Origin of the sequence: Salmonella sp. 32010601201800023SM (genome assembly GCF_017572235.1) — a bacterium.
Taxonomy (GTDB): Bacteria; Pseudomonadota; Gammaproteobacteria; order Enterobacterales; family Enterobacteriaceae; genus Salmonella; species Salmonella enterica.
In genome coordinates, this window is sequence record NZ_JAGEQS010000007.1 from 57,672 (window position 1) to 173,014 (window position 115,343).

A 115,343-nucleotide genomic window follows, 5' to 3' on the forward strand; every position below is an offset into this window, starting at 1 on the left:
TATGAGGGTAAATAACGTAAAGCAGAGCAGCAATAGTATCAGCGCGGTCACCGCGCCGTCCTGGCTGCGGTAGGAGCCGATCTGCTGATACAGATAAAACGGCAGCGTGCGGAAATTGTCATTGCCGAAAAGCGCGACGACGCCAAAATCACCGATAGAAAGTACGCAGGCAAACGCCAGCGCCTGCGCCAGCGGACGTTTCAGCGCCCGCAGTTCCACGACCTTTAACCGCGACCAGCCTTCAATTCCTAATGACTGGCACAGCATTCCATAACGGGCGGTAATATCGCGCATTGGGTTTTCCAGGACTTTTAGCGCGTAGGGGATTGCCATCAGCGCATTGGTGAAAATCACGATGCCGTCGGCGGATTCCGGTAAGCCAACGCTGTTATTGAGCAGTAAAAAGAAGCCTGTCGCCAGCACGATCCCCGGCATCGCGAGGATCAACATCCCGCTGAGTTCCAGCGTTTGTCCGGCGAAGACTTGCTGGCGTTGGCGTAGCTCGCGGCTACTCCACAGTAGCATCATGGTCAGCACCACACACAGAACGCCCGCCGCCAGCGCAATGCGTAGCGATGTCCAGACAGCCTGCCACAGAATGGGTTGCGCCAGCACCTCCGGCAGGCTGCGGTTGACGCCATTGACCACCACGGCGACCAGCGGCGGAAGCAGCAGCAGCAGCGCCAGCACGATTAATAAGGCGTCCGTCAGACGGCTGTGGAGACGATCGTCAGGATCGCACCAGCCCTGCGTCAGCGTCATCCCCGGCGCAATCGCTTTACTCAACCGTTGACTTAGCAGTACCAGCGCCAGGCAGCAGACCATCTGGATTAATGCCAGCATCGCCGCGCGGGCGGGATCGTAGTCATAACTGAGCGCCTGAAAGATAGCCAGCTCGATAGTGGTGGCCTGCGGGCCGCCGCCGAGCGACAGAACCGTTGCGAAACTGGCGAAGCAGAGCATAAAAATCAGCGCCGCGACGGGCGGAATTTGGCGGCGCAGCCACGGCCATTCGACAAAACGGAAAAAATGCCAGCCGCGCATACCGAGCTGGGCGGCGAGCTGGCGCTGCTCGCCGGGAATGCTTTCCAACGATTGCAGCAACAAACGGCTCGCCATTGGCAGGTTAAAAAAGACGTGCGCCAGTAAAATGCCCTGCAAGCCGTAGGGGGAGAATGTCCACTGAAGCCCCAGCATCTGCCACAGCGAGGCCAGCCAGCCCTGACGGCCATACACGCTAAGAATGCCGAACACGGCAACCAGTACCGGCAGAATCAGCGTCATGGCGCACAGACGCAGCAGCGCCAGACGTCCAGGAAAACGGCGTCGATAAAGCGCGCGGGCGAGAAAAACCGCCGGGACCACAGACAGCACTGCGGACAGAAACGCCTGCCAGAATGAGAAGCGCACCACATGCCACAGATAGCTATCCCGCCAGATTGTCGACCACGCGCCCGGCGGCGCGTTCAGCCAAAGCGCCAGAAAGGCCGCCAGCGAGACGGTTATCATCAGCGCGGCGGCGCACAGCCCCGGAATCAGCCAGCCGGGAATTAACGGCTGACGGCGCGTTGCCATTCGCTAATCCATGCCTGGCGTTGTGCTGCCACTTGTTGCGGCGTGAATTCCAGCGTTGTGGCGGGTTTGGCCAATGATTCAAACCCTGCGGGTAAGGCGACGTCCGCTACCGGGTACATCCAGTTGCCGGTGGGTATGGCGTTCTGAAACGCCGGAGAAACCATAAATTTGAGGAATTTCTCCGCCAGTTCCGGCTGCTTACTGGCGACGGTACGCGCCGCGACTTCTACCTGTAAGTAATGGCCTTCGCTGAAGTTCGCGGCGGCGTAATTGTCCTTCTTCTCTTCAATAATGTGATACGCCGGAGAGGTGGTGTAACTGAGCACCAAATCGCTTTCACCTTTCAGAAATAAACCGTAGGCCTCGCTCCAGCCTTTCGTCACCGTCACCGTTTTGGCCGCCAGTTTTTGCCAGGCCTGCGGCGCGTTATCGCCATAGACTTTGCGCATCCACAGTAACAGCCCCAGCCCTGGCGTACTGGTACGCGGGTCCTGATAAATCACCCGCCATTTTTGATCGCTCTCGACCAGTTCTTTCAGGCTTTTCGGCGGATTTTTCAGCTTGCTTTTATCGTAGACAAAGGCGAAATAGCCGTAATCGAACGGCACAAATGTGTCGTTTTTCCAGCCGCCGGGCACCTTGACCGCCTCATTCGCCACGCCGCTTTTGGCAAAAAGTTTAGTTTGCGTGGCCGCCTCCAGCAGATTATTGTCCAGCCCCAACACCACATCGGCTTTGCTGTTCTTCCCCTCCATCCGCAGGCGGTTGAGCAGCGAAACGCCATCCTCCAGCGCCACCAGTTTCAGCTCACAGTTGCAATCGGCTTCAAACGCTTTTTTCACCGCCGGGCCTGGCCCCCAGTCGGCGGCGAACGAGTCGTAGGTATAGACGGTGAGAACGGGTTTGGCGAAAGCAGGCGCCGCGCACAGGAGTAAAAGCGGAAGATATTTTTTTAACACTTTGCACCTCAGTGAAAGAGTGGCAAAGGACTTGAGAGGTAACCTCAAATCCCTTCGCCGGCATTATCCGGATCAGGTTCGACGGGTATTTTCTCAGCGCGCGCATGAGCGCGGCACCCCGTTGAGTTCGGCGTTAGTGTAGTGATTTTGTTGCCGGGCAGCAATCAAGAGCTGGCGTTAAGGATCTGGCGGCGCAAACCACGCCGATTTAAAATCAAACCAGCCGAGGGTATTCATGCGCAGCCCGCGCATACTGCGCTGTCCCTGGATAATCAGCCAGTGGTGGATCAGCGGCACAATCGCTTTGTTGGCCAGCAGTTGCTGGCACCAGTTCGCCAGGTTCATCTCGCCAGCGCGCCACTGCGCGGCGTCGTCCTGCCAGTCGCGCGGAATGCAGTTCTGCAAGAGCGGTACTTCGCACAGGTGCGCGAACAGCGAGAAATCCAGCGGCAGCGTAAAGTTAGCGCTATTGAGCCAGATATCGCTTTCGATCTCGCCGGCGTGCCATTGATCGTAGTCGATCTCCTGAATATGCAGATGTACCTGATGCTCAGCCAGAAGCGCGCTCATGATACGGGCGATAACCCGGTGCTCAATGTGTTCGCGATAGAAGGTCAGCGTGAGGGTTTCCAGCCCGGCGGGTTTTTCGCCCGGGCCTGGACGGGCGTGATGCCAGCGCGGTAAAAGCCCATAGGCCGGGAACCAGAGCTGCTGTAGCGGTTCATCGGCATGATAGAGTAAATTGGTGGGGGAGAGGACGTGGCTTACCCATTCTCTGACCTGCGGATGCGCGCCGCGCGGCGTTCTGGCGTCGAATAGCAGGTAATAGCACCCCTCTTCCAGTCGGCTTTCTATCGCTTTTTCACCGCCTTGTATTGGCCCTTCCAGCATCAAGCCGCAGGCCGGTTCTTCACTGATATCCGGCAGTACCCAGACGTTCACTTCGTCTATCAACGCCCGATAGCCGAAGTAGTCATCAAAGGCGAGTATCTTGAGCTGGTTCGGCGTATTACGCCGCACGGCATAAGGCCCGGTGCCGATAGGGTGGCTGGCGAAATTAGCCAGCGTTTCCCACTCCCGCGGCAAAATCATCGCCGGGACCTGGCCCAGCAGCCACGGCAACCAGCGATCCGGCTGGGAAAGATGAATATCCAGCGTCCACGCGGTAGGGGAGTCTATCTTTGTGATGTGCGAGTAAAGCGGAAGCGTATTGATACGCGTCAGCGAGGCGATGACATCTTCCATCTCCAGCTCGCGGCCATGATGAAAATGAATGCCGGGGCGCAGGTAGAAGCGCCACAGTAAAGGGGAAATTTGCTGCCAGTGGTGCGCAATGTCCGCTTCCAGTTCCCCGTTTTCCTCATTTACCCGCGTGAGCGAACTGAAAATTTGCCGGGCAATATGAGTTTCCGAGCGACGTAATGCGGTTCCCGGCAGGAGATTGTGCATCGGACGATAGTAAAGAACCCGCAGAATATGCCGCCCCTGGCGGAAGCTGCGTCCCAGATGGGAAATCAGCATTTGCCTGACAGCGCTTTTATCGCCGACCAGTTGTACCAGTTGATCGATTCGATCTTGTTCCAGCAGGTCTTCCGCCCGCTGCTGTTGCAGCGCCAGTCCGGTATACAGGAACGTCAGACGCGAACGCTTTCCGCGTCCGACCTCGGCTTCCCATGTTAGCCAACCGCGCGCCTGCATCGTATTTAGCAGCGTACGCATATGGCGACGCGAACAGTTCAGCAGATCCGCCAGCTCATTAAGCGTGGTGTCTTGCGTTTTACCGTCACAACATTGCCAGAGACGGATAAATTGTTGTTGCAGGCGACCTGAGGGCATAAAAGGGGAACTCCGATGAAAAACTCAGCAATTTTATTATCCCTATATTAGGCCAATAATATCTTTCGATGAAGCAAGAGGAAGAGGTCACTATGCGCCAGTTCTGGTTGAGATATTTTGCCGCGACGGAAAAAACGTCCTGGCTGGCTTGCCTGAGCGCGCCGCAGCGCTTAAAAATGCTCGCGGAACTGATGCAGTGGGAGGCGACCGATTGAAGCCAATTGCAGACATCATGTGTGACTGAGTATTGGTGTAGGCGATAGCCTAAAATCACCCGCCAGCAGATAATATCTGCTGGCTTTTTTTATTTCGGCTGTTTCTGGATGACGACGATGGGACGGCGTCTCAACGGGATTTATGCGGCGGTTTCTGTGGTCACGCAGGTGGTGAGCGGGCGAGTAAAAGACGTGTAATGTTGCGTGACAAGCGCCATTTTGCATGGTACTGAAACAGACTTTTTTTTATTTTTATCATCGCTAATCTTATACGCGTTATCGCATGGTGCTTTAACGTGTTTAGTACAAAGGAATGATAATGAAAAAGGTTTTTTTGCTTGCAGCGCTTTTTGCTATGTCCAACTCCTCTTTCGCGGCAATGGCTGAAAGTTGTCAGCAATATTTTAATGATATTGATGCCCTGGTTGAGCAGGCTGCAGCAACGAGTGAACAGGCAAAACAGCAATTTGACGCGATGAAGCCTCAACTCGAAGCGTCAAAAAAACAGTTGGAAACTGTAGCTGCATCTGACCAGGATGCTGCGTGTAAGCAGGCTCTGGCGTCAATGGTTCAGATTAAACAGGCTCTGGGATTAAAATAAGATAGATACCAGCAATAAGCGATGAGTATCGCTTATTGCTGGTCGTTTTGGTATCAACGCATAAACTCAGGCTGCTTGTCTTCGTACTCGGCAATCGCGTCTTCGTGCTGCAGCGTCAGCCCAATGCTGTCCAGACCGTTCAACATGCAGTGGCGGCGGAAGTCGTCGATTTTAAAGCTATAGGTTTTATCGCCTGCTTTCACCACCTGTGCTTCCAGATCCACTTCAAAATGAATCCCCGGATTGGCTTTCACCAGAGCAAACAGCTCATCGACCTGTGCGTCGCTCAGGGTTACCGGCAGCAGTTGGTTATTGAAACTGTTGCCGTAGAAGATGTCGGCGAAGCTTGGCGCGATCACCACTTTAAAGCCGTAGTCGGTCAGCGCCCACGGCGCGTGCTCGCGTGACGAGCCGCAGCCAAAGTTTTCCCGCGCCAGCAATATCGACGCGCCTTGATATTCCGGAAAGTTCAACACGAATTCCGGATTTGGCTGTTGGCCCTTTTCGTCCAGGAAGCGCCAGTCGTTAAACAGATGGGCGCCAAAACCGGTGCGCGTAACCTTCTGCAAAAACTGTTTAGGGATAATTGCATCGGTATCGACGTTGGCGGCATCCAGTGGGACAACCAGGCCGGTATGCTGGGTAAATTTATCTGCCATGGTAGTTTCCTTATTTGATGCTGCGAATATCGGCGAAGTGGCCGGTAACGGCGGCAGCGGCGGCCATCGCCGGGCTGACTAAATGCGTGCGACCCCCGCGGCCCTGACGACCTTCAAAGTTACGGTTGCTGGTGGATGCGCAGCGCTCGCCCGGGTTCAGGCGGTCATTATTCATGGCCAGGCACATGGAACAGCCCGGTAAGCGCCATTCAAATCCTGCTTCGATAAAGATCTTGTCCAGACCTTCCGCTTCCGCCTGCGCTTTCACCGGACCTGAACCCGGCACCACCAGAGCCTGCACGCCCGGCGCCACTTTGCGCCCTTTGGCGACTTCTGCCGCCGCGCGCAAATCTTCAATGCGCGAATTGGTACAAGAGCCGATAAAGACTTTATCGATAGCAACGTCCGTTAACGGTACGCCCGGCTGTAAGCCCATATAAGCCAGCGCTTTTTCGGCGCTGGCGCGTTCAACCGGATCGCTAAAGGAGGCGGGATCGGGGATGATGTCGGTGACGGAAATCACCTGGCCCGGATTCGTGCCCCAGGTCACCTGCGGCGCGATCTCTTCTGCTCGCAGGGTGACGACAGTATCAAAAGTCGCGCCGTCATCGGTTTTCAGCGTTTTCCAGTACTCGACGGCTTCGTCAAAATCGCGGCCCTTCGGCGCGTGCAAACGCCCTTTTACGTAGTTGAAAGTGGTTTCATCCGGGGCGACCAGACCGGCTTTGGCGCCCATCTCAATCGCCATATTGCACAGCGTCATGCGGCCTTCCATACTCAGCGCGCGGATCGCGTCGCCGCAAAATTCAACCACGTGTCCGGTGCCGCCGGCGCTACCGGTTTTACCGATGATCGCCAGCACGATGTCTTTGGCGGTAATGCCCGGCGCGGCGTTGCCCGTGACTTCAATCTTCATGGTTTTAGCGCGCCCCTGTTTCAGGGTTTGCGTCGCCAGTACATGTTCTACCTCAGAAGTGCCGATGCCGAAGGCCAGCGCACCAAACGCGCCGTGGGTGGCGGTGTGGGAGTCGCCGCAGACGATGGTCATGCCCGGCAGGGTGACGCCCTGTTCCGGCCCCATCACATGGACGATGCCCTGATATGGGTGATTCAGGTCATACAGCTCGACGCCGAACTCGTTACAGTTCTTAATCAGCTCCTGCATCTGGATACGCGCCATTTCACCGGAGGCATTAATGTCTTTAGTCTGCGTCGAGACGTTGTGATCCATCGTGGCGAAGGTTTTCCCTGGCTGACGTACCGGACGATGGTGCGCGCGCAGACCGTCAAACGCCTGAGGCGAGGTGACTTCATGCACCAGGTGGCGGTCGATGTACAGCAGCGGCGTTTCGTTTGGCGCCTCAAAGACCACGTGGGCATCAAATAATTTTTCGTATAACGTTTTGGCCATGATTACACCCCTTCTGCGACATAGCGGGCGATAATATCGCCCATCTCATCGGTACTGACTGCGGCAGCGCCCCTGGCTAAATCGCCGGTGCGAACGCCCTCTTCTAATGCGCGATTGATCGCCTGTTCAATGGCCGTTGCCGCATCGTTGGCATCCAGGCTGTAGCGCAGCAGCAGCGCCAGCGACAGGATCTGCGCAATTGGGTTGGCGATATGTTTCCCGGCGATATCCGGCGCGGAGCCGCCAGCCGGTTCATACAGGCCAAATCCTTGCTCGTTCAGGCTGGCGGAGGGCAACATCCCCATTGAGCCGGTGATCATGGCGCATTCGTCGGACAGAATGTCGCCGAACAGGTTAGAGCACAGCAGTACGTCAAACTGCGACGGGTCTTTAATCAACTGCATGGTGGCGTTATCGATATACATGTGCGCGAGTTCCACATCGGGATACGTTTTCGCGACATCATTGACGATCTCACGCCACAGGATAGAGCTTTGCAGTACGTTGGCTTTATCAATAGAGGTGACTTTACGGCGGCGTTTACGCGCCGATTCAAAGGCGATACGGGCAATGCGCTCGATCTCAAAGCGGTGATAAACTTCGGTATCAAAGGCTTTTTCGTACTGACCGCTGCCTTCACGGCCTTTTGGCTGTCCGAAATAGATCCCGCCGGTCAGCTCGCGCACGCACAGGATATCGAAACCGTTAGCGGCGATATCGGCGCGCAACGGGCAAAATGCTTCCAGTCCCTGATACAGTTTCGCCGGACGCAGGTTACTGAATAATTTGAAATGTTTGCGCAGCGGCAGCAGGGCGCCGCGCTCCGGCTGGCTTTCCGGGGGCAAATTTTCCCATTTCGGGCCGCCGACGGAGCCAAACAGAATGGCATCCGCCTGCTCACACCCTTCAACGGTGGCTTTCGGCAGTGGATGACCATGATTGTCGATAGCAATACCGCCGACGTCATAGCGGCTGGTGGTGATACGCATATCAAAACGGCTGCGTACCGCATCCATAACTTTCAGGGCTTGCGCCATGACTTCCGGGCCGATACCGTCGCCCGGCAGTACGGCAATATGATAGTTCTTCGACATTACACGGTTTCCTTGTTGTTCTCTTTATTTTGAGCTTTGCGTTGCAATTCTTTTTCAACTTCGGCGGCGCGCCAGATATTGTTCAGTACGTGCACCATCGCTTTGGCGGAGGATTCGACGATATCCGTCGCCAGCCCGACGCCGTGGAAGCGGCGACCATGATGGTTTACGACGATATCGACCTGACCCAGCGCGTCTTTGCCCTGGCCTTTGGCGTTCAGGTCGTATTTAACCAACTCAACGTCGTAACCGGTGAGGCGGTTAATCGCCTGATAGATGGCGTCGACCGGGCCGTTGCCGTTCGCCGCCTCGGCCTTGATCTCTTCACCACAGGCCAGCTTCACGGAAGCGGTGGCGATATCGCTGGAGCCGGACTGCACGCTGAAGTAATCCAGACGGAAATGCTCTGGTTCTTCTTGCTGTTTATTAATAAACGCCAGCGCTTCCAGGTCATAGTCGAACACCTGGCCTTTTTTGTCCGCCAGCTTCAGGAACGCGTCGTACAGGTGGTCCATGTTGTAGTCTGTGTCCTTGTAACCCATCTCTTCCATGCGATGTTTCACGGCGGCACGGCCAGAGCGGGAGGTCAGGTTCAGCTGTATCTGGTTCAGACCGATGGACTCTGGCGTCATGATTTCATAGTTTTCGCGGTTCTTGAGGACGCCATCCTGGTGGATGCCGGAAGAGTGGGCGAAAGCGCCGCTGCCGACAATCGCTTTGTTGGCCGGGATCGGCATGTTACAGATCTGGCTGACGGTCTGGCTGGTGCGCCAGATTTCGTGGTGATTGATGTTGGTGTGTACGTTCATGATGTCTTTGCGCACTTTAATCGCCATGATCACTTCTTCCAGTGCGCAGTTACCGGCACGTTCTCCGATACCGTTCATCGCGCCTTCAACCTGACGAGCGCCCGCATGTACTGCCGCCAGCGAGTTGCCTACCGCTATCCCTAAATCGTCGTGGGTATGAACGGAGATGATGGCTTTGTCGATATTGGGGACACGTTCATACAGGCCGGAAATGATTCCCGCGAACTCAAACGGCATGGTATAGCCCACGGTATCGGGAATATTAATGGTTCTCGCGCCGGCGTTTATAGCGGCTTCCACCACGCGCGCCAGATCGTCAACAGGCGTCCGGCCAGCATCTTCGCAGGAGAACTCCACGTCATCAGTGTAATTACGCGCCCGCTTAACCATGTATACCGCGCGTTCGATGACCTCATCCAGCGTGCTGCGCAGCTTGGTGGCGATGTGCATTGGCGAGGTGGCGATAAAAGTATGGATGCGAAACGCGTCGGCGACCTTCAGCGCCTGTGCCGCGACGTCGATGTCTTTTTCTACACAACGCGCCAGGGCGCAAACGCGGCTGTTTTTGATGGTGCGGGCGATGGTTTGGACAGATTCAAAATCACCCGGAGAAGAGACCGGGAAGCCTACTTCCATGACATCAACACCCATGCGCTCAAGGGCCAGGGCAATCTGCAGCTTCTCTTTCGCGCTCAGGCTGGCCTGTAACGCTTGTTCGCCGTCGCGTAAGGTCGTATCAAAAATAATGACTTGCTGGCTCATGATGTGGTCCTTGTCTCCAGGGGCGCCTTGCGTCAGGCATAAAAAAACCCGCGCAACGGCGCGGGTTTTATTTGACTTCGAGCTGACTTAATGTTGAATGCCGCCCACCGGTCTACCGCGCACAATAAATGCGTTGAGTAGTAGTAGCCCAGTGAAACGAACGATATGTGACATTAATTCAGCTCCAGCGAATGCGTTATGCTTTTAGTGGTACTGGATATGCCGTTTAATGTCAACTCTATTTTCTGTCGCCATTGCATTTTGTTGACGATATCCGGATACGTACTTTAGCTAATTGTGCTGGGCTGCGCGTCCAATAAAGGATAAAAGAACGAGTGGACATTCATACTTTTCATTGTTTGAAATATTTAGGCATTTTTGTTTGCAAATTGGTTAGGGGAATGGCCTGTTAAAGGTATGCTAAAGGTTTGGTTTATCTTTTTGATTTGTTTTATATTTTAACAAATAACCTTGTTTGCTTAATGGATAAGGATAAAGTTATTGATAAATTAATGTTAACTTTTTAGCTATTAATAATATAAACATTTAATTGAAACTTAAATGATCATTCACTTGGTGTATGATTGTGTATTCGCCATAGTTATGGTTATATTGCTTGCGTAATTTAAACATTATGAATCGCAATGGTGTGACTCAGGACACATTACGCTTGCGCTGGCATTCTATTTGTCTCTGTCAGCGTCTTTATGTTTTCCGAATTTTAACGCTTTCCCTTTTTCTTATTTTATATGCATGGTAAATCATATTTTCAGGAATTATTTCTGCCTTCAGCCAGAAAAAGGGAGTTAAGCGTGACAGTGGAGTTAAATATGCCAGAGGTCAAAACCGAAAAGCCGCATCTTTTAGATATGGGCAAACCACAGCTTCGCATGGTTGATTTGAACCTATTGACCGTGTTCGATGCGGTAATGCAAGAGCAGAATATTACGCGCGCCGCCCACACGCTGGGAATGTCGCAGCCTGCGGTCAGTAACGCCGTAGCGCGTCTGAAGGTTATGTTTAATGACGAACTTTTTGTTCGATATGGACGAGGAATTCAGCCGACTGCCCGTGCATTTCAGTTATTTGGTTCAGTCCGTCAGGCGTTACAATTGGTGCAAAATGAATTGCCGGGATCGGGGTTTGAGCCGACCAGCAGCGAACGTGTATTCAATCTTTGCGTGTGCAGTCCGCTGGATAATATCCTGACGTCACAGATTTATAATCGTGTAGAAAAAATTGCGCCAAATATTCATGTCGTTTTTAAAGCGTCGTTGAATCAGAATACTGAGCATCAGCTACGCTATCAGGAAACCGAGTTCGTTATTAGTTATGAAGAATTCCGTCGTCCTGAGTTTACCAGCGTACCGCTATTTAAAGATGAAATGGTTTTAGTCGCCAGCCGAAAACACCCGCGTATTAGCGGCCCGCTACTGGAAGGCGATGTTTATAATGAACAACATGCGGTTGTTTCTCTCGATCGTTATGCGTCATTTAGTCAGCCGTGGTATGACACGCCGGATAAACAGTCGAGCGTGGCTTATCAGGGCATGGCGCTTATCAGCGTTCTGAACGTGGTTTCGCAGACGCATTTGGTCGCTATTGCCCCGCGCTGGCTGGCGGAAGAGTTTGCGGAGTCGCTGGATCTGCAAATATTGCCGTTGCCTTTAAAACTGAATAGCCGGACATGCTACCTTTCCTGGCATGAAGCGGCTGGGCGTGATAAAGGGCACCAATGGATGGAAGATTTATTAGTTTCTGTTTGTAAGCGATAAAACCGGGCAGAATAAATCAGAAACAAATTCTGGTTTATTCTGCTTTTTAGCGTATATCAAAAATTTTATGCTGATTTAACGGTGAGCGATTCTTTTCGTCGCTGTGAAAAATAGATGAATTGCTGTAAGTCTGCATTTATAAGCGATTATTTATTACCTGGTGTGATTCAGACGGAGTATTTCTCCATTTCTTCTCTTCTTGCCTCCTGATTATTCTAACCTTCCCCATCTTTACGTCATTCCACCCAATTGCCAGGCGTGATAGCGAGCGGTTAAGGTGTCCGTCAAACCGTGATGACAGGTATAAAGTGGAGGCAAGCCGTGGAGATGTTGTCTGGAGCCGAGATGGTCGTCCGATCGCTTATCGATCAAGGCGTAAAGCAGGTGTTCGGCTATCCTGGAGGCGCAGTGCTTGATATTTATGATGCGCTACATACCGTTGGAGGGATCGATCATGTGCTGGTGCGTCATGAGCAGGCCGCGGTGCATATGGCGGATGGCCTGGCGCGAGCCACTGGCGACGTTGGCGTGGTGCTGGTGACTTCCGGACCGGGAGCGACCAATGCGATTACCGGGATTGCTACGGCCTATATGGATTCCATTCCGCTGGTGATTCTTTCCGGCCAGGTCGCCACCTCATTGATTGGCTATGATGCCTTTCAGGAGTGCGACATGGTGGGGATTTCCCGACCGGTGGTCAAACATAGCTTCCTGGTCAAACAGACGGAAGATATTCCCCAGGTGCTTAAAAAGGCCTTCTGGCTGGCGGCAAGCGGACGTCCTGGGCCGGTGGTCGTGGATCTGCCGAAAGATATTTTGAATCCGGCGAAAAAAATGCCGTATGCCTGGCCGGAGACGGTCAGTATGCGCTCTTACAATCCCACAACATCAGGACATAAAGGACAAATTAAGCGTGCCTTGCAAACGCTGGCGTCGGCAAAAAAGCCGGTGGTCTATGTTGGGGGAGGGGCGATAAGCGCGGCCTGCTATGTGCCGCTGCGCCACATCATTGAAACCTTTAACCTGCCGGTGGTCTCTTCATTAATGGGACTGGGCGCGTTTCCTGCTACTCATCGCCAGTCGTTAGGAATGCTGGGAATGCATGGCACTTATGAAGCCAATATGACCATGCATAACGCCGACGTGATTTTCGCTGTTGGCGTACGATTTGACGACCGCACGACGAATAATCTCGCTAAATATTGTCCGAACGCGACGGTATTACACATCGACATTGACCCGACGTCCATATCCAAAACGGTTAACGCTGATATCCCGGTGGTGGGCGATGCCCGCCTGGTACTGGAACAAATGCTGGAGCTACTGGCGCAGGATGCGCCGTCTCAGCCGCAGGATTATATTCGCGACTGGTGGCAGCAGATAGAGATCTGGCGCGCCCGTCAGTGCCTGAAATATGACGCGGAAAGCGAAAGTATTAAACCCCAGGCGGTGATTGAAACCCTCTGGCGTCTGACGAAGGGCGACGCTTACGTGACGTCCGATGTAGGACAACACCAGATGTTTGCCGCCCTCTATTACCCGTTCGATAAACCACGTCGCTGGATTAATTCCGGCGGGCTCGGCACGATGGGTTTTGGCCTACCGGCTGCGCTGGGCGTTAAAATGGCCCTGCCGAAAGAAATGGTGGTCTGCGTGACCGGCGATGGCAGTATACAGATGAACATTCAGGAGCTGTCGACAGCCTTACAGTATGAACTGCCGGTACTGGTTTTGAACCTGAACAACCGTTATCTGGGGATGGTGAAACAGTGGCAGGATATGATCTATTCCGGTCGCCATTCTCAGTCTTATATGCAGTCGTTACCGGATTTTGTGCGCCTGGCGGAAGCATATGGCCATGTCGGGCTGCAGATTAACCGTCCGGATGAGCTGGAAAGTAAACTCAGCGAAGCCCTTGAGCATGTGCGTAATAACCGACTGGTGTTCGTCGATGTCACCGTTGATGGCAGCGAGCATGTCTATCCGATGCAGATTCGCGGGGGCGGGATGGACGAAATGTGGTTAAGCAAAACGGAGAGGACCTGATGATGCGCCGGATTTTATCGGTATTACTGGAAAACGAATCTGGGGCGTTATCGCGGGTTATCGGCCTCTTTTCGCAACGCGGATATAATATTGAAAGCCTGACCGTTGCGCCGACAGACGATCCGACGTTGTCGCGCATGACTATCCAGACGGTAGGCGATGAAAAAGTGCTTGAGCAAATTGAAAAGCAACTGCACAAGCTGGTTGATGTGCTGCGCGTCAGCGAGCTGGGACAGGGAGCGCACGTTGAGCGGGAAATCATGCTGGTGAAAATCCAGGCCAGCGGCTACGGACGGGAAGAGGTGAAGCGTAATACGGAAATTTTCCGTGGTCAGATTATTGACGTTACGCCAACGTTGTATACCGTTCAACTGGCGGGCACCAGCGATAAACTGGATGCTTTTCTGGCCTCGCTGCGCGACGTGGCGAAAATTGTTGAAGTGGCGCGTTCAGGCGTCGTCGGGCTTTCGCGCGGCGATAAGATTATGCGCTGAGCTGATTCGCCGGATGACGACGCGCTTGCGTTTTATCCGGTCTACAGGCTGATATCTGGCCCAGGTCCGATAAGCGTAGCGCCATCAGGCAGGTTTGCCGGATATCAGCCAACAGGAATTATCGCCCAACCCAATATCACCGGTTGGGCTTTTTTTTGCGAAATCCGTGGTAACCCGGAATAAAAGCGGTTGCCGGAGTGATCAAACTGCGCTTAGATGTTAACGATTTTAACCCATGCCGACATAAAGGTTATGGTTTGTACAATTTACACAAGGGGCAATTGTGAAACTGGATGAAATCGCTCGGCTGGCCGGTGTCTCGCGCACAACTGCAAGCTACGTTATAAACGGTAAAGCAAAGCAATACCGCGTGAGCGACAAAACCGTAGAAAAAGTCATGGCGGTAGTGCGTGAGCACAATTACCATCCTAACGCTGTGGCTGCCGGGCTGCGTGCTGGACGCACACGTTCCATTGGTCTGGTGATCCCGGACCTTGAAAACACGAGCTACACCCGTATCGCAAACTATCTTGAGCGCCAGGCACGCCAGCGTGGCTACCAACTGCTGATCGCCTGTTCTGAAGATCAGCCGGATAACGAAATGCGCTGCATTGAGCACCTTTTGCAACGCCAGGTGGATGCAATCATTGTTTCAACTTCGTTACCGCCGGAGCATCCCTTCTATCAGCGCTGGGCCAACGATCCGTTCCCCATCGTCGCGCTCGACCGCGCGCTGGATCGCGAACATTTCACCAGCGTGGTCGGCGCCGATCAGGATGATGCCGAGATGTTGGCGGAAGAGCTGCGTAAATTCCCGGCGGAAACGGTGCTTTATTTGGGCGCGCTGCCGGAGTTGTCCGTCAGTTTCCTGCGCGAGCAGGGGTTCCGCACTGCATGGAAAGACGATCCGCGGGAGGTGAATTTCTTATATGCCAACAGCTATGAGCGCGAAGCCGCCGCGCAGTTGTTTGAGAAATGGCTGGAAACGCATCCTATGCCGCAGGCGCTCTTTACGACATCGTTCGCGCTATTACAGGGCGTGATGGACGTAACGCTGCGGCGCGATGGAAAACTGCCTTCGGATTTAGCGATTGCGACCTTCGGCGATCATGAGCTGCTGGATTTTCTGCAATGCCCGGTACTGGCGGTGGCGCAGCGTCATCGTGATGTCGCGGAACGCGTGCTGGAGATTGTGCTGGCAAGTCTTGATGAACCGCGTAAACCGAAACCCGGCTTAACGCGTATTCGGCGAAACCTGTATCGTCGCGGCATTCTGAGCCGTAGCTAAAGGACCGGCGGTAAAAGACTCTCTCTTCTGCCGCCGTCAAACAAATGCGTATCAGTAAAAATATCCCTTAAATAATTAAGATTATTCCTTAAAATTATCCGAAAATTCTTTTTTATTACCTTTCTTTTGTCCGAAATCGTCCATATTCCACTAATTAAGACGTAACGAGTCTTTTCCTTTGTCTTGTTTTGTTACAAGCAGGCAAGAAATCGTCGAATTAACAGCCACTTTTTGTCTTTGGCGCGACAGTCGCTCGTAGGCGCTGGTATAGCAGGCACCGCACACGTTAAACAGGCACTGTTAACACGGTGCAATATGTCCTAAAATGCCGCTCGCGTCGCAAACTGACACTTTATATTTTTCTCGGATTATATTGAGTCCGTTTTAAACGGCGGTGGGCCTTTGGTTTTTTTCTTACAAATATTCATAACGTTAATTTGGCTTGCACGCTGGGCGGAAATTAATCAACGCAGATATTCGCCGTAAACATTGGCTTTTTTACTTAGGTAAGCGTTGTGACTTGCTTGACAAGCTTTTCCTCCGCTCCGTAAACTCCTTCGAGTGGGAATTTGTGGGATAAAGTGGTAAGAAGGGGTGAGACTGGCATGTTCCGGGGGGCAACGTTAGTCAATCTCGACAGTAAAGGGCGCCTGACCGTGCCGACCCGTTATCGGGAGCAACTGATCGAGAGCGCTACCGGTCAAATGGTATGTACCATTGACATCCATCACCCATGCCTGCTGCTTTACCCCCTGCCTGAATGGGAAATTATTGAGCAAAAGTTATCTCGTCTGTCGAGCATGAACCCGGTAGAACGTCGCGTACAGCGTTTACTGTTGGGCCATGCCAGCGAATGTCAGATGGATGGTGCAGGTCGATTACTGATCGCGCCAGTTCTGCGGCAACATGCCGGACTGACGAAAGAAGTGATGCTGGTTGGACAGTTCAACAAATTTGAGCTGTGGGATGAAACGACCTGGTATCAACAGGTCAAGGAAGATATCGACGCTGAACAGTCAGCTACCGAAACGTTATCGGAGCGGCTGCAGGACTTGTCTCTATAAGATGATGGAAAATTTTAAACACACTACGGTACTGTTGGATGAAGCCGTTAATGGGCTGAATATTCGTCCGGATGGTATCTATATTGATGGCACATTTGGTCGCGGCGGCCACTCGCGCCTGATCCTCTCGCAACTGGGCGAAGAGGGGCGCTTGCTGGCGATCGATCGCGATCCGCAGGCGATCGCCGTTGCGCAGATCATTAATGATCCTCGCTTCTCCATCATTCATGGACCTTTTTCCGCGCTGGCTGATTATGTAGCCGAGCGCGAGCTTACCGGCAAGATTGACGGGATCCTTCTCGATCTTGGCGTCTCTTCTCCGCAGCTTGACGATGCGGAGCGCGGTTTTTCATTTATGCGCGACGGTCCGCTGGATATGCGAATGGACCCGACGCGCGGCCAGTCTGCCGCCGAGTGGTTACAAACGGCGGAGGAAGCGGATATCGCCTGGGTGCTGAAAACATTCGGCGAGGAGCGTTTTGCCAAACGTATTGCTCGCGCCATTGTTGAGCGCAATCGCGAACAGCCGATGACCCGCACCAAAGAGCTGGCGGAAGTGGTTGCGGCGGCGACCCCGGTAAAAGACAAATTCAAACATCCCGCGACCCGTACCTTCCAGGCGGTGCGCATCTGGGTAAACAGTGAACTGGAGGAGATAGAGCAGGCGCTAAAAAGCTCGCTCAGCGTACTGGCCCCAGGCGGGCGGCTTTCAATCATCAGTTTCCACTCGCTGGAAGACCGTATTGTGAAACGCTTTATGCGTGAGCAAAGCCGCGGTCCGCAGGTACCGGCGGGATTACCGATGACGGAAGCGCAGCTCAAAAAACTGGGCGGTCGTGAGTTACGAGCGTTAGGCAAGTTGATGCCGGGTGAAAAAGAGGTAGCTGAAAATCCTCGGGCCCGTAGTTCAGTTCTGCGTATCGCAGAGAGGACGAACGCATGATCAGCAGAGTGACAGAAGCCCTAAGCAAAGTGAAGGGATCGATAGGAAGCAACGAGCGCCATGCCTTGCCTGGCGTGATCGGTGACGATCTTTTGCGGTTCGGGAAGCTGCCACTCTGCTTGTTCATTTGCATCATTTTAACGGCGGTGACGGTGGTCACGACGGCGCACCATACTCGTTTACTCACCGCGCAGCGTGAACAATTGGTTCTGGAGCGCGATGCATTGGACATTGAATGGCGCAACCTGATCCTTGAAGAAAATGCGCTCGGCGATCACAGCCGGGTGGAGCGGATCGCAACGGAAAAGCTGCAAATGCAGCATGTTGATCCGTCCCAAGAAAATATCGTAGTGCAAAAATAAGGATAAACGCGACGCATGAAAGCAGCGGCAAAAACGCAAAAATCGAAGCGCCAGGAAGAACAGACCAACTTCATCAGTTGGCGTTTTGCGTTGCTGTGCGGCTGTATTTTACTGGCGCTGGTTTTTTTACTTGGACGCGCGGCGTGGCTACAGATTATCGCCCCGGATATGCTGGTGCGTCAGGGCGATATGCGTTCGCTGCGTGTTCAGGAAGTCTCCACCTCACGCGGTATGATTACCGACCGTTCCGGGCGTCCACTGGCGGTCAGCGTACCGGTTAAGGCGATCTGGGCCGACCCGAAAGAAGTTCATGACGCCGGCGGCATCAGCGTTGGCGATCGCTGGAAAGCGCTTTCTACTGCGCTCAATATTCCGCTCGATCAGCTCTCCGCCCGTATCAACGCCAACCCGAAAGGGCGTTTTATTTATCTGGCGCGCCAGGTAAATCCTGACATGGCGGACTACATCAAAAAACTCAAACTGCCGGGCATTCATTTGCGTGAAGAATCCCGCCGCTACTACCCGTCAGGAGAAGTAACCGCTCACCTCATCGGTTTTACCAACGTCGACAGTCAGGGGATTGAAGGCGTTGAAAAGAGCTTTGATAAGTGGCTTACCGGTCAGCCTGGCGAGCGAATCGTGCGTAAAGACCGCTATGGTCGCGTGATTGAGGATATCTCCTCCACTGACAGTCAGGCAGCGCACAACCTGGCGTTAAGCATTGATGAACGCTTACAGGCGCTGGTTTACCGCGAACTGAACAACGCGGTGGCGTTTAACAAGGCGGAATCCGGTAGCGCGGTGCTGGTCGATGTCAATACCGGTGAAGTACTGGCGATGGCGAATAGCCCTTCCTATAACCCCAACAACCTTGCCGGTACGCCGAAAGACGCGATGCGTAACCGTACCATCACCGACGTGTTTGAACCGGGTTCTACGGTTAAGCCGATGGTGGTGATGACTGCGCTTCAGCGCGGTATCGTCAACGAAAATACGGTGTTGAATACCGTTCCATACCGAATTAACGGCCACGAAATTAAAGACGTGGCGCGCTACAGCGAATTAACCCTGACCGGGGTTCTACAGAAGTCGAGTAACGTCGGTGTATCCAAACTGGCGTTAGCGATGCCGTCCTCAGCGTTAGTAGATACTTACTCACGTTTTGGGCTAGGAAAGGCGACCAATTTGGGGTTGGTCGGAGAACGCAGTGGCTTATATCCTCAAAAACAACGGTGGTCCGACATAGAGAGGGCCACCTTCTCTTTCGGCTATGGGCTAATGGTAACGCCGTTACAGTTAGCGCGAGTCTATGCAACGATCGGCAGCTATGGCATTTATCGCCCGCTGTCGATTACCAAAGTTGATCCGCCTGTACCCGGCGAACGCATCTTCCCTGAATCCACCGTACGCACCGTGGTGCATATGATGGAAAGCGTGGCGCTGCCGGGCGGCGGCGGCGTGAAGGCGGCGATTAAAGGCTACCGTATCGCGATTAAAACCGGTACGGCGAAAAAAGTGGGGCCGGACGGTCGCTACATCAACAAATACATTGCTTACACCGCAGGCGTCGCGCCTGCGAGTCAGCCGCGCTTCGCGCTGGTGGTTGTCATCAACGATCCGCAGGCGGGTAAATACTACGGCGGCGCCGTTTCCGCGCCGGTATTTGGTGCCATCATGGGCGGCGTTCTGCGCACCATGAACATCGAACCGGACGCGCTGGCAACGGGCGAAAAAAATGAATTCGTAATTAATCAAGGCGAGGGAACAGGTGGCAGATCGTAATTTGCGCGACCTTCTTGCTCCGTGGGTGGCTGGACTACCCGCGCGAGAACTGCGAGAGATGACGCTCGACAGCCGTGTGGCTGCGGCGGGCGATCTCTTTGTGGCAGTGGTGGGTCATCAGGCGGACGGGCGTCGATATATCCCGCAGGCGATAGCGCAAGGCGTAGCTGCCATTATTGCAGAGGCGAAAGACGAGGCGAGCGACGGTGAGATTCGCGAAATGCACGGCGTACCAGTCGTCTATCTCAGCCAGCTCAATGAGCGTTTATCTGCGCTGGCGGGCCGCTTTTACCATGAGCCATCTGAAAACATGCGTCTGGTGGCGGTGACCGGCACCAATGGCAAGACCACCACCACCCAACTACTGGCGCAGTGGAGCCAGTTGCTCGGCGAAACCAGCGCAGTGATGGGAACGGTAGGCAACGGACTGTTGGGTAAAGTGATCCCGACGGAGAACACAACCGGTTCCGCTGTGGATGTTCAGCATGTGCTGGCCAGTCTGGTTGCGCAGGGCGCGACCTTCGGCGCGATGGAAGTCTCTTCTCACGGCCTGGTGCAGCATCGCGTGGCGGCGTTGAAATTTGCCGCCTCCGTGTTTACTAATTTGAGCCGCGACCATCTCGACTATCATGGCGATATGGCGCATTACGAGGCGGCAAAATGGATGCTTTATTCCACCCACCATCACGGACAGGCAATCGTCAACGCCGATGATGAAGTTGGACGCCGCTGGCTGGCGTCGCTACCCGATGCGGTCGCGGTATCAATGGAAGGGCATATCAACCCTAACTGTCACGGTCGTTGGCTGAAAGCGGAGGCGGTGGAGTACCACGACCGCGGAGCGACGATTCGTTTTGCTTCAAGCTGGGGTGAAGGCGAAATCGAAAGCCGCCTGATGGGCGCGTTTAACGTCAGCAACTTACTGCTGGCATTGGCGACGCTGCTGGCGCTGGGCTATCCGTTAACGGATTTGCTGAAAACCGCCGCGCGTTTGCAGCCGGTTTGCGGGCGTATGGAAGTGTTCACTGCGCCAGGCAAACCGACGGTGGTGGTGGATTACGCGCACACGCCGGATGCGCTGGAAAAAGCGTTGCAGGCGGCGCGCCTGCACTGCGCCGGAAAATTGTGGTGCGTCTTTGGCTGTGGCGGGGATCGTGACAAAGGTAAGCGCCCACTCATGGGGGCCATTGCCGAAGAATTCGCGGATATCGTCGTGGTGACTGACGATAACCCGCGTACCGAGGAGCCGCGCGCCATTATCAACGATATTCTGGCTGGAATGCTGGACGCCGGGCAGGTCAGGGTAATGGAAGGCCGCGCTGAGGCGGTAACCAATGCCATTATGCAGGCAAAAGACAATGACGTTGTGCTGATTGCAGGTAAAGGGCACGAGGATTACCAGATTGTCGGCACGCAGCGTCTTGATTATTCAGACCGCGTGACCGCAGCGCGTTTGCTGGGGGTGATCGCATGATTAGCGTAACGCTCAGCAAAATTGCCGATGTCCTTGGCGCCGAACACCGCGGGGCGGATCTCACGCTCGATACGGTCATTACCGACACACGGAAAGTGACGCCGGGATGCCTGTTCGTGGCGCTGAAAGGGGAACGCTTTGATGCGCATGATTTTGCCGATAAAGCAAAAGCGAACGGCGCTGGCGCCCTGCTGGTCAGTCGTCCTCTGGATATCGATCTTCCGCAGGTGATTGTAAAAGACACGCGTCAGGCATTTGGCCAACTGGCCGCCTGGGTACGTATGCAGGTACCGGCGCGGGTGGTGGCGTTAACCGGTTCGTCCGGCAAAACCTCGGTCAAAGAGATGACCGCCGCGATTCTTAGCCAGTGCGGAAATACTCTGTATACCGCAGGCAATTTTAACAACGACATCGGCGTGCCGATAACGCTGCTGCGCTTAAACCATGATTATGACTATGCGGTAATCGAGTTAGGCGCTAATCACCAGGGAGAAATCGCCTGGACCGTTAGCCTGACGCGCCCGGAAGCGGCGCTGGTCAATAACCTGGCGGCGGCGCATCTGGAAGGTTTCGGCTCGTTGGCCGGCGTGGCGAAAGCGAAAGGCGAAATCTATACCGGTTTGCCTGAGAACGGTATCGCGATTATGAATGCCGATAATAATGACTGGCTGAACTGGCAAAGCATTATTGGCGATCGTCAGGTGTGGCGCTTTTCGCCGAATGCGGCAAACAGCGACTTTACCGCTGCGAATATCCACGTGACGTCACACGGTACTGAATTTACCCTGCAAACGCCGATGGGCAGCATTGATGTGCTGCTGCCGTTGCCGGGGCGGCACAATATTGCCAACGCGCTGGCGGCCGCTGCTTTATCAATGGCGGTGGGGGCTACGCTGACGGCGATTAAAGCAGGGCTGGCGGCGTTAAAAGCCGTACCCGGGCGTCTGTTCCCGATTCAGCTAAGTGAAAACCAACTGGTACTGGATGACGCTTATAACGCCAACGTCGGTTCGATGACCGCCGCAGTGCAGGTCCTTTCTGAAATGCCCGGCTACCGTGTGCTGGTGGTAGGCGATATGGCCGAGCTGGGCGCAGAAAGCGAAGCGTGCCACATCCAGGTTGGCGAGGCCGCAAAAGCGGCGGGTATTGATCGCGTGTTAAGCACCGGAAAACTCAGTCAGGCTATCAGCCACGCCAGCGGCGTCGGCGAACATTTTGCCGATAAAGCCGCGCTCATTGCGCGTTTACACGCTCTGCTTCAGGAGCAACCAATGATGACTATTTTAGTGAAAGGATCACGCAGCGCCGCGATGGAAGATGTGGTTCATGCGTTACAGGAGAAAGGTTCATGTTAGTTTGGCTGGCCGAGCATTTGGTCAAATATTATTCCGGCTTTAACGTCTTTTCTTATCTGACGTTTCGCGCCATCGTCAGCCTGTTGACCGCGCTGTTCATCTCTTTATGGATGGGCCCGCGTATGATCGCTCGTCTGCAAAAACTCTCTTTTGGCCAGGTGGTACGTAACGATGGCCCGGAATCGCACTTCAGTAAACGCGGTACGCCGACGATGGGCGGCATCATGATCCTGACGTCGATTGTGATTTCCGTTCTGTTATGGGCTTACCCGTCTAACCCGTACGTCTGGTGCGTGCTGGTGGTATTGATCGGCTACGGCATTATCGGTTTTGTCGATGACTACCGCAAAGTGGTGCGGAAAGATACCAAAGGGCTGATTGCGCGCTGGAAATATTTCTGGATGTCGGTTATCGCGCTCGGCGTGGCCTTTGCGCTTTATCTCGTCGGGAAAGACACGCCCGCGACCCAACTGGTGGTGCCGTTCTTTAAAGATGTTATGCCGCAATTGGGGCTGTTTTACATTCTGCTGTCCTACTTTGTCATCGTCGGTACGGGTAACGCCGTAAACCTGACCGACGGGCTTGATGGTCTGGCGATTATGCCGACTGTTTTCGTTGCCGCCGGCTTTGCGCTGGTGGCCTGGGCGACCGGGAACATGAACTTCGCCAATTACCTGCATATTCCGTATTTACGCCATGCGGGCGAGCTGGTGATTGTCTGTACGGCGATTGTCGGCGCGGGATTAGGATTCTTGTGGTTTAACACCTATCCGGCGCAGGTTTTTATGGGCGACGTCGGATCGCTGGCGTTGGGCGGCGCGTTGGGCATTATCGCCGTGCTGCTGCGTCAGGAGTTCCTGCTGGTGATCATGGGCGGCGTCTTTGTGGTGGAAACTCTGTCGGTCATCCTGCAGGTGGGTTCCTTTAAACTACGCGGACAGCGTATTTTCCGTATGGCGCCTATCCATCACCACTATGAACTGAAAGGCTGGCCGGAACCGCGCGTGATTGTGCGCTTCTGGATTATTTCGCTGATGCTGGTGCTGATTGGCCTGGCAACGCTGAAGGTACGTTAATCATGGCTGATTACCAGGACAAAAACGTCGTCATTATTGGTCTGGGCTTAACCGGACTCTCTTGCGTGGACTTTTTTCTCGCCCGCGGCGTGACGCCGCGGGTGATGGATACTCGCGTGACGCCGCCGGGTCTGGATAAGCTGCCGCAAGAGGTTGAGCGTCACGTTGGCGGCCTGAACGACGAGTGGCTCTTAGCGGCGGATTTAATCGTCGCCAGCCCTGGTATTGCTCTGGCGCATCCCTCTCTTAGCGCTGCCGCCAGCGCTGGAGTGGAAATTGTCGGCGATATCGAACTGTTTTGCCGCGAAGCGCAGGCGCCGATTGTGGCCATCACCGGCTCGAACGGCAAAAGCACCGTGACCACCTTAGTGGGCGAGATGGCGAAAGCGGCGGGCGTCAATGTCGGCGTTGGCGGCAATATCGGTCTTCCGGCGCTGATGCTGCTGGATGCCGATCGCGAATTGTACGTGCTGGAATTATCCAGTTTCCAACTGGAAACTACCTCAAGTTTGCAAGCGGCGGCGGCAACGGTGCTCAACGTCACTGAAGATCATATGGACCGGTATCCGTTTGGTTTGCAACAGTACCGGGCGGCGAAACTGCGCGTCTACGAGAAGGCGAAAGTGTGCGTGGTGAATGCCGATGACGCGTTGACGATGCCGGTACGCGGGGCCGATGAGCGCTGCGTCAGCTTTGGCGTCAATATGGGTGATTATCACCTTAATCGTCAGCAGGGCGAAACCTGGCTGCGAGTCAAAGGCGAGAAGGTGCTGAACGTGAAAGAGATGAAGCTTTCCGGTCAGCATAACTATACCAATGCGTTAGCGGCGCTGGCGCTGGCGGATGCCGTAGGTCTGCCGCGCGCCAGCAGTTTGAAGGCGTTGACGACATTTACCGGTCTGGCGCATCGCTTCCAGCTGGCGTTGGAGCATAACGGCGTACGTTGGATCAACGACTCGAAAGCGACCAACGTCGGCAGTACCGAAGCGGCGCTAAACGGTTTGCATGTGGACGGTACGCTGCATCTGCTGCTGGGCGGCGACGGTAAGTCGGCAGACTTTTCTCCGCTGGCGCGCTATCTGACCGGCGATCGTATCCGCCTGTATTGCTTTGGGCGCGATGGCGCGCAGCTTGCCGCACTGCGTCCGGAAATCGCCCAACAGACTGAGACGATGGAAGAGGCGATGCGTTTGCTGGCGCCGCGCGTTCAGCCGGGTGATATGGTGCTGCTGTCGCCCGCTTGCGCTAGCCTCGATCAGTTTAAAAATTTTGAGCAACGGGGCGATGTCTTTACCCGTCTGGCGAAGGAGTTAGGTTGATGCGTTTATCTCTCCCCCGTCTGAGAATGCCGCGCGTACCAGGCTTTGGCCTCCTGGCCTGGCTGTTTGCGGCGCTTAAAGGCTGGGTGATGGCTTCGCGCGATAAAGACGCCGACAGTCTGATCATGTATGACCGCACGCTGCTATGGCTGACCTTCGGGCTGGCGGCGATTGGTTTTGTCATGGTGACGTCGGCCTCCATGCCAGTCGGGCAGCGCCTGGCGAACGATCCGTTTTTGTTTGCCAAACGTGATGCGCTCTATATCTTCCTGGCATTTTGTCTGGCGATGGTCACGCTACGTTTGCCCATGACCTTCTGGCAAAAATACAGCACGACGATGCTGATTGCGTCGATCATTATGCTGCTTATCGTGCTGGTCGTCGGGAGCTCGGTCAACGGGGCGTCGCGCTGGATTGCGCTGGGGCCGCTGCGTATTCAGCCTGCGGAGTTTACCAAGCTGTCGCTGTTCTGCTACCTCGCGAACTATCTGGTGCGTAAGGTTGATGAGGTGCGAAATAACCTGCGCGGCTTTTTAAAACCAATGGGCGTGATTCTGGTGCTGGCGGTGTTACTGCTGGCGCAACCTGACCTCGGGACGGTGGTCGTACTGTTTGTCACCACGCTGGCGATGCTGTTTCTCGCCGGGGCGAAATTATGGCAGTTCATCGCCATTATCGGGATGGGCATCTCGGCGGTGATTCTGTTAATCCTCGCCGAACCGTATCGTATTCGCCGCGTTACCTCGTTCTGGAACCCCTGGGAAGATCCGTTCGGCAGCGGTTATCAGCTGACGCAGTCGCTGATGGCTTTTGGTCGCGGTGAGATATGGGGGCAAGGGCTGGGGAATTCGGTGCAGAAACTGGAGTATTTGCCGGAGGCGCACACCGATTTCATCTTCGCCATTATTGGGGAAGAACTGGGTTATATCGGTGTGGTATTGGCGCTTTTAATGGTATTCTTCGTCGCTTTTCGCGCGATGTCGATTGGCCGTAAGGCATTGGAGATTGACCACCGTTTTTCCGGATTTTTAGCGTGTTCTATCGGTATCTGGTTTAGTTTCCAGGCGCTGGTAAACGTTGGCGCGGCCGCGGGGATGCTGCCGACCAAAGGCCTTACGCTGCCGCTGATCAGTTATGGCGGGTCGAGTCTGTTGATTATGTCGACGGCCATTATGTTTTTATTACGTATTGATTATGAAACGCGTCTGGAAAAAGCGCAGGCGTTTACACGAGGTTCTCGATGAGTGGTCAACCGAAGCGGTTAATGGTGATGGCGGGTGGTACCGGCGGGCACGTGTTCCCCGGACTGGCCGTTGCGCATCATTTAATGGCCCAGGGCTGGCAGGTTCGCTGGCTGGGTACCGCCGATCGTATGGAAGCGGATTTAGTGCCGAAGCATGGCATCGACATTGACTTTATTCGGATCTCCGGTCTGCGCGGTAAAGGCGTAAAAGCGCTTCTGGCGGCGCCGCTGCGGATTTTTAACGCCTGGCGGCAGGCGCGGGCGATCATGAAGCGATTTAAGCCGGATGTCGTGCTGGGAATGGGCGGTTATGTTTCCGGCCCCGGCGGTCTTGCCGCCTGGTCATTGGGTATTCCGGTCGTTTTGCATGAGCAAAACGGTATCGCCGGGCTAACCAATCAGTGGCTGGCCAAAATCGCGACCACGGTGATGCAGGCGTTTCCCGGTGCGTTTCCGAACGCGGAAGTGGTGGGTAACCCGGTGCGTACCGACGTACTGGCGTTGCCGTTGCCGCAGGAGCGTCTGGCCGGTCGTGACGGCCCGATTCGCGTGTTGGTGGTCGGCGGTTCTCAGGGGGCGCGAGTCCTGAACCAGACGATGCCGCAGGTTGCCGCCAGACTGGGCGATACGGTTACAATCTGGCATCAAAGCGGAAAAGGCGCGCAGCACACGGTAGAGCAGGCGTATGCCGGGGTGGGACAACCGCAGCATAAGGTAACGGAATTTATCGATGACATGGCCGCCGCCTATGCGTGGGCGGATGTGGTGGTGTGCCGTTCCGGCGCTTTAACGGTGAGCGAGATCGCCGCCGCCGGGTTACCGGCGATATTCGTGCCGTTTCAGCATAAAGACAGGCAGCAGTACTGGAATGCGCTGCCGTTAGAAAACGCCGGCGCAGCTAAGATTTTTGAGCAGCCGCAGTTTACTGTAGAGGCTGTCGCCGACACCCTGGCGGGGTGGTCGCGCGAGGCGTTGTTAACCATGGCGGAGCGTGCCCGCGCGGTATCCATTCCGGATGCTACCGAGCGCGTCGCCAGTGAAGTCAGCCGGGTTGCCCGGACATAATTTGTGGCGGTGCCTTTTGCATCGCAGGGTTTTTCTACCCTCAATAATTTGGGTTGCAGGCAAGCCAACGCATCTGCAATTTGAAGTATGGCGGGTATTGGAGTTAATGGCGTAAAGAATGAATACACAACAACTGGCAAAACTGCGTTCCATCGTGCCCGAAATGCGTCGCGTTCGGCACATTCACTTTGTCGGCATCGGTGGTGCTGGTATGGGCGGTATTGCCGAAGTTCTGGCCAATGAAGGGTATCAGATCAGTGGTTCCGATTTAGCGCCGAATCCGGTGACCCAGCAGTTGACGAGCCTGGGGGCAACGATTTTCTTTAACCATCGTCCGGAAAATGTGCGTGATGCCAGCGTGGTCGTCGTTTCCAGCGCAATTTCCGCGGATAACCCGGAAATTGTCGCGGCGCATGAAGCGCGTATTCCGGTTATTCGCCGTGCGGAAATGCTGGCGGAACTGATGCGTTTTCGCCACGGCATCGCCATTGCCGGGACGCACGGAAAAACCACAACGACCGCGATGGTGTCCAGTATTTATGCCGAAGCGGGGCTGGACCCGACTTTCGTGAATGGCGGACTGGTGAAAGCCGCAGGCGTTCATGCGCGTCTGGGCCATAGTCGTTACCTGATTGCCGAGGCAGATGAGAGCGACGCATCCTTCCTGCATTTGCAGCCGATGGTCGCGATCGTCACCAACATCGAAGCCGACCATATGGATACCTATCATGGCGACTTTGAAAATTTAAAGCAGACGTTTATTAACTTCCTGCATAACCTGCCGTTCTACGGTCGCGCGGTAATGTGCGTCGACGATCCGGTCATCCGCGAGTTGCTGCCGCGGGTGGGGCGTCAGACCACGACGTATGGCTTTAGCGAGGATGCTGACGTCCGCGTAGAAGATTATCAGCAGATAGGGCCGCAGGGGCACTTTACGCTGTTGCGCCAGGGAATGCCGAATCTGCATGTCACGTTGAATGCGCCGGGTCGCCACAATGCCCTGAATGCCGCCGCGGCAGTGGCGGTAGCGACCGAAGAAGGCATTGACGATGACGCTATCCTGCGCGCGCTGGAAAGCTTCCAGGGGACCGGGCGTCGTTTTGACTTCCTCGGCGAGTTCCCGCTTGAGCCGGTGAATGGTAAAGCCGGGACGGCGATGCTGGTGGATGATTATGGCCATCATCCGACTGAAGTAGACGCCACCATTAAAGCTGCGCGAGCAGGGTGGCCGGATAAAAACCTGGTGATGCTGTTTCAGCCGCACCGTTACACGCGCACGCGCGATCTGTATGACGATTTCGCCAATGTGCTGACCCAAGTTGATGCGTTGCTGATGCTGGACGTTTACCCGGCGGGCGAAGCGCCGATTCCGGGCGCGGATAGCCGTTCTTTATGTCGTACGATTCGTAATCGGGGAAAAATTGACCCGATTCTGGTTTCCGATCCGGCTCAGGTTGCGACAATGTTAGCGCCGGTGCTGACGGGTAACGACTTGATATTAGTGCAAGGCGCAGGAAATGTTGGCAAAATTGCGCGTTACTTATCTGAAATCAAGCTGAAGCCGCAAATCCAGGAGGAAGAGCAACATGGCTGATAAAATCGCGGTCCTGTTGGGCGGAACCTCTGCGGAGCGGGACGTTTCGTTAAATTCCGGCGCGGCAGTGTTGGCCGGGTTACGTGAAGGCGGTATTGATGCGCATCCCGTCGATCCGCAAGAGGTCGATGTCGCGCAGCTTAAAGCAATGGGCTTTCAGAAGGTCTTTATTGCGTTGCATGGCCGCGGCGGTGAAGATGGCACCTTACAGGGAATGCTTGAGCTGCTCGGCCTGCCTTATACCGGCAGCGGCGTGATGGCCTCGGCGCTTTCCATGGATAAACTGCGCAGTAAATTGCTGTGGCAGGGCGCGGGCTTACCGGTTGCGCCGTGGGTCGCATTGACGCGCGCTGAGTTTGAAAAAGGCCTTAGCGAAGAACAAAAAGCGCGAATTTCGGCGCTGGGTTTACCGCTGATCGTCAAACCCAGCCGTGAAGGCTCCAGCGTCGGTATGACGAAAGTAGTAGAAGAAAATGCTTTACAGGGTGCGTTATCATTGGCTTTTCAGCATGATGACGAAATACTGATTGAGAAATGGCTGTGCGGTCCGGAATTTACGGTGGCGATAGTTGGCGAAGAAATTTTACCGTCAATTCGTATCCAACCGGCAGGAACCTTCTATGATTATGAGGCGAAGTATCTCTCTGATGAGACTCAGTATTTCTGCCCTGCCGGTTTAGAAGCGTCCCAGGAAGCCGCGCTACAGTCTCTCGTCCTGCAGGCATGGAAAGCTTTAGGCTGCACGGGATGGGGGCGTATTGACGTCATGCTGGACAGCGATGGTCAGTTTTATCTGCTGGAAGCCAATACTTCTCCGGGGATGACCAGCCATAGTCTGGTGCCGATGGCGGCGCGTCAGGCGGGAATGAGCTTCTCGCAGTTAGTGGTACGAATTCTGGAGTTGGCGGACTGATATGTCGCAGGCTGCGCTGAACACGCGAAACAGTGATGAAGAGACGCCTTCTTCACGCCGCAATAATGGAACGCGTCTTGCAGGAATTTTATTCCTGCTGACGGTACTGTGCACCGTGTTTGTTAGCGGGTGGGTCGTGTTAGGGTGGATGGAAGATGCGCAGCGTTTACCGTTATCAAAGCTGGTATTAACCGGCGAGCGTCACTACACGCGTAACGATGATATCCGTCAGGCGATACTGGCTCTGGGCGCGCCGGGAACCTTCATGACGCAGGATGTGAACATTATCCAGAGCCAGATTGAGCGTTTGCCGTGGATTAAACAGGCCAGCGTCAGAAAACAGTGGCCTGATGAATTGAAGATTCATCTGGTTGAATATGTGCCGATTGCGCGTTGGAATGATCAACATATGGTCGATGCTGAAGGGAACACCTTCAGCGTGCCGTCAGACCGCATCGGCAAACAGGTTTTACCCATGTTGTATGGCCCGGAAGGCAGCGCGAGTGAAGTGTTGCAGGGATACCGCGAGATGGGGCAGGTGCTGGCTAAGGATAAATTCACTCTAAAGGAAGCGGCGATGACCGCACGTCGCTCCTGGCAATTGACGCTTAATAACGGCATTAAGCTCAATCTCGGCAGGGGCGATACGATGAAAAGGTTGGCTCGCTTTGTAGAACTCTATCCGGTTTTACAGCAGCAGGCGCAAACCGATGGCAAACGGATTAGCTACGTTGATTTGCGTTATGACTCAGGTGCGGCAGTTGGCTGGGCGCCGCTCCCCCCTGAGGAATCTAATCAGCAACAGAATCAGGCACAGGCAGAACAACAATGATCAAGGCGACGGACAGAAAACTGGTAGTAGGACTGGAGATTGGCACCGCGAAGGTTGCCGCTTTAGTAGGGGAAGTTCTGCCCGACGGTATGGTCAATATCATTGGCGTGGGCAGTTGCCCATCGCGGGGTATGGATAAAGGCGGGGTGAATGACCTTGAGTCAGTGGTGAAATGCGTTCAGCGCGCCATTGACCAGGCGGAATTGATGGCTGATTGCCAGATCTCCTCGGTATATCTGGCGCTTTCCGGCAAACATATTAGCTGTCAGAATGAAATTGGTATGGTGCCCATTTCCGAAGAGGAAGTGACGCAGGAAGATGTGGAAAACGTCGTGCATACTGCGAAGTCAGTGCGCGTGCGCGATGAACATCGCGTGCTGCATGTGATTCCTCAGGAGTACGCCATTGACTACCAGGAAGGCATTAAAAATCCGGTCGGTCTTTCCGGCGTGCGTATGCAGGCGAAAGTACATTTGATTACCTGCCACAACGATATGGCAAAAAACATTGTCAAAGCTGTTGAACGTTGTGGTCTGAAAGTTGACCAACTGATATTTGCCGGACTGGCGGCCAGTTATTCCGTGTTAACGGAAGATGAACGTGAACTGGGCGTCTGTGTCGTGGATATCGGCGGTGGTACAATGGATATCGCCGTTTATACTGGCGGCGCGCTGCGTCATACCAAAGTGATCCCTTACGCGGGGAACGTGGTGACCAGCGATATCGCTTATGCCTTTGGTACGCCGCCGAGCGATGCTGAAGCCATTAAAGTCCGCCACGGTTGCGCGCTGGGTTCCATCGTCGGTAAAGACGAAAGCGTTGAAGTACCGAGCGTAGGCGGGCGTCCGCCGCGCAGCCTGCAACGTCAGACGCTGGCGGAAGTGATTGAGCCGCGTTACACCGAGCTGCTCAATCTGGTCAACGAAGAGATATTGCAATTACAGGAACAGCTTCGCCAACAAGGGGTAAAACATCACCTGGCGGCGGGGATTGTGTTAACCGGCGGCGCGGCGCAAATCGAAGGGCTTGCTGCTTGCGCTCAGCGCGTGTTTCATACGCAGGTGCGTATCGGCGCGCCGCTGAATATCACCGGTCTGACGGATTATGCCCAGGAGCCGTATTACTCAACGGCGGTGGGATTGCTTCACTACGGGAAAGAGTCCCACTTAAACGGTGAAGCAGAAGTGGAAAAACGTGTTACGGCATCAGTTGGCTCGTGGATCAAGCGACTTAATAGCTGGCTGCGAAAAGAGTTTTAATTTTTATGAGGCCGCCAGATATTACGGCCTCAGGCGACAGGCACATGACGGAGAGAGATTATGTTTGAACCTATGGAACTAACCAACGACGCGGTGATTAAAGTCATCGGCGTCGGTGGTGGCGGCGGTAACGCTGTTGAACACATGGTGCGCGAGCGCATCGAAGGTGTTGAATTCTTCGCGGTGAATACCGACGCTCAGGCGTTGCGTAAAACGGCGGTTGGCCAGACCATTCAAATTGGTAGCGGCATTACCAAAGGTCTGGGCGCTGGCGCTAACCCGGAAGTCGGTCGTAACGCGGCGGACGAAGACCGTGAAGCGCTGCGTGCGGCGCTTGAAGGCGCAGACATGGTATTTATCGCGGCAGGCATGGGCGGCGGTACCGGAACCGGCGCGGCGCCAGTGGTTGCTGAAGTGGCAAAAGATTTAGGTATTCTGACCGTTGCCGTGGTGACTAAGCCTTTCAATTTTGAAGGCAAAAAGCGCATGGCATTTGCGGAGCAGGGTATCACCGAGCTGTCCAAGCATGTGGACTCGTTGATCACCATCCCGAACGACAAGCTGCTGAAAGTGCTGGGCCGTGGTATCTCCCTGCTCGACGCGTTCGGCGCGGCTAACGACGTGCTGAAAGGCGCGGTTCAGGGCATCGCAGAGCTGATCACCCGCCCGGGTCTGATGAACGTCGACTTTGCTGACGTGCGTACCGTGATGTCTGAAATGGGCTACGCAATGATGGGCTCCGGCGTGGCGAGCGGTGAAGATCGTGCGGAAGAAGCGGCTGAAATGGCTATTTCTTCTCCGCTGCTGGAAGATATCGACCTGTCCGGCGCGCGCGGCGTGTTGGTCAACATTACGGCGGGCTTCGACCTGCGTCTGGATGAGTTCGAAACCGTCGGTAACACCATTCGCGCGTTTGCGTCGGATAACGCCACCGTGGTTATCGGTACTTCTCTGGACCCGGATATGAACGACGAACTGCGCGTGACCGTTGTTGCCACTGGAATTGGTATGGACAAGCGTCCTGAAATCACTCTGGTCACCAATAAACAGGTGCAGCAGCCGGTGTTGGATCGTTATCAGCAGCACGGTATGGCGCCGCTGACGCAGGAGCAAAAAACGGTCGCGAAAGTGGTTAACGACAATACACCACAGGCGGCGAAAGAGCCGGATTATCTGGATATCCCCGCATTCCTGCGTAAGCAAGCTGATTAAGAATTAGCTGGAATTTGGGATTCTGGGCTCTTTGTGCTAAACTGGCCCGCCGAATGTATAGTACACTTCGGTTGGATAGGTAATTTGGCGAGATTATACGATGATCAAACAAAGGACACTTAAACGTATCGTTCAGGCGACTGGCGTCGGTTTACACACCGGCAAAAAAGTCACCCTGACATTACGCCCTGCGCCGGCCAATACCGGGGTCATCTATCGTCGCACCGACTTGAATCCACCGGTAGATTTCCCGGCCGATGCCAAATCTGTGCGTGATACCATGCTCTGTACGTGTCTGGTGAATGAGCATGATGTACGGATTTCAACCGTTGAGCACCTGAACGCTGCTCTGGCGGGCTTAGGTATCGATAACATCGTTATTGAGGTTAATGCCCCGGAAATCCCGATCATGGATGGCAGTGCCGCTCCGTTTGTCTACCTGCTGCTTGATGCCGGTATTGATGAACTGAACTGCGCCAAAAAATTCGTACGCATCAAAGAGACTGTTCGGGTTGAAGATGGCGATAAATGGGCTGAATTCAGACCGTACAATGGTTTTACGTTGGATTTCACCATCGACTTTAACCATCCGGCGATCGATTCCAGCAGCCAGCGCTACGCGATGAACTTCTCTGCGGATGCGTTCATGCGCCAGATCAGCCGTGCGCGTACCTTCGGTTTTATGCGTGATATCGAATATCTGCAGTCCCGCGGCCTGTGCCTGGGCGGCAGCTTCGATTGTGCCATCGTTGTTGACGATTATCGCGTATTGAACGAAGACGGCCTGCGTTTTGAAGATGAATTCGTTCGTCACAAAATGCTCGACGCGATCGGTGACTTGTTCATGTGTGGTCACAATATTATTGGTGCGTTTACCGCGTATAAATCCGGTCACGCATTGAATAACAAATTGTTACAGGCAGTCCTGGCAAAACAGGAAGCCTGGGAATTTGTGACCTTCCAGGACGACGCAGAACTGCCGTTGGCTTTCAAAGCGCCTTCGACGGTACTGGCATAACGACATACGCTGTCGTATAAAATTCGACTGGTTAACCTGGCACTCTCTCCGGCCAGGCGAGCCAGTCGTTTTTTTTACTATCCTTTATCTGCGCTTTCCTTAATCAGCCATTTTGACAGGGTTAAATGGAAACACGGCGCGTTCGCTGTTTTCTTAGCCGATTTTCACCTTAGCTTCTCGTCATTACTGCTGTAGCGCGTACGCTTTAATGATAAGATTTGTGCGCAAATTGTTTTGATTCCGTAAGCCCATGAGGGGCATATCAGGTGGCAATGACGTGAGTGGAATACTGACGCGCTGGCGACAGTTAGGCAGACGATACTTCTGGCCGCATCTCTTATTAGGGATGGTCGCGGCGAGTTTTGGTTTGCCCGCGCTCAGTAACGCCGCTGAAACCAATACGCCTGCAAGGACGACCGCCAGCACCGCGTCTAAAGTTAACTTTAGCCATCTTGCGCTGTTAGAAGCCTCTAACCGTCGTCCCAATTTCACCGTAGATTACTGGCATCAGCACGCTATTCGCACGGTGATTCGCCACCTTTCTTTTGCAATGGCGCCGCAAACGCTGCCCGTTGCCGACGCGCCGTCGCCATTACAGGCGCATCATATCGCCTTACTGAATACGCTCAGCGCGATGCTCACGCAGGAGGGCACGCCGCCGGCGATTGTTCGTCGCCTCTCCCTGGCGTATTTTGCGCCACAAACCGCATTTAGCATCCCGGCCTGGATAAGTCAGGCGCAGGGTATCCGCGCCGGTCCGCAACGTCTCAGCTAACGAAAAAAGACCCTTTTACTTTATTTGTAGCTCCGCGGCGCGGGGCATTTGAGACTTTATTATGCTAATCAAATTATTAACCAAAGTATTCGGTAGCCGTAACGATCGTACGCTGCGTCGTATGCGTAAGGCCGTCAGCCTTATTAATGCGATGGAACCGGAGATGGAAAAACTCTCCGATGACGAACTGAAAGCGAAAACCAACGAATTTCGCGCCCGTATTGAAAAAGGCGAAAGCGTAGAGAGCCTGATTCCGGAAGCGTTCGCGGTGGTGCGTGAAGCCAGTAAACGCGTCTTTGGGATGCGTCACTTCGACGTTCAGCTATTGGGTGGTATGGTGCTCAACGATCGCTGTATCGCCGAAATGCGTACTGGTGAAGGTAAAACGCTGACCGCAACGCTGCCAGCCTACCTGAACGCGCTGTCCGGCAAAGGCGTTCATGTGGTAACCGTGAACGACTATCTGGCGCAGCGTGACGCCGAAAACAACCGTCCGCTATTCGAATTCCTCGGTATGTCCGTTGGTATCAACCTGCCAGGTATGCCTGCGCCAGCCAAACGTGAAGCTTACGCTGCCGACATCACTTACGGCACTAACAACGAATACGGTTTTGACTACCTGCGCGACAACATGGCGTTCAGCCCGGAAGAGCGCGTGCAGCGTAAACTGCATTATGCGCTGGTGGATGAGGTCGACTCCATCCTGATCGATGAGGCGCGTACGCCGCTGATTATTTCCGGCCCGGCGGAAGATAGCTCGGAAATGTACAAAAAAGTGAACAAAATCATTCCGCACCTGATTCGTCAGGAGAAAGAAGATTCTGACACTTTCCAGGGCGAAGGCCACTTCTCCGTTGATGAGAAAGCGCGCCAGGTTAACCTGACCGAACGCGGTCTGGTGCTGATTGAAGAGCTATTGGTGCAAGAAGGCATTATGGATGAAGGCGAGTCGCTCTACTCGCCTGGCAATATTATGCTGATGCATCACGTTACCGCCGCGCTGCGCGCGCACGCGCTGTTTACCCGTGACGTGGATTACATTGTGAAAGACGGCGAAGTCATCATTGTTGATGAACATACCGGTCGTACCATGCAGGGGCGTCGCTGGTCTGACGGTCTGCACCAGGCGGTAGAAGCGAAAGAAGGCGTTGAAATTCAGAATGAAAACCAGACGCTGGCGTCTATTACCTTCCAGAACTACTTCCGTCTGTATGAAAAGCTGGCCGGTATGACCGGTACGGCGGATACTGAAGCCTTCGAATTTAGCTCTATCTATAAGCTGGACACCGTCGTTGTTCCGACCAACCGTCCGATGATCCGTAAAGATTTGCCGGATCTGGTCTACATGACCGAAGCGGAAAAAATCCAGGCCATTATCGAAGATATTAAAGAACGTACCGCGAACGGTCAGCCAGTGCTGGTCGGGACGATTTCTATCGAGAAATCTGAAGTGGTCTCCAGAGAGCTGACCAAAGCGGGTATCAAACATAACGTACTGAACGCAAAATTCCACGCCAACGAAGCAGGCATCGTTGCGCAGGCTGGTTATCCAGCGGCGGTCACTATCGCTACCAACATGGCGGGTCGTGGTACCGATATTATGCTGGGCGGTAGCTGGCAGGCGGAAGTCGCCGCGCTGGAAGCGCCGACGGAAGAACAGATTGCGCAGATTAAAGCGGACTGGCAGGTACGCCATGACGCGGTTCTGGCTGCCGGCGGTCTGCATATCATTGGCACCGAGCGCCATGAATCCCGCCGTATCGACAACCAGCTTCGTGGCCGTTCCGGTCGCCAGGGCGATCCGGGTTCTTCCCGTTTCTACCTGTCGATGGAAGATGCGCTGATGCGTATTTTCGCCTCCGATCGTGTCTCCGGTATGATGCGTAAACTGGGGATGAAGCCGGGCGAAGCGATTGAGCACCCATGGGTGACGAAAGCTATCGCTAACGCGCAGCGTAAAGTAGAAAGCCGTAACTTCGATATTCGTAAGCAACTGCTGGAATATGATGATGTGGCGAACGATCAGCGCCGTGCAATTTATACCCAGCGTAACGAACTGCTGGATGTGTCTGACGTGAGCGACACCATTAACAGCATTCGCGAAGATGTCTTTAAGGCGACTATCGACGCCTACATTCCGCCGCAGTCGCTGGAAGAGATGTGGGATATCCCGGGTTTGCAGGAACGCCTGAAAAACGACTTCGACCTGGAGATGCCGATTGCCGAATGGCTGGATAAAGAGCCGGAGCTGCATGAGGAGACGCTGCGTGAGCGCATCCTGGCGCAGTCCATCGAGGTGTATCAGCGTAAAGAAGAGGTGGTTGGCGCTGAAATGATGCGTCATTTCGAAAAAGGCGTGATGCTGCAAACGCTCGATTCCCTGTGGAAAGAGCATCTGGCGGCGATGGATTACCTGCGTCAGGGTATTCATCTGCGCGGCTATGCGCAAAAAGATCCGAAGCAGGAATACAAGCGCGAATCCTTCGCTATGTTCGCCGCGATGCTGGAATCGCTGAAATATGAAGTGATCAGTACCCTGAGCAAAGTCCAGGTACGTATGCCTGAAGAGGTCGAAGCGATGGAAATGCAGCGTCGCGAAGAGGCGGAGCGCCTGGCGCAGATGCAGCAGCTAAGCCATCAGGATGACGATGCCGCCGTGGCTGCCGATCTGGCCGCCCAAACCGGCGAACGTAAGATTGGACGTAACGATCCTTGCCCTTGCGGTTCCGGTAAGAAATACAAACAGTGTCACGGTCGCCTGAGCTGATGCGATAAACTTACCGGCCTGATAAGACATAATGTGTTGCCATCAGGTCGGTCGGTGCTGGCATTATTGCCGAAGGGCGCTACGCTTATTCGGCCTGGCATTGAACACAGATAAAAAGGCGCAGGCGACTGCGCCTTTTTTATGGATGCAACAAGATGAAAAAACTGCAAATCGCGGTTGGGATTATCCGCAACCCGAACGACGAAATTTTTATTACCCGACGCGCCGCTGATGCGCATATGGCGAACAAGCTGGAATTTCCCGGCGGAAAAATTGAAGCCGGCGAAACACCAGAGCAGGCGTTGATCCGGGAGCTACAGGAAGAGGTGGGGATTACGCCAACACAGGTGACATTATTCGACACTCTGGAATATCAATTCCCGGATAGACACATTACGCTGTGGTTTTGGCTGGTTGAACGCTGGGAGGGCGAACCGTGGGGGAAAGAAGGGCAGCCGGGACGGTGGATCGCGCAGAACGCGTTGAATACGGACGATTTTCCGCCGGCCAATGAACCGATTATTCGTAAATTACGCCAATTTGCGCCTTAGTGGGGGATCGCAACACGATCCCCATCGATCTTATTAGCGATTTAATGTCGACATAATTTCCGGCCAGTAGCGGGGGCCGGCCGCGGCGTCGTGAGGAAAAACCGCCTCAATTGCCGCCAGCTCCTGCGGGCTTAGGGTCAGTGATAACGCGCCGAGGTTTTCATCCACCCTGGCGCAGTGGCGGGTGCCGGGAATGGGAACGATGTGCCTGTTGCGGGCCAGCAGCCAGGCCAGCGCTAATTGTGCGGGGGTACACTCTTTTTCGCGTGCCATTTGTTTTATTGCTTCAGCCAGACGTAAATTGCGCGAGAAGTTCTCACCCATGAACCTGGGATTTGTGCGACGGAAGTCATTCGCAGCAAAATCTTCTGGCGTTTTAATCGTACCGGTCAGAAATCCGCGTCCCAGCGGGCTGTAAGCGACGAATCCTATACCCAACCGTTCACAGGTGGAAAGTGCTGAAATTTCCGCTTCGCGGGACCAAAGCGAATACTCACTTTGCAGCGCGGTAATAGGGTGAACGTTATGGGCGCGTTCCAGCGTTTGCGTTGATGCTTCGGATAGCCCGAGATAACGCACTTTTCCCTCGCGCACCAGGTCCGCCATTGCACCGACAGTCTCTTCTATGGGAACTGATGGATCAACGCGATGTTGATAGTACAGATCGATATGATCGACCCCCAGGCGTTGCAGGCTTTGCTCACAACTACGGCGAACGTACTCCGGTCTGCCATTGACGCCACGCGCCATAGGGTTAGCAGGGTCGAGAACGATACCAAATTTCGTCGCTAAAAATACCCGATCGCGACGATCGGCGATGGCTCTTCCAACTAACCTTTCATTGGTATAAGGGCCATACATATCTGCGGTATCGAGCAGTGTTACCCCCTGATCTAACGCATAATGTAGCGTCTTAATTGAGGTGCTGTCGTCATGAGCGCCGTAAAATGCGCTCATGCCCATACATCCCAGTCCGATGGCTGACACTCGCGGTCCGTTTGCGCCTAATGTACGATATTGCATACTACCTCCATGAGGATATTTTGTGCATGGCAGGCAGTCTATACCTGGCGTATAAGATGAAAAATAGGGGGAATAAGCATGGTTTATGAAGGCTGGCTTAATAATGCGTCATGATGTGATGTCCATATTGCATGCTTTTTGCATGATTGCTGAAAACCATAGCTTCACGCGGGCAGCGGCGCAGTTACATATTTCTACATCGGCGTTAAGTCAGAATATGCGCCAACTGGAGGATGAACTTGGCGTGAAATTGTTGAACCGAACCACCCGGCGTGTCGGTTTGACAGAAGCAGGACATGCCTTTCTTGCCAGTATCAGGCCCGCATTAAACCATATTGATGAGGCGATGGAACATGCCCGCCAGAGCCGCGATATACCCGGAGGGACATTACGCCTGACCGTACCGCGCACGGCGGCTACGCTTCTGTTACAACCTAATCTCGCCGGTTTCATGCGCGATTATCCCGATATTCGGCTGGATATCGATGTGAATGACGGTTTTGTGGATTTAATTAACGAACGCTTTGATGCCGGTATTCGCTTTGGCGATGCGGTACAACTTGATATGAATGTCGTTCCGCTCGGTGATGTTTTACGCCCGGCGATCGTAGCATCCCCTGCATACCTTGCGCGTTTTGGCACGCCGCTGCATCCGCAGGAACTCATCAATCACCGCTGCCTTTGTCATCGTTTTACGCGTGAGAGCGGGCTATATCGGTGGGAGTTTGTTCATGGAGCGCAACGGCTGGAAATTACGCCGGAAGCCGCGTTAATGGTGAATGATAAAGCGTTGCGTCTCTCCGCCGCGCGTGATGGGGCAGGGCTAACCTATGTTTTTGAACAGGATGTCCACGAAGACTTACAGGATGGGCGGTTGTGTTCCGTACTTGAGGAGTGGCTGCCTGCGGCGGACCGGTTTTATTTGTATTATCCCGGCCGCGCGCATATGGCGCCAAAACTACGCGTATTTATTGATTATTTTTGTCATAAGGCGATATTGCCGTCTCAACAGAGCCATCACCGTTAGCGCTCTTCGCTCCAGTCGTCGCTATCAGACTGGTCGCCGCTGCTGGCGATTCGTTTCTCTTCGGCGGCCCATTCGCCCAAATCAATTAACTGACAGCGTTTAGAACAAAATGGGCGGAAGGGGCTAATTTCCCCCCAGACGACCGGTTTACCGCAGGTCGGACAGTTTACGACGGTCACGTCAGACATTTTTACTCCTTAGCAACAGGCCAGTTCAAAATCAAGACGCTCCGGCACCAGACCATTTTCACTATCCAGCGGCATAAAGCGAATGGCAAAACGGCTCTTATGGCCGGAAATTTGCGGATAAAGTTGTGAATCGAGCGTCAGCATAAGACGCAGCAAATCGGCGTCGTCCCCGTTATCCTGATAAAAACCGTTCAGGCTGGTTTGCTTACGGAAAGGCGCTGAATTACGGATCAGATCAAGCACCAAAGTCAGCGCCTGGGTGAGGGGATTCAGGCTGGCAAGCCAGGTTTCAATCTGGGCGTCGCGCTGCGCCTGTTGTAGGTGCAACCAGATATGCAGAGTAGGTAAATCGAAACTGCAACAGCCGCCAGGAATACTTAAGCGTTGACGCACAAGGGCAATCAAGCGATCTTCGCGTAGCTGCTGGCCAATCCTCGGGGCGGAGATCAGCACGCTGCCCGCCGATTTTAACTGCTGGCGCAGGGCTTCAATACGGTCTTGATCGACGCCGGGAACCTCAACCCAGGCCTGTAATTTACGCTGCTGGCGCTCCAGTTCTTTCAGCAGTTCGGTACGGACTTCGCCCCGTTCGAACACATCCAGTAGATCGCTGATATTACGGAAAAAATGCAGTGCGCCAGCATGGTCTGCAATTGGCAGGTTGATGGAGAGCTGTTGGATCAAAAACTCTATGCGCAGCCACGTACGCATCTTCTCATTGAGAGGGTGTTCAAATAGGACCTGGGTGTGCATTACGGTTTTTCCTGTGAGACAAACTGCGACGCGAGCTTAAGATAACTGGCGTGCAGGCGGGCCACATCTGATGCGATAGCATCCGGTGCGCCGTTATTATCAATAACATCGTCCGCCACGGCAAGGCGCGCTTCACGCGTCGCCTGCGCAGCGAGAATGTGTTCAACATGCTCGCGCGTAACATCATCACGCTGCATTGTGCGTATGAGCTGCGTTTCGGGCGTCACGTCAACCACCAGTACGCGGTTGGCTTTTTGATACAGCCTGTTTTCAACCAGCAGAGGCACAACCCATAACACATAGGGCGACGTAGCCTGTTGAAACTGTCGTTGGGTTTCCTGCTGAATTAAGGGATGAAGCAGAGCGTTAAGCCAGGCTTTTTCTTCCGGATGCGAAAAAATACGCTCACGCAGCGCCCGGCGACGTAACGTGCCGTCGGCGGCGATAAGTTCACAACCAAAATGTTCCGCTATTGCGTTCAGGGCGGGCTGCCCTGGCTCAACCATCTGGCGCGCGATAATATCCGCGTCGATGACGGTTATTCCGAGGTCAGCGAAGGCATCAGCGACGGTACTTTTACCGCTGCCAATACCGCCGGTTAAGGCTACGGTATACCTCATATCTCCAGCTTCCGGAATTTTAGTTTGACAATCAAAAGGTTAAATTTTAAGCATACAAAGACGATACGCTCTGAGCATTAACCTACTATTCGCCAGGTAAATTTATGGGATTGTAACGTAAAAAAAGAGAATTTCGCAGTCTTGTACGGCCATGATTAGTGCGTATGATAGCGTCACTGGAGTTGTGAGTTTCGATTTTTCGCCATTAACCCCAGGAATCCGCACATGCGTATTGAAGAAGATCTGAAGTTAGGTTTCAAAGACGTTCTTATCCGTCCTAAGCGTTCTACCCTCAAAAGCCGTTCCGATGTCGAACTGGAACGTCAATTCACCTTTAAACACTCAGGTCAGACCTGGTCTGGCGTACCGATTATTGCGGCCAATATGGATACCGTCGGGACGTTTGAAATGGCGCAAGCATTGGCCGGGTTTGATATTCTGACTGCTGTACATAAACATTATACCGTTGAAGAGTGGGCAGCTTTTATCAACACGGCTTCGGCTGATGTTCTGAAGCATGTGATGGTTTCCACCGGGACCTCTGATGCTGATTTCGAAAAAACCGTGCAGATTCTGGCGCTGAATCCTGCGCTGAACTTTGTCTGTATTGATGTGGCCAATGGCTATTCAGAACATTTTGTGCAGTTCGTCGCGAAAGCACGTGAAGCATGGCCGACAAAAACAATCTGCGCAGGCAATGTGGTAACGGGCGAGATGTGCGAAGAGCTTATCCTCTCCGGCGCCGATATCGTGAAAGTGGGAATTGGTCCCGGCTCCGTATGCACGACGCGTGTAAAAACTGGCGTTGGTTATCCGCAACTGTCGGCGGTTATCGAATGCGCTGACGCGGCGCATGGCCTGGGCGGCATGATCGTCAGCGATGGCGGCTGCACTATGCCAGGCGACGTAGCAAAAGCCTTCGGCGGCGGCGCGGATTTCGTTATGTTGGGCGGCATGCTGGCGGGGCACGAAGAGAGCGGCGGCAGCGTGGTAGAAGAGAACGGCGAGAAATTTATGCTGTTCTACGGCATGAGTTCGGAATCTGCGATGAACCGTCATGTCGGCGGCGTTGCGAAATACCGCGCGGCAGAAGGTAAAACGGTTAAATTGCCGCTGCGTGGGCCGGTGGGCAATACCGCCCGCGATATCCTGGGCGGCCTACGCTCAGCCTGCACTTATGTCGGCGCGTCTCGCCTGAAAGAGTTGACCAAACGCACCACCTTTATTCGGGTGCAGGAACAAGAAAACCGCATTTTCAATAGCCTCTAATATTCTGGCTGGCGTAAATGTGCGCCAGCCTTATCCCATCCCGCTCATCGCGTCTCCCAGATGAAAAATCGGCAAATACATCGCCACCACCAGCGTACCGATAATTAAGCCGGTGATGATCAATAACGCCGGTTCCAACAGCGACGCCAGATTATCGGCCAGCGCCAGCGTAGTTTCACTGTGGTGACGGGCAAGGTTATGCAGCATGATATCGAGTGAGCCGGACGCTTCGCCCGTTCTGACCAGTTGCAGGCATAGCGGACTAAATTCCTGGGTATTTTTTAGCGCCAACCAGACCGGATTGCCCGCGGCGATCTCCTGATGTACCTGCGTTAAACGCTGTGACCAGTAAGGGCAGCCGAGACTCTCGATAGCGCTTTCCAGTCCCTGAAGAAAAGGAATGCCTGCGCTTTGGGTTAATGCCAGTACGGTGAATATTTGCGCTAGTTTCTGGCCTCTTATCAGGCGACCCATAACGGGAAGCCGTAGCAGAAGACGCTGCCGCTGCGCTTGCCAGGACGGCTTTTGTTTTACCCTGCGGTGAGCGATAGCAACGAGCATCGTCAGGAACAAGATGAGCCAACCCCATGCCGACCCCCATTGCGCTATCGCGATAATACCGCGCGTCAGAAGAGGGAGCGGGGTATTGAAGCTACGGTAAATGGCGGCAAATTCCGGCAGGACAAAGTGCAGCATGGCGAAAACGACCAGGGCGGCCATTGTCAGAATAATGGCGGGATAGCGCAGCGCCTTTTTCACGCTAACCGTAATCTGCCGTTGCGCTTTTTGCTGACGGGCCAGTTCAAAGCAGCAGTCGGCCAGTTTGCCGGTCAGTTCTCCGGTGCGGATCATCGTCTGGTAGAGCGGCGGAAATACCTGCGGCCAGGAGACTAATGCGCTGGAAAAAGGGACGCCCTGTTCAAGCTCGTGAGCCAGCGTGCGCAACAGCGCTTGCCATTGTCGGTGTGGATGCTGTTGCGCAAGGAGTTCCAGCCCTTCAGAAAGCGTCAGTCCGGCATGAATGAGCGTGGCCAACTGATGAATAATTTCAGCGCTTTGCTCTTCTTTCCACAGTGCGGCGTTAACGCCTATGCGCTTGATGCGAAGCGGCATAATGCGCTGATGTTGCAGGGTGATGATCAGCGCCAGACGATTGTCCGCCCATACAACGTCTTGTTCCAGTTGACCTTTATCGTTAACGCCTTGCCAGCGCCAGAGCTGTTTAACGCTCATGGGGCATTCCCAGAACGCGCAGTATCTCTTCAAAGGACGTCATGCCTTGTTCAACGGCGCGACAGCCATTTTCAAAAAGCGTCCCTGTACCGGTCTGTTGGAGGTGGGCTTCCAGTGCTTGCGCCGATGCGCCGCTCGCAATTAACTGACGTAATGCCGGGGTAACGGTTAACACTTCGAATAACGCGGTTCGGCCATAAAAGCCGTGGTAGCAATGCTGACAGCCGCTTGCCTGCCAGCGCGGTAGCGCGCTGGGCCAAAGATTGGGCGATAGCACTACGGGATCGTTCAGGCGCTGTTTGCAGTGCGGGCAAAGCTTCCTTACCAGGCGTTGCGCTACCACCAGCGTAAGCGCCGATGAGATCATCCAGCGTGCTACGCCCATTTGCTGCAAACGTATCAGGGTTTCGCTGGTGGAGTTCGTATGGAGCGTTGAAAGTACCAGATGGCCCGTTTGTGCCGCCTTAATGGCGATTTCTGCGGTGTCGCCGTCACGAATTTCACCTACCATGATGATGTCAGGGTCCTGGCGTAAAAGCGCGCGCAGCACATTTTGAAAGGTGAGCCCGGCGCGGGGATGGATCTGCGTCTGGTTAATCCCATCCAGTGGAATTTCTATCGGATCCTCAACGCTACAGAGGTTGATACCCGGCGTATTCCGGGTTTGTAGCGCGCTGTATAGCGTGACCGTTTTTCCGCTACCGGTGGGGCCAGTCACCAGTACCAGCCCCTGAGGTTGCTGTAGGGCTTGTCTAAAAGCGGTAAGTTGTGCCCCGTACATGCCCAGCGTGTCCAGATCCAGCGTTTGTTCAACCTGATGCAACAACCGTAAGACGACTTTTTCGCCTTCTTTACAGGGAAGCGTGGCGATACGAAAAGAGATGCTGTCGCCCGTCAGGTCAACGGTAAATTGCCCGTCCTGCGGCAGCCGATGTTCAGCGATGTCCAAATTTCCCAGGACTTTCAATCTGGCCGTCAGCGCAAGCCCCGTCTCTTTGGCGATGTCCTGCAGAATGTGAAGAACGCCGTCGATGCGGAGTCTTATTCGGTAGCGGCTGGCGCCGGGTTCGAGATGGATATCAGAGGCGCGTTTCGCCATCGCCGAGCGTAATGTCTGATTGAGAAGCTGGGCCGCGGTTTCTCCACCTTTCGCAGCGTTTGTCGAGGGAGCCTGATCCGGCTTATACCGATGATTTTCCATTTGCTGGCGAGTCCAGCACACAATATCAATCTGTTTTTGCGTGGCGAAATGCAGAGCGTCCAGTAACGCATGAGAGGGCGCGTCGACCACCGCAACAGTGATACTGTTGCTGGCGCTATTGATCAGTACAGCCTGATGACGTTGACACAAGGTGTTGAGCTGAGCGTCTTTCATCTTGTCTCCTTAGTTGGCGTCAAAACGGAAGACATCTTCACAAGCCTGTTGTAACGCGCTGTCGCTTTGAATATTGCAGTTACGCGTCCAGCCGGTAATGCCGTTAGCATTGTCCCAGGCGGGCGTCATGATGACGCTAAGCCCGCTCAGACTCTCCTGGCCGGTAAGCGTGATGACGCCTTTTTCCACGCTCATGCCCGAAACATAACGGGTGATGACGGGCGAGGGGATACCGTTGACGCCCGCATCGCATGTGCTCGTCCCACCATGTTCCAGAGCGCAGAGTTCGACGGCGGTACGGTAGGGGACAAACGTTTGCAACATATCCGTCAGCGCCGCTTTACGCAGATAGTTCTGGTAAGCCGGAATGCCGATGGCGCTTAAAATGGCGATGATGCCAATAACGACCATCAGTTCGATAAGCGTGAAACCGCGTTGTTTTTCCATTGTTCGCTCCTTGAGTTAGCTGGCGCTACTGTGGCAAACGCGGGAAGAGCGGGCGAGCGGCAAAAGGTAAAACGGGAAGGCGGATTCTGAAGATTTTCGCTGCGTTACATGACACGGCAACGTTATTGCGAGGCGCTACGAATATTTTACCGAATAATGACGCGGATCTACGGACAGGTGATTTATAGACCCGACGGCGCAGCGCCATCGGGTGGAGAGGATCAGCAAAAACGCATGGAGAGATCGAGCGCGCGCACGTGCTTGGTCAGCGCGCCAACGGAGATGAAATCCACCCCGGTTTCAGCAAATTCGCGTAAGGTTTCCGCGGTGACGTTGCCGGATACTTCCAGCCGCGCCTGGCCGTTGACGCGTTTCACCGCCTCGCGCATCTGGTCGGTGTTGAAATTATCCAGCATGATAATATCCGCGCCTGCTTTCAGCGCATCGTCCAGTTCATCCAGATTTTCGACCTCGACTTCTACCGGCACGTCCGGATGTAGCCAGAACGCTTTTTCCACCGCCTGACGAACCGAACCGGAGGCGATAATATGGTTTTCTTTAATCAGGAACGCGTCAGTGAGGCCCAGACGATGATTGGCGCCGCCGCCGCATAAAACCGCATATTTGAGCGCGGTGCGCAGACCCGGCAGCGTTTTACGCGTGTCGAGCAACTGGGTTTGGGTGCCAGCCAACAGTCCAACGTAGCGGCGTACTTCACTGGCGACGCCGGAAAGGGTCTGGACAAAGTTTAGCGCCGTGCGCTCGCCGGTCAGCAATACGCGAGCCGGGCCGTTCAGTTCAAACACTGTTTGGTTGGCGTGAATGGCGTCGCCGTCATCGACATGCCAGGTGAGGCGCACATCATCGCCCGCCAGTTGGATGAAGACCTCTTCAACCCAGCGCTTGCCGCAGAAAACGCCGTCTTCACGAGTGATCACCGTGGCATGGGCTTGCGTATCTGCCGGCAAAAGTTGCGCGGTGATATCGTTGCCAGCATCGACTTCTCCACCTAAATCTTCACGCAGCGCCTGAGCAACGGCGGCAGGGATATCGAGATTAATGCGTTCCAGTAGCGCGTCACGTCGGTCGTCTGGGTTATAACGGCGAGGCGGCATGATAAAACTCCAAATTGCTAACGAATCATAAGGTAGAAACATGCTACTCTGAAGCAGCTATAAGCACCACTCAAAAGGAGACTCCGCATGTTGCCAGATAAGGGTTGGTTGGTAGAGGCGCGACGCGTCCCTTCTCCGCATTATGATTGCCGTCCGGATGACGAAAAACCGTCCTTGCTGGTGGTGCATAATATTAGCCTGCCCCCCGGCGAGTTTGGCGGTCCGTGGATCGATGCATTATTCACCGGAACGATAGATCCAGACGCCCATCCTTTTTTTGCAGAAATCGCTCATCTTCGTGTTTCGGCCCATTGTCTGATTCGTCGCGACGGTGAAATCGTCCAGTATGTGCCTTTTGATAAGCGTGCGTGGCATGCGGGCGTATCAAACTATCAGGGGCGGGAACGTTGTAATGATTTCTCCATTGGTATTGAGCTGGAGGGGACGGATACGCTGGCTTATACCGATGCGCAGTATCAGCAGCTAGCCGCCGTGACGCGCACGCTTATCGCTTGCTATCCGGCGATCGCCGACAATATGACCGGACACTGCAACATTGCGCCTGACCGCAAAACGGACCCTGGCCCTGCCTTTGACTGGCCGCGCTTTCGCGCTTTGGTAGCCCTCTCGTCGCACAAGGAGATGACATGACGCTGTTTACGACATTACTGGTGCTGATTGTCGAGCGCCTGTTTAAGCTGGGCGAGCACTGGCAGCTCGATCATCGGCTGGAGGCGCTATTCCGTCGGATTACGCATTTTTCGATGTTGCGCACGATGGGAATGACGGCGATCGCGATGGTGGTGACTTTTCTACTGCTCCAGGCGTTAAAAGGGCTGCTATTTAACGTGCCGACGCTGGTGGTGTGGATTCTCCTGGGCGTGCTGTGTATCGGCGCGGGCAAAGTGCGAGTACATTATCACGCCTGGCTGAAAGCGGCGTCCCGTAACGATCCGCATCCTTGCGAGGCGATGGCCAGCGAGCTTACGCTGATTCACGGCGTGCCGCCGGATTGTAATGAGCGTGAATTTTTGCGTGAGCTGCAAAATGCGTTGTTATGGATAAATTTCCGTTTTTACCTCGCACCGCTATTTTGGTTTATCGTTGGCGGTCCGTGGGGGCCGGTAACGCTGGTGGGCTATGCGTTTTTACGGGCCTGGCAGACCTGGCTGGCGCGCTATCAGACGCCGCACCAACGTTTGCAATCCGGCATTGACGCTATTCTTCATGTGCTGGACTGGATTCCGGTACGTCTGGCGGGCGTAGTGTATGCATTACTGGGGCATGGCGAGAAAGCGTTGCCGGCCTGGTTTGCCTCGCTGGCGGATCTGCATACTTCGCAGTATCAGGTGCTCACACGTCTGGCGCAGTTCTCACTGGCGCGCGAACCGCATACTGACAAAGTAGAAACCCCCAAAGCGGCGGTGTCGATGGCGAAGAAGGCCTCGTTTGTGGTGGTGGTGATTATTGCGTTGCTCACCATTTATGGGGCATTAGTGTAATGTTGTGCCGATGGCGCTAACGCTTATGCGGCCTACAATGGAAAAATCTGTAGGCCCGGTAAGCGTTAGCGCCACCGGGCAGTGCAACGGCTTAGATCGTATCGGCTGGCGGCACGCCAAAATCAGGCATCCCGTTTTCGTCCCAGCGCACCCGTTTCAGACGCGTATGGCGGTTGGGATCGTACAACGGATCGCCTTCAATTTCGGTGTAATTTCTCGCGTGGTACACCAGTACATCTTCACCTTCCGGCGTTTGCGTAAAGCTGTTGTGTCCCGGCCCATACTGGCGATTCTCATAGCTGGTGGTAAAGACCGGGCGCGGTGATTTATGCCAGTTCTGCGGGGTGAGCGGATCGTCGTTTACGTTAATCCACAGTAACCCCATACAGTAGTTTTCATCGGTGGCGCTGGCTGAATAGCTGATAAACAGCTTGTCGCCATGCACCACGACGGCCGGACCTTCGTTAACCCAAAAACCCCGACACTCCCAGTCGCACTCTGGCTTACTGAGTCTTACCGGCTCGCCTTTAATCGTCCACGGATTTTCCAGTTCAGCCAGATAAATATTTGAGTTACCGGCAATATCCGGCGCTTTTTGCGCCCACAGATACCACTGCTTTCCCTGATGATAAAAAGTGGTGGCATCGAGGGCGAAGGTATCAAACGGTGTTTTAATTTGACCTTTCTCCGTCCACTTGCCGGTGAGTGGGTCGGCATCGGCGCACTCCAGGGCAAACATGCGGTGCTGGAACATTCCCAGCTTATCAAGCGCTTGAGTATGGGTAGCGGCAAAATAGATGTACCACTTACCGTTGATGCGGTGCATTTCCGGTGCCCAGATGAGCTGGCTCATAGGGCCGCTTTCCGGTTTACGCCAGACGACAACGGGGTCGGCGGCGCGCAACCCTTCCAGCGAATTAGCCCGGCGGATTTCCAGCCTGTCATATTCCGGTACGGAGGCAATAAAGTAGTAATCGCTGCCGTCGCGTAAAATAAACGGATCGGCACGTTGTTCAATAAACGGGTTTGGCCAGTTTGCCATCAGGCTTTCCTTACGCTTTCAGCGGCGTTGAGGTCCTGCAACTCACTCAATTCGCGGTAATTAGTGCGACGTTTTTCCAAATCGTCCTGGATTTTTTTCATCAGTTCACGGTCAACTTTCAGCAGACGTACCACGCCTGCGGTAATCAGATAGCCAACGCCGGGGATAACGGTAAACAACAGCATAATACCGTTCATCGCCGAGGCGCTTTGCGCTTTGGCGCTGGCGTCATAACCGTACCAGGAGAGCAAAAAGCCGACCATCGCCCCGGCAATCGCCAGGCCCAGTTTCAGGAAGAACAGATTACCGGAGAAGCTAATACCGGTAATGCGTTTGCCGGTTTTCCATTCGCCGTAATCATCGACGTCCGCCATCAGCGACCAGTGCAACGGGGAAGGGATCTGATGCAGAATATTGAGCAGGAAGTAGAGCGCCACTATCATCACGGTAGCTTTCGGATCAAAGAAATAGAACGCGCAGGAGAAAATCGCCAGCGCGATATTGGTCCAGAAAAATACCTTCAATTTACACCAGCGATCGGTTAAGACTTTTGCCAGCATACTGCCGATCATCATACCGACCACGCCAAGGCTAATAAAAAGCGTAGCGAAATGGGTGCTTTGTCCCATCACCCAGGTGACGTAATACATGGTCGCCGCCATACGGATAAACCCCGGGCAGACGTTACATAAGGTCAATAGCAGAATGCGTACCCATTGATCGTTTTTCCACACATCTTTGAAATCATTCTTCATATCATCGTGCGTCGGAACGGCAGGGCGAACGCGTTCGCGGACGCTGGCAAAGCAGAACAGAAACATACCCATGCCGATAATCGCCAGCACGGTCATCGCCAACTGATAGCCTTTGGCTTTGTCGCCGCCGCCAAACCAGTCCACCATCGGCAATAGCGTTAACGATAGCAACAGCGTCGCGATGCCGACTAACACGAAGCGATAAGCCTGACAGGCCACGCGCTCTTTTGGATCGTTGGTGATCACGCCGCCCAGTGAGCAATAGGGAATATTGATGGCGGTGTAGGTCACGGAAAGCAGAAAATAGGTGACGAAAGCATAGACAACTTTGCTGTTATAGCCCCAGTCCGGCGTCGTGAACATCAGCACGCTGAACAGCGCGTAGGGAAATGCAATCCACAGTAGCCAGGGGCGGAAACGACCATATTTACTTTGGGTACGATCGGCAAGCGCGCCCATCACCGGATCGGTAACGGCATCGATAACGCGTACTGAAAGGAGTAAAACACCGACTAACGCCGGGGCAAGACCAAAAATATCCGTATAAAAATAATTAACAAACAGCATGATAGCGCCAAAAATAATGTTACATCCGGCGTCACCCATGCCATACCCGATTTTCTCTCTTACCGAAAGTCTGCCCTTATCCATTGAGACTTCTCCCCATCAGATGATGGCGGTAATTATTCGCCTGCGAGCTTTTTTTTGCGTAGCAGGATCACGCCGCTGATATGGATAAAATGGTTATACGTGGGAAACTGTGAGGCAGATAACACCCTCCCCGGACGGGGAGGGCGGAAAAGTAACGTCACGATCAGTGGGCTTTCACCGTTTTTGCCGTTTTTTCTTTACACAGATAGCCGACGCCCAGGATAAGCAGCCATACCGGAATCAGCCACACGGAGATCGCCATACCTGGCGTCATCAGCATAATGATCAATACCGCCGCCATAAACAGCAGGCAGAGAACGTTGCCGAACGGATAAAACAGGGCCGGGAAGCGGGTTTTCACGCCCTGCTGCTGTTTCGCGCGACGGAACATCATATGGGCAAGGCTAATCATCGCCCAGTTAATGACCAGCGCGGAGACCACCAGCGCCATCAGCAGTCCGAATGCGGACTCTGGGGCCAGGTAGTTGAGCAGCACGCACAACGCCGTCACGACGGCGGAAACCAAAATGGAGCTCACCGGCACGCCGCGTTTATCGACGTTCAGCAGCGCTTTCGGCGCATTTCCCTGCTGGGCCAGACCGAACAGCATACGGCTGTTGCAGTAAACGCAGCTGTTATAAACCGATAGCGCGGCGGTGAGAACCACGATATTCAGTGCATTGGCGACAAACGTATCGCCCAGCTCATGGAAGATAAGGACAAATGGGCTGGTATCGGCGGTGACGCGAGTCCATGGCAGCAGCGAAAGCAGAACCGCCAGCGAGCCGATATAAAAAATCAGGATGCGATAGATAACCTGATTAGTGGCTTTGGGGATGCTCTGTTCCGGGTTATCGGCTTCAGCGGCGGTGATCCCTACCAGCTCCAGTCCGCCGAACGAAAACATAATAATGGCCATCATCATCACCAGCCCGGTCCAGCCATGCGGCAGAAAGCCGCCCTGTTCCCACAGGTTGCGCACGGTGGCCTGCGGACCAGCGGTATCGCTGAAGAGTAACCACGCGCCGAACAGAATCATAGCGATGACGGCGATCACTTTAATAATGGCGAACCAAAACTCCATCTCACCGAACACTTTAACGTTGGTCAGGTTGATGGCGTTGATAATCACAAAGAAGGCTGCCGCAGAAGCCCAGGTGGGGATCTCCGGATACCAGAACTGGATATATTTACCCACTGCGGTCAGTTCCGCCATGGCAACTAATACGTACAGCACCCAGTAGTTCCAGCCGGAAGCGAATCCGGCAAAGCCGCCCCAGTATTTATAGGCGAAGTGGCTAAAAGAGCCGGCGACCGGTTCTTCAACCACCATCTCCCCCAGCTGGCGCATAATCAGAAAGGCAATAAAGCCTGCAATCGCATAGCCCAGGATAATTCCTGGCCCCGCCGACTGAATAACGGAGGCGCTTCCCAGGAACAAGCCTGTCCCTATCGCGCCGCCCAATGCGATAAGCTGAATATGGCGGTTTTTCAGGCCGCGCTTGAGCTGCTCGCCGTGCTGCTGACTGTCCATCATAAAACCTCGTGTATCGGGCGCGGTTTATTCATAACGCGCTTATTTTGAACGATGCAGTAGTGCGTGTGTAAGTTTGCAATTCCGCTTTTTGTATTGATTTATTTACAAGCTCGTTTTTTAAAATGTCACTTCAACTCTTTCGTCTTGATCAGAATAATGGTATGTGGCCGCGAATGCACCTGCTTTGTGCAGGGGTGATGACGAGTTGCGTAAAAAGAAAGCACTTGTAAATACCTCCTTTTATTTTCCCTTCTAAAGGTTGATTTGTTTTTATTCATTATTTATGCATAAAAATGCATTTAATCTGCTGTTGAATCGGTTCAGATGAGATTTTTTATCGTTTCAAATACGTTAAATCTACCTCCAGGTGGGTAAATTTAACATTTGTGCACAGTTACAGTTTTGAAACATGATTTCTGTAAAATTGTTAAAATGTGCCTCCTTTACTGATTTCAATCAAAACCTGTATGGACAGAAGGTGAATACTTTGTTACTTTAGCGTCACAGACATGAAATTGGTAAGACCAATTGACTCCGGGCAAATGGCTTAAGACAGGAAATCATGGCCTACAGCAAAATCCGCCAACCAAAACTCTCCGATGTGATCGAGCAGCAGCTGGAGTTTTTAATCCTTGAGGGAACATTGCGTCCCGGAGAAAAACTCCCACCGGAACGTGAACTGGCAAAACAGTTCGACGTCTCCCGTCCCTCCTTGCGCGAGGCGATTCAACGTCTCGAAGCGAAGGGATTGTTGCTTCGTCGTCAGGGCGGCGGAACCTTCGTGCAGAGCAGCCTGTGGCAGAGCTTTAGCGACCCGCTGGTGGAACTGCTCTCCGATCACCCTGAATCCCAGTTTGACCTGCTCGAAACGCGCCATGCTCTGGAAGGCATTGCGGCTTATTACGCGGCGCTGCGCAGCACCGATGAAGATAAAGACCGTATTCGCGAGCTGCACCATGCTATTGAGCTGGCGCAAGAGTCCGGCGATCTGGATGCCGAGTCCGAAGCCGTGCTCCAGTATCAAATCGCCGTCACCGAAGCGGCGCACAACGTGGTATTGCTTCATCTGCTAAGGTGTATGGAGCCGATGCTGGCGCAAAACGTGCGGCAGAACTTCGAATTGCTGTATGCGCGTCGGGAGATGCTGCCGCTGGTGAGTACGCATCGCACCCGTATATTTGAAGCCATTATGGCCGGAAAACCAGAAGAAGCGCGTGAAGCGTCACACCGCCATCTGGCGTTTATCGAAGAGATTATGTTGGACAGAAGCCGTGAGGAGAGCCGTCGTGAACGCGCTTTACGCCGTCTGGAACAGCGCAAGAATTAGTTTTTTCTGGCAGAACGTTAACCAGAAGATGTTGTGAATAACGCGCAAAAATGTGCGCGGCAACTAAACGCAGAACCTGTCTTATTAAGCTTTCTGACGAAAGTTTAATGGGACAGGTTCCAGATAACTCAACGTATTAGATAGATAAGGAATACCCCCATGTCAGAACGTTTCCAAAATGACGTGGATCCGATCGAAACTCGCGACTGGCTACAGGCGATCGAATCGGTCATCCGTGAAGAAGGTGTTGAGCGCGCTCAGTATCTGATTGACCAACTGCTTTCTGAAGCTCGTAAAGGCGGCGTAAAAGTCGCGGCAGGCGCAGGGGCCAGTAATTACATCAACACTATTGCCGTTGAAGACGAACCGGAATACCCGGGTAATCTGGAGCTGGAACGTCGCATTCGTTCTGCTATCCGCTGGAACGCCATCATGACCGTGCTGCGCGCGTCTAAAAAAGACCTTGAGTTGGGCGGCCACATGGCGTCCTTCCAGTCTTCCGCCACGATCTATGATGTCTGTTTCAACCATTTCTTCCGTGCGCGCAACGAACAGGATGGCGGCGACCTGGTATACTTCCAGGGCCACATCTCTCCGGGCATCTACGCTCGCGCGTTCCTGGAAGGTCGTCTGACCCAGGAACAGATGGATAACTTCCGTCAGGAAGTTCACGGCAATGGCCTCTCTTCCTATCCGCACCCGAAACTGATGCCGGAATTCTGGCAGTTCCCGACCGTCTCTATGGGTCTGGGCCCAATCGGTGCTATCTACCAGGCGAAATTCCTGAAATATCTGGAACACCGCGGCCTGAAAGATACCTCTAAACAAACCGTTTACGCCTTCCTCGGCGACGGCGAGATGGATGAGCCGGAATCCAAAGGCGCGATCACCATCGCCACCCGTGAAAAACTGGACAACCTGGTCTTTGTTATCAACTGTAACCTGCAGCGTCTTGACGGCCCGGTCACCGGTAACGGCAAGATTGTTAACGAACTGGAAGGCATCTTTGCAGGTGCTGGCTGGAACGTTATCAAAGTCATGTGGGGCGGTCGTTGGGATGAACTGCTGCGTAAAGACACCAGCGGTAAGCTTATCCAGCTGATGAACGAAACCGTTGACGGCGACTACCAGACCTTCAAATCCAAAGACGGCGCTTACGTGCGTGAGCACTTCTTCGGTAAATACCCGGAAACCGCAGCCCTGGTGGCCGACTGGACCGATGAGCAGATTTGGGCGCTGAACCGCGGTGGTCACGATCCGAAGAAAGTCTATGCTGCACTGAAAAAAGCGCAGGAAACCAAAGGCAAAGCGACCGTAATCCTGGCCCATACCATTAAAGGTTACGGCATGGGCGACACCGCGGAAGGCAAAAACATCGCTCACCAGGTGAAGAAAATGAACATGGACGGCGTGCGTTACGTCCGCGATCGTTTCAACGTGCCGGTTGCCGATGCTGATCTCGAAAAACTGCCGTACATTACCTTCCCGGAAGGTTCTGAAGAACACAAATACCTGCATGAACGCCGTCAGGCGCTGCATGGCTACCTGCCAAGCCGTCAGCCGAACTTCACCGAGAAGTTAGAGCTGCCTCAACTTTCAGATTTCGGCGCGCTGCTGGAAGAGCAAAGCAAAGAGATTTCCACCACTATCGCTTTCGTGCGTGCTCTGAACGTGATGCTGAAGAACAAGTCGATCAAAGATCGCCTGGTGCCGATCATCGCCGACGAAGCGCGTACTTTCGGTATGGAAGGTCTGTTCCGTCAGATTGGTATCTACAGCCCGAACGGCCAGCAGTACACCCCGCAGGACCGTGAGCAGGTTGCTTACTACAAAGAAGACGAGAAAGGCCAGATTCTGCAGGAAGGTATCAACGAGCTGGGCGCAGGCGCATCCTGGCTGGCTGCGGCGACCTCTTACAGCACCAACGATCTGCCGATGATCCCGTTCTACATCTACTACTCTATGTTCGGGTTCCAGCGTATCGGCGACCTGTGCTGGCAGGCTGGCGACCAGCAGGCTCGCGGCTTCCTGATCGGCGGGACTTCCGGTCGTACTACGCTGAACGGCGAAGGTCTGCAGCACGAAGATGGTCACAGCCACATTCAGTCGCTGACTATCCCGAACTGTATCTCTTACGACCCGGCTTACGCTTACGAAGTGGCTGTCATCATGCATGATGGTCTGGAGCGTATGTACGGTGAGAAACAAGAGAACGTTTACTACTACATCACCACGCTGAACGAAAACTACCACATGCCGGCCATGCCAGCAGGTGCCGAGGAAGGTATCCGTAAAGGTATCTACAAACTCGAAACCCTCGAAGGTAGCAAAGGTAAAGTTCAGCTGCTGGGCTCCGGTTCTATCCTGCGTCACGTGCGTGAAGCAGCACAGATCCTGGCGAAAGATTACGGCGTAGGTTCTGACGTATATAGCGTGACCTCCTTCACCGAACTGGCGCGTGATGGTCAGGATTGTGAACGCTGGAACATGCTGCACCCGCTGGAAACCCCGCGCGTTCCGTACATCGCTCAGGTGATGAACGACGCTCCGGCTGTAGCATCTACTGACTATATGAAACTGTTCGCCGAGCAGGTTCGTACTTACGTACCGGCTGACGACTATCGCGTACTGGGTACGGATGGCTTCGGCCGTTCCGACAGCCGTGAGAACCTGCGTCACCACTTCGAAGTTGATGCTTCTTATGTGGTTGTTGCAGCGCTGGGCGAACTGGCTAAACGTGGCGAAATCGACAAGAAAGTGGTAGCGGATGCGATTACCAAATTCAACATCGATGCAGATAAAGTTAACCCGCGTCTGGCGTAAGAGGTAAAAGAATAATGGCTATCGAAATCAAAGTACCGGACATCGGGACAGATGAAGTTGAAATCACCGAGATTCTGGTCAAAGTGGGCGACAAAGTGGAAGCTGAACAGTCGCTGATCACCGTAGAAGGCGACAAAGCCTCTATGGAAGTCCCGTCTCCGCAGGCTGGCGTCGTGAAAGAGATCAAAGTCTCTGTCGGCGACAAAACCGAGACCGGTGCACTTATCATGATTTTCGATTCCGCCGAAGGTGCAGCCGACGCTGCACCTGCTAAGGCAGAAGAGAAGAAAGAAGCGGCGCCGGCAGCAGCACCTGCTGCGGCAGCGGCAAAAGACGTTCACGTACCGGATATCGGCAGTGACGAAGTTGAAGTGACTGAAGTGATGGTGAAAGTGGGCGACACCGTTGAAGCTGAACAGTCGCTGATCACCGTCGAAGGCGACAAGGCCTCTATGGAAGTGCCGGCGCCGTTCGCGGGCACTGTGAAAGAGATCAAAGTGAACACCGGTGATAAAGTGTCTACCGGCTCACTGATTATGGTCTTCGAAGTGGCGGGCGCAGCGCCTGCCGCAGCACCAGCGAAAGCGGAAGCCGCTCCGGCTGCGGCTGCTCCAGCAGCAGCGACGGGCGTAAAAGACGTTAACGTACCGGATATCGGCGGCGACGAAGTTGAAGTCACCGAAGTGATGGTCAAAGTCGGCGATAAAGTTGCCGCTGAACAGTCGCTGATCACCGTCGAAGGCGACAAAGCCTCCATGGAAGTGCCTGCGCCGTTCGCGGGCACCGTGAAAGAAATCAAAATCAGCACCGGCGATAAAGTGAAAACCGGTTCTCTGATTATGGTCTTCGAAGTAGAAGGCGCAGCGCCTGCGGCCGCTCCGGCTAAACAGGAAGCGGCGGCGCCGGCTCCGGCGGCGAAAGCTGAGAAGCCTGCTGCCCCGGCTGCCAAAGCGGAAGGCAAGTCTGAGTTCGCTGAAAACGACGCGTACGTTCACGCTACTCCGCTGATTCGCCGCCTGGCGCGCGAGTTTGGTGTAAACCTGGCGAAAGTGAAAGGCACCGGTCGTAAAGGCCGTATTCTGCGCGAAGACGTTCAGGCTTACGTGAAAGACGCAATCAAACGCGCGGAAGCTGCGCCGGCTGCTGCGGGCGGTGGTATCCCGGGTATGCTGCCGTGGCCGAAAGTGGACTTCAGCAAGTTTGGTGAAGTTGAAGAAGTGGAACTGGGCCGTATCCAGAAAATCTCTGGCGCGAACCTGAGCCGTAACTGGGTGATGATCCCGCACGTTACGCACTTCGACAAAACCGATATCACCGATCTGGAAGCGTTCCGTAAACAGCAGAACGCCGAAGCTGAGAAGCGCAAACTGGATGTGAAATACACGCCAGTGGTCTTCATCATGAAAGCGGTTGCCGCTGCTCTGGAACAGATGCCGCGCTTCAACAGCTCTCTGTCCGAAGACGGTCAGCGTCTGACCCTGAAAAAATACATCAACATCGGCGTGGCGGTTGATACCCCGAATGGCCTGGTGGTTCCGGTCTTTAAAGACGTGAATAAGAAGAGCGTGACCGAGCTGTCTCGTGAACTGACCACCATCTCCAAAAAAGCGCGTGATGGTAAGCTGACCGCTGGCGAAATGCAGGGTGGTTGCTTCACTATCTCCAGCATCGGCGGTCTGGGAACTACCCACTTCGCGCCGATTGTTAACGCGCCGGAAGTGGCTATCCTCGGCGTTTCTAAGTCGGCGATGGAACCGGTGTGGAATGGGAAAGAGTTTGTGCCGCGTCTGATGATGCCTATCTCTCTTTCCTTCGACCACCGTGTGATCGATGGTGCTGATGGTGCGCGTTTCATTACCATTATCAACAATATGTTGTCTGACATTCGCCGTCTGGTGATGTAATGAAAAAGCCGGCCCGACGGCCGGCTTTTTTTTGATAATCTCATGGAGTTTGTGAGGTTATTAGCGAAAGCGATAATTCGTGATCCGTTTGTTGTTTCAAAATTGTTAACAATTTTGTAAGATACGGGCGGATAGAACGACCCGGTGGATGATGGGCGATCAAGTACCCCGGACCGCCGGATACAAATAAAGAGGTCATGATGAGTACTGAAATCAAAACTCAGGTCGTGGTACTTGGGGCGGGCCCGGCAGGCTATTCTGCCGCTTTCCGTTGCGCTGATTTAGGTCTGGAAACCGTAATTGTAGAACGTTACAGCACCCTTGGCGGTGTTTGTTTGAACGTCGGCTGTATCCCTTCTAAAGCGCTGCTGCACGTAGCAAAAGTTATCGAAGAAGCCAAAGCGCTGGCTGAACACGGTATCGTCTTCGGTGAGCCGAAAACCGATATCGACAAGATTCGTACCTGGAAAGAGAAAGTGATCACGCAGCTGACCGGCGGTCTGGCGGGTATGGCCAAAGGCCGTAAGGTGAAAGTGGTCAACGGTCTGGGTAAATTCACCGGGGCGAACACCCTGGAAGTGGAAGGCGAAAACGGCAAAACCGTAATCAACTTCGATAACGCGATCATCGCGGCGGGTTCTCGTCCGATCCAATTACCGTTTATTCCGCATGAAGACCCGCGCGTATGGGATTCTACCGACGCTCTGGAACTGAAAGAAGTACCGAAGCGTATGCTGGTCATGGGCGGCGGTATCATCGGTCTGGAAATGGGTACCGTATACCACGCGCTGGGTTCAGAGATCGACGTGGTTGAAATGTTCGACCAGGTTATCCCGGCGGCTGATAAAGATATCGTTAAAGTCTTCACCAAGCGCATCAGCAAGAAATTCAACCTGATGCTGGAAACCAAAGTGACTGCCGTTGAAGCGAAAGAAGACGGTATCTACGTTTCGATGGAAGGCAAAAAAGCCCCGGCTGAAGCGCAGCGTTATGATGCGGTTCTGGTGGCGATTGGTCGTGTGCCGAACGGTAAAAACCTCGACGCGGGCAAAGCTGGCGTGGAAGTTGACGACCGTGGCTTTATCCGCGTGGACAAACAGCTGCGCACCAACGTGCCGCACATCTTCGCTATCGGCGATATCGTCGGTCAGCCGATGCTGGCGCATAAAGGCGTTCACGAAGGCCACGTTGCCGCTGAAGTTATCGCCGGGAAGAAACACTACTTCGATCCGAAAGTTATCCCGTCTATCGCGTACACCGAGCCAGAAGTGGCATGGGTTGGCCTGACCGAGAAAGAAGCGAAAGAAAAAGGCATCAGCTATGAAACCGCCACCTTCCCGTGGGCAGCTTCTGGCCGTGCTATCGCTTCTGACTGCGCAGACGGTATGACCAAACTGATTTTCGACAAAGAATCTCACCGCGTGATCGGCGGGGCGATTGTCGGTACCAACGGCGGCGAGCTGCTGGGTGAAATCGGTCTGGCGATCGAAATGGGCTGTGATGCGGAAGACATCGCGCTGACCATTCATGCGCACCCGACGCTGCACGAGTCCGTCGGTCTGGCTGCTGAAGTGTTCGAAGGTAGTATTACCGACCTGCCGAACCCGAAAGCGAAGAAGAAATAATCTTCTGTAGGTGGCAATGCGCCACCCGATACAGAAAAGCGGCTTTACAGCCGCTTTTTTTATGCATGGCAAATCAGATGTGTCAAATGATAGCGAAGGATAACGAAACCGCAAAATTTATCTTTTCCGCAGCAGTACGTTTTTCAAAGCTTATGCCGTCGGTAGTGCCTTTGTCTGTCATTTTCGATCAACTAATTGTTTCATAAGAAATACCTCTCCTTACTTTGTCATCACCCTGAAATTAGTAACCCTATAAAATAATAGCGAGCTAATTATGAGGTTTGATATATGAAACTTTTTCTGACAACAGCAGCGCTAACCGCGACGTTGGTTTCCGGCATGGCATTTGCCAGCGATCCCGTCATCCCCTGGGCGACTAACAGCGGTGGTACGGAAAGTACGCATATTGCGGCAATGGGCGAGGATTTGAATGCGCAGCATCAGCAGATCACCCACACGCATGAAGGCGTATGGGCGGCTAATTCCGGCAGCATTCAGGCTGATGAAGCCGCGCTGACCAGCAACAAGCCGCCGGTACAAGGCCACCCGGAATTAATGCTGCATCAGGGCTAATGATCACGGCCTGGCGATAACGCCAGGCGCTTACGGGTTATTCGGCGACCTGCCACTGCGCGTCTGGCGCAAAACGCGTGATAGCCTGAACTTTACTCTCCGTCTCCTTGCCTAAATCCGCCTGATAAATACGATCGTCCTGGTTGACCATAAAACTCATCACCCCGGTTTCGCCGTAATGCATCGGCCAGGCCAGAAGCGCCGCGCCGTGACCGTCGTTATCGCTGATAATACGGAAATGGTAGCCGTGGTAACCCTCGTCTGGCGCTGCGGGACTAAAGTTTGGGCCTAACGGACTGGGGACGTCGCCTGCTTTGGTTGGCCAGTACAGGCCATCTTTTTGGCCTTCGCTACTGATTATCCTGTGCGCCCAGCGATGGTTTTGCAAGTAATAGTCCTGCTGCGCATCAACGTAAGCATGCATGGCCTGTAAGGTAGAAAGTTCATTTCGCCCAATAGTACGGGTGAGGATCTCATTCCCGGCTGCCGCCATATCAAAGCGCCAGCCGCCAGTCTCTTTCACCATGGGCACCGGGAGCTGCCAGTCTTCTCGTCCGACATTCAGGTGCGCCGTATTGTCTTTCTGTACAATGCGATGGCCTTCGCGCCAGTCACGATTGAAGCGGGCCACGGCCTCGGGATCGGCACCTTCCGGCGGCAGAAATTGCCGCCAGTCATCGCCCAGTAGCGCGGTAAGCTGCGTTTCGTTTTTTCCGGCTACCGCCGCGGCGAAGGCGCTGGCGGCCGCTTCCGGGGAGGGGAACCGTTCCTGCGCGTAGCCCAGCAAGGGTAACGACAGTAACAGAGCGCTTAACATAACCTTTTTCATTATCTGCTCCGGTTAACGGCGATGAAATTCATGATGTTCAGAAAAATGTTCCCGCGCGGCGGCGCGTTGCTCGGTGTTTAAGTGACTGCCGCGACGGCTTTCCAGGCCGCGTAGCTGTTGCGATTGCCATGACGGCGATCGACTGTCGTTCCCGCTAAACACATTGGCGTGCATATTCTGGCGAAATGCCTGACGCTGTTGCGGCGTAGAGGATTCAATACGCTGGCGGGCGGTGTCTCTCTGCTGTTGTGAAACAGGGTGCTGCTGGGCTTTAGCCTTCAGCTCGGAACGATGCTGCTGCGTGGTGGATTTATTCAGTGTCTGCTGCGCCGCCTCGCGACGACTGCTGTTTTGTGTTCCGTCATAGCCACGGTAATTATTACGCTGGGCAATTTGATTTAACTGCTGCGATGCCGCTTTGCGCTGTCTATCGCGGGATGTCTCGCCTGACAGGTTAGCGGGTGATGTATGGCTGCGCTGTTGGAATTGCGCCATGGCCGCCTGGCGCTGACTGTCGCGAGACACTGGCGCTTGCTGCGTTGCGCTTAACCCGCCGCTAACATTGGTGGGATGGAACCGTTGCGCAACGGTATTATTCGGATAGGGGACGCCATTGCGCCAGGCGGGATTATGCTGCCAGCCCATCGTTTGGCCCGGCAGGTTTTGCCCGGATATCCGGTTGAAATTATTGACATTGATGTTGATATTATCGCCATTATGTTGATAACCGTTACCACCATGATGGTAATCATCATCATGATGGTCGTCGTCATGGTGGTGATGATCGTCGTCATCCCAGTCTATGCTGCTGAACAACGCATAGGTGGTGGCGACGCCCAGACTATAACCAAAACCTTTAACAAAACTATCGGCAAACTGCTGCCCCGGAGGGGGCGGTAAATACACCGGCGGATAAGCGGTATTGGGCTAGGCACCATACACCGTCGCGGGGTTATAGTTCGGCACGTACACCACCTGCGGATTCGCGGGTTCAATTTTGATGACGGTCGACGGTGTCGCTGGCGTACTGGCGGATGTGGTGGTTGTCGTCGTGACGGCGGTAGAAGCGCTGGACTTCGGCACGCTGGTGACGGTTTGCTGTGGCGTGGATTTTAGCGAACCGGTTTGTTGAGCGAGCAGACGCAGCCTTTGCACCGCATCCATCACATCCTGTGGCTGGGCTAAGAACGCATCGCCCAGGTTTTGCACCCATTGCGGATTCTCGCCCATAAGCGCCATCAACTGGGGAAAGGCGACCAGCGATTTGACGCTGGGGTCCCACGGTTGGCTGGCCACCGCCTGAATAGCGGCATCGCCCTGCAGCGTAGGGTTATCGCGCGACCACTGGACGGCCTGAACTACGTTCGCCGGGTAGGTGGAGGCCATGAGCACCTGCGAAAGCAGGGCATCGGGATAAAGCGCGACAGGCGCGACCCATTGATCAATTTGCGCAGTGGTAAAGGTCGTTTTCGCGACAGGCGCGGGCACAGCGGTCTGCGTTGGCTCAGAGGCGGGAGCTGCCGCCTGCGCGGGCGCTTCGGGAGCGCGGCTTTTAACATACAGTACGCCCGAAGCGGCAAATAACCCGGCACTGCACACAAGGGCAATGAGATGGGGTTTAAAGGGCAACGTCATTTTATCTCTCCCGATTCCCGAGAATCGCTATGGTCATTATGCCTGCCGCCGACGGGGTGCAGTTTGGCGTGAGTATAAAGGGACGATAGTTTAATTTTTAGCTAATGTTGGGATCGGTAACGTTACGTGACGATCAAAGCACGAAATGAGGTAAGCATTTATGGCTGCAGCTCCCGTCTCAGTAGAGCATTAGACCATCCTTAACGATTCAGCCACTTTTTTATGTTGCTTTTTTGTAAACAGATTAACACTTAAAGAAAATCCTGTTATTGTGCCTTATGCGGTACCGGGCATTTACCCTACTAACTACTGTCTCACAGGAGCGTGAAGAGAATCGCCCATCAACAAAAGCGCCGCATTATGACAATGAGAGCGAGGAGATATCGTCGTGCTAGAAGAATACCGTAAGCACGTAGCTGAGCGTGCTGCCCAGGGGATTGTGCCGAAACCTTTAGACGCAACCCAAATGGCTGCGCTTGTCGAGCTGCTGAAGACCCCGCCTGTGGGCGAAGAAGAATTCCTGTTAGACCTGTTGATCAACCGCGTTCCTCCTGGCGTAGATGAAGCCGCTTATGTTAAAGCCGGTTTTCTCGCTGCTGTCGCGAAAGGCGACACCACCTCCCCGCTGGTCTCCCCAGAAAAAGCCATTGAACTGCTGGGCACCATGCAGGGTGGTTACAACATTCATCCGCTGATTGATGCGCTGGACGATGCGAAACTGGCGCCGATTGCTGCCAAAGCGCTGTCCCACACTCTGCTGATGTTCGATAACTTCTACGACGTAGAAGAGAAAGCCAAAGCGGGCAATGAATATGCCAAACAGGTGATGCAATCCTGGGCCGACGCCGAATGGTTCCTGAGCCGTCCGCCGCTGGCGGAAAAAATCACCGTCACCGTTTTCAAAGTGACCGGCGAAACGAATACCGACGATCTCTCTCCGGCGCCGGATGCGTGGTCGAGACCGGATATCCCGTTACATGCGCAGGCGATGCTGAAAAACGCCCGTGAAGGCATTGAGCCGGATCAGCCAGGCGTTGTCGGCCCCATCAAACAAATCGAAGCATTGCAGAAAAAAGGCTACCCGCTGGCTTACGTGGGTGACGTGGTGGGCACCGGTTCTTCCCGTAAATCCGCGACCAACTCCGTGCTGTGGTTCATGGGCGATGACATCCCGAATGTGCCGAATAAGCGCGGCGGCGGCCTGTGCCTCGGCGGCAAAATTGCGCCTATCTTCTTTAACACTATGGAAGATGCGGGCGCACTGCCAATCGAAGTTGACGTTTCTAACCTGAATATGGGCGACGTGATTGACGTCTACCCGTACAAAGGCGAAGTACGCAATCATGAAACCGGCGAGCTACTGGCAACCTTCGAACTGAAAACCGACGTGCTGATCGACGAAGTGCGTGCCGGTGGTCGTATTCCGCTGATTATCGGCCGTGGCCTGACCACCAAAGCGCGTGAAGCGCTGGGTCTGCCGCACTCTGATGTTTTCCGTCAGGCAAAAGACGTGGCGGAAAGCAGCCGTGGCTTCTCGCTGGCGCAGAAAATGGTCGGTCGCGCCTGTGGCGTGAAAGGTATCCGTCCGGGCGCGTACTGCGAACCGAAAATGACCTCCGTCGGTTCTCAGGATACGACTGGCCCGATGACCCGCGACGAGCTGAAAGACCTGGCCTGTCTGGGATTCTCCGCCGATCTGGTCATGCAGTCGTTCTGTCACACCGCAGCCTATCCGAAGCCGGTTGACGTCACCACGCACCACACGCTGCCGGACTTCATTATGAACCGTGGCGGTGTCTCTCTGCGTCCGGGCGATGGCGTGATCCACTCCTGGCTGAACCGTATGCTGCTGCCGGATACCGTCGGTACCGGCGGTGACTCCCATACCCGTTTCCCGATTGGTATCTCTTTCCCGGCGGGTTCTGGTCTGGTGGCGTTTGCCGCCGCGACCGGCGTGATGCCGCTGGATATGCCGGAATCCGTGCTGGTGCGCTTCAAAGGCAAAATGCAGCCGGGCATCACCCTGCGCGATCTGGTACACGCCATCCCGCTGTACGCCATCAAACAGGGCCTGCTGACCGTTGAGAAGAAAGGCAAGAAAAACATCTTCTCTGGCCGCATCCTGGAAATCGAAGGTCTGCCGGATCTGAAAGTGGAGCAGGCGTTTGAGCTGACCGATGCTTCCGCCGAGCGTTCCGCTGCCGGTTGTACCATCAAGCTGAACAAAGAGCCGATTGTTGAATACCTGACCTCCAACATCGTCCTGCTGAAGTGGATGATCGCCGAAGGCTACGGCGACCGTCGTACGCTGGAACGCCGTATCCAGGGCATGGAAAAATGGCTGGCGGCCCCCCAACTGCTGGAAGCCGATGCTGACGCAGAGTACGCGGCGGTGATCGACATCGATCTGGCGGATATCAAAGAGCCAATCCTCTGTGCGCCGAACGATCCGGACGACGCGCGTCTGCTGTCTGACGTGCAGGGCGAGAAGATCGACGAAGTGTTCATCGGTTCCTGCATGACCAACATCGGCCACTTCCGCGCGGCTGGTAAGCTGCTGGATAGCCACAAAGGCCAGTTGCCAACCCGCCTGTGGGTGGCGCCGCCAACTCGTATGGACGCCGCGCAGCTCACCGAAGAAGGCTACTACAGCGTGTTTGGTAAGAGCGGGGCGCGTATCGAGATCCCGGGCTGTTCCCTGTGTATGGGTAACCAGGCGCGTGTGGCCGACGGCGCGACGGTGGTCTCCACCTCTACCCGTAACTTCCCGAACCGTTTAGGTACCGGTGCGAACGTCTTCCTGGCTTCTGCGGAGCTGGCGGCGGTGGCGGCGCTGATCGGCAAACTGCCGACGCCGGAAGAGTACCAGACCTACGTGGCGCAGGTGGATAAGACGGCGGTGGATACTTACCGTTACCTGAACTTCGACCAGCTCTCTCAGTACACTGAGAAAGCGGACGGCGTGATTTTCCAGACTGCGGTATAAAAGTGACTGGCCCGGATTTCCGGGCCAGTTTTTACAGCGAAGAATCGTAATAAAAATGGATATCCAGGTTTTCATCGGGCTTGAAGTTTTTTTGTTTAAACTCCAGGGTTAACGGATCAATTTGTTTTAGCGGGTAATTAAAGCAGGGGACGACCACTTCAGTCTCATCCTTCTTATGAATGCGCAAGGTAAAGTCGCCAATGACACCCTCTTTCCAGTTAGCGCCAGTTTTCAGAATATAGCCCAGATAGCCCCAGCCGATATTCGCGCTACCGTCTTCGTTTTTATATTTTATTCCTGCATCCAGCTGTTTTAACGCCTTGCGAGTGGCGGCGGTCAGGCATTGATCGCCGAGCTCATCACCAAGAAGACTGTCAAGGCTGTCAGGCACGCCGGTGGATTTACTGGGCGTGTATGAGTGGTGAATCACGATCTCCTTGCCCGCCGGAAAACGTTGTTGCCAGATAAAATATTGTTGAACGGCAATATTCAGATAGCCGTCATCAAACCACTCTGACGGTAATTGCTGTTTTCCCTCTTTATATCTTTCTTCAATAGAGGCTTTGCCCTCGCGATTGAGGACATGGCGTAGCTGTGGGATCGTCCAGCCGGTTTGCAGTAGTTTCGCCGTAATGTCTTCTTCACCTTTACCGCCTAAGTCATGGATAACTCGCCAGCGGGACTCGCTTTTAACCGGTTTACCGTCCACACTGATCTTAAAGTTGGCAATACCTTCTGTGCTATCTCCCATATATCTTTGGGAAATAGCCGGCATCGGAAAAGCTACCGGAACGGTAATATCCTGCGCCGAATGATTAATAAATACATAATCGACATTGATACGATCGCTGGCAATCAACAATCGCTCTTTCGCCATGCTGATCTCATTTTGTTGCAGAAATTCAATGGAACCATTGGATTCCCCGACCGCCGAGTCGTTTGCATAAGCATGATAACTGGTAATAAAACACAGGAGTACGCTCAGCCACTTAAAATATGTCATACCGGTGCATTCCATGTCCGAAACATAATCATTATCATAATCCGGTGAGTGCCGTTTTTCGAGGGAAGAAAAATGCGGTATTATTTATTTTTATTATTAATAATTTGCCAAAATACATTTGCCGAAGAAATAAAACCATTGCCACAAGGTGATACCTGGCGCAAATATATTGCCCTGTCGCTGCGCGATGAAGAAGGGCTTGAGGATGGGCTGTTTAACCTGCGGCGGATTGAAGCAAACAGTAGCATTGCTTACGTTTGTGGCTTAATAAAAGACAAAAACGATAATTTTCTGACGGATGGGCAAAATCAATATCATCTTTATGACCGCGTGATGGCGATAGGTTATCGCTGGAGTTGGGGCAGCGTTGTGCGCTTTGATAAAACCATTGCTTCGCCGCAGGATGTTCACTGCCATTATGGTAAAAACGTACCGTTAACGTCTGCGCTCTTACGTGAGCAGGTCGCCGCGCAAGGGCGCAAAAATATTTGCCAGCCGGTAAAAGCCAGCGACCCGCTGCGAAGCGATATTCTGAACGGCCTGCGCGTCAGTTATATTGGCGACAGCAATAGCTTAACCCTGAACGGCCCGCTGCCGACGGTAAAATTTATCGTCGAAGACCTTTGCGCCACGGAAGATTATGCTTACTTTTTGGGTAAGGCGACGGGAGATAAAACGAGTTTTTTTATCCATGATGACGCCAATAATCGGCTTCGCGTCGTGTTGAAAAAATCCCCGGATGGCGTGTGGCGCCCGCAGCCGGAAAACAAGCTGCTGACACAACAATCTAAAGTGAGCGGCGGGTACTGTAGCGATGGCACGCTGCGAGAAACCGATTTAGCGCAACTGGCGCAGGCGTGCAGGGTGGAGGGAGACACCGTTAACCTCACCGGCACGCTTCGCCAGCAGGGTGACGGCGAGTCCGCTTACTGGACCCTGACCCCGGATAACCCCCTTGCCTGCGTGCGCGATGCCAATAAGCAGCAGCCTGGCTGGAACCAGACGATGCAACTGGTGCTAACCCCACAAGAGCGGGAATCGCTCAACAATTTGGTCGGTAAAAAAGTCAGCGTCGGCGGCGATATTTTTCTGGCGCTGAGCGTCTCGCATCATACGCCGCTGTTACTGGATAATATTTTTCGCTTAACGGAAATAAAGTGAATGAGAAAGTTATGGGTTATAGGAATGCTATTGATGCTATGCGGCAACGCTGATGCGGCGGCTAAATTACACATTTACACGTTACTAACGGTGGGATGATGGCATTTTACGATGACGGTAACGCAAAAATGTGCGCGCGCCATCGAACCGATGGTGCAGAATCTCAAATCAATGAATAACAAGGCGCCTTATGCCCGTTGGAAACAAATGGGGGATGTCATAAAACTGAAGTCGCCAAATAGCGAGAGTGATTATAAATTTTACCAGCAGGGTGAAATTCTTTCTACCTAGTGGATTTTTAATTATAAGACGCTTCATGCGCTCGTGGATTTGAGTGAGTAAAGCGTTTTATGCCATCATTCGTACATGGACGATAAAGAATAAAACGTCACTGCCAGATTTTCCGCAGGCCGGAAATTTTTCTGCTTAAATTCCAGCGTAGTGGCGTTAATTCGCGTCAGCGGCGGCTGAAAGCAGGTGGTGATCACGTCGCCGTGAAGGCGCAGCGTAAACTCGCCGATGTCCCCCTCTTTCCACGCGGGATCACCGGTTAGCACCACATCCATTCGGTTTTGCCCCAAAGCGCCTGCCGGGCCTTGCGTCGTCATTAACTGATCCAGCGCCTGCTGTATTTGCTGGCGGTTTTCCGCCGTCGGGCAGGTGTTGTCATTGTCCAGCTCATCCGTTGACATTAGCGCGCTGAGTGACACGCTCGGGGTGTAAACCTGGTGGATAGTCACCGCTTTCCCCGCCGGAAAGGTCTGCTGCCAGATGAAGTTGCGCTGGATAGTAAACTGCGGCTGATTATCCTTAAACCATTCCGGCGGCAGCGCCGGGTGATCCGCCGGAGGCGAAAATTCACCATCGCTTAGCGCGGCGATCAGTTGCTCCACCGTCCAGCCAGCCTGCTGAAGTTTATCGGTGATCTCTTCCTGCGGAGCATTCAGTACTACGGTCCAGCGTGGTTGCGGGGTCACGATCTGACCATCGACGCGGATTTTAATGTTGCGGATGCCGGGGATGTAATCTTCACCGGCTTCGTTAACGTCGCTAAATGACAGCGGCGGCATGGGGAAAACGACAGGAACGGTAATATCCTGCGCGGTCGGATTCACAAACAAATAATCGGCATTAATCCGATCGCGTTCAATTAACAGACGCTCTTTCGCCAGTTGAATATCGCTCTGTGCCAGTAAATGTAATGAACTATTCGCCACGGCCTCATTGGCTTGCGCCGGATGAGGCAATACTGCCAGCAATAACGGGAAACCGAACGCGATCTTTTTCATGAGCAAATGATTACTGATAATAACGCAAAGCGCTATTATGGCACCCTCAATGCAATTTTTCGACGGTCACGTTCATGCGTTATTTTTTATTGCTGTTGGTGATGGTTTGTTGCAATTTATATGCATCAGATATGTTCCCGCTGAAGCCTGATGAAAATCCACGTGGCGCTATTGCGTTAACGCTACGCGAGGAGGTTGGGCTATTAAACGCCCGCTTCGATATCAAGCGGATTGAAATCAACGAGACGCGCGAACTGGCCTATTTTTGCGGCCTGCTAAAAGATACTGACGGTCAATATATTAAAGATGAAGATGATAAATATTATCTCTTCGATCGTATTCTGCTGGACAGCGGTACCGAAGGGTGGGTGAGTACGGTTTACCTGGATGAAGAGTTTAGCGCGCCGGAGCAAGCGAAGTGCCACTTTGCCGGGAATGTTGACCTGAAGTCACAGGAATTACGCGCGCTGGTGAAACAGTACGGGCGCATCGCAGCTTGCCTGCCGGTAGAAAAAGGCGATCCGTTGCGCACGCAACTGCTTGACGCGGTACGTGAAAACTACGTTGGCGATCTTAATCGTAAAACAACGCTGAATAATACGCCTGTGCCATCCTTCGTGGTGACGCAGCTATGCGCGGCGCAAAAATATGCCTATTTTTGTGGCGAACCAGCCAATGCCGATGCTGACTGGTATAGTCAGGATAGTAAAAAGTTGGATGTGGTATTGGTATTGCAGAAAGACGCTAATAATACATGGTGGTTGCCCGTTCCTCAATTTCAGGGCATTAGTCGCCAAAGCTCACTGGCCTGGTGTAACCACAGCACCGACATTTTGCCAGTCAAAACGGTTGAAGAAATGGCGAAAAAACGGCAACAGCGCTGCGTGCGGGAAGGCGATACCGTGTCATTGCGCGGAATACTGGCAGAGCAAAAAAGCGGCGCGCAGCGTTATTGGGTGGTTAAACTCGAAGAACCGTTAACCTGCGTCCAGGATGCCGACATGCAGACAGCCGACTGGAATGGGCAAGTGCAACTCTTGTTGAGCGATGAGATCATAGAAAGAGTTAAAGTACAGTACGGCGACGATTTGTTAAACCAAGACGGCGACAGTTTGTTAAACCAAGAAATTGTTGTCACAGGTGATGTTTTACTGGCATTAAGTTCAGATCACCACACGCCACTGGTACTGGAGAATATTGTGGAACTCATGCCCGTGATGGAGGGGCCGGGCTGGTGATGTGAGACTCTCCATTTTTAATGACTGCGCTCTTCCGGCGCATAATAAAAGGTCATCGACAGATCGTTTTCCGGCTTCTGCGGAGCTGGCGGCGGTAGATACTTACCGTTACCTGAACTTCGACCAGCTCTCTCAGTACACTGAGAAAGCGGACGGCGTGATTTTCCAGACTGCGGTGTAACAGAGACGGGCCCGGATTTCCGGGCCCGAATGGCGCTTCTTATTTATTATTACGCTTCACTTCCCGTAGCCCCGGCAAATACGTAATTACCCCGCCCATTATTGCCCCGGCTACAATCGCTGGAATAAGCATAATCAATACTTCACCATATATTAATGGTAGTATGCTTATGTCAAAACCATATCGCGCAAAATTAAACAGCGTCGTGATCAGACCACCTGCAATGGCGCAAAGGATCATCCTGTTAATTATTTTTTGATATAATTTCAGGGGGATCAGCGCGCAGGCGACACCGGTTAACCATGCGGGGAGGAGACTGTATATCCAGCCGGTAATAATCACTAATTCTGGTATTGTTCTGCAGAAATACAACAAAAATGAGTCTGGTCCGCCAATAATGGCGGGTAAAAAGTTTATGATACCTATCGCGATGGCTGCGCCTATTAACGGCCCAAACAGAATAAACCAACCGCTATGATAAATTATTCGTCGAAATACAGACATAATGTATCCTTCCTGAATTTTCCTTCAACCGTCTGACAAAAAATACAACTCACTACGGCTTCTCTGCTGATATCGCCCATTGCTGGAGTTCAGTTGAAAAGTGCTTATCAAGTAGCCAACAATTTCATGACAACGACCCGGATGATAAGGAAGCGTCTGAAAGACTAGCAGGCGTCGGCGTGGGCAGGGTATTGATGATTTCTGAAAAAACGCCAGAGGGACGCCGGGCTGGTAATGCTATAGCTGGATGAGGGGCAGCCGTTTTTAATGACTGCTCTCTTCCGGCGCATAATAAAAGGTCATCTAAACGGCGCGCTGCCTGATGTGAAATTTGTCGTCGAGTTTTCGCTTAACGGAGAGTAAGTGAATGTAATCGTGATCGATGATGGACATTTCCTTGCGGCAACGCCTATATCCCCAGCACTTCCGGCACCAGCTCTTCCAGTTGCCTGACCAGTTCAGGGTCCATATAGCGATAATCGTCGGGGATATCGAGTACGTGCAGGGGCTTATTTTCAATAATACGACGATATTCAGCCATCAACCGGTCTTTATGTTTCTGCTCCATAACGCAGATAACGTCAGCCCACTGAAGTAACCCGCACGACACGCTTTTTTTGGCGTTGCGGCTGGTGCCAGCGGAACGGACGCTAAGGCCAGGATAGCGGCGGAACACCTGCTCCGCCGTGGGGCTGCGCCATTGATTTCGGCTGCATATGAAAAGCACATTCATTAAATAAATACTCTTCCAGATCGCGCTTCGCTAACGGCGAGTTTGTGAATCGTGGAGACTTAATACCCCACGGTGCGGCACGTAGCACTTTGTCGGAGTGCGTGTAGATATATTGAAGCGCTAGAGTGACTTTCTGTATGAATAATAAACTGTTTTGGCATTTTTATTTTATCTTTTGTGCGCCCCGCTGTTTTTCTTTCACCGTGCTGCGATAATTACCTTAAGGCGCAATGCGGTATTGGCGCATTGCCAGGGCAGAGGAAAACAATTATGGATTACGAATTTCTGCGCGACGTTACCGGAGGGGTAAAAGTACGAATGTCGATGGGCCACGAGGTGGTCGGTCACTGGTTTAATGAAGAGGTTAAAGACAACCTCTCGCTACTGGATGAAGTAGAACAAGCCGCGCGTACGGTCAAAGGCAGCGAACGCTCCTGGCAACGAGCAGGGCATGAATACACGATCTGGATGGACGGCGAAGAAGTGATGATTCGCGCCAATCAACTGGATTTTTCCGGCGATGAGATGGAAGAGGGGATGAGTTATTACGATGAAGAGAGTTTATCCCTGTGCGGCATGGAGGATTTTCTGCGGGTCGTCGCCGCGTATCGGGAATTCGTCAGTAAAGCCTGACCCTCTCTTCGTTATTGTCCCACAACGCCAGTCGACGGACAGTTGGGGGCGGTAGTGGAAACGAAGTCGCCAAACATTCCAGCCGGGAGTATCCCGGCTTTTTTATAGCAGAATGATTTTTTTTGATTTTTATTAATCATTTTAAAACTGTGATCTGACGCGTTTGTGATCTTAATTTGATTGAATATAATCGTTATGATTTTATTCAATCACAACAAGCAACAGGCGGTAAGACCATGAACATCAAAAAAGCAATAGAGCGCGTACCCGGCGGCATGATGGTCGTACCGCTCGTTATTGGCGCAGTCATTAACACCTTCGCCCCGCAGGCGCTTGAGATCGGCGGTTTTACCACTGCCTTATTTAAAAACGGCGCGGCACCGCTGATTGGCGCTTTTCTGCTGTGTATGGGAGCCGGTATCAGTGTGAAAGCCGCGCCCCAGGCGTTATTGCAGGGCGGGACGATTACGCTCACTAAGTTGCTTGTCGCCATCGGCATTGGCCTGGGCGTGGAGCATCTTTTCGGCGCGGAGGGTATTTTTGGCCTGAGCGGCGTGGCGATTATCGCGGCGATGAGCAATTCAAATGGCGGACTTTATGCTGCGCTGGTAGGCGAATTCGGCAATGAGCGCGACGTCGGCGCTATCTCTATTTTGTCTCTTAATGATGGCCCTTTCTTTACGATGATTGCGCTGGGCGCGGCAGGGATGGCGAACATTCCCATTATGGCGCTGGTGGCGGTGCTGGTTCCGCTGGTTGTCGGCATGATCCTCGGCAATCTTGATCCTCATATGCGCGATTTTTTGACTAAAGGCGGCCCGCTGCTCATTCCTTTCTTTGCTTTTGCGCTGGGGGCGGGCATCAACCTGGAAATGTTACTGCAAGGCGGACTTGCCGGAATTCTGCTCGGCGTGCTGACAACGTTCGTTGGCGGTTTTTTTAATATTCGCGCAGATCGTCTGGTTGGCGGAACTGGCATTGCCGGGGCGGCGGCCTCCAGCACCGCGGGTAATGCCGTTGCGACGCCGCTGGCTATTGCGCAGGCCGACCCTTCGCTCGCCGAGGTGGCCGCTGCTGCCGCTCCGCTGATTGCCGCCTCGGTGATCACCACGGCAATCCTGACGCCAGTGTTGACCTCCTGGGTTGCAAAAAAACAGGCGCGTCAGGCTTCTTTGGAGAAAAACGCATGAAAATGATGGTTATCGCCGATGATTTTACCGGATCGAATGATACCGGCGTCCAGTTGGCGAAGAAGGGGGCGAGAACGGAAGTTATGTTGAGCGCGTCGCAAAAACCGTCCCGCCGCGCCGATGTGTTAGTCATTAACACCGAAAGCCGGGCGATGCCCGCAGATCTGGCGGCATCTGCCGTTTATGCCGCGCTTTCCCCGTGGTGTGAGACATCGCCAGCGCCGCTGGTGTACAAAAAAATCGACTCCACATTTCGCGGCAATATCGGCGCCGAAGTGACGGCGGCCATGCGCGCCAGTCAGCGAAAACTGGCCGTTATCGCCGCCGCGATCCCTGCGGCCGGACGCACGACGCTTGAAGGAAAATGTCTGGTTAATGGCGTCCCGCTACTGGAAACCGAATTTGCCAGCGATCCGAAAACGCCCATTGTCTCTTCCCGCATTGCCGAGATAGTGGCGTTGCAAAGTGAGATCCCTGTGTATGAAGTCTTTTTGCAGGATGTCCGACGCGGCGGGTTAAGCGCCTTACTTACGGCTTATGCGGCTGAGGGCGAAGGGATTATCGTCGTGGATGCGGTGGAAGAGCGGGACCTGACGTTGATTGCGCAAGCGGCGTGTGAACAACCGTCGATGCCGCTGCTCGTCGGCGCAGCGGGTCTGGCGAATGCGTTGCCGGTTGAACTTTTTATGCAAGACCGGCAGCGGCTGCCGGTGCTGGTGGTGGCCGGTTCGATGAGCGAAGCCACGCGACGTCAGGTGGATAATGCGCTGTGCCGGGGACGTGCGGAGGTCGTGGATATCGATGCCGCGCGCATGGTGTCGGATAGCGCGGAACAGGAAATCGCGTCTGTCGTAGAGCAGGCCTGCGCGCTGTTAAGTCAGCATCGACATACGATTTTACGCACCAGCCGTCGCGCAGAAGATCGACAGTTAATCGACGCGTTGTGCGAAAAATCCGCGATGAGCCGTCAGCAATTGGGCGAGCGACTGAGCCAGCGGCTTGGCGTCGTCACGTTAAACATTATCGAGCAGGCGCGGATTGGCGGGTTGTTTCTGACCGGCGGCGATATCGCTACCGCCGTCGCCGGCGCACTTGGCGCTGAAGGTTATCGCATTCAGAGCGAGGTGGCGCCCTGTATTCCCTGTGGAACGTTTGTAAACAGCGAAATTGACGATCTGCCGGTCATTACCAAAGCGGGCGGATTCGGTTCAGACAGTACGTTGTGTGACGCGCTTTATTATATTGAGGAGATGTATTGTGGAGACTAAAACCGTTGCCATTACCATGGGCGATCCAGCGGGCATTGGGCCGGAAATTATTGTTAAAGCGCTAAGCGAAGACGGTCTCAACGGCGCGCCGCTGGTGGTTATTGGATGCCTCGCAACGTTGAAACGTTTACAGGCGAAGGGCATCACGCCGAACGTCGAGTTACGGGCCATTGAACGGGTCGCCGAAGCGCGTTTTGCGCCCGGCATCATTCATGTGATTGATGAGCCGCTGGCGCAGCCGGAGGCGCTGGAGGCCGGGAAAGTTCAGGCGCAGGCGGGGGATTTAGCGTATCGCTGCGTGAAGCGCGCCACCGAGTTAGCGTTACGGGGCGACGTACAGGCTATCGCTACCGCGCCGTTGAATAAAGAGGCGCTGCACCTGGCGGGGCACAACTATCCGGGCCATACCGAGCTGCTCGCGACCCTGACCCATAGCCGCGATTACGCGATGGTACTTTACACCGATAAACTAAAAGTGATTCACGTTTCAACGCATATCGCGCTGCGTAAATTCCTTGATACGTTAAGTACCACGCGTGTCGAAACGGTGATTGGCATTGCTGATACTTTCCTCAAGCGCGTGGGTTACGTTAAACCGCGTATCGCCGTGGCAGGCGTGAATCCTCATGCGGGCGAGAATGGCCTGTTTGGCGATGAAGAGACGCGTATCCTGACGCCAGCCATTACCGATGCCCGCGCAAAAGGTATGGACGTTTATGGGCCGTGCCCGCCGGATACTGTATTTCTCCAGGCTTATGAGGGACAGTATGATATGGTGGTGGCGATGTATCATGATCAGGGGCATATCCCGTTGAAATTGCTTGGCTTTTATGATGGCGTGAATATCACCGCGGGGCTGCCGTTTATTCGGACCTCTGCCGATCATGGCACCGCATTTGATATCGCCTGGACGGGAAAAGCAAAATCTGAGAGCATGGCCGTATCGATCAAACTGGCAATGCAACTGGCATAATTCCCTGTTATGAAAGGACAACACCGTCTGGATCTCATTGTGGCGTATCTGAAAAACCATACGCTGGTTACGGTAGAACAGCTGGTTGAGGCGGTTGACGCATCGCCAGCCACTATCCGTCGCGATTTGATCAAGCTGGATGAGCAGGGCGTGATCAGCCGTAGTCATGGCGGCGTGGCGCTGCGGCGTTTTGAACCCGCCCAGCCCACCACCAATGAAAAACAACTGCGATCGCCCGCTGAAAAACGGGCGATCGCACGCGTTGCCGCATCGCTGGTGAATGCTGGCGATGCCGTCGTGCTGGATGCCGGTACGACAATGATGGAACTGGCGAAATGCTTAACCCATCTTCCGCTGCGGGTCATCACCGTCGATCTGCATATTGCGCTGTTTTTATCTGAGTTCCGGCAAATTGAAGTGACGATTGTCGGCGGTCGTATCGATGACAGCAGTCAGTCCTGTATCGGTGAGCATGGGCGCAAGCTGTTGCGCAGCGTTTACCCGAACATCGCGTTTATGAGCTGTAATTCATGGGGGGTAAAAACGGGCGTGACGACCCCAACGGAAGATAAGGCCGGGCTTAAACAGGAGATTATTGCTAATGCGCAGCGCAAAGTGTTGCTGGCGGACAGCAGTAAGTATGGCGCGCATTCGCTCTTTAATGTGGTGCCGCTTGAGCGCTTTAATGACGTGATTACCGACGTCAATCTGCCGCCGTCAGCGCAGGTTGAACTGAAAGGGCGCGCTTTTGCGCTAACGCTGGTGCAGCCGGAGTGACAGCGCCGTCAGGCGCTGTCAGTGATGAATCAGACCGCAGAAATATTGCGGCCGTAGTAAATCTCGCGCATCTCTTTCCACAGCGCGGCGGTGATCTCCTGGCGTTCGGTTTCAGTGAGATCTTCCGGTTTGGTGTGAAACATGTAGTGCTTAAGATCGAACTCTTTAAGCAGCATCTTGGTATGGAAAATATTTTCCTGATACACGTTTACATCCACCATGTCATACAGCGACTTCATATCTTCCGACATAAAATTCTGAATAGAATTAATCTCATGATCGATAAAGTGCTTCATACCGTTGACGTCGCGCGTAAAGCCGCGCACGCGGTAATCGATGGTGACAATATCGGACTCTAGCTGGTGGATCAGGTAATTGAGCGCTTTTAGCGGTGAAATCACCCCGCAGGTTGACACTTCGATGTCGGCGCGAAAGGTGCATAGCCCGCCTTCCGGATGGCTTTCCGGATAGGTATGCACACAGATATGGCTCTTATCGAGGTGCGCCACCACGGTTTCCGGCAGCGGGCCGGGATGTTCGGTTTGGTCGATAAGTTTCGGGTCGACTGGCTCTTCGCTCACCAGAATCGTGACGCTGGCGCCCTGGGGTTCATAATCCTGTCGGGCGATGTTCAGGATGTTCGCGCCGATAATGGAGCAGGTCTCCGACAGGATCTCGGTCAGTCGGTTGGCGTTATAGAGTTCATCGATATAGGCGATATAGCCATCGCGCTCTTCTGCGGTTTTGGCGTAGCAGATATCGTAAATACAAAAACTCAGGCTTTTCGTCAGATTGTTAAAGCCATGCAGTTTCAGCTTTTTCAATTTTTATCACCTCCTTAACGTCACTGTGCGGACAGTGCGTCATGTAGATATTGCGGTAGCGCAAATGCAGCGGCATGAATAGCCGGGTTGTAATAGCGACATTTGAGGCCGGCGGCATGAAAACGCGCCTGAATAATTTCGCTCGACAGGTGACGAAGAGCATCGTTGTCCGTCGCCCAGGCGAAGGTCATAATGCCGCCGTAGTAGGTCGGAATCGCCGCCTGGTAGAAGCCGACATCGCTGAAGTAATGACTCAGCTTGCGGTGGCTGTCGAGCGCTTCATCCTGTTGCAGGAAGCACACGCCGTTCTGGGCGACAAAAATGCCGCCCGGATTCAGGCAACGCTTACAGCCTTCATAAAAGGCGGAGGTAAACAGGCTTTCGCCGGGGCCTATCGGATCGGTACAGTCGGAAATGATCACATCAAAGGTCTGATGGGTCTGATTGACGAAATTCACGCCGTCGTCGATCACTAGCGTAAAGCGCGGATCGTCGTAGCTGCCGGCATTGTGGTTGGGTAAATACTGGCGGCAAAACGAGACTACGCCAGCGTCTATCTCTACCATGGTGATGGTTTCGACGTTTTTATGCCGGGTAACTTCACGTAGCATTGCGCCGTCGCCGCCGCCGATAATCAGAACGTGTTTCGCATGACCGTGCGCCAGCAGCGGGACGTGGGTCATCATTTCATGATAAATAAACTCGTCGCGTTCGGTGGTCTGTACCACGCCGTCCAGCGCCATCACGCGGCCAAAAGCGGCGTTTTCAAAGATGATTAAATCCTGGTGATCGGTTTTTTCATGATACAGAACGTTGTCTACGGCAAAGTACTGACCAAACTGGTCGTGTAGCGTTTCATGCCACATCGTATTTTCGGCCATTGGCTGATACCTCCATTGTTAACACCCGTAAAAAAAGGGCGCAACATCATAGCTAACAATGACCGTGGATGCACGGTCATTATTTCAGCAATAGGATCACGGAGGATTATTTAACGTAGGCTAACAGGCTCAGAGAATCGCGGGCCAAAGCTTTGCATTTTTTAGCGACCGGAATACCGATGCCGCTAAGATCGCGGTAGCTGTCTTCGCCCAACGATTTCATATCGAAGGTGTCGTAGTTACTCAGGTCCCACTGATTTTGCTGGGCAAAAAAGACCAGCGCACGCCGAATCTGACTGTTGGGTAAATTTTGGTAACCACAGTCATTTTTCAGAAAAACGAAAACCGCCGTTAAATCGGCCATATCTTCAGCTTCGGATTCAGTAAGCGCATAGCTATTTGCGCATAAGGCCATCAGGCTGCCAAACAACACGGGTCTGAAAAACGTCTTCATTGCTTCTACCACGGCATCAGGGAAAGTCAACGTTAGCATACTGAGAACGTAGCGACGACTTTTATTATCAGGATTGGTCGCGGCGTTTTCATTCTTATTGTATTGCTGTCAGGAATGGTAAAGACGTGTTGCTGGCTTGACCTTCCCGTTAGGGCAGGGTCTAAGCTTAGACACCCGCCTGTTCATTATAAGGAAATGATTATGTTACGCCGTGATTTCTTAAAATATTCAGTGGCGCTGGGGGTTGCATCAGCGCTGCCGCTGTGGAGCCGCGCCGCTTTTGCCGCCGAACGTCCCGCGTTGCCTATTCCTGACCTGTTAACGGCAGATGCGAGCAACCGTATGCAGTTAATTGTTAAAGCCGGACAGTCCACATTCGCCGGTAAGAACGCGACAACCTGGGGCTACAACGGTAATTTGCTGGGGCCAGCGGTACAGCTTCACAAAGGAAAAAGCGTGACCGTTGATATCCATAACCAACTGGCCGAAGACACGACGCTTCACTGGCATGGTCTGGAGATTCCAGGCATCGTCGACGGCGGTCCGCAGGGGATTATTCCCGCAGGCGGAACCCGTACGGTGACGTTTACGCCGGAGCAACGCGCCGCGACCTGCTGGATTCATCCGCACAAACACGGCAAAACCGGGCGCCAGGTGGCGATGGGCCTTGCCGGACTGGTGCTGATTGAAGATGACGAGATTCGCAAATTGCGCCTGCCGAAACAGTGGGGCATCGACGATGTGCCGGTGATCATTCAGGACAAACGTTTCTCCGCCGATGGCCAGATTGATTATCAACTGGATATTATGACCGCCGCCGTCGGCTGGTTTGGCGATACGCTGCTGACCAATGGCGCGATCTATCCGCAGCATTCCGCGCCGAAAGGCTGGCTACGTCTGCGCTTGCTAAATGGCTGTAATGCGCGTTCGCTGAATATCGCCGCCAGCGATAATCGCCCGCTTTATGTGATCGCCAGCGACGGCGGCCTGCTGGCGGAGCCGGTGAAAGTCACCGAACTGCCGTTATTAATGGGCGAGCGTTTTGAAGTGCTGGTGGATATCAGCGACGGGAAAGCCTTTGACCTGGTGACGCTGCCGGTCAGCCAGATGGGAATGGCGATCGCTCCGTTTGATAAACCGCATCCGGTGATGCGTATCCAGCCGCTGCGGATTACCGCCTCCGGTACGCTGCCGGATACGTTGACGACGATGCCGGCGCTGCCGTCGCTGGAAGGGCTGACGGTGCGCAACCTGAAACTGTCGATGGACCCGCGTCTTGATATGATGGGGATGCAAATGCTGATGAAGAAATATGGCGCTCAGGCGATGAGCGGCATGGATCATGACAGCATGAACGCGCATATGCAGGGCGGCAATATGGGGCATGGCGAGATGGATCATGGCAACATGGATCACAGCGGGATGAATCATGGCGCGATGGGCAATATGAATCACGGCGGAAAATTCGACTTCCATAACGCTAACTTTATCAACGGCCAGGTCTTTGATATGAACAAACCGATGTTCGCGGCGCAAAAAGGCCGACATGAACGTTGGGTGATTTCCGGCGTGGGTGACATGATGCTGCATCCTTTCCATATTCACGGCACGCAGTTCCGTATTTTGTCAGAGAATGGCAAAGCGCCAGCGGCGCACAGAACGGGCTGGAAGGATACGGTACGCGTTGAGGGGGGGATCAGCGAAGTGCTGGTCAAGTTCGATCACGACGCACCGAAGGAACATGCCTATATGGCGCACTGTCATCTGTTAGAACATGAAGATACGGGAATGATGTTAGGATTTACGGTCTGACCGATGTCTGTGACGCAGGCCGGGTAAGGCGAAACCGCCACCCGGCACAATGCCCGGCATACGCCGGGCATTAATGGTTATTTCGCGTCGTCAGGCAAAGCATAGGCCACGATATAGTCGCCCATCTTCGTACCAAACGAACCGTGGCCTCCGGCAGAAACGACCACGTACTGCTTACCGTTTACCTCATAGGTCATCGGCGTTGCCTGGCCTCCGGCGGGTAAACGTCCCTGCCACAGTTTTTCCCCGTTGCTCATGTTATAAGCGCGCAGGTAGTTGTCGGCGGTCGCGGCGATAAACAGCACGTTACCGGCGGTTGAGATTGGCCCGCCCAGCATGGGCATCCCCATGTTGAACGGCACCGGAACCGGCATCGGGAACGGCATACTGTCGCGCGGCGTCCCTATACGTTTCTTCCACACGATTTCATTGGTCTTCAGATCCAACGCGGAAATATAGCCCCAGGCCGGTTGTTTACACGGCAGGCCAAACGGCGAAAGGAACGGATTCAGCGTGACGCCGAATGGTACGCCGTACTGTGGCTGAATACCCGCTTCTGTACCAGTACCTTTCGCGTCTTTCGGCGGTTCCATTGGATTACCCGGGCCGCGTGGGATCAGCTTCGAGACAAACGGCAGCGCCATCGGGTTAGCGATAGCGACCTGACGGTCTGGATCGACGGAAATACCGCCCCATTCAAACATCCCCAGGTTGCCAGGGAATACCAATGTTCCCTGCTCGGACGGCGGGGTGAAGATACCTTCATAGCGCAACTGGTGGAACATGACGCGGCACACCAGTTGGTCGAACATGGTCGCGCCCCACATATCCGCGCCGGAGAGATCTTTTTTCGGGCGGAAGGTTAAATCAGAGAACGGCTGAGTTTTGGCGACGTAATCGCCTTTTGCCGCGCCCTGCGGGACCGGTTTTTCCGGGGCGGGCACGACCAGCTCGCCATTACGTCTGTCCAGCACAAAGATATTACCGGTTTTCGCTGGCGCATAGATAACCGGAACGGTAGTACCGTCAACGGTAATATCCGCCAGCGTCGGCTGTGCCGGCAGGTCCATATCCCACAGATCGTGATGGACGGTCTGATAACTCCAGGCCAGTTTCCCGGTGGTGGCATTCAGCGCCAGGATGGAGCTGGCATAACGTTCCTGCTCCGGCGTGCGGTTACCGCCCCAGATATCCGGCGTGGTCACGCCCATCGGCAGATAGACCAGATCCAGTTTCGCATCATAGGCGGCAGGCGCCCAGGAGTTCGGCGAGTTAAAGGTAAAAGCGTGCTCATCGGCTGGAATCGCGTTCGGATCTTTCGCCCCCGGATCGAAGGCCCACATGAGTTTACCGCTATTAACATCAAAACCACGGATAACGCCGGACGTTTCGCGGGTAGAGAAGTTATCCGTGACCGAACCGGCAATGACAATTGTTTTATCGGTGATAATCGGCGGCGACGTCGGTTCATACAGTCCCGGCGTGGTATCCGGCATATTGGTTTGCAGATTCAGGACGCCTTTGTTGGCGAAGGTTTCACACAGCTTGCCGGTTTCGGCATTCACCGCGAAAAGGCGACCGTCGTTGACCGGGAGGATAATACGGCGCGGACAGTCGGCGATGACCTCCGGCGAGGCGGTATCCGCTTTGGCCTCATGATAAGAGACGCCGCGGCAGGTCACATGCTGGAAAGACGAATCGGTCTTCAACTGAGGATCAAAATGCCACTTCTCTTTACCGCTGGCGGCGTCCAGCGCGAACAGACGCTGGTGAGCCGTACACAGATAAAGCGTATCGCCGACTTTAATCGGGGTCACTTCGTTGGTGATTTCACCCGGATCGTTGGGTTGTTTCAGATCGCCGGTGCGGAAGACCCACGCTTCTTTCAGTTGGTGAACGTTATCCGCAGTGATCTGTTTCAGCGGTGAATAGCGTTGGCCTTCCTGATTGCGTCCATAGGCCGGCCAGTCTTCGTCGGCGATCGACGAGCTTGTTGCGGCGGGCGTGGCGTCGGCGCGAAGCGTACCGTTGATCTCCTGCGGGTCGTTGAAGCCAGCCCAGGTCAGAATGCCGCCGCTAATCAGCAGCGCCACGACCAGCGCCGCCACTGCGCCGCTGGAAGGAACCACCAGCCGATGCCAGACAAACGGCAATATTAGCCAGATGCCGAAAAACACCAGAATATCGCTACGCGGCGTGAGCGCCCAGAAGTCGAACCCGACTTCCCACACGCCCCAAATCATTGTCGCCAGCAGCAGGGCGGCATACAGCCACAGTGCGGCACGTTTACTGCGCCATAGCAATCCGGCCACAACCAGCATCACGAGGCCCGCGATGGGGTAGTACCAGGAACCGCCAATAGCAACCAGCCAGACACCTCCGATAAGAAGATACAGCCCACAAAGTGCTGCAAAGAGGGCCGTCAGCGTCACGAGTAATCGTGGCGATCGTGCGTTATTTTCTGCCATAAAAAGACACCATCCCAAATTGTTAATTTTTTAGTAGCAATTAAGTATAGGAATTAACATGTGTGATCGTCATCACAAAATGAGCTTTCTTATCAAATGCCGCGAATGAATACGTTTGCTGTTATACTGCGTGCCTTGCGCGTCAATGCGGCGTTATTAGTCACCGGCATTGAGTGATTTGTTTTTAAATCATATGGTTATAAATATGAAACATACTGTTGAAGTCATGATCCCCGAAGCGGAGATCAAAGCACGTATTGCCGAGCTGGGTCGTCAGATTACCGAACGTTATAAAGACAGCGGCAGTGAAATGGTGCTGGTAGGTCTGTTGCGTGGCTCATTTATGTTTATGGCGGACCTGTGCCGTGAAGTTCAGGTTCCTCATGAAGTCGATTTTATGACCGCCTCCAGTTATGGTAGCGGCATGTCCACCACCCGCGACGTGAAAATCCTCAAAGATCTGGATGAGGATATTCGTGGTAAAGACGTGCTGATTGTCGAAGACATTATTGATTCCGGTAATACGCTGTCGAAGGTCCGTGAAATCCTGGGTCTGCGCGAGCCGAAATCGCTGGCGATTTGTACGCTGCTGGATAAACCTTCTCGCCGCGAAGTGGACGTGCCGGTTGAGTTCGTTGGCTTTTCGATTCCGGACGAATTTGTAGTCGGTTACGGTATCGACTACGCTCAGCGTTATCGCCATCTACCGTATGTTGGTAAAGTGGTGCTGCTGGACGAGTAAGCGCAGAAATGCCGGATGGCGTCGCTAAAGCGACTTATCCGGCCTATAGCTAATGGCTTATTGGTGGGGAATGTATTTCAGACTTAGGGCGGAAATACCCTTATGATAGCCGTTCTCCAGCGTTTCTCTGTTGGTGGCGGTGACGTCAAGATCGCGCAGCAGGCCATCATTGATACTGTACGCCCAGCCGTGAATGGTCACATTCTGACCGCGTTTCCACGCTGACTGCATAATGGTGGAATGCCCCAGGTTATAGACCTGTTCCATGACGTTCAATTCATAGAGCGCGTCCAGACGTTGCTCTTCGGGCATTTTTCCCAACAGCGAGCTATGTTTAAGCCAGATGTCGCGGATATGCAGCAGCCAGTTATTAATCAAGCCCAGCTCAGGGTTTTCTACCGCAGCCTTGATACCGCCGCAACCGGAGTGGCCGCAAATGATAATATGCTCAACTTCCAGAACATCTACCGCATACTGAACCACGGAGAGACAGTTCAGATCGGTGTGAATAACCAGGTTAGCCACATTACGGTGAACAAACAATTCGCCCGGTTCAAGCCCGGTTAAACGCTCTGCGGGAACGCGGCTGTCGGAACATCCAATCCATAGAAAGCGCGGTTTTTGCGCTTGCGCCAGTTTCTCAAAAAATCCGGGGTCCTCTTCCACCAGCATTTTTGACCATAGTGCATTGTTGCTGATGAGTGTATCTATGTCTTTCATGGAAGTTAACGACCTGTAACCAAATAAGTGCGTTGGGCTAATATAGGGCAACTCCGTAATTATTTAAACCATATATAAAGTGTAAGAACGTAAAGTAAGTGAGAATTTATGACCATTGCGCTGGAACTTCAACAACTTAAAAAAACCTATCCCGGCGGCGTTCAGGCGTTGCGCGGCATAGATTTGCAGGTCGAAGCGGGGGATTTTTACGCGCTTCTAGGGCCAAATGGAGCAGGGAAATCGACCACCATCGGTATTATCAGCTCATTGGTTAATAAAACGTCCGGGCGCGTTAACGTTTTTGGTTACGACCTGGAAAAAGACGTGGTTAACGCCAAGCGACAGCTTGGACTGGTGCCACAGGAGTTTAACTTTAACCCGTTTGAAACGGTGCAACAGATCGTAGTGAATCAGGCCGGTTACTACGGCGTGGAACATAAAGAGGCGGTTTTACGTAGCGAAAAGTATTTAAAACAGCTCGATCTGTGGGAAAAACGTAGTGAACGTGCGCGGATGCTCTCCGGTGGGATGAAACGCCGCCTGATGATCGCCCGCGCATTGATGCATGAGCCTAAGCTATTGATTCTCGACGAGCCGACGGCGGGTGTCGATATCGAATTGCGTCGCTCGATGTGGGGATTCCTGAAAGACTTAAACGCCAAAGGCACCACCATTATTCTCACCACCCACTATCTGGAAGAGGCGGAAATGCTGTGCCGCAATATCGGTATTATTCAGCACGGCGAGCTGGTGGAAAATACCTCCATGAAAAATCTGCTTTCAAAGCTGAAATCGGAGACGTTTATTCTGGATTTAGCGCCAAAAAGCCCGCTACCTAAGCTTACGGGTTATCAATATCGTCTGGTGGATACCTCGACTCTGGAGGTGGAAGTGTTACGCGAGCAGGGGGTTAACAGTGTCTTTAGCCAACTGAGCGAGCAGGGGGTTCAGGTATTAAGTATGCGTAATAAAGCCAACCGTCTGGAAGAACTGTTTGTGTCGCTGGTGCATGAAAAACAAGGAGATCGCGCATGATGCAGCTTTACTGGGTTGCCCTTAAAAGCATCTGGGCGAAAGAGATCCACCGCTTTATGCGGATCTGGGTGCAAACGCTGGTGCCGCCCGTCATCACCATGACGCTCTATTTTATTATTTTCGGCAACCTGATTGGTTCGCGCATCGGCGAAATGCATGGTTTTAGCTATATGCAATTTATTGTGCCGGGCCTGATTATGATGGCGGTCATTACTAACTCCTACGCGAATGTCGCGTCGTCATTTTTTAGCGCCAAGTTTCAGCGCAATATTGAGGAACTGCTGGTCGCGCCGGTACCAACGCATGTGATCATCGCCGGATTTGTCGGCGGCGGCGTAGCGCGCGGGCTGTGCGTAGGGATTCTGGTGACGGCGATTTCGCTCTTTTTCGTGCCTTTCCAGGTGCATTCCTGGGTATTTGTCGCGCTAACGCTGATTCTGACCGCGATTCTGTTCTCGCTGGCCGGACTGCTGAACGCCGTGTTTGCGAAAACCTTTGACGATATCAGTCTGATCCCGACCTTTGTGCTGACGCCGCTGACCTACCTCGGCGGGGTATTTTACTCGCTGACGCTGCTGCCGCCGTTCTGGCAAGGGCTGTCGCACCTGAACCCGATCGTCTACATGATCAGCGGTTTCCGTTATGGTTTTCTGGGTATCCATGATGTGCCGCTGGTGACGACGTTTGGCGTACTGGTGATCTTTATCGCTGCTTTCTATCTGCTGTGTTGGTCGCTGATCCAGCGCGGGCGCGGGTTGCGCAGTTAAGCGCTGACTGGGGAGATGGGGCGTTGGGTTGCGCTTCGCTTCACTTCATCTACGGGTCCGTAATATCAATGGGTTACGGGTCGGTAGGTGAGGCTTGTCGAAACCCAACGCTTCTCTCAGCGAATCTGAATCTCCAGCGTGGCGGTGGCCTGGTATTCTCCGGTGTGGGGAACATGTCCGGTGGTATTGACCGGCGCGGCGGTGAACTCGGTGCTGCCTCTACCGTCAGTGTAATCTTCAATCGGCAATTCGGCGCTGCCGCCGGGAACGATGGTATTATCGTATTTATCGGAAATCCGTATCCCCAAATTCTCATTGTCGGTTTTCAGGTAGTCCGGGTTGTGCGGATCGGTTGCGCCATTTAATGACATTGACAGGTTGGTGCCGTCCGCCACGTTGCTACAGGTAAAGTTTACCTGAGTGGTGACGTGCGAGTTCTGCGGACTGTCGCCGAGGTGACGAATATCTTTGCCCTCAATATCCGGTAGCCTGACCTCGATAACCTGCCCGGCGTTGATGGAGCAGGACTGCGGCACGGTAATGGTCCCGGACATGGTGACGTGCGCCATCGGTGGAACGGAAGGGGGAATATTATCTCCGCTGCTGCCCGGCGTTTTTGACAAATAGAGATTCATAATCGTCGTCTCAGGAATGGTGATTTCACCTACCAGTGGGTGAGTAATATAAATACGCACGTTACCCTTATTCCCTGCGGACATTTTGTTTATGTTCGCGCCCGTACACCCGCCTGCGGTGGGGTCCTGATTACTGATCGCTGAAAAGGGAACGGGGATATACTGTTTCAGGTTACCGACGATGTAGGTTTCCGTACCAATCTCCAGCTTACCCGCGACCAGAACATAAAAATCCATCTGTTGCCCATTGCTACCCGCTTCGCTGTACGTTCCTTTTTGTGTTAAATCGCCGGTCGTAGCGGTGAAATAGTTAACGCCCTGATAATCTTTATTATCGCAGTCGCACCTGGCGCTGTATTCGCCGCCGACCGACCAACTCTCTTTGACTATTTTCCCTGCCTGGTTCTCATCCGTATCGGTAATGGTCTGGTCAAGGGGAAAAAAGAAATTATGCGTGCCGCTGGTGGGTTGACACCAGCCGCTTCCGTTGCCCATCGTTCCGTCTGCCAGCGCATGGCCTGAAAATAGCGACAGCGCCAGCAGCATCCATAAATTCTTCATTGTGTTCCTCACTGGCAGACGGCGTTCGCCATCACTATGCCGTTCATATTTTTGCTGATATCCAGGCGGTAATCCGCGCGGCAAGAGGCGCTTCCCCAGTTCACCAGCAGCAGGCCCTCTTCCGGCAAGCCGCTGAGGAAGACCTGGCCTTTATCGCCGACGATACTGGCCAGGTTCGCATCCTGCCCATCGACGCTTGCCGTCGCGCCAAAGGGCACGGGCTCGCCATTGCTGCGCGTCAGCGTTAACAACACGCGATAGCCCTTATGCGTGTCATACGCCGCGCGCACCACCGCATTACGCGTCGGGTAGACGGTCTGGTTGTTGAGCGGAATATCCACGTTGTCAGCAAACGTGCTGCTGTCGAGCGAGATATCGTAGCGATAATACGGCGTGACGTTGGGGATCACCGTATAACCCCGGAAGTCGGTGGCGACGCCGGTCTGGTTTTCAACCGAAACGCCGCTGGCGCCGGGCGCTTTAATTAAAATCGCCGCGCCGGTAATCGGCTGGCTCAGGGTAATACCGTTTTCGTGCGCCAGAATGCCGCCGCTGATGCCGTAGCTGACCTGTTGGCTATCTGGCGACTGATTGTAACCGGCGTTGAGGTTGGCATAAGTGCCTTTATAGCTGGCGTTTACCCCGCCGGAATCACCGTCTTGTGTGCTGTGGCTTTGCTGTAACGACCAGTTCAGGTTTCTGTCACGCAGCGCGGTGCCGCTAAGGGTGGTGCTGTTTACCGTGGCATCGTGCTTACGCGTGTTCAGCATATAGCTGGCGTATAGCCTGGAATCGAACACCGTAAACGGAACGTGCAGCGACAGCGTGAACAGCCGATCGTTCTGGTTATAACGATCGTCGTCGTTGTCATCATCGTCATTGTCCGAACGGTACTGGTAGGTGTTTTTGTTATAGCTGTAGCTCAGCGTATAGCTCACCGGACCCCAGCTATTGTTGTAGCTGGCGCTCAGGGATTCCATCTGCTGCGCGCTGTGCCAGTAATCTTCTTTGACCCAACTTAGCGTTAAGGAACCGAGCGTATTGCTAATTTGCTGGTTGACCGAAGCTTCGAAACGATTATGGCGCTTGCCGTAGTTATCATAAAAATCATCGTCCGGGTTGATCACCTCGCTCAGCGAATTGTAGTTTTCGCTGGCGTAACGATAGCCGGCCAGCGAAAACGTGGTGCCCGTACTGACGACGCCCTTGCTGTAGCGGACGCGCCAGGATTGCCCGATTTCTTTGCGGCCATCGTCAAATTTGGCGTGCGACCAGATGCCGTCCAGGGAAATGGCCCCCAGCATCTGCATATTTTGCCCGACGCCGAAGGCGACGGACTGGTATTTATCGCCGGCAATCTGGCTGCCGCCGTACAGGGTGATGCCCCACGGCAGGCCGTACAGCAGGGTCGCCTGGCCGAAGTCGTCCAGCGTGTGGTTGTTATAATCGCGATATTTACCCACGGTCACGCTATATTTTGCCCGTCCGGTGCGCTGCAGAATCGGCAGCGAAGAGTAGGGCACGATAAAATGCTGTTCGCTGCCGTCGGCTTCTTTTACCGTCACGTCATAGTCGCCGTTGCTGCCGGTGGGAAACATATCGTTGATTTCAAATTCGCCCGGCGAAACGGCGGTCTGATAGGCGATATAGCCGTTTTGCCGCACGATAACCTGCGCGTTTGAGCGGGCGATGCCGCGAATCGTCGGGGCGTAACCACGCTGGCTGTTGGGCTGCATTTGATCGTCAGAGGTGAGCTGGAGGCCGCGAAAAGGTACGCTGTCGAACACGTCGGATGGCGTATTGCTGTCTCCGGCGGTAAACTGGCTTTTCAGCGCGATAATGTCGCGCTGTAAATAGTTATAAACGCTGTTCCAGCTACCGCTCTCGCCGTTATTTGAACTCCAGTTACTGTAGTTGCGAAAACGCCACGGCCCGAGGTTAAAACCCGGCTGGAGAGCGAGATACTTCGATTCCGCATCGTCGGAATCCTCACTGGAACCGTACTCTTTATAGCCGCTGAAGCTGTAGTTCAGCATCAGCGCGGTAATCCCCTCCTGCCACTTTTCCGGCGGCACGTAGCCGCGTGCGTTGTTGGCGATGTAGAGTTGAGGGATGCTTACTGATAATGTCTGTTGCTGAAAATCAAACCGCTGGCTGGCGCCGGGGATAGCGCTGAGATCGACGCAGCCTTTTTCACTCTCCAGCGTTGGAAAAAGGTCGGTTTTGACGCCGTTATCTTTTAGTTCCTGAAGCCGTAAACAGCCCTGTAATGCCTGTTGACCGTCACTGAGCGTCGCGAGTTGAAAATCAACGTTTCGTGCGCCGATTTCTGTTTTATTGATATTGATAGTGACGTAATAGGTGCCAGGCAGCTGGCTTTTGTCGTTATCAAATGTCGACAGATCGACGCTTGTGCGACTCGCCTGCCCATGGTTTTCAATAAATGCCGGATTGAAATAGTCGCGCGCCCATGCAACGTGTGCGAACGTGCTGCCCAGCGCGATACACACAGCGCAGCGCGATAAATAAAATACCCGGTGTTGCCTTTTGCGCATCGGCACTCTCATCCCTGTCACTCTTCTCAAGGCGTTTGTTTATGTTCGGGGCCAGTACCGCCAAAATCGTTGATGATAGACCAGACAATCGGGCCGCTGGCGGCGGCAGGCAGCGTGTACTGCGCGTTGCCGAAAGGCGCCACATAGCGCGGGGCTTTCACTTTTTGACTGCCAACGGAAAGGGTGGCGAAGTTCATATAATAGGGCGTGGGGTTCTTCACGGTGAGCGTGCGACCCTGACGCGACCACGTTAACCGATCGGCAACCTCTTCTGGTTTTTGGGTTAACGCTTTTGGCCGGTAAATCAGCTTAAATTCCGCTTTAACGGCCAGCATGAGTGTGTTGTGTTTATTGTCCGGATTGCTGCTGGGAATCGATTTAATATCCAGCCAGTACAGCGACTCGCGATCTTCCGGCAAATTGCCGCCGGTACGGATAATTCGTAGTACGTTCTTTTGCCCGCCATTAAGGCGAAAAAGCGGCGGGGTGACCATAAACGGCGCATCGCCGCTCGCCCCTGTTTCGCTGATCGATTGCGCCCAGGACTGAATTAAATAGGGAACGTTGTCGTTATTGCTTATCGATATGGACGCATCTTTGGCATCGCCGTGAAAAATAACCCGCGTTGTGCCGATGTTTATCCCTGCGGCATGCGCCAGCGAACCGCACAACAGGCAACAAAGCAACCCTGCTTTAGCCAATGAATTCATTGATGACCTCAATAAACAAAGGGGCCAGCCGACGCTGGCCGCCAGGATCAGTTATATTGCAGATAGAATGTTGCGGTTGCATCGACCGTTCCCGACTTAACGGGAACCGCGGTGGCGATATAGCGGGCGGTGAAAGGCATTGAGAGTTCCGTCACCCCCTCTGCTGTAGGGAGGTTGACTGGGGCAGACCATGCCTGAAGATCGTTAAAGGTCATAGGGGTGCTAGTTTTATCAAGAATTTGCACGCCAATATTCTCAGCATCATCCTCATTTTTCAGGATGGTCGCATCGGTTCCGTCGAGTGTGCCTTCAAAGCGCGCCTGTACACTGCTGTAGACGTTTGCGTCGCAGTTTTCGAGTTCGATGGTGAAGTCTGTATCCCCTGCCGTCTGCCCTGCGGCAGTGAAAAGAGAGGCAAATTCTTCCTGTAATGTCACCTCTACTGAATCCGTTTTTACCGTACAGGCGTTTTGCTTAATGAGGCCGGTGATATGTACGGTGCCGTCTTTGGCGGTGTCTGCCAGCGCGGCGGGGGAGAGGGTGATGGCGGCCAGTGCCACAGTGAGTGTTTTTAAGGAGAGTTTCATTATCTTTGATCCTTTAAGATATTATAAATATTGACATAGTAACAATATCTATAGTGTGGAAAGTTATTGTTCTTTTTATTCCCGAATGAGTAAATATAATGTCCGATGATTTTTACGGCGAGAAGAAAAATTCAGAATACATAAATATGAAATATTTATAATATATATTTAATCAATTATTTTGGTGAGTGTTTGTTTAATTGAATCGCCGTGATTACCCTTTAATGGGCCAGATTCTATGAAGGCTGCTAACAATTTTAAAAATAATGCAAATTTTTTTGAATAAAAAATGATCGTGGTCATAGTGTGTTGTCGGCCAAAAAAACATGCTGACATCATGCAGGATTGGAGCTCAATGGAGGAGAAGTTATGCTGGGATGGGTCATTTCCTGTCATGACGATCGGGCGCAGGAAATGCTCGAAGGTCTTGAAAAGAAGTATGGGCCGTTGGCGCAGTGTCGGGCGGTCAATTTCTGGCGTGGGTTAAGCGTAAATATGCTCAGCCGCATGATGTGTGACGCCCTCCATGCCACCGACTCCGGTGAAGGCGTGATATTTTTAACCGACATTTCCGGCGCGGCGCCTTATCGTGTAGCGTCGCTGATGAGCCATAAACATTCTCAATGTGAAGTTATTTCCGGTGTTAGCTATTCATTGATGGAGGAAATGATTACCTGGCGAGAGTCAATGAGCAGTTCAGCATTTCGCGACCAGATTGTCGCGCTTGGCGCGCCGGATGTCACCAGTCTCTGGCATCAGCAGCAGAAAAATCCGCCTTTTGTATTGCTGCATGATTCGTATGAGTTTTGATCAATACCATTGACGACGCTTTTGCTACAATGACGGCGTTTTTTCGCCTCGGTTATGATATATGGTTATGCGCGTTGTTCTTATCTTGCTGTTCTTTTTCGCCGGTAATGTGTTGGCTGCCTTGCCCGCTCGTTATATGCAAACGACGAAAGATGCCGCCATCTGGTCGCAGATTGGCGACAAAATGGTGACCGTAGGGAATATCCGCGCCGGACAAATTCTTTCCGTAACGCCTGTTGCGGCTGATTATTATGCCTTTAAATTCGGCTTCGGTGTGGGGTTTATCGATAAAGGCCATCTGGAATCCGTGCAGGGAAAACAAAAAGTGGAAGATGGCCTGGGCGATCTTAACAAGCCGCTCAGCAATCAGAATCTGGTGACCTGGAAGGACACGCCGGTGTATAACGCGCCGGACATCAGTAGCGCCCCGTTTGGCGTATTGGTGGATAATTTGCGTTACCCCATTATTAGCAAGCTGAAAGGCCGGCTACATCAAACCTGGTATCAGATCCGTATTGGCGACAGGCTGGCTTATGTCAGCGCCATGGATGCGCAGGAAGACAACGGCATTCCGATTTTGACCTATCATCACATCTTACGTGATGAAGAGAATACTCGTTTTCGCCATACGTCCACCACGACTTCGGTTCGGGCATTCAGCAACCAAATGACCTGGCTTCGCGATCGCGGCTATGCCACGTTGACGATGTACCAACTGGAGGATTACATCTATAACCGCGCGAATTTCCCGGCGCGCGCGGTGGCTATCACCTTTGATGATGGCCTTAAATCGGTGAGTCGCTATGCGTATCCGGTATTAAAGCAGTACGATATGAAAGCGACGGCATTTATTATCTCATCGCGTATTAAGCGCCATCCGCAAAAATGGAATCCCAGGTCGCTGCAATTTATGAGCGTGTCCGAATTGCGCAAGATAAGCGATGTTTTTGATTTTCAATCGCATACCCATTTTTTACACCGGGTAGACGGGCATCGCCGCCCGATTTTATATAGCCGCAGCTACCATAATATTCTGTTTGATTTTGAACGTTCGCGGAGGGCGCTCACACAGTTTACTCCGCACGTATTTTATCTTTCTTATCCCTTTGGCGGCTATAACGCGACCGCGATCAAAGCAGCAAAAGACGCCGGTTTCCATCTGGCGGTCACCACGGTGAGAGGGAAGGTGAAGCCGGGAGATAATCCGATGCTGCTCAAAAGGCTGTATATTTTACGCACAGATTCGCTGGAAACGATGTCGCGGCTGATAGTCAATCAGCCGCAAGGGTAGTTTACTCGTAGGTTACCTGGAAGGTGACAGACGATCCGAAAATACCGGGTGTCACGGCCTCCGTCCCTGTTTTGACCAGCTTTGCTTTAAAGTTGGCGTTTACTGAGGTCACCGGCCTCCCGATTATATCGCCCACGGCAATGACTTCTGGCGAACTGTCGGCATGAATTTGCGAATAGGCCGGTGAGCTTATTTTTACGCCGACGCCGCCAGCCGCGGTAACGTTTGAGTTGCTGGTAATCGAGTTGGTAAACAGGTTCTTATCCGCATTGGTATATGAGGATTTCGCCACGAACGAGACTGCAATCGTCCCGGTACAGGTTCCGGTAATCTGAAAAGGCACCTCGGTGGTCTGATCTTTCTCCACGTCGCTTCGGTACCAATCACCTAAATTCACGGTGGTGGGCGCGGTAAGAATACAGGTCGGTTCGGAGAATGGAATGTTAAACATCATATCAGAAATGGTGATTAGCGGGCGAGGATGGTCAGATTCAGAACCTATGGGGTCTCCGAGAACAATGTGCCCCAATGGGCCGCCGATTGAGCTAATAAAACCGACTCCCGAAGGCACGCCATTAAAGCCGGGCATCTGGTAGATTTCCATCACGGCGTACCATTTTTTTTCATGTTCGAAATAGCCTTCGTTGTCGTCAGCATAAGCGGTCATATAATATTGACCAGGATTGACGGGAAACCATCCGGTAATGCCTTTCCCTGCGGGGTATAACCCAATGGCATACGTAATGCCGGGTATATTGGTGCGAAACAACGCCTTACCGTCGACATACCCTTCAAGTAAGGTGTTGTCCGTCATCTGGTAAATGTTCTCTCCATCATCCCCCACTGCACAGTGGCTATGCATTTCCGGCGTTAATTCCATCGTAATACCGCTAGCCAGCAGCGTGGCGGTTTGCACCGAGGGGTGAAAGGTAATGATTGGTTGAACGCCTGGCGACATTATCTGTCGTGTATCGCCATTGTAAAATTTACATTCCAGGGCACCATAGGCTACGCCGGATGCGCTCAACAATAACAGTGCGGCCAGATAAGGGAATAGCTTCATCATAAATCCTTTTATTCGTAGCTGACGTCAACCAACACGTTGCTGGTGACAACGCCGCTGACAACTGCGCCCGTATTCTGATAGCGCGCGTAAAACTGATAATCCGTTAAATACAGCGAACTGCTTTTTCCGCTGACGTCGTAAACTACGTTAGAACTGCCATCGCTGTTTAAGACGTTAGTTTTATAGTCTGCCGAGAAAATGACGATCCCCACGTTTTGCGCCGCGCCTGTTGTGGCATCATTTTTGAAAACCTGGTTTTGGTTGCTCCAAAAACCGGATTGCGGCGTAAAGCTGAACATCAACTGCTTGATGCTACTGTTATCTGCACAGTCTTCGAGACGCACGTTAAAAGGCGTGCCGCCCGCCTCGTCGGTAGGCGCATATTTACTGCTGCCGTCGTTATTGTAAAACCATGCCCGCGTGACGTTGGGAAGGTAGACTTCCCCCCCATTTTCCAGACTGAGTTTGCAGGTGCTGTTAACAATACTGGCGGTCAGATTGATATCCAAATTGGAACCCGCCTGGCTGATGCCAGACCAAAACCCGCCCGTCAGACCCATAAGCAACATAAGACTGGGCTGGCGTAAAAGAAACAGTAACTGTTGCATGAACAAATCACCTGAAAATTAAGGGTATGTCACAACAAAGGTGACCGGAGCCGTGACATCGCCGGCGGTGACGTCGCTCAGGCTTTTACCGTTTGCCACCACAATGCGTGACGTCATTGGGTAGGTACCCGCACCGTTGGTAATGGTCACCTCCTGTGCGGCTGGTGGCGTTTTACAAGACAGTTTCACCCCCGTGTCTGCATCGCCGCCCCAAATTTCGAAGGCGGTATTCAGGCCCGCCGCGTAAGAATCGCCGTCTAAATTATCACCGGAGCAGGTGCCGCCGGTGCCCGCTTTTGCTTCTACTTCTGCGATGGTTACGCCGGAACAATTGCTGAAGACAATGCTCAGTGGCATCGCTTTCTTGTTAAGATCCGATTTATATGTCTCACCATAGCCAATGGTGCTGACATTTTTTCCGTCACCATTAACGACGATAGCTTTACAGGTACCGGTTGTCACTGTGGTCTTAAAGGTCATTTGTACACTGTCGGTACCGGTAATAGCGGCTCTGACCACTCCAGAGAATAAGACGGCAGAAACGGATAATGTGATTAAAGCGGATGTAAATTTCATAGTGATGCTCCGTAGATCTGCGTTAATTACTCGTAGCTAAATACGAAAGTCGCAACGGCTGAGAAAGCCCCGGTGGTAGCCGAATTTGCCTTGGTCTCTTTCATGATGGCGATCAGCGGAACCTCTTTACTGTTAATTTCTACCTCACTCCAGACCAGACGTTCTGAATCGGCGGTGGAGTTAATAACAAAAGGTTCATCTGGTTTGGATGCGCGCGCTACTGACACCCCCATATAGTCGGCTGAGCCTTTTGTTCCATTCGTTAATATTTTTGTTGAATACCCGGATGGCGTTCCGTTGATTGATGTCTTTAATGATTGAAGCGATGCCGGGCATTCAACAATCACTAATTTAAAATCTGCCGTTGCTGTTCCCGCTCTTACATCATCAATACGAACTTCACCACTACTATTACCAATGATTAATTCCTGTACCGTGTCGGAGCCTGTACCACCGACCAGTTTCATGTCACAGGTGGTTTCTTTAATTGTGGCCGTGAAATTAACATCCAGGTTAGTGGAGTTAGCGGCAAGCGCGCTTCCAGAAGCTGCCATTACGGCAAGTGCCGCGATGGGAAGACTGAGGCGGTTTCTTTTCATATAAACTCTCATTAGTTTTTCCCTAAACAGGTCATTACAGGTGACAAAGTTGATTGCTCAATACGGGGGTTAGTCCCGCTTTTGCCGTGGTTTCAGCTAATTGGTAACGCACCGTACAGGTGCTTTCTTTACCACTGCCCCACACCACGCGAAGTTCGCCTTGCGGTTCTACGCCGCGCACGTACGCCTGTCCGGCCTGGCCTACGGTACCGACAGTTTCATTTTTCTCGTTAAGGACATCTGCGCCTAAAGGAATAAAGCCTTTATCGCTACGCAGTAATTCCAGAATCAGTGAGCGACCTTCATCGGTTTCAAAATTCACCAGCACGACGGCGCCGCTACGCGGTACGGTAACCGTGCTGGTGCTTTTGATTTCAACATCGTTCTCCAGTGTGCTGATATCCAGCGACACCCGGTTTTCGCGGTAGGCTGACATATACGGTAAAATGCCATAGCCCGAACTGCCGATTTCGCTGCTGCTGTAGCCCAGTCCTGCGCCTTGTGCGCCGCTGGCTTTCACCAGTGCGACGGCGTCGGTTTCGCCAATGCTGCCCGGCGCGAACGCTACGCCGCCAGAATGCAGCACCATGCCACCGCTGTAACTGGCGGAATATTGCTGGCTATTGTCGTCGCCAAACGAGGCGGAAAGCCCTAATGGGCCATAGCTGCTGTTAAGGGAGCCAAAGCCACTTACCTGATTCAGGTTGCCGTAATTACCGCTGCTGGAGGTGGCGCTCACGGAGTAGCTGATGTCGCTATCTTTGGTATTACCGCTGGCGGTGGAGTTGACGTTAGTACCGCCCTTCATGTCAGAACGCAGGCCCATGTTAATATTGGAGAAACCGCCAGATCGTTCCCCGTTGTGGGAGAACATACTCAACGGAATACTGAAACTTAAATAGACGCTGTCGTCTTTACTGCCGTTCTGGTCATAGGCGCGTTGTAATGACACGCTATAGCTGCCGTAGGCAAAACTGTTGTTGTAACCCACGCTATAGTTGGCCGTGGAGCCCGCATCATTCCAGTAGTCCTGCCATGTTCCGCTGACATACACAGAACCCCAGGTTGTTTCTCCCTGGTTTAAGGGCTGGTTGATGCTGATTTGCACCTGATTTTTGGTACGCTGGTAATCGTCATATAACTCATCACCTGAGCGATAACTTTGCTGCGCATATTGCTGATGTTTAACGCTGTCTTGCAAAGACGCGGCGTCATTCAGGCTGAGGTAGTCTTCAGTAGAAAAACGATAAGCGGCGACGTTAAATGAGGTATTGGTCGCCTCGATCATTTTGCTATAGGTCAGCCGGTAGCTTTGCCCGCTGAGCGTGCCTAAATCATCAATACTGGCGTGAGATTGCGTCACATCAAAGGCGAATGCGCCAATACCGGTGTTCATTGCCAGACCTAATAACCCAGCATAGAAATTCATATCGGTATACTGCGCGCCGATATAGCCGGTAAAGGTGTTGTTCAGGCCATAGTAAAACTGCGCGTAACCCACCTGCGGTTTATCATGTAAAGAATCATCGTTCAGCTCGCCGACGCCGATATCCCAGCGTGTCGCGCCGGGGCGTAACATTTGGGTGACTGACGAAAAGGGAACGGTAAAGCTGCGTTTGCTGCCGTCCGCTTCTTCTACGGTGACCAGCAGATCGTTACCATAACCTGTGGTGCTAAGGTCGTTAATCTCGAACGCCCCCGGCGGTACGGTGGTTTCGTAGATTTTATTGCCGCTTTGCATCACCGTGACTTTGGCATTGCTGTTGGCGACGCCGCGGATAACAGGCGCGTAGTTGCTGGAGCCCATCGGTAACATGCGGTCATCGTTATACATCCGTATCCCGCTCAGGCTGAAGGAGTCAAACGCATCGCCACGGGTGTAGGAGTCGCCTATCACCATTTGCGCTTTCAGCGCGGTGATATCTCGCTGTAAATAAACGTCCTGATTGTTGTATTCGCTACCGGTATCTTTGTTCCAGTTAAGGCTACCTCGGGAACGCAAACGCCACGGTCCCATATTTAAACCGTAACGTAGCCCCACGTAAGCGGTATCGGACGTTGTGCCATTGCCTTCACTGTGCCAGGCGTTCATATCATAAGAGACGATGGCCGCCGGAACGCCATCTTCCCACAGTGAGGGGTCAACATACCCGGCAGGACGTTTCAGGATATAAATCTGCGGGAAGTTGAGATCCATCGCCTGTTTGCCGGAATCGTAATTCGCCGTCGCACCGGGGTAGTATTTTTTTATATCCAGACACGTGGTGTTGTCGTCGACCTCGACGTCATCGCGCATTGCGGCGGGATCAACACCTGCCTGGGTGAGTAAAAGCGGCGTCAGACATGCACTGGCGCGTGGCGTACCGTTTTCATTAAAGGTAATTTCAGAGGTAGATTTCAACGCATTGTTAAGATTCACTTTCACACGATAGGTTCCGGCAAGCACCGGGTTGCCATACGCATAGCGACTAATATCGATATTAGCGCTGCTATTAAGTAAAAATTGCTCGTTAAATTCTACGGCTTCGTCCGACTCAACAACGGTTTTTTCTGCTGCTGAATTTGCAGCAGAAACGGAAAAAGGGAGTGCAGCGCCAATAGTAAGACATAATAATGAGCGTTGAAATAGCATTGTTTTTCCGAATAATTAACGTGGACCAGAATGGCCCACTACATTGGTACGTAATTGTTATAATTGATTAGTCTATTTTGGCTTCTCGTTTATTTGTGCCACCATTGTCATTAATGGTGCTATAGATAACGGTACCGTTAATATTATTCGAAAGGCCTTTTACGGGCATGCTGACCCCGCTAAAGGGTAAAACGGATTTGCTGTCGACAGTATATTCTTTACCGCCCACTTTTAATTTTACGTTGGAAATAGAAACGTTGTACGCGCTGTCATTTTGGGCAAATAGTGAAAGCGTATTGCCTTCTTTTTTCTGCGACCATTTCAGGTTTGCAGCCGCATCGCCAGGCGTGCCTTTCAGGCCATCCGGGCGGAAAAATAATTTGATCCGCGTGCGAAAGGCGAGTTGAAGTTGATTTAAACTCTCGCCTTCTTTCGCTTTTGATTTTGGCGGAATTTCCAGCACGTTAAACCAAAACAGCGATTCCCGATCCTGAGGTAATGCGCTACCCATATACGTAATACGCAAGGATTGCCCTTTTTGTGGATCGATACGAGATACCGGAGGCGTAATGACAAACGGCAGTTTTAGCTCCTGCGGGTCAACACCGTCACGCCCGTCATCCAGCCAGGTTTGCACCAGTAGAGGTTTATTGCCCCGGTTATCCAGGTTCACAATCACGTCTTTTGATGACGCTGGGTACACAATACGTGTTCCGGAAATGACGATATCCGCGTTTACCTGGAATGTGGTAAATGCCGTGAAGGCCGCGGCAGCGAAGCAGGTGGTTTTAAATCCCTTTGTAATAACCGTATTGACCATTTTACCCTCCCTGTAGGTATACTTTAAAATTAAAATCCCCCAGCACAGCCGCTGAGGGATTGGCTAATCTTTTTAAATACAAAGGATTAGTTATAAATAACGGTGAAGGCAACTTGTGCCTGTACGGTTCCTGCCGTTACCGGGCTGGTGTCTGCATTCCACTTCTGGCCCTGGGTGTAGGCTACGCGGTAGAACAGGTCACCAGTGCCATCAGCGGAAATAGTGGCTTTCTGCGTGTTGTTAGTCTGGTCAATTTTGATCAGATCGGTAGCGCCGTTACCGTTGTTAGCCAGCACCAGGTTAACGTTTTCTGCTGCTCCTTGCAGATTAGCCGGTGGTACTAACAGACCACCTGACGTTGAGCTGGAACCGCCCCAGGAATTAAATTGCGCGGAGGCATCTTTTACCGTTGCGTTATCACATTCGCTCAGATTCAGAGTGAACTGTTTTTCGCCCAGAGTACTATTATCACCCAGTGCGGTAGCGAAGTTTTTAACAAAAACGGTATCCAGCGTAATGTCAAAATCATTACCGTCTTGATCTATTTTATTATCAAGAGAGATTTTACAGGTATTGTTAGAAACCAGACCGTGGAAAGTAATAGTACCCGTATCTGGATCTGCTGCCATTGCAGACCCGGCACTCAAAGTCATTGCAATAAAAGCGGCTACGCCATATTTTCTGAAAAACATTTAGAATATCCATATTTTAGTGATAAATATAAATAAAATATATTTATATATCTTATTTGTTGAAATATTAAATTTCGAGACGGATTTTATAGAGAGTGGCGATGAAAGGGAATAAAGCCATCCATTAGAAATACTTTATCTTTTTTTAAGTAAAACTAATGCTTTATTATTTAAGCAATAAGATAAATAATAAATAATATTATTTATTTGTGATTTAAAAAAAGACAACCCGTCCCAAAATATGTTTTTCTGGAAGGGTTGTCCTATTATTGAAAATCAGGCAACCTGAACCGGAATAGCTTTCGCGGTGCGCTTCATTTCGTTGTCGCCTTCAAAATAGGCCACTTTCGGACGCCATGTACGCGCTTCTTCATCAGACATGGTGACGAAGCTGGCGATAATCACAATGTCGCCAACTTCAGCGCAGTGCGCCGCCGCACCGTTCACCGAGATGATTCTGGAGCCGCGTTCAGCCGCAATCGCATAGGTTGAGAAACGTTTCCCATTGGTCACGTTCCAGATATCAATCGCTTCGTTTTCCAGAATACCGGAGGCATCAAGGAAATCCTGGTCAATGGCACAGGAGCCTTCGTAGTGCAGGTCCGCCTGCGTGACTTTTACGCGGTGGAGCTTGCCTTGCAGCATGGTGCGAATCATAACTTCTTTACCCTGTCGTTTACCTTGGCTAAGCAGGCGCTTGTGGCCTGCTTTGGAAATTCTCAGGCAGTATTGCCCGATTTTTAACCCCTGTCTACTGGGCTAATGTAACGCTTTGATTATCGATCAGACGCGCCTGACCCAGCCAGGCGGCAGCCAGAATCACTGCGCGTTTGCTGGTTTCCGTCAGCTCCAGCAGCGTGTCGGCATCACGGATTTGAATGTCGTCGGCACGGAAGCCTTTTTCATTCAGTTCCTGTTCGGCAATGGCAATAATCTCTTGCAGCTCACGATTACCCGCAATCAGTTTTTCAGCGATGCTATTCATCACGTTGTATAGACCCGGCGCAATTTTGCGCTGCTCTGCGGTCAGATAAGCGTTACGTGAGCTGAGCGCCAGACCGTCTTTAGCGCGAATAATCGGCACGCCGACGATCTCAATGTCATAACTCATATCCGCCACCATTTTGCGGATCAGCGCCAGTTGCTGGAAATCCTTCTCGCCAAAGCAGGCGATATCCGGCTGGATCAGGTTGAACAGCTTGCTGACGATAGTCGAGACGCCGCGGAAATGACCTGGACGGCTGGCGCCTTCCAGCATGGTGGAGAGGCCGGGAACATCAACGTACGTCTGGCCTTCCAGCCCCTGTGGGTAGATTTCCTCAACGGCTGGCGCAAAGACATAATCGACTTTGCGTTTGTTCAGCTTTTCACAATCTTCCTGCAGCGTGCGCGGATAACGCACCAGATCGTCCGGCCGATCAAACTGCATCGGATTGACGAAAATGCTGACGATCACCACATCAGCCCGGGCTTTTGCCTCATCGACCAGCTTCATATGGCCGTCGTGCAGGTTGCCCATGGTGGGAACCAGTGCGACGCGTTTACCTTCCTGACGCAGACGACGAATATGCTGGCGCAGCAGCGGCAGGGTTTCAATGATTAGCACAACAAAACTCCTTGAGTTGCTTGATGATCCTGCCCGATGGCGCTGCGCTTATCAGGCCTACATCCGTTGAGGATCTGTAGGCCGGATAAGACGCGTCGCGTCGCCATCCGGCACGGTCAGAAAAATTAGTGAAAGCTGTGTTCTTCGCCCGGATAAACGCCGGACTCCACTTCAGCCATATACTGCTGTACGGCGGCGCGCATGTCGCCCGCTTCGGCAAGGAAATTTTTCGCGAATTTTGGAATATGACCGCCGGTGATGCCAAACGCATCGTGCATCACCAGGATCTGACCGTCGGTGACGTTGCCCGCGCCGATGCCGATCACCGGAATCGACAACGCTTCCGTGACGCGCTTCGCCAGCTCAACCGGCACGCATTCCAGCACCAGCAGTTGAGCGCCAGCGGCTTCTAAAGCCAGCGCATCATCCAGCAGTACCTGCCCGGCGTCGCCGCGGCCCTGAATTTTATAGCCGCCGAAGATATTCACCGACTGTGGCGTTAGCCCCAGATGACCACAAACCGGCACGGCACGTTCGGTGAGCATTTTCACCGTATCAACCAGCCAGGCGCCGCCTTCAATTTTGACCATATTGGCCCCCGCACGCATCACGATAGCCGCGTTTTCACATGCCTGTTCCGGGGTGGCGTAAGCCATAAACGGCAGGTCGGAGAGCAGCAGGCAGTTCGGCGCGCCACGTCGCACGGCACGAGTGTGGTAAGCGATATCTTCCACGGTGACCGGCAGGGTGGAGTCGTGCCCCTGAATCGTCATGCCCAGTGAGTCGCCAACCAGCATCACATTGATACCTTCGTCGGCAAATAACTTAGCGAAGCTGTAGTCGTAGGCGGTAATTGTCGCGAAGCGTTTTTTCTCTTGCTTGCATTTCTGCAGCAGTGAAATAGTGGTGGGTTTCATAACGTTTCCTGATGGTAAAAGTTATATTTCCCGGCATTCTAACAGTCATATTCAGGGGGGCAATTGATTTAAGCAATCGTTTGGCGCTAAAGCAGTAAACGCTAAAGGGGAGGCGATGTTTTACCAGTGGGCGGGTTTTGCAGCACCAAGATGGGTGAGATGCTGATGCAGGCTGATACCATCCGGAAAGATCAGATCAGGAGCGATTTCGAATAACGGCCACAGCATAAAACCGCGGTTTTTCATGTCGTAGTGCGGCACGGTCAGACGGTCGGTGTTAATGACTTCATCGCCAAACAGCATAATGTCGAGATCCAGCGTGCGCGGCCCCCAGCGTTCGGCCTTGCGCACCCGGCCCTGTTGCAGCTCAATGCGCTGGGTATGGTTAAGCAATTCTTCGGGGGCGAGAGCGGTATCCAGCGCCACCGCAGCGTTCAGGTAATCGGGCTGATCCTGTGGGCCAAGCGGCGGCGTGCGGTAAAACGAAGACACCGTGACGATACGGCTATCGGGAATGTCGGCGATAGCCTTCAGGGCGGCATTGACCTGCTCCAGCGGAGAGGCCAGATTACTGCCAAGCGCGATATACGCGATCGTCATACGGTGCCCTCGCGGCGCGGCGCGCGTTTGCGCGGACGTGAACGACGGCGGCGTGGAGCAGGATCGTCGTCCAGCTCGTTGAGCATCCCTTTTTGTTCCGGCGGCGCGGAAGCCTGAAACTCGGCCCACCACTGCGCCAGACGTTGCAGTTCAGTATTATTTTCCACCTGAGCGCGCAGCTCCAGCAAATCAAACGCGGCGCGGAATTTGGGATGTTCCATCAGCTTCCAGGCGCGTTTGCCCTGACGACGGGACATGCGTAACTGAAGCTGCCAAATATCACGGGTCAGCGTGGTAAGGCGTTTCGGGATCGCCAGTGAACGGCAGGCTTCATCCAGCACGTCATTCATGGCCAGCGCGAAAGCATCGTAATAGGCCAGGCCGCTCTCCTGAGCGATTTTTTGCGCCATCTCCAGCAGCGGATACCAGAACATGGCGGCAAACAAAAACGCCGGGTTAACGCGCATCTCGTTACGGATGCGGTTATCCGTATTCTTCAACACCTGTGCAATGATGCGTTCCATTGCGCTGTCGCCGTTTTCGGTGAAATAACGCGTAATGGTAGGAAACAACGGCTGGAAGAGGTGGTATTCCCGCAGTTGTTGATAGGTTTCATAACCGTTCCCCGCCTGCAACAGCTTCAGCGACTCTTCGAACAGGCGCGCGGGAGGAATGTCGTTTAGCAAGGTTGCCAGACGCGGGATTGGCTCAGCCGTTTCAGGGCTGATACGCATATTGAGCTTCGCAGCGAAACGCACGGCGCGCAGCATTCGAACCGGATCTTCGCGGTAGCGCGTTTCCGGATTGCCGATCAGGCGAATCACGCCTTCTTGCAGATCCTGCATCCCGCCGACGTAATCGCGCACAGTAAAATCCGCCACGCTGTAGTAAAGGCTGTTGATGGTGAAATCGCGGCGCTGGGCATCTTCTTCGATAGAACCGAAGATGTTGTCGCGCAGCAGCATACCGTTTTGCCCACGCTGGGAGGTCGTACGGTCGCTTTCACTGCCTTCATGATGACCACGAAACGTTGCCACTTCGATAATTTCCGGGCCAAACATCACGTGAGCCAGGCGGAAACGACGCCCCACCAGACGGCAATTGCGGAATAATTTCCGTACCTGATCCGGTGTTGCGTTGGTGGTCACGTCGAAATCCTTCGGCTTTTTACCGAGCAGGAGATCGCGGACGCCGCCGCCGACCAGGTAGGCTTCATAGCCCGCTTTGTTCAGCCTGTACAGTACCTTGAGGGCATTTTCACTGATATCTTTGCGGGAGATAGCGTGCTGTTCACGCGGGATAATCGTCATATGTGGACGGGCGACGGCTTGTTCTGCCTCGCTCTCCTCGCGGCTTAACACCTTACGGCAAAAATTAGCGACTCGGGTAAAAATAGCGCACCTCGGTAGTGTCATACATTAATAAGATCAACTTACTCTATGTCTTTCGCATTACGGCAGACGGGCGTAAGAGAGCAACGCGACCTGGGCTGTAAGCATCATTAACGCCGCAGCAATGCGAAAGACGATGAGCAAAAATAGCGGCTAATCATAGCTCAGCGAGACGCATTTGAGAATGCCGGATTTACATTAGCCGATGTGGGTACGGCTGTAAGCCTCCAGTGCGCCACTGCAAAGCGCAGCAACTCCTCAACAGACATCTCCTGCCACGCTACGACGGTGCGTTGGCCTAAAAAGCGCAATGCCTGGACCAGTACCGGGCGCGGATCGCCTGTCGCAAGCGCAGGGGCATGATTTTGCTTGGAAAGTTTAGCGCCTTGTTCGTTGAGCGCCAGCGGAAGGTGCACGTAGCCTGGCGCACGCCAGCCAAACTGTTTATACAGCGAAAGTTGTCGGACAGTGGGTTCGATTAAATCTGCGCCGCGGACGATCTCCGTCACCCCCTGAAAATGATCGTCGACCACCACGGCCAGATTATAAGCAAACAGTCCGTCGCGGCGGTGGATAATAAAATCTTCGCTCGCCAGCTGTGGGTCAGCCTGGATGTCGCCGCGCAAGGCATCATGGAAATGCATCACCGGATGCTGCTGTTTAATTCTGACGGCGGCATTCTCCGGCCCGTGGCATAACGTCCGACAATGGCCGTCGTAAATACCGCCCAGACGCTGAATGCGCGAGCGGGGGCAAGTGCAGTAGTAGCTCAGTCCCTGCTCGTGAAGCCAGGCCAGCGCCTCGCGATAAGCCTCATGACGCTGTGATTGCCATAAGACCTCGCCATCCCAGTGCAGGCCGTAATGTTCCAGCTGGCGCAGAATGGTCGCTGCGGCACCGGGAACTTCACGTGGGGGATCGATATCCTCGATGCGAACGCGCCAAATTCCGCGTTGCGCACGGGCCTGTAGATAGCTGCCGAGGGCGGCGATTAACGAGCCGAAATGCAGTTCGCCGGATGGCGACGGCGCGAAACGGCCAATATAGAGTGAGTCAGTCATGCTGCGGGCAATAAAGAATAAGGCGGGAAAACTCCCGCCTGTCATAAATAGGGTAGAAACGTACGGGATTAACCCGCCATCTGTTTTTCGCGAATTTCAGCCAGCGTTTTGCAGTCGATGCACAGATCGGCTGTTGGACGCGCTTCCAGGCGGCGGATACCAATCTCCACCCCGCAGGACTCGCAATAACCGAAGTCTTCATCTTCCACTTTCTTCAGCGTTTTCTCGATCTTTTTGATCAGTTTGCGCTCACGGTCACGATTACGTAACTCCAGGCTAAACTCCTCTTCCTGCGCGGCGCGATCGACCGGATCGGGGAAGTTGGCGGCTTCGTCCTGCATGTGCGTCACAGTGCGATCGACTTCATCCCGGAGTTGATTACGCCATGCTTCAAGAATACGCTTGAAGTGCGATAGCTGGGCTTCGTTCATATACTCTTCGCCCGGTTTCTCCTGGTACGGCTCCACCCCAGCGATGGCGAGAATACTCAGGGACGATGTTTTACGGTTTTGCCCTTCTTGCATGTTGCTTCTCCTTAACACGCACTATCGATCCCCATGTTCGGGGGAAAATCAGGTCGCTATAAATAGCAGATGCTTTTCCGGATAGCAATTATCTAAACGTAACACTTGACAACCCTGTGAGGAAAAGCGTATTTACGCACGCGGCCAGAATACTTAATAATCAGGCTGTTATTCCACTACAACGTTATGGGTACTGGTTCGTTCAGTTCCATTTTTTGGGCTGAAAGTTCTGCTTTATAAGCTAAAACTTCCACGCCTTTATTCTGAGCCTCGCTCAATAGCTGCGCGTATTTTATATCGATATGACGTGCGGGTGAAAAACGTGTAATGGCGGAGTGCAGCACCGCGAACACTACCACCGCGCGATGACCTGCCGCCGCAACGCCCATCAACTCCCGAAGATGTTTTTGCCCTCGTTCGGTGATGGCGTCGGGAAAATAACCGTTTTCTTTTTCCGCTAACGTGACCGATTTCACTTCAATATAGCAGTCCGGGCGGAAATCTGCCTGTAACATAAAATCTATACGGCTGCGCTCGGCGCCATATTTGACTTCACTTTTCAGAATATTGTACCCCGCCAGCGCCGGCAGGCGATTCTCCTGAATCGCTTCTTTCGTTAGCTGGTTCGCCCGCAGCGTATTCACGCAAATGAATGCGCCGGATTGCGTTTCAGTCAATTCCCAGGTATGCGGATATTTGCGTTTAGTATTTTCTGATGTCGAATACCAGACGGTATCGCCAGGCGTGGCGCAGCCGGTCATCGCGCCGGTATTAGGACAGTGCAGCGTAAGCGTTGTACCGTCAGGGGTGATCACATCGGCTAAAAAACGTTTATAGCGCTGAATCAGCGTAGCGCGTTGTAAAGGGGGTGAGAATAGCATCGACATTCCTTCATTATTATTCGCCCAGCGTCCAGCGCTGCAGCTCGGCATAGCGGGTACGGCCTTGCCCATACGAAGAGGCGTAAAGCGCAAACGACGTGACCGGAAATGACCAGCAAAAGCCCGGCGGCGGGATAGCCACCGTATGGCTGGCGTCGCGCAGCAGCGTAATATGCGGGTGAAAAGGCTGCGGGCTTTGGTAACAACCGCTGCGGGCGGCCTGCGCGCGCAGCATATTAGCCAACTGCAACAACCCGCGCGGCGGCTGGCGCATCCCCAGCCACACCACGCGTGAACGCAGCCACTGACCGGCGTCATCCAGATGTAGCGTAAAGCCCGGCTGGCGAATTCGTCCGGCCAGTTGCGCAAGAGCGCGCTGCTTATCGCTACTGACGTCGCCTAAAAAGGCCAGCGTCAGGTGTAGGTTCGCCGCTGCGACGGGGCGTCCGTCTTCAGACGCAAAATGGGCGGCGCGCCAGGCGATAATTTGCGCGCGCGCGTCGTCGGGTAAGTCAATCGCAAAAAACAGCCGTTTTGGCTCAGACATAGGGATACTCGGTTATGGATTAACACGATGCTACAATGCGGCGCAAAGAAAGTTAACCCCGTGGAGCCGTTTGTGACGTCATTGCCCGTTGCCGCCGTATTGCCTGAATTGTTGACAGCCCTAAAAACCGCGCCGCAGGTTTTGTTGTCCGCGCCTACCGGGGCGGGGAAATCCACCTGGCTGCCGTTGCAACTCCTGCAACAGGGGCCGGTTGCTGGAAAAATCCTCCTGCTTGAACCGCGTCGTCTGGCGGCGCGTAATGTCGCGCAGCGTCTGGCGGAAGCGTTGAATGAAAAGCCTGGCGAAACGGTAGGTTACCGGATGCGCGCGCAAAGCTGCGTGGGGCCGCGTACCCGGCTGGAAGTGGTGACCGAAGGCGTATTGACCAGAATGATTCAGCGCGATCCCGAATTACGCGGCGTGGGGCTGGTGATACTGGATGAATTTCATGAGCGCAGTTTACAGGCGGATTTAGCGTTAGCGCTGTTGCTGGATATCCAGCAAGGGCTCCGTGACGATCTCAGGCTGTTAATCATGTCTGCGACGCTGGATAACGACAGGCTTTGTCAGCGACTGCCTGATGCGCCGACGATCGTCTCGGAGGGGCGCGCGTTCCCGGTGGAGCGACGTTATCAGCCGCTTGCGGCGCATTTGCGTTTTGATGAAGCCGTCGCGATGGCGACAGCGGAACTGCTGCGCAATGAAAACGGTTCGCTGCTGCTATTTTTACCCGGCGTAGGCGAAATACAGCGCGTTCATGAACATCTGGCGTCGCGGGTAGGGAGCGATGTCCTGCTTTGTCCTCTGTATGGCGCATTGTCTTTGGAGGCGCAACGCAAAGCGATTGTTCCCGCCCCCGCCGGGATGCGTAAAGTGGTATTGGCGACTAACATTGCCGAAACCAGTTTGACGATTGAAGGGATTCGTCTGGTCGTCGATAGCGCTCAGGAGCGCGTGGCGCGATTCGACGCGCGAACGGGACTGACGCGGCTGGTTACGCAGCGTATCAGTCAGGCGTCAATGACGCAGCGCGCGGGGCGCGCCGGACGACTGGCGCCGGGGATCTGTTTACATCTGCTGGCCAAAGAACAGGCGGAGCGGGCGGCGGCGCAAAGCGATCCGGAAATCTTACACAGCGACCTCTCCGGTTTGTTGATGGAAGTGTTGCAGTGGGGATGTCACGATCCGGCATCGCTTTTCTGGCTGGACAGGCCGCCGGAAGTGAATCTTCAGGCCGCCCGCCGTTTATTATTGATGTTAGGCGCGCTGGAGGGCGAGCGATTAAGCGCGCGGGGGCGGAAAATGGCGGCAACAGGTAACGATCCGCGCCTGGCGGCAATGTTAGTCAACGCCGGCGAGGGCGATAGCGCCGCCACTGCCGCCATGCTCGCGGCCATCCTTGAGGACCCGCCGCGCGGCGGCGGTACGGATTTAAGCGTAGTATTTTCGCGGCGACAGCCGGGCTGGCAGCAGCGTAGCCAGCAGCTTTTAAAACGGCTGCAGGTGCGTAATGGCGAGCCGGATAGCACGCTTATTATGCCGCTGTTGGCCAGAGCGTTTAGCGACCGCATCGCGCGGCGTCGTGGTCAGGAAGGGCGCTATCAGTTAGCCAATGGTATGGGCGCGATGTTAGATGCGGATGACGCGTTGGGACGTCATGAATGGCTGATCGCGCCGCTGTTACTGCAAGGTAGCGCCTCGCCGGACGCCCGAATATTGTTGGCGCAGCCGCTGGATATTGCCTCGCTGATTCAGGCGTGTCCTGATTTACTGCGCCAGTCCGACACGGTTGAATGGGACGAGGCGCAGGGAACGTTGAAAGCATGGCGCAGAATGCGTATTGGACAGTTGACGGTTAGCGTTCAGCCACTGGCGAAGCCGTCTGAAGAGGAGCTTCATCAGGCGATGCTGAACGGCATCCGCGATAGAGGTCTGTCCGTCCTTAACTGGACGCCGGAAGCGGAGCAGTTCCGTCTGCGTCTGCACTGTGCGGCGAAATGGCTGCCGGAATATGACTGGCCTGCCGTGGATGAGGCGTCGCTGCTGGCGACTCTGGAAAACTGGTTGCTGCCGCACATGACAGGCGTACAGTCGTTACGAGGGCTAAAATCCCTGAACGTTAATCAGGCGTTACGGGGACTGCTTGACTATGCCATGCTGCAACGTCTGGATAGTGAACTGCCTGGGCATTACACTGTGCCGACGGGAAGCCGAATAACGATTCGTTATCATGAAGATAACCCGCCCGCGCTGGCGGTCAGAATGCAGGAAATGTTTGGCGAAGCGAAGACCCCAACCATCGCTCAGGGCCGCGTGCCGCTGGTGCTGGAACTGCTTTCGCCAGCGCAGCGACCGCTACAGATTACGCGCGATTTAAGCGCTTTCTGGCAGGGGGCGTATCGCGAAGTGCAAAAAGAGATGAAGGGCCGTTACCCCAAACATGTCTGGCCGGACGATCCGGCGAATACGGCCCCAACGCGGCGCACGAAGAAGTATTCGTGACGTGTTATACGTTGCCTCCAGGCCAGATAAGGCGTTAATCGCCATCCGGCAAAAGGGTAAATTGAGAGATTTCTTCTTCTGTCGTCTGGCGGAAGAATAGAGAATCGGGCCTTTGCGCCTGTATGTTGCGGAGAAAAAGCATGGCGGGGAATGACCGCGAGCCGATTGGACGTAAGGGGAAACCGTCACGTCCTGTGAAACAAAAGGTGAGCCGTCGTCGGCAGCATGACGACGATTATGATGATGACTATGAGGATGAAGAACCGATGCCGCGTAAAGGTAAGGGCAAAGGGCGTAAGCCTCGTGGCAAGCGCGGCTGGCTGTGGCTATTGCTAAAACTGTTTATCGTTTTTGTGGTGCTGTTCGCCATTTACGGCGTCTATCTGGATCAAAAAATCCGCAGCCGTATTGATGGCAAGGTCTGGCAGCTTCCGGCGGCGGTATATGGCCGGATGGTGAACCTTGAGCCAGACATGCCTGTCAGCAAAAACGAGATGGTGAAATTGCTGGAAGCGACGCAGTATCGTCTGGTGACGAAGATGACCCGTCCCGGCGAATTTACCGTGCAGGCCAATAGCATTGAGATGATCCGTCGTCCGTTTGACTTCCCGGACAGCAAAGAAGGGCAGGTGCGCGCGCGGCTGACGTTCAGTGACGGGCGTCTGGAAACCATCGTCAATCTGGATAACAACCGCCAGTTTGGCTTCTTCCGTCTCGATCCGCGGCTTATCACCATGCTTTCTTCGCCAAATGGCGAGCAGCGTTTATTCGTCCCGCGCAGCGGTTTCCCGGATCTGCTGGTCGATACGCTGTTGGCGACGGAAGACCGTCATTTCTATGAGCATGATGGCATTAGTCTTTACTCTATCGGGCGTGCGGTACTGGCCAACCTGACGGCGGGACGTACGGTGCAGGGGGCAAGTACGCTAACCCAGCAGCTGGTGAAGAACCTGTTCCTCTCCAGCGAAAGATCATACTGGCGTAAAGCGAATGAAGCCTACATGGCGCTGATCATGGATGCCCGTTACAGTAAAGATCGTATTCTTGAGCTGTACATGAACGAGGTCTACCTCGGTCAAAGCGGGGACAATGAAATTCGCGGTTTTCCGCTGGCGAGCCTGTATTACTTTGGTCGTCCGGTAGAGGAGCTGAGCCTCGATCAGCAGGCGTTACTGGTGGGGATGGTAAAAGGGGCGTCGATTTATAACCCGTGGCGCAACCCGAAACTGGCGCTGGAGCGTCGTAACCTGGTGTTACGCCTGTTACAGCAGCAGAAAATCATCGATCAGGAACTCTATGACATGCTGAGCGCGCGTCCGCTTGGCGTACAGCCGCGCGGCGGCGTTATTTCACCGCAGCCAGCGTTTATGCAGATGGTTCGTCAGGAACTGCAGGCGAAGCTGGGGGATAAAATTAAAGATCTCTCCGGCGTGAAGATCTTCACCACCTTTGACTCCGTGGCGCAGGATGCCGCAGAAAAAGCCGTTGTCGAAGGCATTCCGGCGTTGAAGAAGCAGCGTAAATTGAGCGATCTGGAAACCGCGATGGTGGTAGTGGATCGCTTTAGCGGCGAGGTGCGCGCGATGGTTGGCGGGGCGGAGCCGCAGTATGCCGGCTATAACCGTGCCATGCAGGCGCGCCGTTCCATCGGGTCGCTGGCGAAACCGGCGACCTATCTGACCGCGTTAAGTCAGCCGAACTTATACCGTCTGAACACCTGGATTGCCGATGCGCCGATTTCTCTGCGCCAGCCGAATGGTCAGGTCTGGTCGCCGCAGAACGACGATCGTCGCTACAGCGAAAGCGGGAAAGTGATGCTGGTGGATGCGTTAACTCGCTCAATGAACGTACCGACGGTCAATCTGGGGATGGCGTTAGGTTTACCGGCGGTAACCGATACCTGGACGAAGCTCGGCGTGCCGAAAGATCAGCTCAATCCGGTTCCGGCTATGCTGTTAGGAGCGCTGAACCTGACGCCGATCGAAGTGGCGCAGGCGTTCCAGACTATCGCCAGCGGCGGAAATCGCGCGCCGTTATCAGCGCTGCGTTCAGTTATTGCGGAAGATGGTAAAGTGCTGTACCAAAGTTATCCGCAAGCTGAACGCGCCGTACCGGCACAGGCGGCTTACCTGACGCTCTGGACAATGCAGCAGGTCGTCCAGCGTGGTACGGGGCGTCAGCTTGGCGCGAAATATCCGGGTCTGCATCTGGCCGGTAAAACCGGGACGACAAACAACAATGTCGATACCTGGTTTGCCGGTATCGACGGCAGCCAGGTGACTATCACCTGGGTAGGCCGTGATAACAACCAGCCGACGAAATTGTACGGCGCCAGCGGCGCGATGGCGATTTACCAGCGCTATCTGGCGAACCAGACGCCGACGCCTTTAGTTCTGACGCCGCCGGAAGATGTGGTGGATATGGGCGTTGATTACGACGGTAATTTTGTCTGTAGCGGCGGTATGCGCACTCTGCCGGTCTGGACGGACGATCCAAATACGCTGTGCCAGCAGGGCGAGATGATGCAGCAACAGCAGCAGCCGTCAGGCAATCCGTTCGATCAGTCGTCTCAGCCGCAGCAGCCTGCGCAGCAACAGCCGCCGAAAGAAGAGAAGAGCGACGGCGTTGCCGGCTGGATTAAGGAGATGTTCGGCGGCAATTAATCACGGTAATAGTGCCGGGTGGCGCTGTGCTTACCCGGTCTACACCGTTACGACTCCATTATGTGCGACGTAGGCCGAATAAGACGCTTACGTCGCCATCCGGCAAATCCTCCATAAATAACATTTCAGTCTAATTTATTAACCCTTCCTTTTCATCTGGTTGTTTCTTAACCCCTTAGTTTTCGTAGGGCCGCGTATCGCTTGCCATTGCGACGATATTTCGCCTATCATGCTGCGGTTATAATAATAATTATCGTTTACGTTATCATTCACTTTCATCAGAGATATACCAATGGCGCGTCTTAAAACTGCTCAGCCAAACTCTTCACTGCGTAAAATCGCAGTTGTAGTAGCCACAGCGGTTAGCGGCATGTCTGTCTATGCACAGGCGGCGGTTCAACCGAAAGAAGAAACCATTACCGTAACCGCAGCGCCTGCGCCGCAGGAAAGTGCCTGGGGACCGGCTCCGACCATCGCCGCGAAGCGTTCCGCCACCACCACCAAAACTGATACACCTATCGAAAAAACGCCACAGTCGGTTTCGGTGGTCACTAACGAAGAGATGCAGATGCATCAATTCCAGTCAGTAAAAGAAGCGTTGGGTTACACGCCGGGTGTAACGGTAAGCAGCCGCGGCGCTTCCAATACCTATGACTTCGTGATTATCCGTGGCTTCTCTTCCGTCGGCCTGAGCCAGAACAACTATCTGGATGGCCTGAAATTGCAGGGGAACTTCTACAACGATGCGGTTATTGATCCCTACATGCTTGAGCGTGTTGAGTTGATGCGTGGCCCAACGTCCGTCCTCTACGGTAAGAGCAACCCGGGCGGTATCATTTCGATGGTTAGCAAGCGGCCGACTACTGAGCCGCTGAAAGAAATTCAATTCAAAATGGGGACGGACAATTTGTTCCAGACCGGTTTTGATTTTAGTGATTCCCTGGATGACAACGGTGAGTTCTCATATCGTCTGACGGGACTGGCGCGTTCGACAAATGAGCAGCAAAAGAGTTCTGAGTCGCAGCGCTATGCGATTGCGCCCTCTTTTACCTGGCGTCCTGATGAGAAAACGAATTTTACGTTCCTTTCTTATTTCCAGAACGAACCAGAGACCGGCTACTACGGCTGGCTGCCGAAAGAAGGAACGGTTGAACCGTTACCGAATGGTAAACGCTTGCCAACAGATTTTAATGAAGGGGCGTCAAACAACACCTATTCTCGTAACGAGAAAATGGTGGGATACAGTTTCGAGCATGGCTTCAACGACACCTTTACCGTGCGCCAGAATTTACGTTTTGTCGAAATGAAAACCGCGCAAAAAAGCGTCTATGGCACGGGGATTGCGGCGGACGGACATACGCTTAACCGCGGTACTATCGTTGACAACGAGCGTTTACAGAATTTCAGCGTAGATACACAACTGGAAAGTAAATTCGCGACCGGCGATATTGATCATACGTTGCTGACGGGTGTCGATTTCATGCGTATG

General features: G+C 53.5%; 101 protein-coding genes, 1 pseudogene and 1 riboswitch (2 of these 103 cut by a window edge). Of the genes and pseudogenes, 52 read left to right on the top strand and 50 right to left on the bottom strand.

From position 1 onward, the window contains the following. The 3 genes from thiP to sgrR all read right to left on the bottom strand — a co-directional run. Positions 1-1,575, bottom strand: the 5' portion of a protein-coding gene (gene thiP, locus J4617_RS19035) for a thiamine/thiamine pyrophosphate ABC transporter permease ThiP (RefSeq protein WP_017465619.1). The gene continues 36 nt to the left of window position 1, outside the view; 1,575 of the gene's 1,611 nt are visible here — the first part of the coding sequence; it begins with the start codon at positions 1,573-1,575; its stop codon lies off the left edge, out of view. Then, positions 1,551-2,534 carry a thiamine ABC transporter substrate binding subunit gene (gene thiB, locus J4617_RS19040; RefSeq protein ID WP_000915326.1) on the bottom strand — a complete coding sequence of 328 codons (984 nt, stop codon included), beginning with the start codon at positions 2,532-2,534 and terminating at the stop codon, positions 1,551-1,553. Before thiB ends, thiP begins: the two co-directional genes overlap by 25 nt. Before the next feature lie 31 nt (positions 2,535-2,565). Then, positions 2,566-2,665, bottom strand: a riboswitch (TPP riboswitch). 46 nt (positions 2,666-2,711) lie between these two features. Beyond that, positions 2,712-4,370: an HTH-type transcriptional regulator SgrR gene (sgrR, locus tag J4617_RS19045; RefSeq protein WP_001139028.1), complete on the bottom strand. Its 1,659-nt coding sequence runs from the start codon at positions 4,368-4,370 to the stop codon at positions 2,712-2,714. A gap of 92 nt (positions 4,371-4,462) precedes the next feature. Here sgrR and sgrT point away from each other — a divergent pair, with 92 nt between their 5' ends. Beyond that, positions 4,463-4,585 (top strand): glucose uptake inhibitor SgrT, encoded by a 123-nt coding sequence (gene sgrT, locus J4617_RS19050; RefSeq protein WP_001248755.1) that lies wholly within the window; start codon positions 4,463-4,465, stop codon positions 4,583-4,585. A 319-nt stretch (positions 4,586-4,904) separates the two neighbouring features. After that, positions 4,905-5,186 (top strand): DUF5339 family protein, encoded by a 282-nt coding sequence (locus tag J4617_RS19055; protein ID WP_000755258.1) that lies wholly within the window; start codon positions 4,905-4,907, stop codon positions 5,184-5,186. 53 nt (positions 5,187-5,239) lie between these two features. Here the strand turns inward: J4617_RS19055 and leuD are convergent, their stop codons facing one another. The 5 genes from leuD to leuL form a co-directional block, all read right to left on the bottom strand. Continuing rightward, on the bottom strand, positions 5,240-5,845 hold the full coding sequence (gene leuD / locus J4617_RS19060; protein WP_017465621.1) for a 3-isopropylmalate dehydratase small subunit: 606 nt from the start codon (positions 5,843-5,845) through the stop codon (positions 5,240-5,242). A gap of 10 nt (positions 5,846-5,855) precedes the next feature. Beyond that, the gene (leuC, locus tag J4617_RS19065; RefSeq protein WP_001140632.1) at positions 5,856-7,256 is read right to left on the bottom strand and encodes a 3-isopropylmalate dehydratase large subunit; all 1,401 of its coding nucleotides are present in this window, start codon (positions 7,254-7,256) and stop codon (positions 5,856-5,858) included. Between the two features lie 2 nt (positions 7,257-7,258). Continuing rightward, positions 7,259-8,350 (bottom strand): 3-isopropylmalate dehydrogenase, encoded by a 1,092-nt coding sequence (gene leuB / locus J4617_RS19070; protein ID WP_017465622.1) that lies wholly within the window; start codon positions 8,348-8,350, stop codon positions 7,259-7,261. Next, a complete protein-coding gene (leuA, locus tag J4617_RS19075) occupies positions 8,350-9,921 on the bottom strand; it encodes a 2-isopropylmalate synthase (protein WP_000082820.1) in 1,572 nt (523 codons plus the stop codon). The genes leuB and leuA overlap by 1 nt, the downstream gene beginning before the upstream one ends. Positions 9,922-10,008: 87 nt before the next feature. Next, positions 10,009-10,095, bottom strand: a complete 87-nt coding sequence (leuL, locus tag J4617_RS19080) for a leu operon leader peptide (RefSeq protein WP_001575587.1) — start codon at positions 10,093-10,095, stop codon at positions 10,009-10,011. A gap of 656 nt (positions 10,096-10,751) precedes the next feature. Between leuL and leuO the strand changes: the two genes are divergently transcribed. The 23 genes from leuO (at position 10,752) to mutT (ending at position 38,128) form a co-directional block, all read left to right on the top strand. Next, a complete protein-coding gene (gene leuO, locus J4617_RS19085; RefSeq protein ID WP_001115420.1) occupies positions 10,752-11,696 on the top strand; it encodes a transcriptional regulator LeuO in 945 nt (314 codons plus the stop codon). A gap of 321 nt (positions 11,697-12,017) precedes the next feature. Then, positions 12,018-13,742, top strand: coding sequence for an acetolactate synthase 3 large subunit (gene ilvI, locus J4617_RS19090; RefSeq protein WP_000425617.1), 1,725 nt, complete (start codon positions 12,018-12,020; stop codon positions 13,740-13,742). Positions 13,743-13,744: 2 nt separating this feature from the next. Next, positions 13,745-14,236, top strand: coding sequence for an acetolactate synthase small subunit (gene ilvN / locus J4617_RS19095; RefSeq protein ID WP_001563086.1), 492 nt, complete (start codon positions 13,745-13,747; stop codon positions 14,234-14,236). 283 nt (positions 14,237-14,519) lie between these two features. After that, complete coding sequence (cra, locus tag J4617_RS19100) at positions 14,520-15,524, top strand: catabolite repressor/activator (RefSeq protein ID WP_000762406.1); 1,005 nt, start codon at positions 14,520-14,522, stop codon at positions 15,522-15,524. A 605-nt stretch (positions 15,525-16,129) separates the two neighbouring features. Continuing rightward, a complete protein-coding gene (mraZ, locus tag J4617_RS19105) occupies positions 16,130-16,588 on the top strand; it encodes a division/cell wall cluster transcriptional repressor MraZ (protein ID WP_000488294.1) in 459 nt (152 codons plus the stop codon). 1 nt (position 16,589) lies between these two features. Next, the gene (gene rsmH / locus J4617_RS19110; RefSeq protein WP_017465623.1) at positions 16,590-17,531 is read left to right on the top strand and encodes a 16S rRNA (cytosine(1402)-N(4))-methyltransferase RsmH; all 942 of its coding nucleotides are present in this window, start codon (positions 16,590-16,592) and stop codon (positions 17,529-17,531) included. Further along, positions 17,528-17,893 (top strand): cell division protein FtsL, encoded by a 366-nt coding sequence (gene ftsL, locus J4617_RS19115; protein WP_000625651.1) that lies wholly within the window; start codon positions 17,528-17,530, stop codon positions 17,891-17,893. The genes rsmH and ftsL overlap by 4 nt, the downstream gene beginning before the upstream one ends. A 15-nt stretch (positions 17,894-17,908) precedes the next feature. After that, positions 17,909-19,675: a peptidoglycan glycosyltransferase FtsI gene (gene ftsI, locus J4617_RS19120; protein ID WP_000642235.1), complete on the top strand. Its 1,767-nt coding sequence runs from the start codon at positions 17,909-17,911 to the stop codon at positions 19,673-19,675. Next, positions 19,662-21,149 carry a UDP-N-acetylmuramoyl-L-alanyl-D-glutamate--2,6-diaminopimelate ligase gene (gene murE, locus J4617_RS19125; RefSeq protein WP_000775073.1) on the top strand — a complete coding sequence of 496 codons (1,488 nt, stop codon included), beginning with the start codon at positions 19,662-19,664 and terminating at the stop codon, positions 21,147-21,149. The genes ftsI and murE overlap by 14 nt, the downstream gene beginning before the upstream one ends. Further along, a complete protein-coding gene (murF, locus tag J4617_RS19130; RefSeq protein ID WP_000626636.1) occupies positions 21,146-22,504 on the top strand; it encodes a UDP-N-acetylmuramoyl-tripeptide--D-alanyl-D-alanine ligase in 1,359 nt (452 codons plus the stop codon). The genes murE and murF overlap by 4 nt, the downstream gene beginning before the upstream one ends. Then, the gene (gene mraY, locus J4617_RS19135; RefSeq protein WP_000964141.1) at positions 22,498-23,580 is read left to right on the top strand and encodes a phospho-N-acetylmuramoyl-pentapeptide-transferase; all 1,083 of its coding nucleotides are present in this window, start codon (positions 22,498-22,500) and stop codon (positions 23,578-23,580) included. The genes murF and mraY overlap by 7 nt, the downstream gene beginning before the upstream one ends. Before the next feature lie 2 nt (positions 23,581-23,582). Beyond that, positions 23,583-24,899: a UDP-N-acetylmuramoyl-L-alanine--D-glutamate ligase gene (gene murD / locus J4617_RS19140; protein WP_000796443.1), complete on the top strand. Its 1,317-nt coding sequence runs from the start codon at positions 23,583-23,585 to the stop codon at positions 24,897-24,899. After that, positions 24,899-26,143, top strand: coding sequence for a cell division protein FtsW (gene ftsW / locus J4617_RS19145; protein WP_001239803.1), 1,245 nt, complete (start codon positions 24,899-24,901; stop codon positions 26,141-26,143). Before murD ends, ftsW begins: the two co-directional genes overlap by 1 nt. Beyond that, on the top strand, positions 26,140-27,207 hold the full coding sequence (gene murG / locus J4617_RS19150) for an undecaprenyldiphospho-muramoylpentapeptide beta-N-acetylglucosaminyltransferase (protein WP_000016611.1): 1,068 nt from the start codon (positions 26,140-26,142) through the stop codon (positions 27,205-27,207). Before ftsW ends, murG begins: the two co-directional genes overlap by 4 nt. A 118-nt stretch (positions 27,208-27,325) precedes the next feature. Beyond that, positions 27,326-28,801 carry a UDP-N-acetylmuramate--L-alanine ligase gene (murC, locus tag J4617_RS19155; RefSeq protein ID WP_001096076.1) on the top strand — a complete coding sequence of 492 codons (1,476 nt, stop codon included), beginning with the start codon at positions 27,326-27,328 and terminating at the stop codon, positions 28,799-28,801. After that, complete coding sequence (locus J4617_RS19160) at positions 28,794-29,714, top strand: D-alanine--D-alanine ligase (protein WP_000763895.1); 921 nt, start codon at positions 28,794-28,796, stop codon at positions 29,712-29,714. Before murC ends, J4617_RS19160 begins: the two co-directional genes overlap by 8 nt. Position 29,715: 1 nt before the next feature. Next, a complete protein-coding gene (gene ftsQ, locus J4617_RS19165) occupies positions 29,716-30,546 on the top strand; it encodes a cell division protein FtsQ (RefSeq protein WP_000075728.1) in 831 nt (276 codons plus the stop codon). Next, complete coding sequence (ftsA, locus tag J4617_RS19170; RefSeq protein ID WP_000588463.1) at positions 30,543-31,805, top strand: cell division protein FtsA; 1,263 nt, start codon at positions 30,543-30,545, stop codon at positions 31,803-31,805. Before ftsQ ends, ftsA begins: the two co-directional genes overlap by 4 nt. A 60-nt stretch (positions 31,806-31,865) precedes the next feature. Continuing rightward, positions 31,866-33,017, top strand: a complete 1,152-nt coding sequence (gene ftsZ, locus J4617_RS19175) for a cell division protein FtsZ (protein WP_000462785.1) — start codon at positions 31,866-31,868, stop codon at positions 33,015-33,017. A gap of 100 nt (positions 33,018-33,117) precedes the next feature. Further along, positions 33,118-34,035, top strand: a complete 918-nt coding sequence (gene lpxC / locus J4617_RS19180) for a UDP-3-O-acyl-N-acetylglucosamine deacetylase (protein ID WP_000595487.1) — start codon at positions 33,118-33,120, stop codon at positions 34,033-34,035. A 277-nt stretch (positions 34,036-34,312) separates the two neighbouring features. Then, positions 34,313-34,810, top strand: a complete 498-nt coding sequence (secM, locus tag J4617_RS19185) for a secA translation cis-regulator SecM (RefSeq protein WP_000014336.1) — start codon at positions 34,313-34,315, stop codon at positions 34,808-34,810. Between the two features lie 61 nt (positions 34,811-34,871). Then, a complete protein-coding gene (gene secA / locus J4617_RS19190) occupies positions 34,872-37,577 on the top strand; it encodes a preprotein translocase subunit SecA (protein WP_000905756.1) in 2,706 nt (901 codons plus the stop codon). A gap of 155 nt (positions 37,578-37,732) precedes the next feature. Beyond that, a complete protein-coding gene (gene mutT / locus J4617_RS19195; RefSeq protein ID WP_000736063.1) occupies positions 37,733-38,128 on the top strand; it encodes an 8-oxo-dGTP diphosphatase MutT in 396 nt (131 codons plus the stop codon). Positions 38,129-38,161: 33 nt separating this feature from the next. On the opposite strand, the gene J4617_RS19200 is transcribed toward mutT, so the two are convergent. Then, positions 38,162-39,151, bottom strand: coding sequence for an aldo/keto reductase (locus tag J4617_RS19200; RefSeq protein ID WP_001200034.1), 990 nt, complete (start codon positions 39,149-39,151; stop codon positions 38,162-38,164). An 85-nt stretch (positions 39,152-39,236) separates the two neighbouring features. Between J4617_RS19200 and J4617_RS19205 the strand changes: the two genes are divergently transcribed. Then, positions 39,237-40,178 carry a LysR family transcriptional regulator gene (locus J4617_RS19205; protein ID WP_001538994.1) on the top strand — a complete coding sequence of 314 codons (942 nt, stop codon included), beginning with the start codon at positions 39,237-39,239 and terminating at the stop codon, positions 40,176-40,178. Here the strand turns inward: J4617_RS19205 and yacG are convergent. Genes yacG through coaE form a run of 3 tightly spaced genes read right to left on the bottom strand, consistent with a single transcriptional unit; the run spans position 40,175 to position 41,739 of the window. Then, entirely contained in the window at positions 40,175-40,366 is a 192-nt protein-coding gene (yacG, locus tag J4617_RS19210; RefSeq protein ID WP_001286419.1) for a DNA gyrase inhibitor YacG, read from the bottom strand. The two genes, J4617_RS19205 and yacG, sit on opposite strands and share 4 nt — an antisense overlap. Positions 40,367-40,375: 9 nt before the next feature. Further along, positions 40,376-41,119 (bottom strand): cell division protein ZapD, encoded by a 744-nt coding sequence (gene zapD, locus J4617_RS19215; RefSeq protein ID WP_000557443.1) that lies wholly within the window; start codon positions 41,117-41,119, stop codon positions 40,376-40,378. Further along, positions 41,119-41,739, bottom strand: a complete 621-nt coding sequence (gene coaE, locus J4617_RS19220) for a dephospho-CoA kinase (RefSeq protein ID WP_001622535.1) — start codon at positions 41,737-41,739, stop codon at positions 41,119-41,121. The genes zapD and coaE overlap by 1 nt, the downstream gene beginning before the upstream one ends. A gap of 225 nt (positions 41,740-41,964) precedes the next feature. Between coaE and J4617_RS19225 the strand changes: the two genes are divergently transcribed. Continuing rightward, the gene (locus J4617_RS19225) at positions 41,965-43,008 is read left to right on the top strand and encodes a GMP reductase (protein WP_001217365.1); all 1,044 of its coding nucleotides are present in this window, start codon (positions 41,965-41,967) and stop codon (positions 43,006-43,008) included. Positions 43,009-43,038: 30 nt separating this feature from the next. Here J4617_RS19225 and hofC read toward each other — a convergent pair whose 3' ends face one another. The 4 genes from hofC to nadC form a co-directional block, all read right to left on the bottom strand. Beyond that, positions 43,039-44,241, bottom strand: coding sequence for a protein transport protein HofC (hofC, locus tag J4617_RS19230; RefSeq protein WP_017465624.1), 1,203 nt, complete (start codon positions 44,239-44,241; stop codon positions 43,039-43,041). Beyond that, positions 44,231-45,616, bottom strand: coding sequence for a type II secretion system protein GspE (gene gspE / locus J4617_RS19235; protein WP_000650615.1), 1,386 nt, complete (start codon positions 45,614-45,616; stop codon positions 44,231-44,233). The genes hofC and gspE overlap by 11 nt, the downstream gene beginning before the upstream one ends. A 9-nt stretch (positions 45,617-45,625) precedes the next feature. Next, positions 45,626-46,063, bottom strand: coding sequence for a prepilin peptidase-dependent pilin (ppdD, locus tag J4617_RS19240; RefSeq protein WP_000414989.1), 438 nt, complete (start codon positions 46,061-46,063; stop codon positions 45,626-45,628). 221 nt (positions 46,064-46,284) lie between these two features. Beyond that, the gene (gene nadC, locus J4617_RS19245) at positions 46,285-47,178 is read right to left on the bottom strand and encodes a carboxylating nicotinate-nucleotide diphosphorylase (protein ID WP_001135135.1); all 894 of its coding nucleotides are present in this window, start codon (positions 47,176-47,178) and stop codon (positions 46,285-46,287) included. 87 nt (positions 47,179-47,265) lie between these two features. On the opposite strand from nadC, the gene ampD reads away from it, so the two are divergent. Beyond that, positions 47,266-47,829 (top strand): 1,6-anhydro-N-acetylmuramyl-L-alanine amidase AmpD, encoded by a 564-nt coding sequence (ampD, locus tag J4617_RS19250; RefSeq protein ID WP_000936326.1) that lies wholly within the window; start codon positions 47,266-47,268, stop codon positions 47,827-47,829. Further along, the gene (gene ampE / locus J4617_RS19255) at positions 47,826-48,680 is read left to right on the top strand and encodes a beta-lactamase regulator AmpE (RefSeq protein WP_000172039.1); all 855 of its coding nucleotides are present in this window, start codon (positions 47,826-47,828) and stop codon (positions 48,678-48,680) included. Before ampD ends, ampE begins: the two co-directional genes overlap by 4 nt. Before the next feature lie 91 nt (positions 48,681-48,771). Here ampE and J4617_RS19260 read toward each other — a convergent pair whose 3' ends face one another. From J4617_RS19260 to aroP, 3 genes are all read right to left on the bottom strand, one after another. After that, positions 48,772-49,722, bottom strand: a complete 951-nt coding sequence (locus J4617_RS19260; RefSeq protein WP_017465625.1) for a family 43 glycosylhydrolase — start codon at positions 49,720-49,722, stop codon at positions 48,772-48,774. Then, a complete protein-coding gene (locus tag J4617_RS19265) occupies positions 49,722-51,128 on the bottom strand; it encodes an MFS transporter (protein WP_000357538.1) in 1,407 nt (468 codons plus the stop codon). Before J4617_RS19265 ends, J4617_RS19260 begins: the two co-directional genes overlap by 1 nt. Before the next feature lie 163 nt (positions 51,129-51,291). Further along, positions 51,292-52,665 (bottom strand): aromatic amino acid transporter AroP, encoded by a 1,374-nt coding sequence (gene aroP, locus J4617_RS19270; protein ID WP_000969487.1) that lies wholly within the window; start codon positions 52,663-52,665, stop codon positions 51,292-51,294. Positions 52,666-53,227: 562 nt separating this feature from the next. Here aroP and pdhR point away from each other — a divergent pair. The 5 genes from pdhR (at position 53,228) to J4617_RS19295 (ending at position 60,917) form a co-directional block, all read left to right on the top strand. Further along, positions 53,228-53,992, top strand: coding sequence for a pyruvate dehydrogenase complex transcriptional repressor PdhR (pdhR, locus tag J4617_RS19275; RefSeq protein ID WP_000331771.1), 765 nt, complete (start codon positions 53,228-53,230; stop codon positions 53,990-53,992). Positions 53,993-54,151: 159 nt separating this feature from the next. Continuing rightward, positions 54,152-56,815, top strand: a complete 2,664-nt coding sequence (gene aceE, locus J4617_RS19280) for a pyruvate dehydrogenase (acetyl-transferring), homodimeric type (RefSeq protein WP_000003852.1) — start codon at positions 54,152-54,154, stop codon at positions 56,813-56,815. 14 nt (positions 56,816-56,829) lie between these two features. Further along, positions 56,830-58,719, top strand: a complete 1,890-nt coding sequence (aceF, locus tag J4617_RS19285) for a pyruvate dehydrogenase complex dihydrolipoyllysine-residue acetyltransferase (protein ID WP_017465626.1) — start codon at positions 56,830-56,832, stop codon at positions 58,717-58,719. Positions 58,720-58,919: 200 nt separating this feature from the next. Further along, positions 58,920-60,344, top strand: coding sequence for a dihydrolipoyl dehydrogenase (lpdA, locus tag J4617_RS19290; RefSeq protein WP_001537804.1), 1,425 nt, complete (start codon positions 58,920-58,922; stop codon positions 60,342-60,344). A 288-nt stretch (positions 60,345-60,632) separates the two neighbouring features. Next, positions 60,633-60,917, top strand: coding sequence for a hypothetical protein (locus J4617_RS19295; protein ID WP_208290707.1), 285 nt, complete (start codon positions 60,633-60,635; stop codon positions 60,915-60,917). A gap of 37 nt (positions 60,918-60,954) precedes the next feature. Here the strand turns inward: J4617_RS19295 and J4617_RS19300 are convergent, their stop codons facing one another. Both J4617_RS19300 and J4617_RS19305 read right to left on the bottom strand, forming a co-directional pair. Next, positions 60,955-61,746 (bottom strand): DUF2950 family protein, encoded by a 792-nt coding sequence (locus J4617_RS19300; RefSeq protein WP_000757452.1) that lies wholly within the window; start codon positions 61,744-61,746, stop codon positions 60,955-60,957. A 12-nt stretch (positions 61,747-61,758) separates the two neighbouring features. After that, positions 61,759-63,381: pseudogene (locus J4617_RS19305) on the bottom strand (DUF3300 domain-containing protein). Between the two features lie 388 nt (positions 63,382-63,769). Between J4617_RS19305 and acnB the strand changes: the two are divergent. Next, positions 63,770-66,367, top strand: a complete 2,598-nt coding sequence (acnB, locus tag J4617_RS19310; protein ID WP_017465629.1) for a bifunctional aconitate hydratase 2/2-methylisocitrate dehydratase — start codon at positions 63,770-63,772, stop codon at positions 66,365-66,367. A gap of 31 nt (positions 66,368-66,398) precedes the next feature. On the opposite strand, the gene J4617_RS19315 is transcribed toward acnB, so the two are convergent. Beyond that, complete coding sequence (locus tag J4617_RS19315; protein ID WP_017465630.1) at positions 66,399-67,370, bottom strand: DUF4424 family protein; 972 nt, start codon at positions 67,368-67,370, stop codon at positions 66,399-66,401. A 138-nt stretch (positions 67,371-67,508) separates the two neighbouring features. Between J4617_RS19315 and J4617_RS19320 the strand changes: the two genes are divergently transcribed. Further along, a complete protein-coding gene (locus J4617_RS19320) occupies positions 67,509-68,531 on the top strand; it encodes a DUF4431 domain-containing protein (RefSeq protein WP_223227890.1) in 1,023 nt (340 codons plus the stop codon). A gap of 356 nt (positions 68,532-68,887) precedes the next feature. Here J4617_RS19320 and J4617_RS19325 read toward each other — a convergent pair whose 3' ends face one another. Continuing rightward, positions 68,888-69,820 carry a DUF4424 family protein gene (locus J4617_RS19325; protein ID WP_017465633.1) on the bottom strand — a complete coding sequence of 311 codons (933 nt, stop codon included), beginning with the start codon at positions 69,818-69,820 and terminating at the stop codon, positions 68,888-68,890. 74 nt (positions 69,821-69,894) lie between these two features. On the opposite strand from J4617_RS19325, the gene J4617_RS19330 reads away from it, so the two are divergent. Next, positions 69,895-71,058, top strand: a complete 1,164-nt coding sequence (locus tag J4617_RS19330) for a DUF4431 domain-containing protein (RefSeq protein WP_017465634.1) — start codon at positions 69,895-69,897, stop codon at positions 71,056-71,058. A 1-nt stretch (position 71,059) separates the two neighbouring features. Further along, on the top strand, positions 71,060-71,239 hold the full coding sequence (locus J4617_RS19335; protein ID WP_017465635.1) for a hypothetical protein: 180 nt from the start codon (positions 71,060-71,062) through the stop codon (positions 71,237-71,239). A gap of 39 nt (positions 71,240-71,278) precedes the next feature. Here J4617_RS19335 and J4617_RS19340 read toward each other — a convergent pair whose 3' ends face one another. Together J4617_RS19340 and J4617_RS19345 are read right to left on the bottom strand one after the other, a co-directional pair. Continuing rightward, on the bottom strand, positions 71,279-71,743 hold the full coding sequence (locus J4617_RS19340) for a membrane protein (protein ID WP_000110437.1): 465 nt from the start codon (positions 71,741-71,743) through the stop codon (positions 71,279-71,281). Positions 71,744-72,152: 409 nt separating this feature from the next. After that, positions 72,153-72,476, bottom strand: coding sequence for a hypothetical protein (locus tag J4617_RS19345; RefSeq protein WP_001101536.1), 324 nt, complete (start codon positions 72,474-72,476; stop codon positions 72,153-72,155). A 270-nt stretch (positions 72,477-72,746) separates the two neighbouring features. Here J4617_RS19345 and yacL point away from each other — a divergent pair, with 270 nt between their 5' ends. The 5 genes from yacL to J4617_RS19370 all read left to right on the top strand — a co-directional run bounded on the left by yacL (position 72,747) and on the right by J4617_RS19370 (position 77,317). After that, on the top strand, positions 72,747-73,109 hold the full coding sequence (yacL, locus tag J4617_RS19350) for a protein YacL (RefSeq protein ID WP_000384308.1): 363 nt from the start codon (positions 72,747-72,749) through the stop codon (positions 73,107-73,109). Positions 73,110-73,345: 236 nt separating this feature from the next. Further along, the gene (locus J4617_RS19355) at positions 73,346-74,299 is read left to right on the top strand and encodes a 2-keto-3-deoxygluconate permease 1 (RefSeq protein WP_001022089.1); all 954 of its coding nucleotides are present in this window, start codon (positions 73,346-73,348) and stop codon (positions 74,297-74,299) included. Next, positions 74,296-75,567, top strand: a complete 1,272-nt coding sequence (locus J4617_RS19360; RefSeq protein ID WP_017465636.1) for a D-threonate kinase — start codon at positions 74,296-74,298, stop codon at positions 75,565-75,567. The genes J4617_RS19355 and J4617_RS19360 overlap by 4 nt, the downstream gene beginning before the upstream one ends. Further along, entirely contained in the window at positions 75,557-76,540 is a 984-nt protein-coding gene (locus J4617_RS19365) for a D-threonate 4-phosphate dehydrogenase (protein WP_000448749.1), read from the top strand. Before J4617_RS19360 ends, J4617_RS19365 begins: the two co-directional genes overlap by 11 nt. A 9-nt stretch (positions 76,541-76,549) precedes the next feature. After that, the gene (locus J4617_RS19370; RefSeq protein WP_000678257.1) at positions 76,550-77,317 is read left to right on the top strand and encodes a DeoR/GlpR family DNA-binding transcription regulator; all 768 of its coding nucleotides are present in this window, start codon (positions 76,550-76,552) and stop codon (positions 77,315-77,317) included. Between the two features lie 29 nt (positions 77,318-77,346). On the opposite strand, the gene speD is transcribed toward J4617_RS19370, so the two are convergent. From speD to J4617_RS19385, 3 genes are all read right to left on the bottom strand, one after another. Further along, positions 77,347-78,141 (bottom strand): adenosylmethionine decarboxylase, encoded by a 795-nt coding sequence (gene speD / locus J4617_RS19375; RefSeq protein WP_000734293.1) that lies wholly within the window; start codon positions 78,139-78,141, stop codon positions 77,347-77,349. 20 nt (positions 78,142-78,161) lie between these two features. Beyond that, positions 78,162-79,022 (bottom strand): polyamine aminopropyltransferase, encoded by an 861-nt coding sequence (gene speE, locus J4617_RS19380; protein WP_000829968.1) that lies wholly within the window; start codon positions 79,020-79,022, stop codon positions 78,162-78,164. A 106-nt stretch (positions 79,023-79,128) separates the two neighbouring features. Then, entirely contained in the window at positions 79,129-79,476 is a 348-nt protein-coding gene (locus J4617_RS19385; protein ID WP_000846613.1) for a YacC family pilotin-like protein, read from the bottom strand. A 201-nt stretch (positions 79,477-79,677) separates the two neighbouring features. On the opposite strand from J4617_RS19385, the gene cueO reads away from it, so the two are divergent. Continuing rightward, on the top strand, positions 79,678-81,288 hold the full coding sequence (cueO, locus tag J4617_RS19390; RefSeq protein WP_000946047.1) for a multicopper oxidase CueO: 1,611 nt from the start codon (positions 79,678-79,680) through the stop codon (positions 81,286-81,288). Between the two features lie 77 nt (positions 81,289-81,365). Here the strand turns inward: cueO and J4617_RS19395 are convergent, their stop codons facing one another. Beyond that, complete coding sequence (locus tag J4617_RS19395) at positions 81,366-83,756, bottom strand: pyrroloquinoline quinone-dependent dehydrogenase (protein WP_000829731.1); 2,391 nt, start codon at positions 83,754-83,756, stop codon at positions 81,366-81,368. A 205-nt stretch (positions 83,757-83,961) separates the two neighbouring features. Here J4617_RS19395 and hpt point away from each other — a divergent pair, with 205 nt between their 5' ends. Further along, entirely contained in the window at positions 83,962-84,498 is a 537-nt protein-coding gene (gene hpt, locus J4617_RS19400) for a hypoxanthine phosphoribosyltransferase (RefSeq protein WP_000683342.1), read from the top strand. A 57-nt stretch (positions 84,499-84,555) separates the two neighbouring features. On the opposite strand, the gene can is transcribed toward hpt, so the two are convergent. Further along, complete coding sequence (can, locus tag J4617_RS19405; protein ID WP_000651591.1) at positions 84,556-85,218, bottom strand: carbonate dehydratase; 663 nt, start codon at positions 85,216-85,218, stop codon at positions 84,556-84,558. Between the two features lie 108 nt (positions 85,219-85,326). On the opposite strand from can, the gene J4617_RS19410 reads away from it, so the two are divergent. Both J4617_RS19410 and J4617_RS19415 read left to right on the top strand, forming a co-directional pair. Further along, positions 85,327-86,253 (top strand): ABC transporter ATP-binding protein, encoded by a 927-nt coding sequence (locus tag J4617_RS19410; RefSeq protein WP_000150628.1) that lies wholly within the window; start codon positions 85,327-85,329, stop codon positions 86,251-86,253. Continuing rightward, positions 86,250-87,020 carry an ABC transporter permease gene (locus tag J4617_RS19415; RefSeq protein ID WP_000983418.1) on the top strand — a complete coding sequence of 257 codons (771 nt, stop codon included), beginning with the start codon at positions 86,250-86,252 and terminating at the stop codon, positions 87,018-87,020. The genes J4617_RS19410 and J4617_RS19415 overlap by 4 nt, the downstream gene beginning before the upstream one ends. 116 nt (positions 87,021-87,136) lie before the next feature. Here the strand turns inward: J4617_RS19415 and J4617_RS19420 are convergent, their stop codons facing one another. The 4 genes from J4617_RS19420 to J4617_RS19435 are packed head-to-tail and all read right to left on the bottom strand — an operon-like array spanning position 87,137 to position 92,068. Then, positions 87,137-88,216: a fimbrial protein gene (locus tag J4617_RS19420; RefSeq protein WP_017465637.1), complete on the bottom strand. Its 1,080-nt coding sequence runs from the start codon at positions 88,214-88,216 to the stop codon at positions 87,137-87,139. A gap of 8 nt (positions 88,217-88,224) precedes the next feature. Next, the gene (locus J4617_RS19425; RefSeq protein ID WP_017465638.1) at positions 88,225-90,771 is read right to left on the bottom strand and encodes a fimbrial outer membrane usher protein; all 2,547 of its coding nucleotides are present in this window, start codon (positions 90,769-90,771) and stop codon (positions 88,225-88,227) included. Between the two features lie 26 nt (positions 90,772-90,797). Continuing rightward, positions 90,798-91,481 carry a fimbrial biogenesis chaperone StiB gene (gene stiB, locus J4617_RS19430; RefSeq protein ID WP_001086403.1) on the bottom strand — a complete coding sequence of 228 codons (684 nt, stop codon included), beginning with the start codon at positions 91,479-91,481 and terminating at the stop codon, positions 90,798-90,800. A gap of 47 nt (positions 91,482-91,528) precedes the next feature. Further along, positions 91,529-92,068: a fimbrial protein gene (locus tag J4617_RS19435; protein ID WP_000777532.1), complete on the bottom strand. Its 540-nt coding sequence runs from the start codon at positions 92,066-92,068 to the stop codon at positions 91,529-91,531. Positions 92,069-92,437: 369 nt separating this feature from the next. Here J4617_RS19435 and J4617_RS19440 point away from each other — a divergent pair, with 369 nt between their 5' ends. Beyond that, positions 92,438-92,878: a PTS sugar transporter subunit IIA gene (locus tag J4617_RS19440; RefSeq protein WP_000901960.1), complete on the top strand. Its 441-nt coding sequence runs from the start codon at positions 92,438-92,440 to the stop codon at positions 92,876-92,878. A gap of 61 nt (positions 92,879-92,939) precedes the next feature. Continuing rightward, a complete protein-coding gene (locus J4617_RS19445) occupies positions 92,940-94,169 on the top strand; it encodes a polysaccharide deacetylase family protein (RefSeq protein WP_000245313.1) in 1,230 nt (409 codons plus the stop codon). Position 94,170: 1 nt separating this feature from the next. Here J4617_RS19445 and J4617_RS19450 read toward each other — a convergent pair whose 3' ends face one another. The 16 genes from J4617_RS19450 to thpR form a co-directional block, all read right to left on the bottom strand. Further along, positions 94,171-95,235: a fimbrial protein StkG gene (locus J4617_RS19450; RefSeq protein ID WP_223195164.1), complete on the bottom strand. Its 1,065-nt coding sequence runs from the start codon at positions 95,233-95,235 to the stop codon at positions 94,171-94,173. 8 nt (positions 95,236-95,243) lie between these two features. Next, positions 95,244-95,843 (bottom strand): fimbrial-like protein, encoded by a 600-nt coding sequence (locus J4617_RS19455; RefSeq protein ID WP_001186620.1) that lies wholly within the window; start codon positions 95,841-95,843, stop codon positions 95,244-95,246. Between the two features lie 18 nt (positions 95,844-95,861). Then, positions 95,862-96,419, bottom strand: coding sequence for a fimbrial protein (locus tag J4617_RS19460; RefSeq protein ID WP_000673423.1), 558 nt, complete (start codon positions 96,417-96,419; stop codon positions 95,862-95,864). Positions 96,420-96,445: 26 nt separating this feature from the next. Next, the gene (locus J4617_RS19465) at positions 96,446-97,030 is read right to left on the bottom strand and encodes a fimbrial protein (RefSeq protein ID WP_024137248.1); all 585 of its coding nucleotides are present in this window, start codon (positions 97,028-97,030) and stop codon (positions 96,446-96,448) included. Positions 97,031-97,052: 22 nt separating this feature from the next. Then, positions 97,053-99,650 (bottom strand): outer membrane usher protein, encoded by a 2,598-nt coding sequence (locus tag J4617_RS19470; RefSeq protein ID WP_017465641.1) that lies wholly within the window; start codon positions 99,648-99,650, stop codon positions 97,053-97,055. Between the two features lie 67 nt (positions 99,651-99,717). After that, positions 99,718-100,470, bottom strand: a complete 753-nt coding sequence (locus tag J4617_RS19475) for a fimbrial chaperone (RefSeq protein WP_000248435.1) — start codon at positions 100,468-100,470, stop codon at positions 99,718-99,720. Positions 100,471-100,556: 86 nt separating this feature from the next. Continuing rightward, on the bottom strand, positions 100,557-101,162 hold the full coding sequence (locus tag J4617_RS19480; protein WP_000466117.1) for a fimbrial protein: 606 nt from the start codon (positions 101,160-101,162) through the stop codon (positions 100,557-100,559). Positions 101,163-101,438: 276 nt separating this feature from the next. Then, positions 101,439-101,819 (bottom strand): aspartate 1-decarboxylase, encoded by a 381-nt coding sequence (panD, locus tag J4617_RS19485; protein ID WP_000621526.1) that lies wholly within the window; start codon positions 101,817-101,819, stop codon positions 101,439-101,441. A gap of 94 nt (positions 101,820-101,913) precedes the next feature. Next, positions 101,914-102,768, bottom strand: a complete 855-nt coding sequence (panC, locus tag J4617_RS19490; RefSeq protein WP_000905347.1) for a pantoate--beta-alanine ligase — start codon at positions 102,766-102,768, stop codon at positions 101,914-101,916. Positions 102,769-102,893: 125 nt separating this feature from the next. Then, the gene (gene panB, locus J4617_RS19495) at positions 102,894-103,685 is read right to left on the bottom strand and encodes a 3-methyl-2-oxobutanoate hydroxymethyltransferase (protein WP_000805487.1); all 792 of its coding nucleotides are present in this window, start codon (positions 103,683-103,685) and stop codon (positions 102,894-102,896) included. 120 nt (positions 103,686-103,805) lie between these two features. Further along, positions 103,806-104,285, bottom strand: coding sequence for a 2-amino-4-hydroxy-6-hydroxymethyldihydropteridine diphosphokinase (gene folK, locus J4617_RS19500; protein WP_000150777.1), 480 nt, complete (start codon positions 104,283-104,285; stop codon positions 103,806-103,808). Next, the gene (pcnB, locus tag J4617_RS19505) at positions 104,282-105,679 is read right to left on the bottom strand and encodes a polynucleotide adenylyltransferase PcnB (RefSeq protein WP_125540466.1); all 1,398 of its coding nucleotides are present in this window, start codon (positions 105,677-105,679) and stop codon (positions 104,282-104,284) included. The genes folK and pcnB overlap by 4 nt, the downstream gene beginning before the upstream one ends. A 161-nt stretch (positions 105,680-105,840) precedes the next feature. Further along, positions 105,841-106,737 carry a tRNA glutamyl-Q(34) synthetase GluQRS gene (gene gluQRS, locus J4617_RS19510; RefSeq protein ID WP_023356612.1) on the bottom strand — a complete coding sequence of 299 codons (897 nt, stop codon included), beginning with the start codon at positions 106,735-106,737 and terminating at the stop codon, positions 105,841-105,843. Positions 106,738-106,805: 68 nt separating this feature from the next. Next, on the bottom strand, positions 106,806-107,261 hold the full coding sequence (gene dksA / locus J4617_RS19515) for an RNA polymerase-binding protein DksA (protein ID WP_001155232.1): 456 nt from the start codon (positions 107,259-107,261) through the stop codon (positions 106,806-106,808). 176 nt (positions 107,262-107,437) lie between these two features. Further along, positions 107,438-108,142 (bottom strand): DNA/RNA nuclease SfsA, encoded by a 705-nt coding sequence (gene sfsA, locus J4617_RS19520; protein ID WP_000899412.1) that lies wholly within the window; start codon positions 108,140-108,142, stop codon positions 107,438-107,440. A gap of 16 nt (positions 108,143-108,158) precedes the next feature. Next, positions 108,159-108,689, bottom strand: a complete 531-nt coding sequence (gene thpR / locus J4617_RS19525; protein WP_001294178.1) for an RNA 2',3'-cyclic phosphodiesterase — start codon at positions 108,687-108,689, stop codon at positions 108,159-108,161. A 72-nt stretch (positions 108,690-108,761) separates the two neighbouring features. Between thpR and hrpB the strand changes: the two genes are divergently transcribed. From hrpB to fhuA, 3 genes are all read left to right on the top strand, one after another. Beyond that, on the top strand, positions 108,762-111,191 hold the full coding sequence (gene hrpB, locus J4617_RS19530) for an ATP-dependent helicase HrpB (RefSeq protein ID WP_001748938.1): 2,430 nt from the start codon (positions 108,762-108,764) through the stop codon (positions 111,189-111,191). Between the two features lie 140 nt (positions 111,192-111,331). Continuing rightward, on the top strand, positions 111,332-113,854 hold the full coding sequence (mrcB, locus tag J4617_RS19535; RefSeq protein ID WP_000918127.1) for a bifunctional glycosyl transferase/transpeptidase: 2,523 nt from the start codon (positions 111,332-111,334) through the stop codon (positions 113,852-113,854). Between the two features lie 292 nt (positions 113,855-114,146). After that, positions 114,147-115,343, top strand: the 5' portion of a protein-coding gene (fhuA, locus tag J4617_RS19540; protein ID WP_000113226.1) for a ferrichrome porin FhuA. 993 nt of this gene lie beyond the right edge of the window; the window shows 1,197 of its 2,190 coding nt (coding positions 1-1,197); the start codon lies at positions 114,147-114,149; the stop codon falls past the right edge of the window.

Excerpts from the sequence above, each read along its gene's own strand:
- ftsW (WP_001239803.1), top strand. The coding sequence starts at position 24,899 with ATGCGTTTATCTCTCCCCCGTCTGAGAATGCCGCGCGTACCAGGCTTT.
- J4617_RS19055 (WP_000755258.1), top strand. The coding sequence starts at position 4,905 with ATGAAAAAGGTTTTTTTGCTTGCAGCGCTTTTTGCTATGTCCAACTCC.
- cueO (WP_000946047.1), top strand. The coding sequence starts at position 79,678 with ATGTTACGCCGTGATTTCTTAAAATATTCAGTGGCGCTGGGGGTTGCA.
- gluQRS (WP_023356612.1), bottom strand. The coding sequence starts at position 106,737 with ATGACTGACTCACTCTATATTGGCCGTTTCGCGCCGTCGCCATCCGGC.
- leuO (WP_001115420.1), top strand. The coding sequence starts at position 10,752 with ATGCCAGAGGTCAAAACCGAAAAGCCGCATCTTTTAGATATGGGCAAA.
- pdhR (WP_000331771.1), top strand. The coding sequence starts at position 53,228 with ATGGCCTACAGCAAAATCCGCCAACCAAAACTCTCCGATGTGATCGAG.
- J4617_RS19480 (WP_000466117.1), bottom strand. The coding sequence starts at position 101,162 with ATGTTTTTCAGAAAATATGGCGTAGCCGCTTTTATTGCAATGACTTTG.
- ftsA (WP_000588463.1), top strand. The coding sequence starts at position 30,543 with ATGATCAAGGCGACGGACAGAAAACTGGTAGTAGGACTGGAGATTGGC.
- J4617_RS19265 (WP_000357538.1), bottom strand. The coding sequence starts at position 51,128 with ATGGATAAGGGCAGACTTTCGGTAAGAGAGAAAATCGGGTATGGCATG.
- J4617_RS19475 (WP_000248435.1), bottom strand. The coding sequence starts at position 100,470 with ATGGTCAATACGGTTATTACAAAGGGATTTAAAACCACCTGCTTCGCT.
- J4617_RS19450 (WP_223195164.1), bottom strand. The coding sequence starts at position 95,235 with ATGATGAAGCTATTCCCTTATCTGGCCGCACTGTTATTGTTGAGCGCA.
- thpR (WP_001294178.1), bottom strand. The coding sequence starts at position 108,689 with ATGTCTGAGCCAAAACGGCTGTTTTTTGCGATTGACTTACCCGACGAC.
- J4617_RS19440 (WP_000901960.1), top strand. The coding sequence starts at position 92,438 with ATGCTGGGATGGGTCATTTCCTGTCATGACGATCGGGCGCAGGAAATG.
- sgrR (WP_001139028.1), bottom strand. The coding sequence starts at position 4,370 with ATGCCCTCAGGTCGCCTGCAACAACAATTTATCCGTCTCTGGCAATGT.
- secA (WP_000905756.1), top strand. The coding sequence starts at position 34,872 with ATGCTAATCAAATTATTAACCAAAGTATTCGGTAGCCGTAACGATCGT.
- J4617_RS19465 (WP_024137248.1), bottom strand. The coding sequence starts at position 97,030 with ATGAGAGTTTATATGAAAAGAAACCGCCTCAGTCTTCCCATCGCGGCA.
- J4617_RS19385 (WP_000846613.1), bottom strand. The coding sequence starts at position 79,476 with ATGAAGACGTTTTTCAGACCCGTGTTGTTTGGCAGCCTGATGGCCTTA.
- ampE (WP_000172039.1), top strand. The coding sequence starts at position 47,826 with ATGACGCTGTTTACGACATTACTGGTGCTGATTGTCGAGCGCCTGTTT.
- J4617_RS19410 (WP_000150628.1), top strand. The coding sequence starts at position 85,327 with ATGACCATTGCGCTGGAACTTCAACAACTTAAAAAAACCTATCCCGGC.
- gspE (WP_000650615.1), bottom strand. The coding sequence starts at position 45,616 with ATGAAAGACGCTCAGCTCAACACCTTGTGTCAACGTCATCAGGCTGTA.
- J4617_RS19345 (WP_001101536.1), bottom strand. The coding sequence starts at position 72,476 with ATGAATGTGCTTTTCATATGCAGCCGAAATCAATGGCGCAGCCCCACG.
- leuD (WP_017465621.1), bottom strand. The coding sequence starts at position 5,845 with ATGGCAGATAAATTTACCCAGCATACCGGCCTGGTTGTCCCACTGGAT.
- mraY (WP_000964141.1), top strand. The coding sequence starts at position 22,498 with ATGTTAGTTTGGCTGGCCGAGCATTTGGTCAAATATTATTCCGGCTTT.
- J4617_RS19330 (WP_017465634.1), top strand. The coding sequence starts at position 69,895 with ATGCGTTATTTTTTATTGCTGTTGGTGATGGTTTGTTGCAATTTATAT.
- panB (WP_000805487.1), bottom strand. The coding sequence starts at position 103,685 with ATGAAACCCACCACTATTTCACTGCTGCAGAAATGCAAGCAAGAGAAA.
- rsmH (WP_017465623.1), top strand. The coding sequence starts at position 16,590 with ATGATGGAAAATTTTAAACACACTACGGTACTGTTGGATGAAGCCGTT.
- J4617_RS19325 (WP_017465633.1), bottom strand. The coding sequence starts at position 69,820 with ATGAAAAAGATCGCGTTCGGTTTCCCGTTATTGCTGGCAGTATTGCCT.
- J4617_RS19425 (WP_017465638.1), bottom strand. The coding sequence starts at position 90,771 with ATGCGCAAAAGGCAACACCGGGTATTTTATTTATCGCGCTGCGCTGTG.
- yacL (WP_000384308.1), top strand. The coding sequence starts at position 72,747 with ATGGATTACGAATTTCTGCGCGACGTTACCGGAGGGGTAAAAGTACGA.
- J4617_RS19160 (WP_000763895.1), top strand. The coding sequence starts at position 28,794 with ATGGCTGATAAAATCGCGGTCCTGTTGGGCGGAACCTCTGCGGAGCGG.
- hofC (WP_017465624.1), bottom strand. The coding sequence starts at position 44,241 with ATGAGCGTTAAACAGCTCTGGCGCTGGCAAGGCGTTAACGATAAAGGT.
- ftsL (WP_000625651.1), top strand. The coding sequence starts at position 17,528 with ATGATCAGCAGAGTGACAGAAGCCCTAAGCAAAGTGAAGGGATCGATA.
- ilvN (WP_001563086.1), top strand. The coding sequence starts at position 13,745 with ATGCGCCGGATTTTATCGGTATTACTGGAAAACGAATCTGGGGCGTTA.
- panD (WP_000621526.1), bottom strand. The coding sequence starts at position 101,819 with ATGATTCGCACCATGCTGCAAGGCAAGCTCCACCGCGTAAAAGTCACG.
- mrcB (WP_000918127.1), top strand. The coding sequence starts at position 111,332 with ATGGCGGGGAATGACCGCGAGCCGATTGGACGTAAGGGGAAACCGTCA.
- murD (WP_000796443.1), top strand. The coding sequence starts at position 23,583 with ATGGCTGATTACCAGGACAAAAACGTCGTCATTATTGGTCTGGGCTTA.
- J4617_RS19460 (WP_000673423.1), bottom strand. The coding sequence starts at position 96,419 with ATGAAATTTACATCCGCTTTAATCACATTATCCGTTTCTGCCGTCTTA.
- coaE (WP_001622535.1), bottom strand. The coding sequence starts at position 41,739 with ATGAGGTATACCGTAGCCTTAACCGGCGGTATTGGCAGCGGTAAAAGT.
- J4617_RS19340 (WP_000110437.1), bottom strand. The coding sequence starts at position 71,743 with ATGTCTGTATTTCGACGAATAATTTATCATAGCGGTTGGTTTATTCTG.
- aceF (WP_017465626.1), top strand. The coding sequence starts at position 56,830 with ATGGCTATCGAAATCAAAGTACCGGACATCGGGACAGATGAAGTTGAA.
- murF (WP_000626636.1), top strand. The coding sequence starts at position 21,146 with ATGATTAGCGTAACGCTCAGCAAAATTGCCGATGTCCTTGGCGCCGAA.
- dksA (WP_001155232.1), bottom strand. The coding sequence starts at position 107,261 with ATGCAAGAAGGGCAAAACCGTAAAACATCGTCCCTGAGTATTCTCGCC.
- leuL (WP_001575587.1), bottom strand. The coding sequence starts at position 10,095 with ATGTCACATATCGTTCGTTTCACTGGGCTACTACTACTCAACGCATTT.
- murC (WP_001096076.1), top strand. The coding sequence starts at position 27,326 with ATGAATACACAACAACTGGCAAAACTGCGTTCCATCGTGCCCGAAATG.
- J4617_RS19395 (WP_000829731.1), bottom strand. The coding sequence starts at position 83,756 with ATGGCAGAAAATAACGCACGATCGCCACGATTACTCGTGACGCTGACG.
- J4617_RS19435 (WP_000777532.1), bottom strand. The coding sequence starts at position 92,068 with ATGAAACTCTCCTTAAAAACACTCACTGTGGCACTGGCCGCCATCACC.
- nadC (WP_001135135.1), bottom strand. The coding sequence starts at position 47,178 with ATGCCGCCTCGCCGTTATAACCCAGACGACCGACGTGACGCGCTACTG.
- speE (WP_000829968.1), bottom strand. The coding sequence starts at position 79,022 with ATGGCCGAAAATACGATGTGGCATGAAACGCTACACGACCAGTTTGGT.
- J4617_RS19415 (WP_000983418.1), top strand. The coding sequence starts at position 86,250 with ATGATGCAGCTTTACTGGGTTGCCCTTAAAAGCATCTGGGCGAAAGAG.
- lpxC (WP_000595487.1), top strand. The coding sequence starts at position 33,118 with ATGATCAAACAAAGGACACTTAAACGTATCGTTCAGGCGACTGGCGTC.
- J4617_RS19225 (WP_001217365.1), top strand. The coding sequence starts at position 41,965 with ATGCGTATTGAAGAAGATCTGAAGTTAGGTTTCAAAGACGTTCTTATC.
- zapD (WP_000557443.1), bottom strand. The coding sequence starts at position 41,119 with ATGCACACCCAGGTCCTATTTGAACACCCTCTCAATGAGAAGATGCGT.
- folK (WP_000150777.1), bottom strand. The coding sequence starts at position 104,285 with ATGACGATCGCGTATATCGCGCTTGGCAGTAATCTGGCCTCTCCGCTG.
- J4617_RS19300 (WP_000757452.1), bottom strand. The coding sequence starts at position 61,746 with ATGAAAAAGGTTATGTTAAGCGCTCTGTTACTGTCGTTACCCTTGCTG.
- leuA (WP_000082820.1), bottom strand. The coding sequence starts at position 9,921 with ATGAGCCAGCAAGTCATTATTTTTGATACGACCTTACGCGACGGCGAA.
- ftsQ (WP_000075728.1), top strand. The coding sequence starts at position 29,716 with ATGTCGCAGGCTGCGCTGAACACGCGAAACAGTGATGAAGAGACGCCT.
- yacG (WP_001286419.1), bottom strand. The coding sequence starts at position 40,366 with ATGTCTGACGTGACCGTCGTAAACTGTCCGACCTGCGGTAAACCGGTC.
- J4617_RS19260 (WP_017465625.1), bottom strand. The coding sequence starts at position 49,722 with ATGGCAAACTGGCCAAACCCGTTTATTGAACAACGTGCCGATCCGTTT.
- ampD (WP_000936326.1), top strand. The coding sequence starts at position 47,266 with ATGTTGCCAGATAAGGGTTGGTTGGTAGAGGCGCGACGCGTCCCTTCT.
- ftsZ (WP_000462785.1), top strand. The coding sequence starts at position 31,866 with ATGTTTGAACCTATGGAACTAACCAACGACGCGGTGATTAAAGTCATC.
- murG (WP_000016611.1), top strand. The coding sequence starts at position 26,140 with ATGAGTGGTCAACCGAAGCGGTTAATGGTGATGGCGGGTGGTACCGGC.
- J4617_RS19455 (WP_001186620.1), bottom strand. The coding sequence starts at position 95,843 with ATGCAACAGTTACTGTTTCTTTTACGCCAGCCCAGTCTTATGTTGCTT.
- J4617_RS19315 (WP_017465630.1), bottom strand. The coding sequence starts at position 67,370 with ATGACATATTTTAAGTGGCTGAGCGTACTCCTGTGTTTTATTACCAGT.
- ppdD (WP_000414989.1), bottom strand. The coding sequence starts at position 46,063 with ATGGAAAAACAACGCGGTTTCACGCTTATCGAACTGATGGTCGTTATT.
- aroP (WP_000969487.1), bottom strand. The coding sequence starts at position 52,665 with ATGATGGACAGTCAGCAGCACGGCGAGCAGCTCAAGCGCGGCCTGAAA.
- ftsI (WP_000642235.1), top strand. The coding sequence starts at position 17,909 with ATGAAAGCAGCGGCAAAAACGCAAAAATCGAAGCGCCAGGAAGAACAG.
- stiB (WP_001086403.1), bottom strand. The coding sequence starts at position 91,481 with ATGAATTCATTGGCTAAAGCAGGGTTGCTTTGTTGCCTGTTGTGCGGT.
- lpdA (WP_001537804.1), top strand. The coding sequence starts at position 58,920 with ATGAGTACTGAAATCAAAACTCAGGTCGTGGTACTTGGGGCGGGCCCG.
- J4617_RS19295 (WP_208290707.1), top strand. The coding sequence starts at position 60,633 with ATGAAACTTTTTCTGACAACAGCAGCGCTAACCGCGACGTTGGTTTCC.
- leuC (WP_001140632.1), bottom strand. The coding sequence starts at position 7,256 with ATGGCCAAAACGTTATACGAAAAATTATTTGATGCCCACGTGGTCTTT.
- J4617_RS19355 (WP_001022089.1), top strand. The coding sequence starts at position 73,346 with ATGAACATCAAAAAAGCAATAGAGCGCGTACCCGGCGGCATGATGGTC.
- J4617_RS19420 (WP_017465637.1), bottom strand. The coding sequence starts at position 88,216 with ATGAAGAATTTATGGATGCTGCTGGCGCTGTCGCTATTTTCAGGCCAT.
- mutT (WP_000736063.1), top strand. The coding sequence starts at position 37,733 with ATGAAAAAACTGCAAATCGCGGTTGGGATTATCCGCAACCCGAACGAC.
- J4617_RS19445 (WP_000245313.1), top strand. The coding sequence starts at position 92,940 with ATGGTTATGCGCGTTGTTCTTATCTTGCTGTTCTTTTTCGCCGGTAAT.
- J4617_RS19470 (WP_017465641.1), bottom strand. The coding sequence starts at position 99,650 with ATGCTATTTCAACGCTCATTATTATGTCTTACTATTGGCGCTGCACTC.
- J4617_RS19370 (WP_000678257.1), top strand. The coding sequence starts at position 76,550 with ATGAAAGGACAACACCGTCTGGATCTCATTGTGGCGTATCTGAAAAAC.
- J4617_RS19360 (WP_017465636.1), top strand. The coding sequence starts at position 74,296 with ATGAAAATGATGGTTATCGCCGATGATTTTACCGGATCGAATGATACC.
- J4617_RS19205 (WP_001538994.1), top strand. The coding sequence starts at position 39,237 with ATGAAGGCTGGCTTAATAATGCGTCATGATGTGATGTCCATATTGCAT.
- sgrT (WP_001248755.1), top strand. The coding sequence starts at position 4,463 with ATGCGCCAGTTCTGGTTGAGATATTTTGCCGCGACGGAAAAAACGTCC.
- hpt (WP_000683342.1), top strand. The coding sequence starts at position 83,962 with ATGAAACATACTGTTGAAGTCATGATCCCCGAAGCGGAGATCAAAGCA.
- can (WP_000651591.1), bottom strand. The coding sequence starts at position 85,218 with ATGAAAGACATAGATACACTCATCAGCAACAATGCACTATGGTCAAAA.
- aceE (WP_000003852.1), top strand. The coding sequence starts at position 54,152 with ATGTCAGAACGTTTCCAAAATGACGTGGATCCGATCGAAACTCGCGAC.
- leuB (WP_017465622.1), bottom strand. The coding sequence starts at position 8,350 with ATGTCGAAGAACTATCATATTGCCGTACTGCCGGGCGACGGTATCGGC.
- J4617_RS19200 (WP_001200034.1), bottom strand. The coding sequence starts at position 39,151 with ATGCAATATCGTACATTAGGCGCAAACGGACCGCGAGTGTCAGCCATC.
- sfsA (WP_000899412.1), bottom strand. The coding sequence starts at position 108,142 with ATGCTATTCTCACCCCCTTTACAACGCGCTACGCTGATTCAGCGCTAT.
- mraZ (WP_000488294.1), top strand. The coding sequence starts at position 16,130 with ATGTTCCGGGGGGCAACGTTAGTCAATCTCGACAGTAAAGGGCGCCTG.